This is a genomic window from Albibacillus kandeliae, from assembly GCF_003116585.1.
Lineage (GTDB): Bacteria > Pseudomonadota > Alphaproteobacteria > Rhodobacterales > Rhodobacteraceae > Albibacillus > Albibacillus kandeliae.
Window position 1 is genome coordinate 1 of sequence record NZ_QEHM01000013.1, and the last position, 108,640, is coordinate 108,640.

A 108,640-nucleotide genomic window follows, 5' to 3' on the forward strand; every position below is an offset into this window, starting at 1 on the left:
GCACTTCGACGGCCAGAACGCTAGCCTGGAGAGCTCCCACCGCGAACCGACTGCTGGCGGCGGTGAGAGTGTTGGCGCGTTCCGATTGATTTCGTCTCATCACCTAGTTAGTAGGTGTTAGTCGGTATTTGGCATTGGAGAATTGTGTGCCCAATTTGAGGGAGCTTGATAGCTTTGGCGAAGTCGCAGCTGAAGACGACGACGTGTTGGATTATTTCCTGAAAACAGGCGCTGTCGACCAGGTGCTTAGCGGCAAAATATTACTGGTTCTCGGAAGAAAGGGAAGTGGCAAGACGGCACTGGTGCGACACTTTACTGAGGGCGACAATAAGGACCATGGAAAACCTCTAAGTCTCCGTAGCTACCCTTGGACTTCACATCAGCAACTCGTCGATCAAGGAGCGTCCCCCTCAGAGGCATATGTGGCCTCATGGCGGCTTTTGATTGCTATCAGGCTTGCAAGTATGGTTTGTCAGCTAGGAAGTAACACCTACTTGGATTCTTTAAAGGCTCTCCAAACCTTCCTGAAGAAGAATTTCAACAGTATAGACCCCGAGTCTCGAGCAATTCTTTCGAGAGGAAGGCTTGATGTTAATGGATTGACAGTTGCGCCGCAGGTGGCAGGATTTGCACTGGGGTCGATTATTTTCGGGGACGAAAGCCGTAAAAAGGTTCTAGGGCTCGAACTGGATTCACTAACCAACTCAATTCTGAATGATGTCACGACGGCAATAGCAGAGTTGGGAATAAGCCGTCTATACCTTCACTTTGACGAACTCGATCAGGGCTTGGATCAAGTTGATGAAACTAAGCAGAAAATGCTCGTTGGACTGATTTTGGCTGCGAGAGAGATCAGCCGTTCAAAGTCTCTACGGGCCAACATTTGCCCCATCGTATACTTGAGAACTGATATCTGGGAGCAAATTGAGTTCTCGGATAAGAACAAGATAACCCAGTCGGCTTCTGTAAACCTCCAATGGGATGAACAATCACTTCTTCAACTTGTTAATACTCGCTTGCAGGCGCGTCTTGGAGACGAGGCGTCTTGGAGTAATGTAGAGGACGGAAAAAAGATGCGAGGCTCTCAGTCCAAGTGGTCTCACATCACATCACGGACCCTTCTACGACCTAGAGACGTCATTCAATTTCTAAATGAGGCGCTCCAAGTGGCGAAGATACGGCCCGACCAGAATTTGTCTTTCTGCAATGACGACATCAATGAATCTCGTGAGGGCTATTCCACCTATCTGAAGCACGAACTGGACGATGAAATTGGGCCACACTGGAAGGAATGGACTGAGGCTCTCCAAGCTTGTTCTCGAACCGAGACAATCACCTTCCAGAAAGCCGACTTTATGAAAAACTATCGACGAACCAAAGGGCCGGACAATCCGGTGAACGCTGAGAAGGCTTTGGAGATGCTGTACCGATTTTCGGTGATCGGTTGCGAGCAGAGGTCTAGCAAAGGTGGATCCAAGTGGTCTTTCCGCTACAATGACCCGAATAGTGGCTGGGATGCATTTTCCCCAAGATACAAAGTCCACCAAGGGCTCAAAGAGTTTGCAAAGCTGAAAGAGGAAAGAGCGGCCGAAGCGAAGTAAAGCCTCCATTTGCGAACAAACCGAGCCTCCTCCTGCATCTAAATAAAGAAGCAAGCAGAGGAGCTTACCTCATGAAATACCTATCTGCCCTCGGCGTCCTCGCCGGGGGTTTTCTTTTGACTCCACCGCCCAAGGCCGTCCTGACGACAGTACTCTGGGTCGTCTCTCGCTCTCACCCTGCTGTCGCTGCCCTCGTGCTGCTGGCCGTGGTCGCAGCCTGGAGGAGCGACGATGACTGAGGACGATGTGAAGGAAGACGATATCGTCGTCATCCGGGCGTTCGATGAGTACCCCGAACACCTGTTCCGCGTCAGCGAGGTCTTTGAAGACTTGGTGACCGGCTACTCGATTACCGGACCTCTGAACGGGGTCTACGGTGAACCGGCCTTTGACCTGATCCTGAAGGTCTACCCGGTCTGATCCCCCACAATCCAACAACAAAGGAGGAGACGCTATGTCTGCTCAGATCAAGTATGCGTACCTGAAGGGTCACACGTGGCTCTATCGGCGTAACTACCCCAAGGACGTTGCTCTGGCGCTCGGTCAACAAGCGCTGAAGCAGTCCCTCAAGACCCGGGATGCCAGTACCGCCCGCGTCCGGGCAGCGGAGCTAAACGCCCGCTACGAGACGCTGGTCGTCCAGGTTAGAACTAGGGCCGAAGACGCTCTCTCTGGCCCAGAGAACAGCAAGCCGCTCCCTGGATGGGCCACCCAGCCGGAGACGCAACTGGAGCGCCTGCGGACCACTCTGGAGCACTCTGGTACCGTCCTGGAGCGGCCTGCCTTCAATCGCCTTACCTCCCCGGTCAAGGTGTTGGTCAGGGACGCCAGCAGGGTTTACACAAACAGGCGGAGTAACGAGCTTCGGCCCGGTGGGTTCAAGTCGGTGCGCTACTCGGTTGGCTTGTTCGCCAGCCGCTACGGTGACCGGTCTCTCTGCAGCCTGACCCGGACAGAGGGGCGAGAGTTCCTCGGGCTGCTGGCTCAACTGTCTCCCAACCTCGGCAAGTCAGAGCGGAACCGGGGGGCGACCCTCGACCAACTGGTGGCGCTGTCCAGCCGGGGCTCGGTCAAGATCACGGTGCGTACTCAGAAACGGACGTGGGCTCAGGTCAACCACTTCCTCGACTGGGCGGTCTACGAGGGGCATCTAGAGCAGAACCCGTTCCGGAACGTCCTGTTCGACCAGAAGGTGCGCCCTCAGCCCTATGCTGTGTTGACCGATGAAGAGGTAGTCAGGTTGCTTCGAGTCCAAGACGACTTGTTGCATTCGGTCACGGTCACCTGCCTACTAACAGGAATGCGGGCTGGGGAAGCTGCGGGGTTGCTCAGGGAGGACCTCGTATCCAAGGGCAACCTCGGGACCTTCATTCATGTTCGCCCCAATGAGCAGCGCCTGTTGAAGACAGACGCGGCGCAACGACTGGTTCCGGCGCATCCCTTGCTGGACGAAGTGTTCAGGACCTTGCCCGCGAGAGGGCCGCTGTTCCCGGACTTGACCGTGGACGCGATCACCAAGCAGTTCACCCGGCTCAGGGCACGACTGGGTCTCGATCGTCCAGGGCTGGTGTTCCACTCCACCCGCAAGTGGTTCATCACCCAATGCGAGAGAACCGGCGTTCCGGAGCACTTCACGGCGTCTCTGGTGGGCCATAAGTCGGCCAGATCGGAGAACGGTATAACCTACGGTATCTATTCCGCAGGCATCTCAGACGAGCAGAAGCGGTCCATCGTTGACCAGATAAGACTGCCGGTGCCGGGATGAACATTCCCGACATCGCTGACTTCGAGGAGAGGGCCGCTATCGCTGAATACGATGGTGGCCTTTCTCGTAAGGAGGCTGAAGACGTTGCGGCCCGGGCGCAGGGGTTCAAGAACTCCGACGCCTACTGGCGGTGGCTGGCAGACTACGTGGTCACCAGAAAGCTGCCCTAAACTGACCCTCGGCGCGCCTGTAGCGGGTGTGCCGGGGGTGTCGGGCTTTGTTTTTTTACGCAGCGCGACGAAATTCAGAAACTCTGTTTGGCCCACATTGGTGACCTAGGCGGAACTGTATTCCTAAAATGAACGATCTAGCATCGACTTTCTTATTAGGCAATGCAGAGCTTCCCGAACAAACTCAGGGCACTCATTAATATGGCATGCTGAGAGCGTACGCTTAGAACTACGAAGGTTTGGCTCAGCGACGACCGCAAGCGTACGAATCTTGAATACTTCCGCCGCCAAAATATCGTGGATCAGATTTTGACGCATCAGATAGGGCGTGCTCTAGCAACCTTGGGCGCTTCCGCTATTTCTTCTGTTTCAGCGGCATACTTTAATTCCACCGTTGTCGATATTTACGTGCAAGCGAGCCGTAATGCCTCTGAGATCAAAGGAATCCGCTGGCCTCAACTCCCAGTCCCCGCCAATGAGTGTGTCCACACCTTTCCATTTTCTCTCGAAGCCCGCCAATCCAATTCCCGGCGCGGCATTTGAGTTTCCGTCGCCTTTCTCAGACGCCAAGTCCTCATTCGCGTTTAGCTTGATCCGCCAAGTCATGAAGTGCAAGGTTTGCGTTCCGGGACTTTGCTTGAATACCAAGTCATATGTTGTCGTTTGCGTGCCATGGTGTGCCAGCGTATAACCTCTAGATTTTCCGGGGTCGACACCCAAATAATCAGAAATTGTAAGTTCTAAATAATCTGGTGTCCCCCCGTCAAGTACCCAAAACCACTCCTCGGGCCTCGTACCTTGCGCGCAGTCACTGCCATCCTTCGGAGTTCGATAAGAGTAACTTTCCGGTACAGTCGTATAAAGATGCACGTCTTGTTCAAAAAATAGATCGTTTATGTACTTCAGCGCGTAGTCAACTGGAGGAACAGGTTGAGGTTTGTCATCACTACCACAGGAGGCCAAGGCCACCACCATCGCCAAGCTCAGGGGCTTGAACAAATTTCGACATATTTCCATTACGAAATCCACCTGCGCCCTATTCCGGAAGTATTACTAAAGGCAAATTTGGAATTCCACCAGACTTTTCAATTGGAACAAGGTAAGCGTATTGAGAGGAGCTGGAAAAACATAGGATGGGGTAATCCACAGTTACCACGGAATTCCCTGTCCCCTCGAAGTTTATGTCTGTGGCTTTAACAATCGGCCTATCGTGACCAGAAAAAACAAACTTAACTGCATCAGCAGAAACCAGAGCGCTACCTGACATCTGTGAAGGTAGCTCCCCCTCGACGATCAGCTCGTTTCCTGCGACGCTGCCCGAAAAGGGTTCGGATTGTCCGGACCCACTACTCCAAGAAAAGTCTGCTCTAGCTGTACCCTTTTTAGACATGCCGAAGGTTGAGCCGCAATCGCTTACCGGACACTTCGAGCAACACTGAAACGGAAAGTTCTGTGTCAGCGCATGAAGTCCACTTGCTATCCAAAAGTCTGCGAAGCTTATTTTATACGACGCACCCGCAGAGTGGCTCAACACCATACGCCGAATTGCGGGAAGCACTTCAGATTGGTACATAACCACAGGAATCTTGGCGATATAGTTTGGCTCATTAAGATCGATTTTGCATCGATCCTCCTGAGCAACTCCCTGAGTGGCCCAGAAGGAGACCGCTGTTGCAAATACTTTAATCAAACATGTAAGTCGCATACCTGCGAATCCTCAACAGACAGCATCTAACATCCCAGTTTGATGCGCAATCATGAGTATGGCAAGAAAAATCCACTTTCCTAGCCTTTCGGCTTTCCGCTCGATGCCGTGCGGTGAGATGTGCCCATCGAAAATCGCGCGATTAATACCTTCGCGCTGGCCGATCGTCAGAGAATGGGCCGTATGGTTAAAGGCTCCATTTCTACATCACGATTATTGGTTAATTTTTGACTGTGCGCGACTTCAACTAAGCGCCACGATCCAGCCAATGATGCATGCAACACTTAGGCTCTGAGAGGTCCACTTTCAGATCACACCTTGGAGTTTTGTTTAGACCAAGGATTGCGCGCTCTTCTAAAGCACTTTCCATTAGGCTTGCTGAACGCACAATACTGCGGATAAAATTTCCGTCCGTGATATTAAAATCATCTTTTTCAGTTGCTTAGCATAACGCATCGCCTTGATGAGAGATACGTGTTTCGTTGCGATCGTGTACCTCGCTAAATGTTCTCCGAAGCGGCCGCCGTATCCTCGCCAGCCCCCTCCAGCGTGACTCAGCGGCGTTCCCCAAGACCCGTCCCCGGCTACCCCGTCCGCCCGGCCACCACCAACCCGTCCCTCTCGCCGCCGCCAGCAGTCGGTTCGCGGTGGGAGCTCTCCAGGCTAGCGTTCTGGCCGTCGAAGTGCTCCAGACTGCCCCAGCCTCACTAGCGTTTCGCCCCACTAACTGCCCCAGTTCTGCTGACCGATGGGAAAAGCCGATACCGTTCATCGGGCGGCAAGGCTTCCTACCACCCCAGCCAGTACTCCCTAGACCAGCGATGTGATGTTCCTGTGAACCTGACGGTTCGAACCGGCTCACTCCATACTCTCCCCCACCACTGACAGTTCCGGACGTTCTCACCGGCGGACCTTGCCCTTGGGTAACCGCTGAGGCGCCTCATACACATCGCCACGCGCCCCGGCGGAAAATTCTTTCAACACCGATACCTGACCGGTACAAACGGCCGATGAACGTTCCGTTTCTCCTGTCTGTTCTGTTCGGCGGCCTGCTGGCCGCGGCCCTGCTTGTGCCCGGCTGGTTCTGGCTGGTGCTGGTGGCCGGCCCCTGCCTGCTGGCAAGCCTCCTCCTGCTGCTCCTCACGCTCTGGAAGCCGACGAGACGCGGCAAGAGGCCGTACATCCTCGTTGACGGCTCCAATGTCATGCACTGGCGCGACGGCACGCCGCAGATCGCGACGGTGCGGGAGGCCGTGGAGCGGCTGATGGCCTACGGATACACGCCCGGCGTCGTCTTCGATGCCAACGCGGGTTACCTGCTCTCCGGGCGATACCTGCACAACGGGGCGCTGGCCAAGGCTCTGGGTCTCCCCCGGGATCAGGTGATGGTCGTTCCCAAGGGCACGCCCGCCGACCCGACGATCCTTGCCGCGGCCCGCAACTTCGGCGCGCGGGTCGTGACCAACGACCGCTTCCGCGACTGGGCCGCGCTGCACCCCGAGGTGGAAGAGCCCGGTTTCCTGATCCGTGGCGGCTATACGTCCGGCAAGCTCTGGTTCAATATCTCCGACCAGCCCGCCCGGACGTGACATCGCCCTGAACGCCCGCGCCTTTCGGGGAATGGACAGGATTCGGGCATCCCCTCTCCTTCGGTAAGATTGACGGTCCAATCCGCGCATCCGGCCTTCTCTCTGCCCAGCCGGGGTGGCATAGGCATGTCTGCGGGCGTCAGCCCGGCGAGATCGAAAGGAAGACGACATGTCCACAGTTCTGAGTTGGGATGAATGGTTCGCGCAGGACGGCCTCGGGCTGGCCGAACTGGTACGCAAATCCGAGGTGACGCCGGCAGAGCTGGCCCAACAGGCCGCCGCCGCGGTGGCCAAGGTCAACCCCGAGATCGACGGGGTCCTCGAGATCTTCGACGACGCCGTGGCCGATCCGCTGACCGGCGGCACCAATCCCGACGGGCTCTTCGCGGGTCTCCCCTTCCTCGTCAAGGACACCGGCTGCACCACCATGCAGGGCCGCCTGCAGGAAATGGGCTCCATGCTGCTGCAGGGCAACCGCGCTGCCGCCGACGGCTTCCTGACGACGCAATACCGCAAGGCCGGTCTCAACCTGATCGGGCGCACCACCGCACCCGAATTCGCGACCTGCAGCTCCTGCGAGAACCCGGCGCTGCACACCACGCGCAACCCGTGGAACACCGAGTTCACCAGCTGCGGCTCCTCCGCCGGGTCCGCGGTGATGGTCGGTGCCGGGGCGGTGCCAATGGCCAGCGGTTCTGACGGTGGCGGCTCGCTCCGCATCCCGGCCGGGGTGAACGGCGCGATCTCGATCAAGACCTCGCGCGGGGTGTTCTCGCAGGCGCCGATGCTGTCCGATTTCGCCTCCAACGTCTCGACCCAGGGCGCGATCACCCGCACCGTGCGCGACAGCGCGGCCTTCGTCGACCAGTGCCGTGGCGGCGCCCCGGGCGAGTACATGCCCTACTGGTTCCCCGAGGAACCCTACCTCGACCTGATCCAGCGCGACCCCAAACCGCTCAAGATCGCCGTCTCGCACGAATGGGGCCCGCACACCGCCGCGCCCGAGATCGTCGCGGAACTGGAGCGCGTCGCGGAACAACTCAAGGCGCTGGGTCACCAGGTCGAATGGGTGGTGCCGGATGTCGACTTCCAGCTGTCCTACGATGCGCAGACCTCGTGCTACATCACCAACTTCGCCCAGACGGTGAACAACCTGCTGCTGGCGCGCGGCATGGAGCGGCCGCCCGAGGGGCTGATCGAGCCCATCAACATCAAGATCTGGGAGGCCGGGATCGGCGGCAGCTACACCGACCGGGCCAATATGCAGCTCGCCTTCAACACGGTGTCGCGCCAGCTTGGCAACTTCTTCGAGTCCTGGGACCTGATCCTGACCCCGGTGATCGCCAAGCCGACCCCGCGCATGGATACGCAGGAGTACCTGACCTCCTCCGACAATCCCTCCGTGATGGACTGGTTCCGCAATCTCTGGGCCTTCTTCGCCTACACGCCGATCTGCAACCTCGCCGGCACGCCGGGCATCTCGCTCCCGCTCGGGCGTCTGCCGAACGGCCTGCCGCTGGGGATGCACCTCACGACGAAACAGGCCAACGACGGCCTGCTGCTGCAACTGGCGGCGCAGATCGAACGCTCAGTCAACGGCGACTGGTTCGGCGGCGCGCGGCCGCAGGTCCACATCACCAACTGAACCTGACCCGGCGGGGCGCTACGGGCGCCCTGTCACCTCGGTCCGCAGAAAGTTCGGAATGCAGGCCTCCAGCCCGGCGGGCAGCACCAGCCAGGCCCCGGCGGCATAGACGCGCGCGGGCAGATCGGGCGCATCGCTTTTCAACGTGACCGAAACATGCGAGGCGCCGGTCACCGACACATCCGGCAGCGCCGCGACCAGCCCCTCCGGCGGGAAGGGAACCAGCACCGCCGGGGCCTCGCCGCCAAGGCGCAGCACCAGCGCAAGGATCGCGATCCAGGCCACCAGCAGAACCGGCAGCGCCAGCAGCAACTGGCGGATCAGCGGTCGGCGGCGCATCGCAGTTCAGTAATCATGGATATGTTCCAGCCTCAGCCCCCGGTCCGAGAGGCTGCGCAGCCAGTCCGCCAGTTCGGTCACCGGCACAAGGAACAGGTGGCGCGTGTCGCCGTACCCCTGCCGCGGCAGGTCGGCAATCGCCCCCGCCTCCACCGGCCTGTCCGAGATCGCGGTGAACATGATCTGATCGTTGCCGGCGATGTCGACGAACTGCGCGCCCTCCCCGGCCCATTGTGCCAGCAGCGCGGTCAGCTTGCGATAGCGCGGCGTCTCCACCTCGATCCCGGCATCGGTCCGGCGCAGCACCCGCACCCCCTCGGAGGCTTCCAGCACGTCCTCGGGCAGAAAGGTCACGATCATCTGCAGCGTCAGGTCATCCGGCCCGGTGGCGGCCACCGCCTTGCCGATCACCCCCGCATAGGCCGCCTTGCCCCGGTACTCGACGCCCAGCGCAAAGCTGCGTTCGCGGTCCCGGAAGCTTCCCTCCGACGCGGCCCGCAGCGCCGCGAGATCACTGAGGAAGTCATAGCGATACCACGGCACCTGCTGAAGGAAGGTCGCATAGCTTGCCGCCTGCTCCGCCGAGACGGTGTCCAGCGCCGAATGCTCCGGCCCCCGGATCCATGTCGCGACGCGGCCCAGCGTTTCCTCGTAGGCGGCCTTGGCCAGCATCTCGACGGTGAAGGACACGCCGATCACATGAACCAGCTGACGGGTCGGCCCGTCGATCTCGCCCAGCGCCGCGCTCTGCTCGGTCAGGGTGCAGAGCGAGCCCCAGTAGCCCCCGATGGCCCGCAGGAACGAGAAGTCATGCGGATCGCCGGTGCGGATCACCTCGGCATAATCGTCGTAGGCATGGACGATATGCCATTCGGGATAGGTCAGCAGCGTGCGGATCTCCGGCCTCGTCTCTTCCGACAAGGGCACCGAGGGCGCGGGCGTCGCATCGCCCCGGCACATGGTCTCGACATAGACCACCGGGCTCGCCAGCCCCAGCACCACCACCAGCGCGACCAGCAGCAGACGCCGGACCTGTCGCCAGAGCCACCTCATCCGCGCCGGACCGAGAGGATCCCGGCACCAAGGGCGATCGCGCCCAGCCCGATATGCGGCAGGTTCGCGGCGATGCGGAAGGGCGACAGGGAAAAGCCCAGCGACTCGTTGGTGAAAATGCCGAAATCGAGGTAGCCCCAGCCGGTGAAGATCCCGAAGACCCCGTCGCCAAGGTAGGCCGCCCCGAACAGCAGCAGGAAGATCCGCGCGGACCGCCGCGAGATCAGCCCCGCCAGCAGCGCCCAGGTGGCCGAGGCCAGGTGCAGCGCGTCATCGAAGGGGTCGAGCGCGAAGATCCCGAAGGCCAGCCCGTCGGCGTCGGTCAGGCCGGGAATGTAGTTGATCGCCGCCGCACCCAGCAGGATGACGGCATAGACGAGACAGAGTTTCCGATCGAAGGTCACAGCGGCTCCAGGTAGCTATCCCAAAGGTTGTTGCGCAGGGTCAGCGCCGGGTCCAGCGCCCGCTTGGCCTCGGCAAAGGCCTGCGCGCGCGGATAGGCGCGGGTGAACTGGTCAGCCCGCGCATGGGGGCGGTACGGCAGGTAATAGCTCCCGCCCAGCGCAAGGATACGGTCGATCAGCGCCCGGGTCATGCGCGCGTGATCCGCCTCGGCCCGCGCCGTCATCTCCTGCGTAAAGGACATCACCGCCGCGATCCGGGGCGTCGGCGAATGGGCCAGCACGCTCTCCGCGTCGGCCTCGACATAGCGCAGGGTCACGTTCAGGAACTCGACGAAGGCATCGGGGATCACCTCGCGGCAGGCTTCGAGGAAACCGCCAAAGGCCTCCGGCGGTACGAAGTACTCGTGCAGGATATCCACCCGCCCCGGATCGCGGTCGTCCAGCGTGACCACCGGCTCGTTCATCAGCGAGTTGCGGGTGCTCTCGCCCGCGATGCGCGGCCCCAGCCCGCTCTCGACCCACCAGCGCCAGCGCTTGACCTGCTCGCGCCCGACCTGCCCCCGGTAGATGTAAGAGGCCAGGTGCGACACCAGCCCCGATCCGGCGGCCGGGGGGATGTCAGTCTGATCGGGCGTCGGGCTGTAGCTGACCAGCAGCGCTTCCTCGAACAGGGTGGCCCGCTCGACGTTGAGCCGCCCGTAGACCATCGGCTTGGCCGGATCGCGCACGGCGGCGAGGAAGGCGTCGGGAAAGGCCTCGGCGGGCATCAGCTCGAAGGCCGGGGCCAGCCGCTGGTTCGGCACCATCTCGACCTCAAGATCCACGATCAGGCCGATCAGCCCGTAGCCGCCCATCGCCATGCGGAACAACTCGGCGTTCTCGGTGCGCGACGCCGTGACCAGGTCGCCGTCGGGCAACACCATGCGCAGCGAACGTACGGTGGACCCCATCGGGCCGAACGGTACCGGCCAGCCATGCGCATTGACCGAAAAAGTCGCGGCGACGCCGAAATCGTGGTTCGACTGCATCACCGCCGGGCTGAACCCGATCGGGTCCAGCGCGGTGATCACGTCGGACCAGCGCGCGCCCCCGTTCACGCGGTAGGTGCCTGCCGCGGTGTCGGGCTCGATCCAGGCGTTGTCGACGGTGATCGCATGGCCCTCGCGCGGGATCGCCTGCCCGCCCATCGAGTGCCGCGCGGCCCCGATGTTCACGCACCGCCCCTCGCTGCGCGCGGCCTTCAGCTCGGCTCGCAGCGCCTCGACCAGCGCATCGCCCGAGGCCGCCACCCGCTGATGGGAATGGACCGGCGTGGCCGAAAGCAGGCTCGCATCGTTGAGAATGAGTGTCCCATCGGTCGCACCCGCCGCACTGCCGCCGACCGTGGCGACACCGCGCGCCCGCGATAGTTCGGGCGCCCAGCCACGGCCCAGGGCATAACCCCCGACGGCGCCCGCCCCGACAAGAAGCCCCCGCCTGGTGATGGTTCGGATCTGTCCCAAGCTCTCTCCCCTGCGTCGCGATACCCTGCGTCGGAGTGACCCTAGCGGCAGACGCGACCGGTCGAAAGGTCTGGTATTGCTTACCTTCTCGCGCCGGGACCAATGCGCGACAGGCAGGTGTCCGGCGCCCGCCCGCAGACGGGCGCCGGCTGTCCTCAGGCCGTCAGCAGGTCCTCGATCCGGATCGGGAACCGCCGGATGCGGTGGCCGGTGGCATGCCAGATCGCGTTGGCGATGGCGCCGACGCTGCCGACGATACCGATCTCGCCCACGCCCTTGATGCCCAGCGCGTTCACGTAGGGGTCATCCTCGTGCACGGTCAGCACCTCCAGCCCGGTCACATCGGCATTCACCGGCACGTGGTACCCGGCAAAGTCGGCGTTCACGATCCGGCCGGTACGCGGGTCGTGCTTGGCCTCTTCGTGGAGCGCAAAGGAGATGCCCCAGATCATCCCGCCCAGCAACTGGCTCTCGGCCAGCTTCGGATTGATGATCCGCCCCGCCGCAAAGGCCCCCACCATCCGCGTGACCCGCACCTGGCAGAGGTCCGGGTCCACCTTCACCTCGGCAAAGACCGCACCGTGCGAATGCATCGAGAACTTCTCGGCGTCCTCCGGCGCGCGCGAGGCGCTGCCGTTCCCGACCAGCTCGGCACTCCCCGCGCGGGCGAGGATATCGGCGAAGCTGTCGCTGCGGCTGTCGTCACCATCGACATAGAGCCGCCCGTCGCGCGCCGAGAAGGCGGCATTGCCCGCACCATGCAGCGGCGACTCGGGGTCCGCCGCCGCGATCTCGCCCAACTGGCGGATCACGTCACCGCCCGCCGCGTGCAGCGCACCGCCCGCAGTCGCGGTATGGCCCGAACCGCCCGCCACGCCGCCATCGGGCAGCGAAGAATGCCCGGCCCGGAACTCGACCATGTCGAGCGGCAGGCCAAGGCTGTCGGCGGCGATCTGCGCCAGAGCGGTCCACGCGCCCTGCCCCATGTCGATGGCCGAGGTCTCGACCAGCGCGGAGCCATCGGACCGCAAGGTGGCGCGGGCGTCGGCGGCGAACATCGGGCACGGGAACAGGGCTGTGCCCATGCCCCAGCCGGTCAGCAGGCCGTTCTCGTCCTTCATCTGCCGGGGCAGCAGCGGACGCCCCGACCAGCCGAAGCGCTCTGCGCCCTGCATGTAGCATTCGCGCAGCGCCTTCGAGGAATAGGGCTTGCCCGTTCCCGGCTCGGTCTCGGCATAGTTCCGCAGGCGGAACTCCAGCGGGTCGATCCCCGCCGCTTCGGCCATCTCGTCCATCGCGCATTCCAGCGCGGCAGAGCCCGAGGCCTCGCCCGGCGCCCGCATCGGTCCCGGCGTGCCGACGTCAAGCCGCACGGCCCGGTGCGCCGAGCGCAGCGCCCCCGCCGCGTAGAGCCCCTGCGAGGCATTCGCCGCCGGTTCGACGAAATCGTCGAAGCTGGAGGTCGCCGCGAGCCCTTCGTGGTCGATCACCGTCAGCGCCGCCCCGTCGTCGATGCCCAGCCGCAACCGCTGGCGGGTCGCGCCCCGGTGTCCGACCGGCCCGAACATCTGCTGACGCGTCAGCATCAGCTTGACCGGCCGCCCCGTCTCCTTCGCGGCAAGGATCGCCAGCACCTGCGGCCCCGTCGGGATCGCCTTGGAGCCGAACCCGCCACCGAGATAGGGCGCGCGGATGGTCACGTTCTCCGCCGGGATCCCGAAGAAATAGGCATAGCCCGCGCAGGACATCAGCAGCGCCTGGCTCGGCACGTCGAGCGAGAGCTTGTCGCCCTCCCACTGCGCGACGACCGCGTGGGTCTCCATCGCATTGTGGTACTGCGCCGAGGTCTCGTAGGTCACGTCGATCGCCTTGGTCGCCGCCGCGTGGCCCGCGGCCACGTCGCCGTGCTCGACCCCGGCGGGCCGTCCAAAGCCGCCCGGCTCCACCGGCGCGGCCTCGTCGTCGTCGATCCGCGTGCGCGCCGGTTCGGCGGCGTAGCGCGGGTTCAGCAGCCGCGCCCCCTCGGTCGCGGCCTCCAGCGTCTCGCCCAGAACAAGGGCGATGGGCTGCCCGGCATAGCGCACGCTGTCGTCCTGCAGCACCTCGATGCGGAAGGAGAACATGGTGGGCTTGGCCGAGGGATCGCCCTGCAGGGCGGGCCGGTTGCCGGGCGTCATCACCATCGTGACACCGGGATGCGCCTCGGCGGCGGCCACGTCCAGATGCGTGACCCGGCCCCGCGCGATGGTGGCGGGAACATAGACCGCGTGGAGCAGGTTCTCAGGGCTGTTGTCGGCGGTGAAGGTGGCCGTGCCGGTCACCTTGGCGATCCCGTCACGCCGGGTGACGGGTTGTCCGGCGTTGGAGCCGAACCGGACAGGATGGGCGAGCGTATCAGGCATGGATAAGATCTCCGGCTTGAGGGGCGAAGGGAGAGGCAGGCAGCGCGGGCATCCGCGCAGGTGTGCCTGCCGCAGCCATGGCAAGGGCACGGGCGGCGGTGCGGCGGGCAAGTTCGATCTTCCAGCCATTGCCGCCCACGGCGACCGCACCGGACAGCGCGACCTCGGCGGCCTCGGCGAACAGATCCGCGTCAATTGCACGCCCGGCCAGCAGCGCCTCGGCCTCGGCCACGCGCCACGGACGCGGCGCAACGGCGCCAAGGGCCAGCCGCGCCTCGGCGATCCGTCCGCCCTCGATCCGCAGCGAGGCCGCGGCCGAAGCGGTCGCAAAGGCAAAGGAGGTCCGGTCCCGCACCTTGAGATAGCGGGAATGGGCCGCAAACCCGGCCGCGGCGGCGGGCAGACGCAGGGCGAGGATCAGTTCACCGGGCCGCAGCGCAGTGCTGTTGCCGGGCGCATCCCCGGGCGGCAGATGCAGGTCGGCCAGCGCGATCTCGCGCGCGCCACCCGGCCCACGGACCTCCACCACCGCATCCAGCGCGACCAGCGGCACCGCGAAATCCGAGGGGTTCACGGCGGCGAAACGCCCGCCGGTGCCCAGCACCGCAAGGCTCGCGCCACCGCTCAGCGGATCCGATGGCGGATCGAGCTCGCGGTAGAAGGCATCGCGCGGCGACTGCATGATATTGCCCGCCACCGTGGCGACGTTGCGCAGCTGTCCCGACGCCCCCGAGAGCAGCGCCTCGGCCACCATCGGAAAGCTGCGGGCAAACCCCGGGTCGTCGGCAAGGTCCGCATTGCTCACCAGCGCCCCGATGCGGGTGGCCCCGTCCGCGCGCGTCTCGATCGTGTCGAGCCCCGGCAGGCGGGTAATGTCGATCAGCTTCGCGGGCTGAACCGCCCCGGTCTTCATCAGGTCGACAAGGTTGGTACCCCCGCCAAGCCAGGCCGCACCCGGTTCCCAGGCCGCCAGCGCTTCGTCGACGGTCCTCGGCTGGACGAAATCGAACGGCTTCATGCGGCGTCCCCCTTCTCGGCCTCGGCCATGCGGCGCGTGGCCTCCTGCACGGCAAGGGTGATCCCGTGATAGGCGGCGCAGCGGCAGATGTTGCCGCTCATCCCCTCGCGGATGCGCTCGGGGTCGTCCCCGGCCCGTCCCTCGGCGATCAGACCCACGGCGCTCATGATCTGGCCGGGCGTGCAGTAGCCGCACTGGAACCCGTCCTGTTCGATGAAGGCCTCCTGCACCGGATGCAGCCGGTCGCCGGTGGCGAGCCCTTCGATGGTGGTCACCTGCGCCCCGTCCAGCGTGGCCGCGAGGGTAAGGCAGGAATTGACCCGCTTGCCGTTCACGATGACGGTGCAGGCCCCGCACTGGCCGCGGTCGCAGCCCTTCTTGGTGCCGGGCAGCGCGAGTCGCTCGCGCAGCAGGTCGAGGAGCGTCACGCGCGCGTCTTCAAGCGCGATGTCGCGTGGTGCCCCGTTTATGGTCAGGCGAATGGAGAGTGACATGCGTCCCCCCTTCATATGGCTATGTGCTGAGTGTCGGGCTCTCGCGCCCGGGCGAATAAGTCCGTAAGGTTGGATCGGGGGTGCCCTCGGGCCGTCCCCTGTGATAGTTATACGGAGGTAGCCTCCGTTTTACAAGAGGAAGGATGCAGGACGGTGGAAAACCGCAAGCGCAAACCGCGTGCCGACGCCCTGAAGAACCGAGATCTGCTGATCGAGGCGGCCCGGGACGTGCTGGGACAGGGTGGCCCCCAGGCCAGCCTGGAAGCGGTCGCGCGCAAGGCAGGCGTGGGGATCGGTACGCTTTACCGGCATTTTCCAAGCCGCGAGGCACTGTTCCATGCCGTCTTCCACCACGACCTCGAACAGCTGGCCTGCCTTGCCGAGGGGCTCGAGGGCACCAACGATCCGGTAGCGGCCATACGCGGCTGGCTGCACGAGAATGTCGCCCTGATCGAGACCAAGCGCGGCATGCTCGGCGCTCTCTCCATCGTCATGTCGGAAGAATCGAAGCAGTCCTATGCAGACCTCTCGGTCCGCATCGCCGCCGCGCTGAACAGCCTTCTCACGCAATCCGCCGAGGCCGGGCAGATCCGAACCGGTGTCACCGCCGATGACCTGCTGCAGACGATGTACGCCCTCTGCTACGCGCGCCAGCCGGGCCCCGAGTGGCGCACCCAGGTGCTCCGGCTGCTCGACATCTTCGTCGACGGCCTCAGGGCCTGACGTTCACACCAGCGGAAGCTGGTTGCGCGTCGCACCCGCCTGCCGCACCGCCCGCACAAAGGCCTCCTTCAGCATCCTGAGCGGCGGCAGCGAGTCGTTCTCGGCGAGCGTCAGGAAGCTGGTCAGAACCGGCAACAGCCTCAACCGCGGCACGTTCACAGGCACCAGCAGGCCCGAACTGCCGAACCCGCGCAGGGCCATGCGCGGCACACAGGTCAGGACCTCGCCCCGCAGCGCCAGCGCCATCAGGGCATTCGGGTCCGCCGACATCTCGACCGTGGGCCTCGGCGGTGTCAGCCCGCAGTTGCGGAACCCCGCCTCCAGCGACATCCGGTTGTTGGTATCCGGCGCGGGCAGCACCCACGGCCAGTCGAGCAGATCCGCCGGGTCGATGGCCTCACGCCCGGCCAGCGGATGATCGGCGGAACAGGCCAGCGTCAGCTCGGTCTCGATCAGCGGCGTCGCGGTGATCAGCTCGGCCATGCTCTGGGGCAGATGGTCCCAGGTGGCGCGGCCCACATAGCAGTCGAACCGCCCGTCGAGCAGCCCGCGCATCATGTCGTCCACCATGCCCGCCACCACCGTGAACCGCAGGCCCGACTGCGCCAGCCCGAGCTCGCGCAGCGCCTCGGGCAGCAATTGATAGGTCACCGCCGGATTCGTGCCGATCCGGATCAGCGTTGGCGGCTCGGCCAACAGTTCGTCGGCGAGGTGATCGAAGGTGGCAAGCCCCGTGCGCGCCCGCTGCAAGGCATGGCGCCCCGCGTCGGTCAGCAGCGCACCCTTGACCGAACGATCGACCAGCGCGATTCCAAAAGCGAATTCAAGGTCCTTCACCATCTGCGACACGGCAGGCTGGGTCAGGTTCAGCGTCTCCGCCACCGCGCGCAGCGACTGGTGACGGTCGATGAGTTCCAGCAGCCGCAGGTGGCGCAGCCTGAGTCGATCGATGTGGATTTGCGATGCCAACATAAGCAATAGGTATCACATGCAAGAAAGTTTCGAATTTTTCTTTTAACTGGCCCGCGATAGGCCATGCAACAGGAGGGTGCCGCCTCGGAGCGGCACAAGGGAGGACATATGAGACAGGCCGACATCTGGTCCGGTGCCGGGCTCGCCCTGGTGGCGCTGCTGGTACTTTTCGTGGTGATACCGACGCAGATCGAGAGCGCGCCCGACGGCTACGTGTCGCCTAGGCTGGTGCCGCAGATGATGATGGTCCTCGTGGCCTGCCTCGGGGCACTGCAGGCGTACAACGCCTGGCGGCGGACACCGGACGGCGACGGCAGCCTGCCCGTAACCCGCGAGGAGCTGCTGGCGCTGGCCAAGATCTCGGGGGTCTTCGCCCTCGCGCTGGCCCTCTACCTCTGGCTCTCGCCGCTCGCCGCCGGCATCGCCCTGATCGCGGGCGCGCTGATCGTCCTCGGCGAACGCCGCATCTGGATGATCGTCGCCATGCCCGCCGGCCTGCTGCTGGCGGTCTGGTACCTCTTCTACCACGTGCTCGGCACGGCTCTGGTGTGAGGCGGACATGGAGTACCTGATTTCCGGCTTCGGCCACGTCCTCAACCCCGTCACCCTGTTCTGGATCGCCGTGGGGGTAACCCTCGGCTACGTGCTCGGCGCCCTGCCCGGCCTCGGCAAGGCCACCGGCGTCGCGGTCGCCATCCCGCTGACCTTCTACCTCGACCCGGTCTCGGCCATCGCCATGCTGATCGGCATCGCCAAGGGCAGCGCTGCGGGCAGCGCGGTCTCGGCCATCCTGCTGAACACCCCCGGCGAGCCATCCTCGGCGCCTACCGCCCTCGACGGCTACCCGCTGGCCCGGCAGGGCAAGGCGCAGAAGGCGCTCAAGATGGGCCTCTTCGCCTCGGTCATCGGCGATTTCGTCTCCACCCTCATCCTCATCGGCCTCGCGGCGCCGCTGGCCTCCTACGCCCTGCTGATCGGGCCGGTGGAACTCTGCGCCATCCTGCTCTTCTCGCTCACCTTCATCGGCGGCCTCTCCGGCAACTCGCTGACCAAGGGGCTGATCGCGGGCGCCTTCGGAGTTCTCTTCGCCACCGTCGGCATCGAGACCGAGACTTTCATCCCCCGCCTCACCTTTGGACTGCTGGAACTCGACGAGGGCATCTCCCTGGTGCCGATGGCGATCGGGATGCTGGCCGTCGCCGAGATGATCGTCCAGGCCGGGAACATGCGCGCGCTCGACCAACAATCGACCGAGATGCGCGACGGCAAGTCGCGCGAAGACAGGGTCGTGACCGGGGCCGAATGGCGCCGCTGCCTGCCGGTGATCGCGCGCGGGTCGCTGATCGGGTCGGCCGTGGGCATCCTGCCCGGCCTCGGCGCCAGCGTCGGCTCGTTCCTCAGCTACGGCGCGACCCAACGCGCCTCCAGAACGCCCGAGAAATACGGCACCGGCATGATCGAGGGCGTCGCCGCCGCCGAGAGCGCCGACAACGCGGTGGTTCCCGCCAGCCTGATCCCGCTCTTCGCCCTCGGCATCCCGGGCAGCGTCATCGCGGCGATCCTGATCTCCGCCCTGGTCCTCCACGGCCTCACCCCCGGCCCGCTGATGTTCCAGCAACAGCCGCAGAAGGTGGGCGATCTATACGCCGCCCTGCTCTGCGCCAGCGTCATCCTGCTGGCCATCGGCTACGCCGGTCAGCGCCTCTTCGCGCTGGTGATCCGGGTGCCCCTGCGCCTGATCATCCCCGGCGTGCTGTTCCTGTGCTGCATCGGCGCCTACATGGAAACCAGCTCGGTCTTCTCGATCTACCTGATGCTGGTCTTCACGCTGATCGGCTACTTCATGCGCAAGTTCGAGTATTCCTTCGTGACCTTCCTGATCGGCTTCGTCATCGGACCCAATCTCGAACTGACCTTCCGCCAGTCGATCCAGTTGCTCGACGGCAAGGCCGCGAACCTCGTCCACCACCCCATTTCCATCGTCTTCATCCTGCTGACCGTCGTCACCGTCGGCCTGATCGCCCGTGGCAACAGCCGCGCGACCCAGCGTGCCGAGGCGCGCGCAGGGATGGAAAAACCCAAGGAAGAACAACTTCATATCTGAGAAAGGGAGGATTTCCAGATGACTCTAGCCACCAGACGCGGCCTGATCGCCGCCGCCATGGCCCTCGCTCTTGGCGTCAGCGGGTTCGCCCCGCGCGCCGCCCACGCCGAGGACTACCCCGCCGGCCCCCTCACCATGTACGTCGGCTACAAGGCCGGCGGCCAGACCGACCTCGTGGGCCGCGCCGTGGCCAAGGTCCTGTCCGACCAGCTGGGCGTGCCGGTGAACGTCGTGAACAAGCCCGGCGGCGGCGGCGTGCTCGCCGCCCACGAACTGCAGAAGGCCGCGCCGGACGGCAACACCTTCCTGTTCCACGCCAACAGCGTGATCAACACCGAGCCCTTCATGATGAAGCGGATCGACTTCAAGCCCGACGATTTCGAATACGCGGGCATGATCACCGCCTACCAGACCTCGCTCGCCACTCAGAAGGACGCGCCTTACGACGACCTCGCGGGCTTTGTCGCATGGGCCAAGGAAAACCCGGGCTTCAGCTTCGGCTCGCTCAGCCCGACCAGCCGCATGTACATGGAGATCATCGCCGAGAAGGAAGGGCTCGACGTCAACATCGTGCCGCTCAAGGGCGGCGGCGACATGCTGAACGCCCTGCTCGGCAATCAGGTCGCGCTCGTGCTCTCCGGCGGCATCCACTACAAGTACCCGGACCAGCTCAAGACCATCTCGGCGCTGACCACCTTCCGCCAGCCCTCCGCCCCCGATGTGAAGACCATCGAGGAAGACGGCTATCCGCTCGGGATGGACTCTCGCACCACGCTGATCCTGCCCAAGGGAACGCCCCGCGAGGTGCTGGAGAAACTCAGCACCGCGCTCAAGGCCTGCGAAACCGACGCCGACTTCAAGACCATCGTCGATGCCGCCGATATCCCGATCTTCTACTTCGATCTGGATCAGGCCAAGGCCGAGATGGAAAAGAGCTACGCCAAGAACAAGGAGATCATCGAGGGCGCCGGTATCGAGCCCAAGTGATCCCGTCTCCGCGCGCCGTTCGGCGGCGCGCGGTCCCCCTTCCCCAATTCCATCCCTCGTGAGGCAGCCATGTTTCAACCGCTCAAGGGCGTGCGCGTCGTCGATCTCAGCCAGGTTCTGGCCGGTCCCTATGCCACCTATCAACTGGCCCTGATGGGGGCCGAGGTGATCAAGATCGAAAAGCCCGGCGAAGGCGACTGGACCCGCAAGGGCGGGCCGATTCCCGAACTGGCCGAACAGGGCCTCGCCCCGGCCTTCCTGACCCAGAACGCAGGCAAGAAATCGGTCGGGCTGAACCTCAAGACCGCCGAGGGGCTGGCGGTCGCCCGGGAACTGATCGCCGGGGCGGATGTCTTCGTCGAGAACTACAAACCCGGCGTGGCCGAACGCCTCGGCCTGGGCTTCGAAGCCCTTCGCGAGATCAACCCGCGCCTCGTCTACTGCTCGATCTCGGCCTATGGCCAGACCGGCCCGCTCAGCCCGCGCCCGGCCTACGACCACGTGATTCAGGGCATGTGCGGCATCATGCTGACCACGGGCAAGCCCGGCGACGGCGCCACCAAGGTCGGCGCCCCCTATGTCGACTATGCCACCGGCATGAACGCGGCCTTTGCCGTGCTGGCCGGTCTGCGCGAGGCCGAGCGTACGGGCACGGCCCAGCAGGTCGACGTGGCGATGCTCGACACCGCGCTCATGCTGATGGCCTCGCTGATGACCATGCACCTGACCGCCGGGTGGACCCCGGCGCAGAACGGCAACGAGGCGTGGAGCGCCAGCCCCTCCTCCGGGGCCTTCCAGACCTCCGACGGTATCCTGATGCTGGCCGCCAACCACATCGGCCAGTTCCGCAGCCTCTGTCAGGCCATCGACCGGGGCGACATCCTGCAAGACCCGCGCTGGCAGACCCCGGCGGACCTTGCTGCCAACGCGGCAGACCTGCGCGCCACGCTGGAGGAAACCTTCCTGACCCGCACCGCCGACGCGTGGGAGACCATCCTCGAAGCTGCGGCGGTGCCCGCTGCCCGTGTGCGCGGGCTCGACGAGGTCCTGAAAGAGGACCAGGTGCGCGCGCGCGGTATTCTCAGCGAGATGCGGGTCGAAGGCTTCGACCGCCCCGTCCACGTGCCGAACCTCAGCTTCCTTGCCAATGGCGCGCCCTGCGCACCGCTGTCGGCCCCGGTCGGGCTTGGCCATGACACCGAGGAAGTCCTGCGCGGGATCGGGATCGACGATGCGCGGCTGGCACGGCTTCAGGGGGCTGGTGCGATCTGAGAAGCTGACCGGCGCGACCCGGCGTGACCGCCGGGCCTGCCCCCGGAAGTAAAACTGGCGCCGGGTGGGGCCCCGGACGCCAGTACCACTCACGGAACAATGGGATGGACTTCAAATTGATTTCAGTTGCAAAATTTCAGTAGGCTTACCGGACTACCCGCAACCGAACCACAGAATGACCTCACTTTGATAGAAAGTTGCGCGGAGTTGAATGCGTGTGATTGCCTAGGCAATTTTGCCTATTCCCCGCGCCAAGGCAGGCGCATTATAAACATGTGATCCATCCGGCAGGGGGCTGCAGACGGATGGGGTTCAAGACCAGAAGGGGCTGCCATTCATGCCTTGCCCGCGCCACGCGATGAAATCGGCACTGTGAAGACCTCTCTTGGCACCATACTCGCGATCGGCCTCGCCGGCCTGCAGCTCGTCGCGGTGCTGCTCGTGGTGTTCACATCCTACGTCACCTCCGAACGCGCCCTGATCGGCCACGCCCGCGATCTGCTGAGCGACGTCGGCACCAATACCATCGAACACTCCAAGGGATTCCTGCAGCCGGCCCACGGTGCGGCGGAACTGGCGGCGAACCTCGCCCAGAACGACGTGGTGGCCAGCGACAACCCGCCCCTGCTGGAACAGCTCTTCTTCCAGCAGCTCCAGCTCTCTCCCCAGTTCTCCGGCATCTTCTACGGCGGGCGCGATGGTGAGTTCGTCTATGTCATGCGCAGCGAAGAGCCCGGGCCCTACCGGACCAAGTTCGTCGCGCCCGATGGCGACCCGCAGCCCACCCGGCTGATCTGGCGCGACGAGGGCTTCAGCGTGGTGGCGGAAAAGACCGACCCCGACGATCCCTTCGATCCCCGCACGCGCCCGTGGTACATGCGCGCCTCCGCCGAAAAGGGGACGATCTGGACCGATCCCTATATCTTCTACTCGTCCAAGCAGCCCGGCATCACCCTCGCCTCGCCCGTCTTCGGCTCTGACGGCGAAATCCAGGGCGTGATGGGCGTCGATATCGAGATCAGCGACATCTCGGAATTCCTCTCGCGCCTGCGCGTCGGCTCCACCGGCAAGGCGCTGATCATCCATCGCAACGGCGACGTGATCGCCCACCCAGACCAGCGTTTCATCCGCACGCCCGAGGCGGATGGCACCATGCGCTTTGCCAAGATCTGGGAACTGGACGACCCCATCGCGCGCACCGCCTTCAGCCCGCTCTACCGGCAGGGCGCCCTCGACACCCCGCGCGAGCTGTCGTCGCAGTTCACCTATGACGGGGGCACCTACGTCTCGGTCGTGAAACCGATCATCAGCGAGCAGCTGCCGTGGACAATCGCCGTCTACGCCCCCGAGGACGACTTCACCGCCGCGATCAAGAAGAACCGCTACAACAACATCTGGATCGCCATCACCGTGGCCGCGATCACCGGCGTGATCGGCCTGCTGATGGCGAACTACATCTACCGTCCGGTGCGCGCCTTCGCCGTGCGCTCCGCCCTGATCTCGCAGGGCGAACTCGACCCCTCCGAACCCGCGCCGAAGACCTTCAAGGAACTCGAACGCGCCAACGCCACGCTGATGCAGCAGATCGCGGCACGCAAGCAGACCGAATTCGAATACGGCCAGTCCTTCGACCGCGCCACACGGCCCATCGCCCACCTCGCCCCCGAAACCGGCGCCTTCCTGCGCGCCAACCCCAAGTTCTGCGACCTGACCGGCTACAGCGCCGAGGAGCTTTCGCAGATGCGGCTCGCCGACCTTACCGGCGACGGGGCTGCCGATCCCTTCGCCCATCTCGAAACCGGTTCGGACGAAGACTATGCGATCAGCCGCGAGGCGCGCTGGCGCCGCAAGGGCAGTCGCCGGATCTGGGTCAAGGTCAACGCCTTCATCGTGCGCGACGAGAGCGGACAGGCGCTCTATGTCGTGGCGATGGTGGATGACGTCACCGAGTCCATCGCCAAGGAACGCCAGATCCAGCAGCTGAGCCGCGACCTCTCGCACCTCGCGCGCGGGCACATGATGGGCCAGATGGCCTCGGGACTCGCGCACGAGCTGAACCAGCCGCTCGCCGCAATCGCCCAGAACGCCGATGCCGCGCGCCTCGCCGCCGACCGTGCAGGCGCCACCGACGAGGAGTTGCGCACCATCCTCTCCGAGATCGAGGAACAGTCGCTGCGCGCCGGCGACATCATCCGGGCGCTGCGCAGCTTCGTGAAGAAGGACACCGCCGAGCGCACCGTGATCAACCTCCCCGAACTGGTCGAACAGGCGCGGCGGCTGGTGCTGCCCGAGGCGACCGAGGCCGGGGTCGAGATTGTCATCGACGTGGCAGGCCAGACCGACGTCTGGGGCAACCGCACGCAGATCGCGCAGGTCATCGTCAACCTGCTGCGCAATGCGGTCGAGGCGCTGACCCAGTCCGGCGCGACGGACCGGCAGGTCGTCGTCGCCGTCGGCCGGGACGGTGACAGCGTCAAGGTCAGCGTCACCGACAACGGCCCCGGCATCACCCCCGGACTAACCCTCTTCTCCGAGTTCGAAACCACCAAGCCGGACGGCATGGGACTGGGCCTCTCGATCTGCCGCTCCATCGTCGAGGCGAACGGCGGGCGGCTCTGGTTCGACGAGACCCACCGCCCTGGCGCGCGGTTCTGCTTCAATCTCCCGGCCCGCGGCGCCGGTACCACCACGAAAGGCACCGAGGCGGCATGAGTGAAACAGAAACGGTGGTCTTCGTCGTTGACGATGACCAGGACATACGGGTTTCCCTCTCGCGCGCGCTGCGGATGCGCGGTTACACGGTCGAGGCCTACGACTCCGCGCAGGCCTTCCTCGAGGCCTACGACGAGAGCCGCATCGGCTGCCTCGTCCTCGACTATGGGCTGCCCGGCATGTCCGGACTGGAGCTTCAGGCCCACATCAACCGCGCGGGTTTCCCCCTGCCGATCATCTTCATCACCGGCCACGGCGGCGTCCCGGAATCGGTGCAGGCGATGAAGGGCGGCGCGGTCGACTTCCTCGAAAAACCCTTCCGCCAGTCGGTGCTGGCCGAACGGATCGAGACCGCCTGCCGCATGGCCGTGGAAATGACCGCCGCCGCGGGGCGCAGGCGCGACATCGACAGCCGCTTCGACCGCCTCACAGCGCGCGAGCGCGAAATCGTCGACTTCATGGTCGGTCACCCCGGCGAGGTGACCAGCAAGGAGATCGGCCGCACCCTCGACATCAGCCCGCGCACCGTCGACCATCACCGCGCCCGCATCCTCGAAAAGCTCGAACTGCGCTCCGTGGTCGAACTGATCGACCTCGCCAAGGGCCTGCCGCGCGGCGCCTGACCGGCCCCCGCCCTCCCGGTCCTTGAACCCCACCGGCAAATCTGAAAGCGTCGCGCACAGCAACGCAGGCCGACGTCAGGCCCAGGAACGAGATCGCAGAGAATGACCAAGGGGCCCCTCGCAAAGCTCTTCACCGATGCACGCAAGGCACAGGACGATTTCGGCCGCAACGCCGTCTTCGACGTCGGCGCCAACCGCGGCCAGTCCTACCTCCGCCTGCGCGCCCTGCTGGCCGAGGCGCCGATCCACTGCTTCGAACCCGCGCCCGAGACCTTCGCCAGGCTCACCCGGCAGATCGGGGACGACCCGCACGCCTTCCCCCGCCAGACCGCCCTCGCCTCGCGCAGCGGCCGCGCGCGCTTCACCTCAGGGCAGGACACCGGCAACCAGCGCATCGCCGAGGGGGCCGAGGGCGCCGCCAACGAAATCGAGGTCGATATCCTGACCGGCGACGACTATTGCCGCGCGCAGGGCGTCGAGAGGATCGACTTCCTCAAGATCGACGCCGAGGGCTACGACCTCGACGTGCTGCTCGGCTTCGCCGGAATGCTCCGCGAGGGGCGGATCGCCTACCTGCAGGTCGAATGCGCCACCAACCTCGACAACCGCTTCCACGTCCACCTCGAGCGCTTCATCCACTTCCTGCACCCCTTCAACTACCGGCTCTACGACCTCGTCGAACCGGTCCGCCGGGTGAACCGGACCAGGCAGGACCTGAAGGGCATCTGGTTCTGCAACGCCATCTTCGCCCGCGAGATCGACACCCCCACCCTGCGCCGCGACGGCATCAACTGACCCCCAAGACTCAAGCGGACCGCACCGGGGAGTCCGGTACGGTCCGAAGGTCTTGCCGGAGGGAGTGGGGGTCAGCCCCCCGCCCCGCCTGTCAGCCGCACTTGGAGTGGCCGCAACTCGCACACGTCATGCAGCCCTCGACCATCCGCATCTCGTATTGCCCGCACGAGGGGCAGGCCTTGCCGCGGCGGCCGTTCATGTTGACCACCTCGGCCTGCGGGTCCGATTTCAGCCCCATGCCCTCGCCCTCGAGGAAACCGATGGCGATCAGGTGCTTCTCGATCACCCCGCCGATGGCGGCAAGGATCGAGGGGATGTACTTGCCCTGCATCCATGCACCGCCGCGCGGGTCGAAGACGGCCTTGAGTTCTTCCACCACGAAGGACACGTCGCCGCCGCGCCGGAACACCGCGCTGATCATCCGGGTCAGCGCCACGGTCCAGGCGAAATGCTCCATGTTCTTGGAGTTGATGAAGATCTCGAAGGGACGGCGACGGCCATTGATGACGATATCGTTGATCGTCAGGTAGATGGCGTGTTCGCTGTCAGGCCACTTCAGCTTGTAGGTATTGCCTTCCAGCGCCTGCGGGCGGTCCAGCGGATCGGCCATGTAGATGACGTCGCCGTGGGGCATCTGCGGGTCTTCGCCGTTCAGCGCCACGACCTCGGGGGTCGCCGTCTTCTCCGGCTCCGACACGCTCAGGACCGAGCCGGTCACGTCGTTCGGGCGGTAGGTGGTGCAGCCCTTGCAGCCCGAATCCCAGGCCGCCATGTAGACGTCCTTGAAGTCCTCGAAGGAGATGTCCTCGGGGCAGTTGATGGTCTTCGAGATCGAGCTGTCGATCCACTTCTGCGCCGCCGCCTGCATCTTGACGTGCTCCAACGGGGCCAGCGTCTGCGCGTTCACGAAGTAGTCGGGCAACTCGGCCTCGCCGAACTTGTCGCGATACAGCTTGACCGCGTAGTCGACCACCTCTTCCTCGGTGCGCGAGCCGTCCTTCTGCAACACCTTGCGGGTATAGGCATAGGCGAACACCGGCTCGATCCCCGACGAGACGTTCCCGGCATAGAGCGAGATGGTCCCGGTCGGTGCGATCGAGGTCAGCAGCGCATTGCGGATGCCATGTTCGCGGATCGCGTCGCGCACGTCCTCGTCCATCGCCCGCATGGTGCCGGAGGCCAGGTAGCCCTCCACGTCGAACAGCGGAAAGGCGCCCTTCTCCTTGGCCAGCTCCACCGACGCGAGGTAGGACGCCCGCGCGATGGCGTGCAGCCAGTCCTCGGTCTGCGCCGCCGCCTCGTCCGAGCCATAGCGCAGGCCCAGCATCAGCAGCGCGTCGGCCAGACCGGTGACGCCCAGCCCGATGCGGCGCTTGGCCTGCGCCTCGGCCAGCTGCTGCGGCAGCGGGAATTTCGAGGCATCGACGACGTTGTCCATCATCCGCACGGCGGTCGCGACCAGCTTCGAAAGCTCCGCCTCGTCCAGCGCCGCCGCCTCGCCGAACGGATCGGTAACCAGACGGGCAAGGTTGATCGAGCCCAGCAGGCAGGCGCCATAGGGCGGCAGGGGTTGCTCGCCGCAGGGATTGGTCGCCGCGATGGTCTCGCAATAGCTCAGGTTGTTGGCCTGGTTGATGCGGTCGATGAAGATCACGCCCGGCTCGGCATAATCATAGGTCGAGCGCATGATCTTGTTCCAGAGGTCGCGCGCCTGAACGGTGTGATAGACCTTGCCGTCGAACTTCAGATCCCACGGACCGTCCGCCTTCACCGCCTCCATGAAGGCATCGGTCACCAGCACCGAGAGGTTGAACATGCGCAGCCGCGCCGCCTCGGACTTGGCGGTGATGAACTGCTCCACGTCCGGGTGGTCGCAGCGCATCGTCGCCATCATCGCGCCCCGGCGCGAGCCCGCGCTCATGATCGTGCGGCACATGGCGTCCCAGACGTCCATGAACGACAGCGGGCCCGAGGCATCCGCCGCCACGCCCGAGACCGAGGCCCCGCGCGGACGGATGGTCGAGAAATCGTAGCCGATCCCCCCGCCCTGCTGCATGGTCAGCGCGGCCTCTTTCAGCATGTCGAAGATACCGCCCATGCTGTCCGGGATGGTGCCCATCACAAAGCAGTTGAACAGCGTCACCTGCCGCGCGGTCCCGGCACCGGCGACGATCCGCCCGGCGGGCAGGTATTTGAAATCCGACAGCGCCTCGTAGAAGGTCTCTTCCCACTTCGCCGGCTCCGCCTCGACCTTGGCGAGATCACGCGCGATCCGGCGCCAGGTGTCTTCCACGCTCAGGTCGACCGGGGCACCATCCGCCTGCTTGAAGCGGTATTTCATATCCCAGATTTGCTCGGCGATCGGAGCGGCAAAGCGTGTCATGACGGACCTGTAAGGTTAATTCAGTGGGGAGGACCCACATTAGCCGAGAACCCAAACGCCGTCCACTACAGCTTGCAGACTGTAACAATTGGACTACCATATAGGCGGTAGCTGGGGACGACTCTGTGGATAAATTCGTGAACCTGATCAAGCTGTCGGTCGGCACCGACAGCGTCGACGATCTCGCCGCCTGGCAGGAGATGCGGCGGCGCACCGTCTACAAGGACGGGCTGAACCGCCACGTCACCCGGATGTGGCCCAAGCGCGAGGACGAAATCCTCGCGGGCGGCTCGATCTACTGGGTGATCAAGGGGCTGATCCAGTGCCGCCAGCGGATCGTCCGCTTCGACGAGATGACCGGCGAAGACGGCATCCGCCGCTGCGCCATCGTGATCGACCCCGAGATCCACCTGACCGCCACTGCCCAGAAGCGCCCCTTCCAGGGCTGGCGCTACCTCGCCCCCACGGACGCCCCGCCCGATCTGCCCAAGGGGCGCCGCAACGAGGACGCGCTGCCGCCGGAACTCAGCCAGGCCCTTGCCGACATCGGCGTGATCTAGGCGCCCAAGCGTTTTCGAAAACGCTTGGCAAAATTCTTGCAAGAATTTTGCTTCCCCCCAAACGAAAATGGCGGAGCCGTCGGCCCCGCCATCTGTCTTTTGCCTGACGCGAAGATCAGTCGATCATCGGCAGCAGCTTGTCCAGCGAGGCCTTGGCGTCGCCGTAGAACATCCGGGTGTTCTCCTTGAAGAACAGCGGGTTCTCGATGCCCGAGTAGCCGGTGCCCTGCCCCCGCTTCGAGACGAAGACCTGCTTGGCTTTCCAGACTTCCAGAACCGGCATCCCTGCGATGGGCGAGTTCGGATCGTCCTGCGCCGCCGGGTTCACGATGTCGTTCGAGCCGATCACGATCACCACGTCGGTGCTCGGGAAGTCGTCGTTGATCTCGTCCATCTCCAGCACGATGTCATAGGGCACCTTGGCCTCGGCCAGCAGCACGTTCATGTGGCCCGGCAGACGCCCGGCGACCGGGTGAATGGCGAACCGCACGTCCTTGCCCCGCGCGCGCAGCTTCTTGGTCAGTTCGCTGACCGCCTGCTGCGCCTGCGCCACGGCCATACCGTAGCCCGGAACGATGATGACGCTGTCGGCATCGTTCAGCGCACCCGCCACGCCGTCGGCCTCGATGGCGATCATCTCGCCCTCGATGTCCGCCGCAGGCCCGGTGGTGCCGCCAAAGCCGCCCAGGATCACGTTGATGAACTTGCGGTTCATCGCCTTGCACATGATGTAGGACAGGATCGCACCCGAAGAACCCACCAGCGCACCGGTCACGATCAGCAGGTCGTTGCCAAGGGTAAAGCCGATGGCCGCGGCCGCCCAGCCCGAGTAGCTGTTCAGCATCGACACCACCACCGGCATGTCGGCGCCGCCGATGCCCATGATCAGGTGCCAGCCGATGAAGCCGGCGATCAGCGTCACCAGAACCATGGTCCAGATGCCCGAGCCCGACATGTACATCAGGCCCAGCACGACACAGGCCGCCAGCGCCGCGGCGTTCAGGATATGCCCGCCCGGCAGCTGCTTGGGCTTGCCGTCGACCTTGCCCGCCAGCTTGCCAAAGGCAATGACGGAGCCGGTGAAGGTCACCGCACCGATGAAGATACCAAGGAACACCTCGACCTTCAGGATCGCGATTTCCACGGCATCCTTGTGCCACAGCTTCTCACCGAAGCCGGTGAGATGGGCCGCATGTTCCTCGACGCCCGAGGCTTTCATGTCCATCACGGTCGACAGCATCATGTCGGCGTTCAGGCCGATGAAGACCGCTGCCAGACCCACGAAGGAGTGCAGCGCTGCCACCAGCTGGGGCATTTCCGTCATCTGCACCTTGCCGGCGAGGTAGTAGCCCGCAAAGGCCCCCGCCGCCACGGCGATGAGGATCAGGAACACGTTGTAGACGCCCGGCCCGAAGACCGTCGCGATGACTGCAATCGCCATGCCGACGATGCCGTACCAGACAGCGCGCTTGGCGCTCTCCTGGTTCGACAGGCCGCCCAGCGACAGGATGAAGAGAACGGATGCGGCGATGTAGGCCGCGGAGGTCACTCCGATAGAGAACATCTGTTGGGCCCCCTCAGGATTTCTGGAACATGGCCAGCATCCGGCGCGTAACCAGGAAGCCGCCAACGATGTTGATGGATGCGATCAGGACCGAGATGAAGCTCAGGATGACAACCAGCCAGTTGCCCGACCCGACCTGCAGCAGCGCCCCGAGGATCACGATCCCCGAGATGGCGTTGGTCACCGCCATCAGCGGCGTATGCAGCGAGTGGCTGACGCTCCAGATCACCTGGAAGCCAACGAAGCAGGCAAGCGCGAAGACGATGAAGTGGCTCATGAAGCTGGCCGGGGCATAGATGCCGATCAGCAGCATGACGATGGTGCCGACCGCCAGCAGGGTCACCTGGCTCTTGGTCTGCGCCTTGAACGCCGCGATCTCTGCTGCCTTGCGCTCCTCGGGAGTCAGCTCCTTGGCCTTCTCCTTCGGTTTCTGCGCCGCGATGGCCTGAATCTTCGGCGGCGGCGGCGGGAAGGTCACGGCCTTCTCGTGCGTGATGGTCGCGCCGCGGATCACGTCATCTTCCATGTTGTGGTTGATGACGCCGTCTTTCTCGGGCGTAAGGTCCGTCATCATGTGACGGATGTTGGTGGCGTAGAGCGTCGAGCTCTGGGTCGCCATCCGCGACGGGAAATCGGTGTAACCGACGATGGTAACCCCATTGTCCGAAACGATTTTCTCGTCGGGCTTGGTCAGCTCGCAGTTGCCGCCACGCTCGGCGGCAAGGTCGATGATGACCGAACCGGGTTTCATCAGCTCGACCATGTCCTTGGTCCACAGCACCGGCGCGGGCCGGTTCGGGATCAGGGCGGTGGTGATGACGATGTCGATGTCCGGCGCCAGTTCGCGGAACTTCTTCAGCTGCGCTTCACGGAACTCGGGGCTCGAGGGGGCTGCATAGCCGCCCGTCGCCGCGCCGTCGGTCTGGGCTTCGGTGAAGTCCAGGTAGACGAACTCGGCGCCCATGGATTCGATCTGCTCGGCCACTTCGGGCCGCACGTCGAAGGCATAGGTGATCGCACCCAGCGAGGTCGAGGTCCCGATGGCGGCCAGACCGGCCACGCCGGCGCCGACGATCAGCACCTTGGCCGGGGGCACCTTGCCCGCTGCCGTCACCTGCCCGGTGAAGAAGCGGCCAAAGTTGTTGCCCGCCTCGATCACCGCGCGGTAACCGGCGATGTTGGCCATGGACGACAGCGCGTCCATTTTCTGCGCGCGCGAAATCCTCGGCACCATGTCCATCGCGATGACGGTGGCACCGGTATCTGCCGCTTTTTTCATCAGCTCTTCGTTCGAGCCGGGGTAGAAGAACGAGATCAACGTCTGGTCGGGGCGCAGCATGGCGACCTCGGCATCGCTCGGCGGACGCACCTTGGCGATGACGTCGGCAGCCGCGAACAGCGCCTTTGCATCGGCCACGACCTCGACCCCGGCAGCGGCATAGGCTTCGTCCAGGAAGCCTGCCCGCAGGCCGGCGCCTGCCTCGATAACGCATTCATGACCAAGTTTTTTCAACGCCGTGGCGCTGTCAGGCGTCATGGCCACACGGTTCTCACCGTCGAAAATTTCCTTGGGTGTTCCTATTTTCACAGAATTGATCCCCTCATGTCTTGACCCCACGGAACAGTTGGGCCGGCATTCGACAACTCAAGTACCGTGCAGGTGCGAAATCCGCAAGCGTGGCTTCGCAATGCGCGGGTAATTTTTGAAAACGTTTCAGAGCCAACGGCGCACTTTTCGTTCGTAGCGCGCAAAGTCGGCGCGGAAGGTCCGACGCAGCCGATCCTCCTCGGGCAGGATGAACCGGCGCTCGATCAGCCAGACGAAGACCGGGACCAGCGGCAGCGACAGCACCGCGTCCCAGGCCAGCACGAGACCGGTCAGGACCATCGCGTCGCCAAGGTAGATCGGGTTGCGCGACCGGCTGAAGATCCCCGACTGGATCAGCGCCACCGGCCTGCCGTGCGGGTGCACCGTGGTACGCCAGCGGCGGAACTCCGACAGGGCCAGCACCATCAGCAGCACCCCGCCCCCGACCAGCAGTCCGCCCACGAGGTCCGCCCAGCCCCCGCCAAAGGTCAGCCCGGCGGAGAGATAGCGCGACTGCAGCCACGCCAGCACCAGCGCCGCCGCCAGCCAGACCGGGGGAATGTCGATCCATCTCATCCAGACATCCAATGCACCGCTCTCCCAGCGAACGGCTCCGCGCAGTAGTTTACCAAGTCTGCAGCCAAAGACATTCGGCGTTTTGCCGATGAAACGCGGCACCCCGCCGCAGGGTCACTTTCGCGCCCGGTTGCGCCGCCAGCAAAAGCGGATAGCCTCCACGCGACACATCGAGGAGGAGCAGAAAATGCTGGACGGAAAACACGCCTTCATCACCGGCGGGGGCACCGGGATCGGCCTTGCCATCGCGCAGGCCTTTGCCGAGGCGGGCGCGCAGGTCACCATCACCGGGCGCCGGCAGGAGGTGCTGGACGAGGTCGCGGGGCCCGGCATGACCGGCATGGCGATGGACGTGCGCAACGAACAGGAGATCATCGACACCGTGGCCGCCGCCGTTGCCGCCCGAGGGCCGATCCAGATCTGCGTCGCCAACGCGGGCATCGCCGAGGGCAAGGCGGTGCACAAGACCTCGCTGGACTTCTGGCGCAACATGATGGCGACCAATCTCGACGGCGCCTTCCTGACGATCCGCGAATGCCTCCAGTCCATGCGCGGGACCGACTGGGGCCGCGTGATCACCATGTCGTCGATCGCAGGGGTCAAGGGCCTGCAGGGCGCGGCGGCCTACTCGGCCTCCAAGCACGGCCTGATCGGCCTGACCCGCTCCCTCGCCGAGGACTACCTCGGCAAGCCCATCACCTTCAACGCCATCTGCCCGGGCTACGTGGACACCCCGATCGTCACCCGCAACGTCGACAGCATCTCGCAACGCGCCGGGATCAGCGAGGCGGCGGCGATGGACGTCATGGTCAACGCCAACCGCCACAAGCGGCTGATCGAACCCTTCGAGATCGCCGCCGCCGCGATGTACCTCGTGGGTCCGGGATCGCAGAGCGTGAACGGCCAGACGCTGGAAGTGGCCGGCGGGCAGATGTGAGCGCAGACAAAGCTGGACAGGTCGCGGTTTAGCGGATAGCAGATGCTTTAAGTTTAAAGCATCTGCGAGGCCGCAATGACCGATTTCGCCGCGACCAAGGCCATGTTCCAACTGCCCGAGGGGGTGATCTACCTCGACGGCAACTCGCTGGGGCCGCTGCCCAAGGCGGCACCGGCACGCATCGCCCAGATGATGACCGCCGAATGGGGCGAGATGCTGATCACCGGCTGGAACAAGGCCGGATGGATGGCCCAGCCCATGCGCATCGGCGACCGCATCGCGCGGCTGATCGGGGCCGAGCCCGGCCATGTCGCCACCGGCGACACCCTGTCGATCAAGGTCTACCAGGCCCTCGCCTCGGCTCTCGCCATGAACCCGGAGCGCCGGGTGATCCTCTCGGACAACGGCAACTTCCCCTCCGACCTCTACATCGCACAGGGCCTCACCCAGATGCTGGGCCAGGGCTACGAGCTGCGCGTCGTCGCCCCCGAGGAGGTCGAGGCCAGCATCACCGAGGAGATCGCGGTGACCATGATCACCGAGGTCGATTACCGCACCGGTCGCAAGCACGACATGGCCGCCCTCACCGCCAAGGCCCATGCGGTCGGCGCCGTCACGGTCTGGGACCTTGCCCACTCCGCAGGCGCGGTCCCGGTGGACCTTGCCGGGGCCAAGGCCGATTTTGCCGTCGGCTGCACCTACAAGTACCTGAACGGCGGCCCCGGCGCCCCGGCCTTCATCTATGTTGCGCCGCGCCACGCGGGCCGCGCGCTCCCTGCCCTCTCGGGCTGGCTCGGCCATGCCGCGCCCTTCGACTTCGACCTCGACTACCGCGCCGGTGCCGGGGTCGAGCGGATGCGCGTGGGCACCCCGCCGGTCATCCAGATGACCTCGCTCGAATGCGCGCTCGACATCTGGGACATGGTCGACATGGCCGACGTGCGCGCCAAGGCCATCGCCCTGTCCGAGCAGTTCATCGCCGGGGTCGAAGCCGCCTGCCCGATGCTGGAGCTCGCCAGCCCGCGCGACGCCTCTGTCCGCGGCAGCCAGATTTCCTTCCGGTTCGAGCACGGCTACGCCGCCATGCAGGCGCTGATCGCGCGCGGTGTCGTCGGTGACTTCCGCGCGCCTGACATCATGCGCTTTGGCTTCACCCCGCTCTACATCGACGAGGCCGACGTGGACGCCGCCGTCGCGATCTATGCCGAGGTCATGAACGACCGGCTCTGGGACCGCGACGAATACAAGACCCGCAACGCGGTGACCTGACCGCTCCCGCCCAGCGAAAGACCAGAGATGACCGACCCCTACGACCCCTCCTCCGAAGGCGCCCAGATGTCGTTCGACGGGCGGATGTCCTACGGCGACTACCTGCAGCTGACCAAGATCCTCGACGCGCAAGCGCCGATCTCGCAGGCGCATGACGAACTGCTGTTCATCATCCAGCACCAGACCTCGGAACTGTGGATGCGCCTTGCCATCCACGAACTGAGCGCCGCGCGCGAGACGCTGCAAAGCGCGGACATGCGCCCGGCCTTCAAGATGCTGACCCGGGTGAGCCGGATCTTCGACCAGTTGAACGGGGCCTGGGACGTTCTGCGCACCATGACGCCGTCGGACTACACGACTTTCCGCGCGACGCTTGGCCAGAGCTCTGGGTTCCAGTCGCACCAATACCGGATGATCGAGTTCATCCTCGGCAACCGAAACCTCTCGATGCTCAAGCCGCACGAGCACCGGCCCGACCTGATGAAGCTGTTGCAGGCGGAACTCGAGCGGCCCTCGCTCTACGATGTCGCGCTGCGCGCCCTGCATGCCGAGATTCCCCTGCCCGACAGCGCCCTGCGCCGCGAGCCGGGACGCCCGCACGAGGAAAACGACGCGGTCGCAGAGGCGTGGATCGAAGTCTACCGCGCGCCGCAGAAGCACTGGGCGCTCTACGAACTGGCCGAGAAGCTGGTGGACCTCGAGGATTACTTCCGCCGCTGGCGCTTCAACCACGTGACCACGGTGGAACGCGTCATCGGGTTCAAGCGCGGCACCGGCGGGACCGGCGGGGTGACCTACCTCAAGCGGATGCTGGAGGTGGAACTGTTCCCCGAGCTCTGGCACCTCAGGACCAAGCTCTGAGCAAGGCGCCAAGACTTTCTGAAAAGTCTTGGCAAAATTCTGCGAAGAATTCTGCGATCCGCGGATCGGGCCCTTCGGCTTATCAAGGACTTGCCGGAATTTTGTTTCGCGCGCGAAACATTCAAGATTCGCGACGTTTTACAGAGTGTTAGCAGAGCGAACGCTCAGTAGTGCGGCGGCCGCTCGTCGCCGATGACCACGCCGCCGCTGCCCTCCGCCTCGCGTTCGGCCTCGCGCTGCCACAGCATCTCGACCCGGTGAGTCAGCCGGTCGATCTCCTTCTGCTGGCGCACCACGACCTCGTTCAGGTCATCGACCATGCGGGTCAGGTGGGCCAGCTGTTCTTCGAGCCGTTCCATGTCGGGCCTCCTTGCCAAGCTGGCCCCCACATAGCGCCGTGACGTCACCGCGCCAAGGCGCTTGCGCGCTGCGCGGCCCCGGCCCCAGTGTGAGGACGGGAGGAGACATCATGAGCATCATCATCGACCGCGACGGCCCCGTCGTCACAGTCGCCATCGACCGGCCCGGCGCGCGCAACGCCGTGAACCCCGAGACCGCGCGGGCGCTATACAAGGCCTTCCTCGCCTTCGAGGCGGACGAGAGCGCCTCGATCGCTGTCCTGACCGGGCGCGGCGGATATTTCTGCGCCGGGTTCGACCTTAAGGCCGCGGGCAGCGGCAGCGCGGATGCGTGGATTGCCGGGCTCGACATTCCCGAGGGCTGGAGCGACCCGATGGGTGACCCGCGCCCGGGGCCGATGGGCCCCTCGCGGCTGATGCTCTCCAAGCCGGTTATCGCCGCCATCGAGGGACCAGCGGTGGCGGGCGGCATGGAGCTGGCGGCCTGGTGCGACTTGCGGGTGATGGCCGACGGGGCGGTGACCGGCGTGTTCTGCCGCCGCTGGGGCGTGCCGCTGATCGACGGCGGCACCGTGCGCCTGCCCCGCCTGCTGGGGCAGGGGCGCGCCAACGACCTGATCCTGACCGGGCGCGCGGTCGGTGCGGCGGAGGCGCACACGCTCGGATTTGCCGACCGCACCTGCCCCGCGGGAGAGGCGCTGGCCACCGCGCAGGCGCTGGCGGCGGACCTCGCGCGGTTCCCGCAGGCCTGCATGCGGGCCGATCACCTCTCGGCCCGGATGGCACCGGCGGACCTCGCGGCGGCGCTGCGCCGGGAATGGCGCTCGGCCGGGACCTTTGCCGCCGAGGGGCGCGCGGGCGCGGCGCGCTTTGCCGGGGGCAAGGGCCGCGGCGGGGATTTTACCTCGATCTGAGCCCGCGCCCGTGGCAGAGGACGGGATTCGAGTATTTGGGAAGAGAAGATGCGGGATGCAGCCTGCCCTGCCCCCCGCTGCTTGCTTGCCCCCCGGCATGGGTTGGGCTAGGACCCGCCGCGTATGCACACTCCAGGGACATCCCATGGCCAAGGACAAGAAATCCCCCCGCCCCAAGGCAGAGACGCCCAAAGGGTTCCGCGACTATTTTGGCGCCGAGGTCACTCAGCGCGCCGAGATGCTGCGCCAGATTGCCGGGGTGTATCATCGTTACGGCTTTGACGCGCTGGAGAGTTCGGCGGTGGAGACGGTCGAGGCCCTGGGCAAGTTCCTGCCCGACGTGGACCGTCCGAACGAGGGCGTGTTCGCCTGGCAGGAAGCCGAAGACGACGGCAAGGGCGACTGGCTGGCGCTGCGCTATGACATGACGGCGCCGCTGGCGCGGGTCTATGCCCAGCACCGCAACGACCTGCCGAACCCCTACCGGCGTTACGCGATGGGCCCGGTCTGGCGCAACGAGAAGCCGGGACCGGGGCGGTTCCGCCAGTTCTACCAGTGCGACGCCGACACCGTGGGCACCGCCAGCATGGCGGCGGATGCAGAGATCTGCGCGATGCTGGCCGATACCTTCGAGGCGGTCGGGATCGAGCGCGGCGACTACCTGATCCGGGTGAACAACCGCAAGGTGCTGAACGGAATCCTTACCTCCGTTACGAGAGGAACTGAAAGATACGACATTGACGCGATGTCTTCGGACGATCTCCAAGAATACCGAAACCACGAACTGAAGGGTTTGATAGAACATCGTGAAGTAACCGATGCGATATTTCGCCAGCTCGATAAGTTCGACAAAGTTGGAGCCGAAGGCGTAATGCACTTGCTGACGGGTGGCCGGCACGATGCTTCTGGCGCCTTTATCGACGGTGTTAACCTTTCCGACTACATGGCCAAAGGCTTCGTCAACTTCCTGCAAGCTCGGGGTGAGAATAACAAAGAAACTCTCCTGCGTCTCCGCGACATTCTTGATATGTCAGCGGTCGGGCGAGAGGGTGTCGAAGAACTTGAACAAATCGTAGCGCTTCTTGAATCTCAGGGCTATGGCCCGGACCGGATCGTCATCGACCCCTCGGTGGTGCGGGGCCTTGGCTATTACACCGGGCCGGTCTTCGAGGCCGAGCTGACCTTCGAGATCCTCGACGAGAAGGGCCGCAAGCGGCAGTTCGGCTCGGTCGCGGGCGGCGGACGCTATGATGACCTGGTGAAGCGTTTCACCGGCCAGTCGGTCCCGGCGACGGGCATCTCGATCGGGGTGGACCGCCTGCTGGCGGCGCTGCGCGAGAAGGGGCGGATCACTGCCGTGGATCATGGCCCGGTCGTCGTGACCGTGATGGATCGCGACCGCATGGCCGATTACCAGGCGATGGTGGCAGAGCTGCGCAATGCGGGCATCCGGGCCGAGGTCTACCTTGGCAATCCGAAGAACTTTGGCAACCAGTTGAAGTATGCCGACAAGCGCAACAGCCCGATTGCCGTCATCGAGGGCGGCGAGGAGAAGGCGCGCGGCGTGGTGCAGATCAAGGACCTGATCCTCGGTGCCAAGATCGCCGAGAACGCGACGCTGGAAGAGTGGAAGGAACGCCCCTCGCAGTTCGAGGTGGCGCGGGACGAGCTGGTGGCGAAAGTGCACGAGATCCTTGCCACGCAGGCGGATCCGGACTGATGCCGACACGCGCAGACATCCTCGCGCGGGCGGCTGCCCTGCGCGACCGCTTCGAGCGGGCGGGCGCCGTGCCCGTCGAGACGCCGGTGCTGCAACCGGCCGAGACGCTGCTGGACCTCTACGGCGAGGACATCCGGGCGCGGGCCTACCTGACCTCGGACGCGCTGCGGGGCGAGCAGGTGCTGCGCCCCGACTTCACCGTGCCGGTGGTGCAGATGCACATGGCGCAGGGCGCGGAGCCCGCGCGCTATACCTACTCGGGCGAGGTGTTCCGGCGGCAGGAGCATGATCCGGACCGCGCCAACGAGTACATCCAGGTCGGTTACGAGGTCTTCGACCGCACCGATCCGGCGGGCGCCGATGCCGAGGTCTTTGCCCTTTTCGCCGAGGTGCTGGCGCCGCTCAACCTGCGCGCGGCCACCGGCGATATCGGCATCCTGATGGCCGCCGTGCGCGGCCTCTCGACCACCGAGGCACGGCGCGCGGCGCTGATGCGCCACATCTGGCGGCCGCGCCGGTTCCGTGCCCTGCTGGACCGCTTTTCGGGCAAGACCCCGCCGCCGCCCAGCCGCACGGCGCTGCTGGCCGCTGCCGAGCCCTTTGCCGGCACCTCCCCCGAGATCGGAATGCGCAGCCGCGACGAGGTCGAACAGCGCATCGCCGCCCTGCGCGCCGATGCCGAGGCCCCTGCCCTCGACGGCCAGGAACTCTCGGCCCTCGCGGCACTGCTGAAGGTGCGCGAGACCGCGCCCTATGCGCTGGAGCAGTTGCGCGACATCGCCGTCGATCTGCCCTCGATCACCCCGGCGCTGGACCGGCTGCAGGCGCGCATCGACGCCTTGGCCGCCCACGGCATCGACGTCGAGCAGCTGGACTTCGAGGCCAACTACGGGCGGACCTCGATGGAGTATTACGACGGCTTCGTCTTCGGCTTCTACGCCGAGCGGATGCCGAACCAGCCGCCGGTGGCCACCGGCGGGCGCTATGACGCCCTGACCCGGCACCTTGGCCGCAACGCCGAGATCCCGGCGGTGGGCGGCGTGCTGCGCCCCGGGCTGATGCTGGAACTGGAGGCGATGGCATGACGCTGAAACTCGGTGTCCCCTCCAAGGGCCGGCTGATGGAAAAGACCTTCTCGTGGTTCGAGAAGCGCGGCGTGACCCTTACGCGGACCGGGTCGGACCGCGAATACGCGGGCGCGGTCGACGGGGTGCAGGGCGTTGCCCTCGTGCTGCTCTCGGCGGGCGAGGTCCCGCGCGAGCTGGCGGCCGGGCGCATTCACCTCGGCGTCACCGGCACCGACCTCGTGCACGAGAAGCTGCCGCTGTGGAACAGCCAGGTGCAGGAAATCGCGCCGCTGGGCTTTGGCCATGCCGACCTGATCCTCGCGGTGCCCCAGTTCTGGGTGGACGTCGACACGCTCGACGATCTCGACGCCGCCGCCTCGGCCTTTCGCGCGCACCACGGGTTCCGCCTGCGCATCGCGACCAAATACCACCGACTGGTGCGCGAGTTCCTGCGCGAGGCCGGCGTTGCCGACTACGCGCTGGTCGACAGCCAGGGTGCGACCGAGGGCACGGTGAAGAACGAGACCGCCGAGATGATCGCCGATATCACCTCGACCGGCGAGACGCTGCGTGCCAACCATCTCAAGCTGCTGGCCGACGGGCTGATCCTGAAGAGCCAGGCGACGCTCTGGCGCAGCCGGGTCGCGCCCTACCCGGAAGAAGACCAGAAAGCGCTGTCGATCTTGCTGGAAAAAATCGGGGCTTCCTGAATAAATCTGACAAGCTGTTGAAAAAACTAGATTCTTTTTTCCGACTGTTTTCGACGGAATGCGGACGGAGCCTGCGTTTAAGTAGGTGAGGCAGGCAGCGAGCATGTCCCCCTTTCGGGGCTTCGGCCCCGTCCACTTGACGCTGTCGTCCGGGAATTTCACCGGCGCGCCTCGAAGGAAGTGTTGCCACTCACGAGGAATGCCGCGGCTCTGCCGCGGCATTCTTTCGTTCCGGCCCCCGGCACGGCGGCTGGCCATTTGCCGCGCCTTCCATTACCCCATCGGCAAAGGTTGCGGGCACGCTGCCCGCGGCAACAGCGAAACGGGGAGAACACCACCATGAAACTCGTGCGTTACGGCGACAGCGGCAGCGAAAAGCCGGGCCTGATCGATGCGCAGGGCCAACTGCGCGACCTGTCCGGCGAGGTCGCCGACATCTCGGGCGCGATGCTTTCGGACGAGAGCCTTGCCCGGCTCCGCGCCATCGACCCGGCCAGCCTGCCCGCGGTTGCCGGCGCGCCGCGCATGGGCCCCTGCGTCGGCGGCATCGGCAAGTTCATGTGCATCGGCCTGAACTACTCGGACCACGCGGCCGAGACCGGCATGGCCGAACCGGCGCATCCGATCCTCTTCATGAAGGCCAACTCGGCCATCGTCGGCCCCGACGACACCGTGGTGATGCCGCGCGGCTCGGAAACCACGGACTACGAGATTGAACTGGGCGTGGTGATCGGCAAGGCGGCCAAATACGTCTCGGAGGCAGAGGCGCTGGACCATGTCGCGGGCTATTGCGTGGTGAACGACGTCTCGGAGCGGCACTTCCAGAGCGGGCTGACCGGGCAGTGGACCAAGGGCAAGTCCTGCGACACCTTCGGACCCATCGGCCCCTGGCTGGTGACGCGCGACGAGGTTGCCGATCCGCAGGATCTTGAACTGACGCTGGACGTGAACGGCGCGCGCCGGCAGACCGGGCACACCGGCAAGATGATCTTTTCGGTGGCCGAAATCATCTCGCACCTGTCGCAGCTGTTCACCCTGCACCCGGGCGACGTGATCGCCACCGGCACGCCCCCGGGCGTGGCCATGGGCATGAAACCCACGCCGGTCTACCTCAAGGACGGCGACGTGATGACCCTGACCATCGTCGGGCTCGGCACCCAGACCCAGAAAGTGAAAGCGGATGACTGACGCGAAACCCGACCTCCTGCTCATCGGCTCGGCCACCCCCTACATGCGCGACCGCATGGCCGAGGACTTTACCGTCCACGGCCTGCCGTCCGAGGCGGAGCGCGAGAGCTTCTTCGCCGAGGTGGGGCCGAAGATCGTGGCGGTGACCGTCTACGGTGGCGCCGGTCTGCCGGGCGATGTTATGGACCGGCTGCCGAACCTCAGGGTGATCTCGAACTACGGGGTCGGCTACGACGCGGTGGATACGCCCCGCGCGGTGGCGCGCGGCATCCTGATCTCGCATACGCCGGACGTGCTGAACGACGAGGTGGCGAATACCGCGATCCTGCTGTGGCTCGCCACCTCGCGCAAGCTTGCCGCCTATGACGCCTACGTGCGCGCGGGCCGCTGGGCCAGCGAGGGCAACCCTGCCCTTACGCGCGGCACGCAGGGGCGCACGGTGGGCATCATCGGCATGGGCCGCATCGGTCAGGCGATCGCCGCGCGCCTGCCGGTCTTCGGCGCGCGCATCCTCTACCACGCGCGCAGCGCCCGCGACCTGCCCTACGAGTACTTTGCCGACCTGACCGAGATGGCCCGCGAGAGTGAGGTGCTGATCTGCATCACCCCCGGCGGCCCGGCAACGCGGCACCTCGTCAACGCCGAGGTGATCGAGGCGCTGGGGCCCGAGGGGATCCTCGTCAACGTCTCGCGCGGGACCGTGGTGGACGAGGAGGCACTGGTCGCTGCGCTGCAGGACGGCCGTCTGGGCGGCGCCGGTCTCGACGTTTTCGAGAACGAACCGCAGGTGCCCGAGGCGCTGTTCGCGATGGAGAACGTGACGCTGCAGCCCCATATCGGCAGCGCCTCGGAAGAGACGCGCCGCGCCATGGGCGACCTCGCCTGCGACAACCTCGTGCAGTTCCTCAAGGACGGCACCGTGCTGACGCCGGTTCCCGAATGCCGGGAGATGAACGCCAGGGCGGCGGGCTGAGCGCGGGCGGAACGCTCTGGATTTGAGTATTTGGAGAGAAAAGATGAGCGGCTGGTCCGCTCATCTTGTTTTCTGAGGTACGCACAAACCTGACGCGCGACCTAGAGTTCCTCGACCGTCATCACGCCGTCGAGGCTCTTGAGCGCGCCCTTTACCTCGGGGTTGATGGCGAAATCCTGACCGAGGTCGAGTTCGACCTCGCCCGGCAGGCCGGGGTCGAGCAGGCAGAGCTGCACCGGGCCACGGGCCGCGGCTCGCGCCGCCGACTTGGCCTCTTCCAGCACCGCCGCGACGGTGTCGACCGCCCCGGTTTCCTCGATGAAGATGCGCAGGCCCCGGCTGCCGGCGGCGGCGACCGCCATGTCGACCGGGCCGACGCCACGACCCAGCAGCTTGAGCTGGTCGCTTTCCATCGTGGCCTCGACCGTCACCACCACCTTGGCGCCGGTTTCAAGGAATTCGCGCGATTTCTCCAGCGTTTCCGAGAAGAGCGTGACCTCGTAGGCGCCGGTGGTGTCACTCATCTGGCAGAAGGCGAAGCGGTTGCCGCGCGCCGACTTGCGTTCCTGCCGCCCTGCAACGACACCGGCGAGCTTGGCGACCAGCGGCCCCTGCTGGGCCTTTTCGGTCAGTTCGTCCAGCGTCAGCACGCCCTTGCGCCGCAGCGCGGTCATGTAGTCGTCGAGCGGGTGGCCGGAGAGATAGAAGCCGATGGCCTTGAACTCTTCCGACAGCCGCTCGGCGGGCAGCCAGTCGGGCCCGGCGGCAAGGCGCGGTTCGGGCAGATCCTCGCCCGCCTCGCCGAAGAGCGAGACCTGGGCCGAGGCCTTTTGTTCGTGGATGGCGGCGGAATAGGCGACCAGTGCATCGAGACTGTCGAAGACCCGGCGGCGGTTGCCGTCCAGCGCGTCGAAGGCCCCGGCCCGGGCCAGCATCTCCATCGGGCGCTTGCCGACCTTCTTGAGGTCGGCGCGGCGGGCGAGGTCGAAGAGCGTGACGAAGGGTCGGTCCTGCCCTCCCTGGGTTTGCCCCGGTGTCTCGGTGGCGCGGGGTCCCGGCGCGTTGGCCGGGACGGAGGCTGACGTGTGGCTCTGGGGTCCCGGCGCGTTGGCCGGGGCGGAGGCTGAGGTCTGGGGCGTGATGCCCTTGCGGGCGTCGGTGATGATGCGCATGGCTTCGAGGCCGACGTTCTTGAGCGCGCCGAGGGCGTAGACCAGTTTGCCGTCCTGCACGTCGAAGGTCGCCTCGGAGCGGTTCACGCAGGGCGGCGTCCACGGCAGGTCGAGCCCCTTGCGGACCTCCTCGAAGTAGATCGCAAGCTTGTCGGTGAGATGGATATCGCAGTTCATCACCCCGGCCATGAACTCGACCGGGTGGTTCGCCTTGAGCCAGGCGGTCTGGTAACTGACCACCGCGTAGGCCGCGGCGTGGGATTTGTTGAAGCCGTAGTTGGCGAATTTCTCGAGCAGGTCAAAGACCTCGGAGGCCTTCTTCTTGTCGACACCGTTCTTGGCAGCGCCCTCCTCGAACTTGGGACGTTCGGCGTCCATCGCCTCCTTGATCTTTTTCCCCATCGCGCGACGCAGCAGGTCGGCGCCGCCCAAGCTGTAGCCCGCCATGACCTGCGCGATCTGCATCACCTGTTCCTGGTAGACGATGATGCCCTGCGTCTCGGCGAGGATATGGTCGATCGAGGGGTGGACCGATTCCAGTTCCTTCTGCCCGTTCTTCACCTCGCAGTAGGTCGGGATATTCTCCATCGGGCCGGGACGGTAGAGCGCCACGAGGGCCACGATGTCCTCGATGCAGGTGGGCTTCATGCGCTTGAGCGCATCCATCATGCCCGAGCTTTCCACCTGGAACACCGCCACCGTCTTGGCCGAGGCGTAGAGCTTGTAGGTGCGCTCGTCATCCAGCGGGATGAGGTTCATCTGGTTCTCGGCGCCGGGGGCTGGTTCGTAGAGTTCGGTCCCGTCGGCGGCGATATGAAGCTGGCGGCCCGACTTGAGGATCAGGTCGAGGGCGTTCTGAATGACGGTCAGGGTCTTGAGGCCGAGGAAGTCGAACTTGACCAGGCCCGCCTGTTCCACCCATTTCATGTTGAACTGGGTGGCGGGCATGTCGGAGCGCGGGTCCTGGTAGAGCGGCACCAGCGCGTCGAGCGGGCGGTCGCCGATCACCACGCCCGCGGCGTGGGTGGAGGCGTTCCGCAGCAGCCCCTCGACCTGCATACCGTAATCGAGAAGGCGCGCGACGACCTCCTCGTTGCGGGCCTCTTCCTTGAGGCGAGGTTCGTCCTTGAGCGCCTTTTCGATGGAGACGGGCTTGACCCCCTCGACCGGAATCATCTTGGACAGGCGGTCGACCTGGCCGTAGGGCATCTGCAGCACCCGGCCGATGTCGCGCACGGCGGCCTTTGAGAGCAGCGCACCGAAGGTGATGATCTGGCCCACCTTGTCGCGGCCGTACTTCTCCTGCACGTAGCGGATCGTTTCCTCGCGCCGGTCCATGCAGAAGTCGATGTCGAAGTCGGGCATCGAGACCCGTTCGGGGTTGAGGAAGCGTTCGAACAGCAGCGAGTAGCGCAGCGGGTCGAGGTCGGTGATGGTAAGCGCATAGGCCACCAGCGAGCCCGCGCCCGAGCCCCGGCCCGGGCCGACGGGGATGTTGTTGTCCTTGGACCACTGGATGAAGTCGGCCACGATCAGGAAGTAGCCGGGGAAGCCCATGCCCTCGATGATGCCGAGTTCGAAATCGAGACGTTCCTGGTACGCCTCGACCGAAACGGCATGGGGGATCACGGCAAGGCGGGCCTGCAGCCCCTCGTTGGCCATGCGGCGCAGTTCGGCGACCTCGTCGTCGGCGAACTTGGGCAGGATCGGCGCGCGCTTGTAGGCCATGAAGGCACAGCGTTTCGCGATCTCGATGGTGTTCTCCAGCGCCTCGGGCAGGTCGGCGAAGAGCACCGCCATTTCCTGTGGCGACTTGAAATAGTGCTGCGCGGTCAGGCGGCGGCGGGCGTCCTGCTGGTCGACATAGGCGCCCTCGGCGATGCAGATCAGCGCGTCGTGCGCCTCGTACATGTCGGACTTGGGGAAGTAGACATCGTTGGTCGCGACCAGCGGAATGTCCATCGCATAGGCCATTTCCACGTGGCCGCGCTCGGTCAGCCGCTCGGCCTCGGTCGGCGCGCCGTCTTCGCCGGGGTGGCGTTGCAGTTCGATGTAGAGGCGGTCGCCGAAGCAGGCGTGCAGGCGTTTCAGCAGTGCCTCGGCCTCGGCGCGGTGGCCGGTCTGCAGCAGCATCCCTACCGGGCCGAGGGGGCCGCCGGTCAGGCAGATCAGCCCCTCGCTGAGGGCCTCCAGCTCGTCCAGCGTGACCTGCGGCGCCTGCCCGCCCTTGTCGACGTAGAGGCAGCTGTTGAGCTTCATCAGGTTCTCGTAGCCGCGTTCGGACTGGGCCAGCAGCACGACGGGCGCCGGGTCGCGCGGGCGTTCGCCCGGCTGCGACTGGACGTAGGCCACGTCGATCTGACAGCCGAGGATCGGCTGGATGCCTGCCCCGCTCAGCGTCACCGACATCTCGAGCGCCGCGAACATGTTGTTGGTGTCGGTCACGGCGACCGCAGGCATGCCGGCGGCTTCGCAGAGTCCCGGCAGCTTCTTGAGGCGGACGGCGCCCTCCAGCAGCGAGTATTCGGTGTGGAGGCGGAGGTGAATGAATCGGGGGGAACTGCTCATGCGCCGAGGTTATCGGGCGGGGCGCGGGGCGGCAATTGGCGGCGCGCCGAGAGCGGGAGGATTTTGGGGTCTGCGCCCTGCACCCCGAGGCGCTGGCGCCGGTCGAGGATTGGATGACGCGCCAGTGACGCATCTGGGAGGCCAGGACAGACCGGCTCGCCGCGCTGGCCGAGCGGCTGTGATCCGGCGGGCGGGGCCTTGTCCCGTGTTTGTTACAGGCCGGCGACCTGCGCCCCCTGCCCCCGGCGCGTTGTAACATTCCGCACTGCGCTTTCCGCCCGCCGCCCCCGCGCGGCGGGCTTTCTGTAACAATTCGCGGGATCATGGGGAGAAACGGCCCGCTGCGCAGCGTTGCAGGGTCACGCCGACTGACGGCGGCGTGAGTCACGGGGTCGTGACGTTGACGGCAACGGGCGCTAGACTAGCATTGGGAACACCTACCCGAATGGAGGATCAGACACCCATGACGACCACCGCAAAGACCTTCGCCATCGCTGGCGCCGTGGCCGCCGCCCTTACCGCCACTGCCAATACGGCAGAGGCCCAATCCAAGGAAAAATGCTACGGTGTCGCACTGGCCGGTCAGAACGACTGTGCCGCCGGCCCCGGCACCACCTGCGCCGGCACCTCGAAAGTCGACTACCAGGGCAACTCCTGGAAGCTGGTCGACGTTGGCACCTGCGCCGAAATGAGCCTTCCCGCCAGCGCGGACGGCGGCGCCCGCAAGGGTTCGCTGACGCCGCTGGAACGCGACCTTCCGGCCTGACGGCCGGCGGGATCGGGCGGGCGTGAAGACGGCCCGCCCTACCTTGCCCCCGGACGTTGCGCGAGGACCTGCCATGCTCGACAAGACACCTCTCGGCAACCTGCCGCCCGCCCCGGGCGTCGGATACAAGCCGCAGCATTTCAGCGACGTGATGCAGGACCCGGCGCCGGTGCGCTGGCTCGAGATCCACGCCGAGAACTACATGGGTGACGGGGGCCGCCCGCTGGCGCAGCTGCGCGCGCTGAGCGAGCGCTTTCCGATTTCGGTGCATGGGGTCGGCCTCTCGATCGGCGGCGACGGGCCGCTCGACCAAGACCACCTCGCGCGGCTCGCGCACCTTGTCGACTGGCTGAACCCGGCGAGCTTTTCCGAGCACCTGGCGTGGTCGACGCATGACGGCGCCTTCCTGAACGACCTTCTGCCGCTGCCCTATACCGATGCAACGCTTGCCCGCGTCGCGGCCCATATCGACGAGGTGCAGGACAGGCTGGGGCGGCGGATGCTGCTGGAAAACCCGTCGAGCTACCTCGCCTTTGCCGAAAGCACATGGTCCGAGACGGAGTTCCTTGCCGAACTGGTGCGCCGCACCGGCTGCGGCCTGTTGCTGGATGTGAACAATGTCTTTGTCTCGGCCACCAACCTCGGCTTTGCGCCACGGGACTACGTGGATGCCTTTCCGCTGGACAGCGTGGGCGAGATCCACGTGGGCGGCCATGACGAGGATGCCGACGATCATGGCGCGCCGCTGCTGATCGACAGCCACGGGCGCGCGGTGGCAGATCCGGTCTGGACCCTGCTGGAGCACACGCTGGCGCGCAGCGGGCCTCGCCCGGTGCTGGTGGAATGGGACAACGACGTCCCCGCATGGCCTGTCCTGTGCGACGAGGCGCAGCGCGCCGCGCGGGCGCTGGCGGTTCTGCCCCGATGACGGCAGAGCAGGACCGGTTTGCAGCCGCGCTGCTGAACCCGGGCGCCGCCCGCCCCGAGGGGCTGGAGGACGGGGGGCACCGCGCGGCGGGCCGCCGGTTCGACGTCTACCGCAACAATGTCACCGTGTCGCTGATCGAGGCGCTGCAGTCGGGCTTTCCCGTGCTGACCCGCCTGCTGGGCGAGGCGAACATGGCCGAGCTGGCCCGGCTGTTCCTGCGCGCGCACCCGCCGAGTTCGCCCCGGCTGATGCTCTACGGTGAGGGTCTGCCGGAGTTCATCGCCCGGCAGGAGGCACTGGCCCACCTGCCCTACCTGCCCGATGTCGCGCGGCTGGAGCTGGCGATCCGGCAGTCCTACCACGCGGCGGATGCAGCCCCCATCGACCCCGGCCTGCTGGCCACGATCCCGCCCGAGGAGCTGCTGGCCGCCCGCCTGCGCCTTGCGCCCGCCCTGCGCCTGCTGCGGTCGGACCACCCGGTCTGCGCCATCTGGCGGTACAACATGGAAGACGGCGCGCCGCGCCCCGAGGCCGGGGCGCAGGACGTGCTGATCACGCGACCGGAGTTCGACCCGGTGCCGCTGCCGCTCCCTCCCGGCGGTGGTGACTGGATCGCCGCCCTGGCCGAGGGGATGACGATCGGCGAGGCGCTGGACGCCGTGGCCGACCAGCCGTTCGACCCCGGCCCCAGCCTGACCCTGCTGATCCAGGGCAACGCCATCACCGCTATCGAGAGGGAGCCCTGAGTCATGGTCGCGCTTGTCAATTTCTACCTCCGACTGGCCCATGCGGTCGAATACCGCCTCGGGCCCATCGTGATGCCGACGCTGGCGCGGCTGGTCTTTGCGGCGCTCTTTGCGCTCTATTTCTGGAACTCGGGGCTGACCAAGGTGGGCGAGGATTTCTCGGGCCTGTGGGAGCCCAGTTTCCGGACCTACGCGCAGATTTTCCCGAAGTCGGCCGAGGCCGGGGGATACGACATCGCCGCGGCGAGCCCCTTCGAGCGCGCCGCCCTGCTGGCGGGGACCTGGGCGGAAATGCTGTTGCCCGCGCTGATCGTGCTGGGGCTGTTCACCCGGATCGCGGCGCTGGGGATGGTGGTCTTCGTGATCGTCCAGACGCTGACCGACCTCTACGGCCACGGGCTGATTGCCGACGCGACCGCGCTTGGCGCGTGGTTCGACGGCGACCCGACCGCCCTGATCCTCGACCAGCGGGCGCTCTGGGTCATGTTGCTGCTGATCCCCGTGTTCCGGGGCGGCGGGCCGGTTTCGCTCGACGCGCTGATCAAGCGGCGGCTGAGGGTCTACTGACCCTCAGAAGTGCGCCTTTTCCTCGTCCGGCTTGCCGGCGGCCACGGCAAGGATGCCCCCGAGCATGGCGAAGCCGATGGGGAACATGGTGAAGACGGTGAAACCGAAGGCGTAGTAGAACCCAGCAGCCGAGAGCAGCATCAGCGCGCCGCCCCAGAGGGCCCGTGCCCGCGCCATCGCGCCGCCCGCGATGCAGAGCATGGGAGCAAAGAACGAGGCCGCGCGGATCAGCTCGACATTGTCGACCTGCCGTGCCCAGCCCTCGATTTCGCCCCACTGTTCGATTGCGACCGTGTAGCCGTATCCGAAGAAGCCGACGATCATGCCGAAAACCCCGGCGATCAGCCCCAGAACAAGTGCCGCGTTGCGCATTCGAACCCTCCTTTGCGTGACCTCCAGATAGGCGCGGGATCAGTCCGCGCCAAGGGCCTTGCGCACATCCGGCCCCCAGCCGAGGTACATGGTGTCACCCGACACGATCAGCGGGCGTTTCATCAGCGTGGGGTGATCGCGCAGTAGGTCGAGGGGCGCGCGAGATTGTTCGCTGGCGTCCAATCCACGCCAGGTTGTGGAGCGGGTATTCATCAATGCTGCCCCGAATTGCTCAAATGCTGTGCTGAGAATCAGGGGCGGTACGCCATCTGACCTCACGTCAACAAATTCGGCGTCCGGAAGGGATTTCAAGGCCTTGCGGCACGTATCGCAAGTCTTTAACCCGTAAAGTACCATTGCATCTTCGCTCCATTGATGTAAAAACCCTGACGGAAATGGGCTCTCACGCCCCTTTTTCTTGATTTTTGTTTCCGCCGTGCAATCTTGTCTGCGGTGCCTTCGGCAACCGCAAGGTTACCTGTGCGCCGACAGAAGCCCTGCACAATTGCGGTGCGGGGTGCAAGCAAAAGGGAGACACGGGACATGCCAACCGGCACCGTGAAGTGGTTCAATACGACCAAAGGCTATGGCTTCATCGCGCCCGACGAAGGCGGCAAGGATGTGTTCGTTCATATCTCGGCTGTCGAACGCTCGGGCCTGACGGGCCTCGCGGACAACCAGAAAGTGGAATACTCATTGCAGGACGGACGGGACGGCCGACAAATGGCCGGAGATTTGAAACTCAAGTGATTTCCCCCTCATAACCGCCACGCGCCCCGCCTCCGGGGCGCGGGCACGGGGCCCCGCCCCGCACGACGCCCCAAGGGGCGTACCGACAGGATTTTTCGGACAACGGGTTCGTGAACATGTTCACGATACAACCACGACCCCGACCCGATTACAATGCGCCAGCGCGCAGCGGCATGGGTTAGCGCCCTGCCCGAGCGTGATGCGTTTGCCTGAAGGGGCTTCCTCCATCCTGCGACATCCGGTCGGCAGGATGGGGTTTTCGCCCTTTGTGAACGTGTTGGCGGGGGGCTCCCGCCCCTATTCCAGCACGTTCTGGAACTCGCGCCATTCGCGCTTGCTCATGCCGCAGTTCTCTTCGGTGACCTCTTCGCCCGCGAGCATCCGCTTCACGCAGTCGACCATCTGGGCCGACATGGTGACCGCGCCGAGGCGGTAGTCTTCGAAGGCCTTGTAGGCGAAGGGCACCCAGTCCTTGACCATCTCGCAGATGGCGTCGGCATAGACGCGGATCTCGTATTGCGCATGGGCATCGGCGCGCAGGCGGAGGAAGTGGAACAGGTTGTGGAGGTCCACCTTCCAGTACCACTGGGTATAGATGTTGGCGGGCAGGTTCATCCGAGCCAGTTCGCGCGCGAGGCCGAGGCCGTGGGAGTCGATCATCTCTTCGTAATGATCGTAGGCGCGGGTCGAGTCTGCCTTGAGCAGTTCCAGCACGCGGGCCGCCGCCTCACCGTCCAGCACCTCGCCCCGGCCCTGGTTGTTCACCACGGACTGCGCGGCGACGTTCTCGGGCGCGGGAATGTAGAACTCGCGGTCGAGGATCGAGTAGCGCGCCGAGTATTCGTTCACGTTGGCGGTCCGGTGGCGGATCCACTGCCGCGCCACGAAGACCGGCAGCTTGACGTGCAGTTTGACCTCGCACATTTCGAAGGGGGTCGAGTGCCAGTGGCGCATCAGGTAGCGGATCAGCCCCTCGTCGTTCTGAACCGACTTGGTGCCCTTGCCGTAGGAGACCCGGGCCGCCTGGCAGATCGCGGCATCGTCGCCCATGTAGTCGACGACCCGGACAAAGCCGTGGTCCAGCACCGGACGGGCGGAATAGAGATGCGCTTCCATCCCCGGCGCAACGGTGCGCAGCGTGGCTTGCGGCGCGGCACGCAGGGCGTCAATGTCGGCCTGCTGTTCGGGGGTAAGCGACATGGGGCACATCCTTTCAACCGGAATCTCAACCAGAATACGACCATATATTGATGATCAGCTGGTGTGAACCCCCATATAAGGGTCACACTTTAGCCACTACACAGGATTTCGCATCCTAAGCTCGTTGACTTTCCTCACCTCCCGGATGACCTTTGCGAAAAAGATTTGAACCGAAGGTTGAGGCAGATGAAGCGGTTTAATCAATGTTTCGCGGCTTTGTCCGCGACGTTCTTCGTGCTTGCCGGATGCAGCGGCGGCAACCCCTTCGAAGAGACGACGGACCCCGACGAAGAGGCGGTGATCCCTGAGTCGATCTCGTTCGATCTGGACAGCGTCACCTACAACTCCAGCGCCGACACGCTGACCGTGCGCGGCATCGGGGTCGACAACACGCCCTACGAGGCGGTCTATACCCGGGCCGCGGACCTCGATCGCGGCGGCTACCAGGCCTATACATCGCAGTCGAGCCCGATCACCCGGCACAGCACCGCCTACTACAAGACCGAAGGCAGTACCCGCGCCTCGGTGGTGGTGACCGGCGGCCAGTTCGAGCACTACTTCGGCGGCGCAAGATACGCCCGCTCCGGCTCGTTCGACGCGCCGAACGTGAGCGATCAGAACCGGATCATCAGCTATGGCGGCAACTACGTCGGCCTGCTGAACGTCGGAGGCGACGGCGGCGACCTCAAGACGCCGGCGGCAGGGACCGATCCTTCGGTCCTGCCGGTTCAGGCCGCGGAGGTCACCGGCAAGGTGCTCGTCAACGCCGACTTTACCCAGAACATCGTCGAAGGCACGGTCTACAACCGCGAGATCACCGACATGCCGTCGGTCGAGATGCGCGACCTCGCCCTGGCGCCCGGTGCGCTGGACCCCGACAACGGGTTTTTCTCTGGCAATGTGACCATCGACACCCAGAACAAGGGCGAATACGGCGGCGTCTTTGGCGGGGTGAACTCCTCGTCGGTGGCCGGTGGCCTTCATGTCTCGGACCACATCGACGAGTTCGACGACGAGGAAGAGTTCGGGATCTTCGTTCTGCCCAAGTGCGGCACCGACGGCGACGATGCGGTCTGTGATCAGCCGGGGACGTAACCGGCTCCGATCAGCTGCGCTGGCTCTCGGGCTGGCGCTCGCCGCTCTTGGCGGTGCCTCTGCCCGGGGGGACGAGGTTTCCCTCTCCCTGCCCCAGGCGCGCGATCTTGCCGGGCTGGCGCTGGACAACAACGACCCGGGCCTTGCCCTCAAGGTTGCGCGGGAGCTGATCAAGGCGGACCCGACCGACGCCTTTGCCCACTATGTGATGGCGGTGGCCTATGCCCGCCTGAACCAGCCCCGGGACGGGCGCAAGGCGGCGGCGCGCGCCTATCGCTATTCGACCAGCGATGCCGACCGGATGCAGGTCTCGACCCTGGCTGCGCGCCTTGCCGTGGCCGAAGACCGGCCGACCATCGCCCAGCTCTGGCTGCGCCGGGCGTCGCTCTATACCCAGAGCGATGTCGAGGACGAGCGGCTGGCGCGGGACTATCGCATCCTGCGGCAACGCAACCCGTGGTCGTTTTCGATCCGTACCGAGGTGCGCCCTTCGGACAACGTGAACAACGGGCCCGACCGGCAGTACATGGAACTGAACGGCTCGCAGCTGCCGATCTCGGGCGCGACGCGGGCGCTCTCGGGTACGGTGGGAACGCTGGACACGTCGCTTGGCTATCGCCTCTCGGGCAGCGCGACCCACCAGACGACCCTCTCGGGGCGGCTTTACGTGCGGCGCGTGGCGCTGTCGGGCAGCGCCAAGGCGCAGGCCCCGATGGCCACCGGGTCGGATTATGGCGCAACCTATGGCGAGCTGTCGCTGCGCCATGCCTTCGTGGTCGGCCCCGAGGGCAAGGGCGATACCGCCGCCGTGTCGCTGGCGCTCGGCGACAGCTGGTACGGGGGCGATCACAGTTTCGGGCAGGCCCAGGTGACGTTCGAGCGCGAGTGGCAGTTGGGTGGCAACCGCAGCTTCGACATCACGCTGCTGGCCGCGCAGCGCTACGACGCGCCGAACCCGTCGAATGACGGGCGGACCCTTGGGTTCGGCACCAGCCTGAACCAGAAGCTCGGCAACGGCGACCGCCTGTCGCTCTCGCTCTACCTGCGTGACGTGGAGGCGGAGTTCGACAACGGGACCTACCAGTCGGCCCTCGTGCGCGCGAGCTACGGGTTTGCCCGCCAGCTTGGCCCCGCCAAGGTGACGGCGGGGCTGTCGATCGGACGGTCGGACTATCCGTTGCTCTACCTGAACAGCGGCATCTACGGCACCTACATCGGGCCGCGCGACGACCGGTCGATCTATGGCGACCTGACCTTCTTCTTCTCCGACTACGACTATGCGGGCTTTGCCCCCACCGTGCGTCTGCGCGCGGGGCACAGCGACTCGAACATCGATATCTACTCCTCGCGCGAGGTCTCGATCTCGCTCGGGCTGCAATCGAAATTCTGAACGCCCGCCCTGCCGCCGCCGTCAGCGCCCTTTTCTTCGGGGGGGAATGCGCTAGGGTCTCGGCAAATCAAAGGAGATGACCCATGCCCCTCAAGTATCTGCACACCATGGTCCGCGTGAAGGACCTCGAGAAATCCATGGCCTTCTACGAACTGCTCGGCCTGAAGGAAATCCGCCGGTATGACAGCGACGCCGGGCGCTTCTCGCTGGTGTTCATGGCGCCTCCGGGTCAGGAGGACTGCCCGGTCGAGCTGACCTACAACTGGGACGGGGACGAGGCGCTGCCGAGCGACAGCCGCCATTTCGGCCACCTCGCCTATGAGGTCGACAACATCTACGACACCTGCCAGTTCCTGATGGACAATGGCGTGACCATCAACCGCCCGCCGCGCGATGGCCGCATGGCCTTTGTCCGGTCGCCCGACAACGTCTCGGTCGAGCTGCTGCAGGCCGGCGAGTCGCTGCCCGCGGCCGAGCCGTGGTCCTCGATGGAAAACACCGGGCACTGGTAATGCGCGGGCTGGCCGGCGCAGCCCTTGTTCTCGCCTGTGCCGCCCCCGCCGCGGCGCAGGACTGCCGGCTGGCGCTTGCGCTGGCGATGGACGTGTCCTCTTCGGTCGATGCCGGGGAGGATACGCTGCAACGGCAGGGGCTGGCCGCCGCCCTGATCGCCCCCGATGTCCAGAGCGCCTTCTTCGCGGTGGATCTGCCGGTCGCCCTCGCCGTCTACGAATGGAGCGGGCGGTACAACCAGACGGTGCTGCAGGACTGGGTCCTGATCGCCAGCCCTGCCGACCTGACGCTGGTGGCCCAGCGCATTCACCTCTCCGAACGCAGCCACAACGAGTTCCCGACCGCGATGGGCCATGCCCTTGGCTATGGTGCGGGTTTGCTGGGGCGTGCGCCCGACTGCCTGTTCCGGACGCTCGATGTCGCCGGGGACGGCGAGAACAACGAGGGCTTCGGCCCGGAACAGGCCTATCGCGAGTTTCCCTTTGCCGACGTGGTGGTGAACGGGCTGGTGATCAACTCGGCCGATTTCGAGGGCGAGATCGAGCTGATCGAGTACTATCGCACCGAGGTCTTGCACGGGGCCGGCGCCTTTCTCGAGATCGCGCAGGGGTTCGAGGACTACGAACGCGCCATGCGCCGCAAGCTGGAGCGTGAGCTGAGGCCGCGCGCGGTGGGGGCGCTGCCGGTGGACGCGCCGGGGCCGGGATAGGTTGATGCGCCGACTGTTCTATGTCGCTGCGGCGCTGCTCGCGCTGATGGGTCCCGCCCATGCCGGATGCCGGCAGGCGCTGGCGCTCGGGCTGGATGTCTCGGGGTCGGTGGACGACCGGGAGTATGCGCTGCAACTGCAGGGGCTGGCGCGGGCGCTGACCGATCCCGACGTGGTCACCGCGCTGCTGTCCACGCCTGAGACGTCGGTCGAGATTGCCGTTTTCGAGTGGAGCGGCCCGGATTACCAGCGGCTGCTGGCCGACTGGCGCGCAATCGACAGCCGCGCAGCACTGGACGATCTGGCCAACCGTCTGGCCAGCGTGGCGCGGCGCCCTGCCCCGCCCGAAACGGCGATCGGCTCGGCCATGCTGCACGGGGCCGCCCTGCTGGATCAGCGCGCGCATTGCTGGAAGCGCACGCTGGACCTTTCGGGAGATGGCAAGAACAACTCCGGGCCGCGACCGAACGATGCCCGCGACGCGCTGGTCGGGGTCTCTCCTACCGTGAACGGGCTGGTGATCGGGTCGGAACCGCGCCATGCGGGCGACACCCGCGAGGAAGCGCTGGGAGAGCTCTCGGCCTATTTCCGGGCCTACGTGATCCGGGGGGACGACGCCTTTGTCGAAACCGCACTGGGGTTCGAGGATTACGAGGCGGCGATGGTCCGCAAGCTGAAGCGCGAACTGGAGGTCATGGCCGTCTCCTCCCTGCGCTGAAACGCTAGTAGATGTAGCGGATCTGGTCGGTCCAGTAGCGTTCGACCCGTTTCAGGGCGCTGGTGATATCCTCGATCCCCTCCGGGCCGATGACCCCACGGCTTTGCAGACCCTCGGCGTGGCGGATAAAGAGCGCGGAGACCACATCGCGGATCTCGCGCCCCTTCTGTGTCAGGCGCACCCGGACCGAGCGCCGGTCGATCTCGCAGCGCTGGTGGTGCATGTAGCCCATTTCGACCAGCTTCTTGAGATTGTAGCTGACGTTGCTGCCCTGGTAGTAGCCGCGGGTCTTGAGTTCGCCCGCCGTCACCTCGTTGTCGCCGATGTTGAACAGCAGGAGCGCCTGAACCGCGTTGATCTCCAGCGTGCCGACGCGCTCGAACTCGTCCTTGATCACGTCCAGCAACAGCCGGTGCAGACGTTCGACCAGCGCCAGCGCCTCGAGGTAGCCGGCCATGAAGCCCCTGTGCGCCGACGGGCGCAACTGCATTTCGATACTCATCCGTCTCTCCGACTCGAACTGCCCGGGCCGGAGAGTGACGCCAAAATCCGAATAATCGGTTAAGCGATTTTAGGCTTATTTCTGAAAGATTTGCGAGACGTCCCTGATCAGGGTCTCGTACTGGCCGGGCGGCGGAACCTGCCCGGTCACCCACTGGTAGAGATCCTGATCGTTCTCGTGCAGCATCGCGTCGTAGAGGTCCATCCGGGCCTCTTCCATGCCTTCGAGGTTGGCGTCGGCATAGGCGGTCAGGATCAGGTCCATCTCCTTGATGCCGCGCCGCATGGAGCGCATCTTCAGCCTCTTGATGCGGTGTTCGCGCAGTTCGGTCATACGGGTTCCTGTTCCTTCAGCGCACGGCGCATGCGTTTCTCCAGCCGCGCCGCCCGCTCCGCGTTGGCGCGCATCGCCTCGCGGATCTCGTGCAGCTCGGACAGGTAGGCCACCAGATCGGGGCGGACCTCTTCCTCGCCGTCCGGCGCTGTGGCCCCTTCACCCTCTCCCGTCAAGAGCCATGTGATCGAAACGTTCAGGACACCGGCCATCATCTGGAGCTTGTTGGCGCGCGGTTCGGAGATGTCGTCCTCCCAGCCGAGCAGCGTGGTCTTCTTGACGCCGAGCGCGCGGGCGAGTTGGGACTGGCTGAGTCCTGCGGCCTCCCGGGCGCCGGCCACGCGGTCGCCGAAGGTTGCCGTTTCGGGTCCATACCAGTCTGTCGTCTGATCGCTCATGCTCTCGCGCTCCTCGCCTCTGTTCATCCTTGATCACATATGGGGCACAACCTATGACAATCGAGCAAAACATTCAAACCGAGGCCCGAATGTCCTTCCTCTCCGACACCCTCTCCCGCGTGAAACCCTCGCCGACGATCGCCGTCACCACCATGGCGGCCGAGCTCAAGGCCGCTGGCCGTGACGTCATCGGCCTTGGCGCGGGCGAGCCCGATTTCGACACGCCCCAGAACATCAAGGACGCGGCCATTGCCGCGATCAACGCGGGCAAGACGAAGTACACCGCGCCGGACGGGATGCCCGAGCTGAAGCAGGCGATCTGTGCCAAGTTCAAGCGCGAGAACGGTCTGACCTACGAACCCAAGCAGGTGAGCGTGGGGACCGGCGGCAAGCAGATCCTCTACAACGCCCTGATGGCAACCATGAACCCCGGCGACGAGGTGATCATTCCGGCCCCCTACTGGGTGTCCTACCCGGACATGGTGCTGCTGGCTGGCGGCGAGCCGGTGACGATCGAGGCCTCGCTGGAGACCAGCTACAAGATCACCGCCGAGCAGCTGGAGGCGGCGATCACGCCCAAGACCAAGTGGTTCATCTTCAACTCGCCGTCGAACCCGACCGGCGCGGGCTATACCTGGGACGAGCTGAAGGCGCTGACCGACGTGCTGATGAAACACCCGCATGTCTGGGTCATGACCGACGACATGTACGAGCACCTCGCCTATGACGACTTCAAGTTCTGCACGCCCGTCGAGGTGGAGCCCGGCCTCTACGACCGCACGCTGACCTGCAACGGCGTGTCCAAGGCCTATGCGATGACCGGCTGGCGGATCGGCTATGCGGCCGGCCCCGTCGAGGTGATCAACGCGATGCGCAAGATCCAGTCGCAGTCGACCTCGAACCCCTGCTCGATCAGCCAGTGGGCCGCTGTCGAGGCGCTGAACGGGACGCAGGATTTCCTCGCCCCCAACAACGAGATCTTCGTGCGCCGCCGCGACCTCGTGGTGTCGATGCTGAACGAGATCGAGGGCATGACTTGCCCGGTGCCGGAAGGCGCGTTCTACGTCTACCCGTCGATTGCCGGGCTGATCGGCAAGACCACTCCGAAGGGCGTGAAGATCGAGGATGACGAAGCCTTTGCCAAGGCGCTGCTGGAAGACACCGGGGTTGCCGTGGTCTTTGGCGCGGCCTTTGGCCTCTCGCCGAACTTCCGGGTGAGCTATGCCACCTCGGACGAGAACCTCAAGGAAGCCTGCACGCGGATCCAGACGTTCTGCGCAAGCCTCGTCTGAAAAGACACAACCGGGCCGGCGGCATCACGCCCCGGCCCGGTTGCCGCGGCTCCCACTGGCGCCACCAATCGCGGCTTGGTATCACGCTTCAGGAAACCCTTGGGGCATGCAATGACCACGAACCTTCCCGACTATTACTTCCGCGTCCGTGAAAACGGCGCCTTCGTCTTCCGCGTCGACACCGAGAACCGGCAGCGCCGCATCGAGATGGACCAGATTGCCGTGGTCAACGTCCGCAACGGCGAGATCAAGCCCCACGGGACCCGCTCGCTCTCGGCGCAGGACATGGAAGAGATCGAGGCCTGGATGGCCGAGCGGACCGCCCTGCTGGCCCGCCGCGATCTGGACGACATTCACCGCACCATCGACCAGCTGAACCTCACCGCCCAGTGGGCGCAGGCCAAGGCCACCGACCGGCAGCTGGACGAGGTGACCGACGCGCTGCTGATGGCGATGCACGACCTGCGCACCGTTCTGGTGCGCAAGAAGGCAGAGCGGGTCTCCTCGGAGAGCTGACACACCCTGCGGGCGGTGCACCGGCCCCATCGACCGGTGCACCCCGTCCTACAGCAGCCGCACCGACATCCCACCGTCCACCAGCACCGGGCTGCCGGTCATGAACCCGGCGCGGTCCGAGAGCAGGAACAGCGCGGCCTGCGCGATCTCCTCGGGCTGCGCGAGGCGTTTCATCGGGTGCAGCGCGGCGATGCTGGCCTGCACGGCCGGATCGTCCCCGGCCAGCGCGGTCAGGGTGCCGCCCGGCATCAGGGAGTGCACCCGCACGCCCTGCGCGGCATGATCGGCCGCCAGCGACTGCACCAACCCGTTGATCCCCGCCTTGGACGCCGCATAGGCGCCCATGCCCGGCAGACCGGCGTTCGAGAACCCCACGAAGGACGAGGTGAAGACGATGGCGCCCCCGCCCCGCGCGGCGATGGCCGGGACCTGCGCCTGTGCCGCGAGGAAGGCCGCCGTGAGGTTGGTGGCGATCACCGCGTCCCATGTGGCGCGGTCCATGGTCGAGACCGGCCCCATCTCTCCGACCGTTCCGGCGTTGTTGAAGGCCCCGTCGAGCCCGCCGAAGCGGTCGCGGGCAAGGGCCACGAGCGAGGGGGCGAAACCGTCCTCGGTCACGTCGCCCGCAAGGGTCACGGCCTCGCCGCCCGCCTCGGCGATCTGCCGGGCCACGGCGCGCAACTCCGCCTCGCGGCGGGCGCCGAGCACGAGCCGGGCGCCCTCGCGGGCGAAGAGGCGGGCCGCGGCGGCGCCGATGCCGCTGCTGGCCCCGGTGATGATGAGTGTCTTGTCTTCGAGTTCCATGCTGATGTCTCCCGTCTGGATGAATGGAAGACAGATCGCCGCTCGGGCCGCAGGGCGCGACCCGGTTCCTGCGAAAGGGACCGTCAGCGCCGGGGAAAGCGCAGGAAACGGAGCGGGATCAGGCGGGCGCGCGCCCGACGGTGCGGATCGAGTGACGCCAGAAGCGCAGCATCAGGATGATCCCTGCCCCGGCGAGGCCGAAGACGAGACCGAACCAGAGGCCGACCGCGCCGAAGCCGAAGGTGAAGCCGAGGACATAGGCCGCCGGAAGCCCGACCGCCCAATAGGCGAAGATGGCGATGATCATGGGCACCGTGGTGTCCTGCACCCCGCGCAGCAGCCCCAGTGCGATCACCTGCGCCCCGTCGACCAGCTGGAACAGCGCCGCCACGGCCAGCAGCGTCACGCCGAGCGCGATCACCTCGGCACGGGCCGGGGCGTCGGCCTCGAGGAACAGGCCGACGATCGGCTCGGGGATGCCGAGGAAGGCCGCCACGGTGAGCGCCACCATGACCAGCGAGAGTGCGCAGACGGCGATGGCCCCGCGCCGCATGTGGGCACGGTCGCCCCGCCCGAAGGCATTGCCCGCACGGATGGTCGCCGCGTTGGACAGGCCAAGGTGCACCATGAAGGTCGCCCCGGAGACGGTGATGACGATGCCATGCGCGGCCAGCGGCACCGTTCCGATCCATCCCATCATGAAGGCGGTGGCGGCGAACAGGCTGACCTCGCTGACCGTGGTCAGGCCGATGGGCAGGCCGAGGCGGAACACGCTGCCCAGCACCTCCCAGTCGGGGCGCCAGATGCGGCGGAACAGGTCGTGATGCGGCAGAGCCCGCCGCGCATAGGCGATGATGGCCAGCAGCGAGATGAACTGGGTGGTGACCGAGGCGATGGCCGCCCCCTGAAGCCCGAGTTCGGGCGCGCCCCAGTTGCCGAAGATCAGTGCGTAGTTGACGATGCCGTTGGCCACCGCCGCCATTAGCGTGATCCAGAGCACGACCTGGGTCCGCTCGAGCGCGGCGAGGTAGGACTTGATCACCATGACCAGCAGCGCCGGCACGAGGCCCCAACCCGCGATCCGCAGGTATTGCGCCACGTCGGCGGCCAGCTCCGGCTCCTGCCCCAGCGCCGAGAGGATCGTCTGGGACCACCACATCACCGGCATGATCACGAGCGCGAAGGCAAGGCTGAGCCAGAGACCCATCCGGGTGCTGCGCCGGATGGCGACCTCGTCGCCCCGCGCGGAGGCGGCGGAGACCAGCGGCATCACGGCAAGGGCGAACCCGGAGCCGAGCATGAAGAAGACAAAGAAATAGCTGTGGCCCAGCGTCACCGCCGCCAGCGGCGCGACACCGTACCAGCCGAGCATCACCGTGTCGGTGATGCCGATCGCCATCTGCGCGACGTGCCCGCCGATCAGCGGCAGGCCAAGGGAAAGGATCGCGCGGACGTGGCCCGCGTAGCTCATCTCGTTGCTCATAATTTGTGCAGTATTGAGATTGCCTGACCGGCGCAAGGGATGTCGTGCACCTGTTCACGAAGTGGTGGGCGGCGTCCCGCGCGGCGCAACTGACGTGACGGAACAGCGCCCCGCGCCCGCCAGCCATCCGGGGCGGGCCTCAGCGGGCTTTCTCTTGCCCCGGGAGCGGCCTAACCTCGCCCGCGAACAGGGAGGACACCACATGCAAACAGAAACCGTCGAGCTGAACGGACACCCGTTCTACCTCCGCCGCTGGGGCGACCCCGAGCTGCCGCCGCTGCTGCTGCTGCACGGCTTTCCCGAGTACGGCGGCGCATGGTCCGACCTTGCCCCGCTGCTGGCCGACAGGTTTCACTGCATCGCCCCCGATCAGCGCGGCTATGGCCGCAGCTGGTCTCCCGAGGATGTCGCCAACTACTCGGGTCAGGCCCTGACCTCGGACATGGCGGCGCTGATCGACCACATTGGGCGTGGGCCGGTCACCGTCTTCGGGCACGACTGGGGCGCGGCCGTCGCCTATGGGCTGGCCATGTACCGCGGCGATCATGTCTCGCGGCTGATCATCGCCAACGGGGTGCACCCTGTGCCTTTCCAGACCGCGCTCGCCACCGGCGGCGCGCAGTGCGAGGCCTCGCAGTACATCACCTTCCTGCGACGCGGGGACAGCCACGACCTGCTGTCGGCGAACGACTTCGAGAAGATGTTGCAGCTGTTCTCGGCCAAGATGGACCTGTCTTGGATGACCCCGGAGCGGCTGGCCGAGTTCAAGGCCGAATGGGGCCGCGACGGTGGGCGGCTCAAGACCATGATCCACTGGTACCGCGCCTCTCCCCTGTTGGTCGGGCCGCCGGGACACGAGCAGCGCGGCCTGCCCGGATTCTCGGTGGAGCGGCTGATGGTGCGCTGCCCGCACCTGCTGATCTGGGGCGACAAGGACACCGCGTTGCTGCCCGAGGCCACCGAGGGGCTGGAGAGATTCGCGCCCGACCTGACCCGTGTCGACATCCCCGGTGCCGATCACTGGCTGATCCACACCCACGCGGAACAGGTGGCAAAGGCCGTCAGGGACTGGATTCCGGCACGTTAGAAGAGCAGAGAGCACGGCGCGACCACCATATCCTGTGGTTGCGCCCTCGCATCCTCTTTTCCCTTGGGCCCGGCTCTGCCATACTGCCCTCCAACCAACAAAATGAGCAGCGGTATGAACGATCTTCTGACCCCGGCAGCACCGGCCGAATACGACGCATCCTCGATCGAAGTGCTCGAAGGGCTGGAACCCGTCCGCAAGCGGCCCGGCATGTATATCGGGGGCACCGACGAACGGGCCCTGCATCACCTCGTGGCCGAGGTTCTCGACAACTCGATGGACGAGGCCGTCGCCGGCCATGCCAACCGGATCGAGGTCGAGCTGCACGAGGACTATTCGATCACCGTCCGCGACAACGGGCGCGGCATCCCGATCGACCCGCACCCCAAGTTCCCGGGCAAGTCGGCGCTGGAGGTCATCCTCTGCACCCTGCACGCGGGCGGCAAGTTCGGCGGCAAGGCTTACGAGACCTCGGGCGGTCTGCACGGCGTGGGCGCCTCGGTGGTGAACGCGCTCTCGGATTCGATGGTGGTGCAGGTCGCGCGCGACCGGCAGCTTTACGAGCAGCGCTTTTCGCGCGGCATCCCGCTTGGCCCGGTCGAGCAGATCGGCGCGGCCCCCAACCGGCGCGGGACGACGACGACCTTTCACGCCGACGAGCAGATCTTCGGCCATCACCGCTTCAAGCCCGCGCGGCTGTTCAAGTCGATCCGCTCCAAGGCCTACCTCTTCTCCGGGGTCGAGATCCGCTGGAAGTCGGCCATCGACGACGGCGAGACGCCGACCGAGGCGACCTTCCACTTTCCCGGCGGCCTTGCCGATTACCTGACCGAGACGCTGGGCGGCGCCTCGACCTATGCCGACCGTCCCTTCTCGGGCGTCGTGGACTTCAAGGAGAAGTTCAACACGCCGGGCAAGGTCGACTGGGCGATCAACTGGACCCCGTCGCGCGACGGCTTCATCCAGTCCTACTGTAACACCGTGCCGACGCCCGAGGGCGGCACCCACGTGGCCGGGTTCTGGAACGCGATCCTCAAGGGGATCAAGGCCTATGGCGAGCTGATCAGCAACCGCAAGGCGGCGCAGATCACCCGCGAAGACCTGATGGCGGGCGGCTGCGCGCTGGTATCCTGCTTTATCCGCGAGCCGGAATTCGTGGGCCAGACCAAGGACCGTCTGGCCACCACCGAGGCCCAGCGGCTGGTCGAGAACGCGGTGCGCGACCACTTCGACAACTGGCTGGCGGCGGATACCAAGTCTGCCGGGGCGATCCTCGACTTCCTCGTGCTGCGTGCCGAGGAGCGGATGCGCCGGCGGCAGGAGAAGGAGACACAGCGCAAGTCGGCGACCAAGAAGCTGCGTCTGCCGGGCAAGCTGGTCGACTGTTCGAACAGTTCGCGCGAAGGCACCGAGCTGTTCATCGTCGAAGGGGACTCGGCCGGTGGCTCGGCCAAGATGGCGCGCGACCGCAAGACCCAGGCGCTGCTGCCGCTGCGGGGCAAGATCCTGAACGTGCTGGGCGCGGCCTCGTCCAAGCTGGGCCAGAACACCGAGATCAACGACCTCGCACAGGCGCTTGGCGTGGGGCTGGGCACCAAGTTCAACATCGACGATCTGCGGTATGACAAGATCATCATCATGACCGACGCCGACGTCGACGGGGCGCATATCGCCTCGCTGCTGATGACCTTCTTCTTCACCCAGATGCGCCCGATGATCGACACCGGGCACCTCTACCTCGCCTGCCCGCCCCTGTTCCGCCTGACGCAGGGCGCCAAGCGGGTCTATTGCGTGGACGAGGCCGAGCGCGACAAGTGGCTGGCCAAGGGTCTTGGCGGCAAGGGCAAGATCGACGTCTCGCGCTTCAAGGGTCTGGGCGAGATGGACGCGAAGGACCTGAAAGAGACGACGATGGATCCGGCCTCGCGCAAGCTGATCCGGGTGACGATCGACGAGGACGAGCCCGGCGAGACCGGCGACCTGGTGGAACGGCTGATGGGCAAGAAGCCCGAACTGCGGTTCCAGTACATCCAGGAGAACGCCCGTTTCGTGGAGGAGCTGGATGTTTGAGGGGGGTCCCTAGCCCCCTCGGGCCCCCGCCCTGACAAACGTCTGAACAGCCAGATAAGCCCCCGCTCTGAAACCTGACGCGTTGCGGCCCTTGTGGCTTTGCAATCCCGTCAGCCTTTTGCGCGTTCCCTATGCTTTGGCCCGAGATCGTCCGGGCCCATTTCAACCCGCACAGCGAACATATGTTGTGAAAAACCTCGCTGCGTGCTCCTCTCGGCGCGCAATGCATAACGAGGTCAAACCATGTTTGCCGGAACTGATATCACACTGCGCATTTACGCCCCCACGCTCGACACCCAGATCACGCGGCCCGCTACGGCGACGGTCTCGGAGGTGGACTACGAGTTCTACGACGCCTCCTTCTACGACATCTCGGGCGACCCCTATAACGTCGTCGCCGCCGCCTTTGACGTGCATGGCAGCATCGTCACCTACCGGGTGCTGGAGTCCGGCCACTATTCCAACGTGGACGACGACACCGGGTTCAACGGCTACGAGATCACCTTTGACCTGCTGAAGACCGATCCGCATCTGTCGCTGATGAACGCGCGGATCATGGAGGATTACAACACGCTCGAACTGCCGGACGAGTTCGTCACCTTCACCGCCAACAAGCTGCGGGTGAATGTCGACAACTACTACTTCTCGACCAACGAGATGATCAGCGTCGTCCTGGACATCAAGTATGCCGGTGACAGCGGGCGTGACGTGTTCAGCAGTGGCGAGGGCAATGACCTGATCCTTGGCGGCGGTGGCGCCGACATCCTGTTTGGCGGTGCCGGCAATGACCGGATCAAGGGCGGCGCGGGCAACGACCTGATCGAAGGCGGCGCCGGGGCGGACAGGCTCTGGGGCAACAAGGGCAACGATACCTTCGTCCTCTCGCTGAATGGCCAGCGCGACAAGATCATGGACTACCGGGCTGGCGACAGCTTCCTGATCCAGACCACGGCGGACAGCTTCGACGATCTGCGCATCGTTCAGAAGGGCGACGACGTGTTGATCGCGAGCGACAGGGCAAGCTTCCTTGTGCTCGACACCGACCTGTCGGACATCACCGCGAACGACTTCATCTTCTGAGGAAGCCGGAAGCGCTTCGGCGCCCGGCCCCCAACGAAAAAGGTCGGGCACCCTGCCCGGCCTTTCTCATCTCTCCCCGAGGCTTACGCGCTCGGTTCGGGCTCCATGCCGCCCGAGGGGGGCTTGGGCTTGGTTTTCGGGATCGCGGTGACGCTCGGGGCGCTGCCGGTGTCGGACTTGTCGTCCTCGTCCTCGTCCGCATTGGGCGGCTCGCCCCGGATCACGCGGTGGATCTCTTCGCCGGTCAGGGTCTCGTACTCGAGCAGGCCCTGCGCAAGGCGTTCGAACTCTTCCTTGTGCTCTTCGATGATGCGGTAGGCGGTGGCATAGCCCTCGTCGATCAGGCGCTTCACCTCGGACTCGATCAGCTCCTTGGTGGCTGCCGACACCGAGAACCCGCCTGCCCCGCCGTTGGGCGTGTAGCCGGCCGCGGCTTCCTGGTAGTCGATGTTGCCGACCTTGTCGGACATGCCGTAGCGCATCACCATGGCGCGGGCCAGCTGGCTGGCCTGCATGATGTCACCCACCGGACCCGACGACACCTCATCGGCGCCGTACTTGAAGATCTCGGCTGCCTTGCCCGCCATGGTCATGGCGATGCGCTGCTCGGCCTCGTCCTTGAACAGCTGCAGCTTGTCCATCTCGGGCAGACTCATCACCATGCCAAGGGCGCCGCCGCGCGGGATGATCGTGGCCTTGTAGACCGGGTCGCACTTGGGCAGCTTGAGACCGACGATGGCGTGACCGGCCTCGTGGTAGGCGGTCTTTTCCTTCTGGTCCTGGGTCAGGACCATCGAGCGCCGTTCGGCCCCCATCATGATCTTGTCCTTCGCGAACTCGAAGTCGACCATCGAGACGAACCGGCGGCCCAGGCGCGCGGCGGTCAGCGCCGCCTCGTTCACGAGGTTGGCGAGGTCCGCACCGGAGAAGCCGGGGGTGCCGCGGGCGATCACGCGCAGGTCCACATCGGGGCCGAGCGGGGTCTTGCGGGCGTGCACGCCGAGGATCTTCTCGCGGCCCTTGATGTCGGGGTTGCCGACGGTCACCTGCCGGTCGAAACGGCCGGGGCGCAGCAGCGCCGGGTCCAGCACGTCCTTGCGGTTGGTGGCGGCGATGATGATCACGCCCTCGTTTGCCTCGAAACCGTCCATCTCGACCAGCAGCTGGTTGAGGGTCTGTTCGCGTTCGTCGTTACCGCCGCCATAACCGGCACCACGGTGGCGACCGACGGCGTCGATCTCGTCGATGAAGACGATGCAGGGCGCGTTTTTCTTGGCCTGTTCGAACATGTCACGGACACGGGAGGCACCGACACCCACGAACATCTCGACAAAGTCGGAGCCCGAGATGGTGAAGAAGGGCACGCCCGCCTCGCCCGCGATGGCACGGGCCAGCAGGGTCTTACCGGTGCCCGGAGGGCCCACCAGCAGCGCGCCTTTCGGGATCTTGCCACCGAGGCGGGAGAATTTCTGCGGGTTGCGCAGGAATTCCACGATCTCTTCCAGCTCTTCCTTGGCCTCGTCGATGCCTGCGACGTCGTCGAAGGTGACGCGCCCGTGCTTCTCGGTCAGCATCTTGGCCTTGGATTTGCCAAAGCCCATCGCCCCGCCTTTGCCGCCGCCCTGCATCCGGTTCATGAAGTAGACCCAGACGCCGATCAGCAGAAGGAACGGCAAGAGCGTGATCAGGAAGGACTGGAACACCGACTGCTGCTGCTTCTCGGCCCGGATCGGAACGTTGTTCTCGATCAGCAGGTTGGTGATCTGCGCATCCTCGGGTTTGATTGTGACGTAATCCTGGTTGTCCGCACCGCGGAACCGAACCTGTTCGCCATCGAGCGTCGCCTGGCTGACCTCGCCGGACCGCACGGCGGTCACGAAGTCGGAATAGCTAATCTCGCGGCTCTGCAGGGTGCTGCCCGATCCGTTGAACAGGTTGAACAGCGCAAGGATCAGCAGAAACAGGACGACCCAGAACGCGATGTTTCGAGCATTGCCCAAAGGAAATCTCCTCACTCCACGGCATTTGACCGATCAGATGCCGGCTTGCTCTCTAAGATAGAGATCGGACGGGCAGATTCAATGCGATAATAGTTCGCCGAACACGCCTTCTTGATCGCTTTCGCAGCGCGCCTGCCATCCCTCGCCGATCCCCGCGAGAGGGGCCGCGACCAGCCGGTCGCCCTGCCAGAGGGCGGGCGAGGCCAGCAGCGTGTCGCGGGGGCGGCCGGTGTCGCGCCAGCCGGAGCATTGGGCCAGTCCCTCGGGTCCGAGGGCGCGGATTTCTCCGCCTTCGACAGCGGGTCCCTCAAGGTGCCAGCGGCGGTCCCAGGGCTGGCCAGGGTCGCCGGTCAGCTCCTGCACGGCGGCAAATTCACGCATCAGGCGGCACTGCCCCTCGCCGGGGACCAGAACGCATCCGGCGAGCGTAGCCTTGCGCCCGTCCGACAGGGCGTCGAGCAGACCGGAAAGCTCGGCCCGGCGCGGCGGATAGTGGGCGCCTCCGATCCACATCAGCGCCGCGACCAGCAGGCGGCGGCGGGTCTCTCGCGGCAGGGCCAGCAGGCCCCCGGTGTCGAAGACAATGTCCCCGGCATCCACCTGCGCCAGATCGCGGGCGGCACGGTGGGTCGCCTCCACCAGCACCTCGCGGGCCTCGGCCATGTGGTCGGCGACGGCGTTGAGCGCGGAGGTCGTGATGCCGAGGTTCTCAAGCTCCGTCAGGGCCTTGCGAGCCCTAATTCGCGCATATCCCTCGTCCTCGTTGCTCGGGTCCTCGCTCCACGTCAGGCCGTTGCGGCGCAGGTAGGCGCGCAGGTCCTCGCGGGTCAGCGAGAGCATGGGGCGCAGGAAGCGGATGCCATCCACCCACCGTTCGCGGTGCATCGCCGCGAGGCCATCGACCCCGGCGGCGCGGCCAAGGCGCATCAGCACGGTCTCGGCCCGGTCGTCGGAGGTATGACCGAGCGCGACGGTCGGAATGCCCTGCCCGCGCGCCCAGTCCGAGAGCAGCGCGTAGCGCGCGCGGCGGGCCTGATCCTGCAGGTTTCCGGAGCCGTCCCAGCCCTGCCAGCGGAGTGTATCATGGGAAATGCCGAGGTCTGCCGCCTGCCCTGCGGCGGCCCGTGCCTCGGCGGCGGCCTCGGGTCTCAGGCCGTGATCGACGGTGGCTGCGTGGAGGGTGACGCCGGTCCCGGCAAAGCCCCGGGCGAGGGACAGCAGAAGGGCGGTGGAATCTCCACCGCCCGAAACCGCGATCCCGATGCGCCTTGGCGGGGTTTCGCCGAAGGCCGCGCGAACGGCCCGCGAAATCGCGAGGTCTTCGGGGTTCAAGAGCAGCCCAGCTTGGCCATTTCCTGTTGCGCCGAGGCGACCGAGGCATTGCCCGGGAACCGGACGCCCACCTCGTTCAGCGTGACACAGGCCTGATCGCGTTGGCCGAGCTTGCCGAGGGCCGTGCCGAGACGGGTCAGCGCATCGGGTGCGACCGGGCCGGTGGTGTCGGCGCTGAAGCTCGCCAGATAGGCGCGCGCGGCCTCGCGGGTATCGCCCACGTTGTCGAGCGCCTGACCGCGACCAAGGCTCGCCTGTGCGGCCAGCGGGCTGCCGGGGTACGCCTGGTTGAAGCCCGCGAAGAGGTTCGCCGCCGTCTGGTAGTCACCGCTCTCCAGCGCCTTGCTGGCGGCCTGGAAGTCGGACTGTTCGCCCACGGCGAGTTCCGGGCTGCCGCTGCCGGTCGAGGGCTGGGGCACGCCCGGGGTGATCATCGACGTGCCGGATTGCGCCGGCTGGCCGGAGCCCGTCGCCGGAAGCTCGGCGCTGGCCGTGCCACCGCCGAGGATCGTCTGGGTGCTGGCCTTGCCCGGATCGCAGTTGGTTTCCAGCTCGCACAGGCGGAAGGCCAGATCGTCGATCTGGTTCGAGCCGTCGGTGACGACACGGTTCACCCGGTTCTGCAGTTCTTCCGCCATGTTGGTGAGCCGCGTCAGCTCGGCCTCCATGGCGGTGACGCGATCCAGCACCGAGCTGCCGCCGAGGTTGGCCGACGGCGTTCCGGTGGTGGACAGCTCGCGGTTGAGCTTCTGCATCTCCACGTGCAGGACGGCCAGTTCCTGCTTGATATCGGCCAGGGTCTGCTGCCGGTCCTGCGCCACGGCCCCGAGGGGGGCCGTGAGCATCAGTGCCGAAACTGCGAGGGCTGCGAACCGCATCACGTCACCTATGTCTGGATCAGCTCGTCAGGCCAGCTGCCAGCACCGTCACCGCGCGGCGGTTCTTGGCGTAGCAGGCCTCGTTGCTACAAATCTCGATCGGGCGTTCCTTGCCGTAACTCACCGTCTTGAGGCGGTTCGGCGCGACGCCGCGCGAAATCAGGTACTCGCGTGCCGCGTTGGCCCGGCGGGCGCCGAGGGCGAGGTTGTACTCGCGGGTGCCCTGCTCGTCCGCGTGGCCTTCGATCACGGCCACGTAGTCGCCGTTGCGCGACAGCCAGTCAGCCTGGCCGTTCAGGATCTGCTGTGCCTCGGGGGTCAGCGACGACTGGTCGATCAGGAAGTGAACGCGGTCGCCGATGGTCTGGTTGAAATAAGCGGTGGAGGACGGATCGTTTGCCGAACCCGGCACGATGGCGCCGCTCGCGCCGGAACCGGAGCCATAGCCGTCGCCCTTGCCGAACCGGCCGGCGTTGGTACAGGCCGAGACGGCGATAAGGGCGCCGATCATCAGGAATTTCGTCAGGGTGCTCATGTTTTGCCTCAGTAGCATATGTTATTGCGTTGGTTCTATCACAGCGCCCACGTCATGTGAACGTGGGCGTTCTGTTGCCGAAATCAATTTTGCAGGGGTGACCAATCCGGATCCGATGCGCCATCGGGCGTCGGCACCGGCTTGAGGTTCCGACCGGTGATATCGACCGAGTAGAGCGAGGAGCGGCCCTGCGCGCCCTGCGTCTCGCGGGCGAACATGATGACCCGCCCGTTCGGCGCCCAGGTCGGGCCCTCGTCGAGGAAGGAGGCGGTCAGCAGGCGTTCCTCGCTGCCGTCCGTGCGCATCACGCCGATGTAGAAGCGGCCCTGGTTCTGCTTGGTGAAGGCGATCATGTCGCCGCGCGGGGACCAGACCGGCGTGCCGTAGCGGCCCTGGCCAAAGCTGATGCGCCGTGCCTCGCCACCACCGGCGGGCATGATGTAGATCTGCTGGCCGCCGGAGCGGTCGGATTCAAACACGATCTGGCTGCCGTCGGGCGAGAAGCTGGGCGCCGTCTCGATCGAGGGCGCATTGGTCAGCTGGCTGGTCTGGCCGCTGGCGATGTCCATCGCGTAGATGTCGGTATTGCCGCCCTTCTCGATCGAGAAGACCACCGTCTTGCCGTTGGGCGCGAACCGGGGCGCAAAGCTCATGGTGCCTTCCTGCTGCTGCAGGACACGGCGCTGCACCTGCCCGATGTCGAGGACATAGATGCGCGGACTGCCGGACTCGTAGCTGGTGTAGAGGACCCGGTCGCCCGAGGGCGAGAACCGCGGCGCCAGCACGATCGAGGCGCTGTCGGTCAGGTACTGCACGTTGGCGCCGTCGTAATCCATGATCGCAAGGCGCTTGAGGCGGTTGTCCTTGGGCCCGGACTCGGACACGAAGACCACGCGGCTGTCGAAGTAGCCGCCCTCGCCGGTGATGCGCGCATAGACCGCGTCGGCCACCTTGTGCGCCATGCGGCGCCAGCCCGAGGCACTGCCCGAGAACTGGAGGCCGTTGCCGAGTTCGGCATCGGAGAACACGTCGTAGACCCGGAACTGCACGGTCACCTGCCCGCCCGACACGCTGACCGAGCCGGTGATCAGCGCCTGCGCGTTGATCGCCTTCCAGTCGGCGTATTGCACCGGCGCGGCGAAATCGCGGACCTGGCTGATGTAGGCGCTGGAGGGCAGTTCGCGGAACAGCCCCGTCCCGGTCAGGTCCGAGGCGATGACGCGCGCGATATCGCGCCCGACCTGCGCCGCTTCGCCCGAAGCCGGAACGAAATCCGGCACCGCGAAGGGCAAGGGCTCGATCACGCCGTCGGTGATCTCGATCCTGAGAGGTCCGTTCTGTGCCGCCACCTGGCTGGAGACATTGGTGAAAAACAGGCTAGCCCCGATGAGAAGGCTCAGCATGTACCGCTTCATCTGATCCGCATCCTTTCCGGATTGAAGGTCATCTCGATCTCGCGCCATTGCGCGTACTTGTCTGCCGGCAGGTCGAACCCGGAGGCGCCGCAGCGGATGATCGCCCGCCTGGCGGCTTCGAACGCCTGTTGCGCCGACCCGCCGGTCCCACCGGAACTCGATACCATGCGAATGGTTCCCGTATCTGGCCGTCCGTCCTGCGACATCGTGACATTTACGACAACAGTCGTCTTCAAAGCCTCAGATGACAAGGACCCAACGTTCCAGCAGCGCTGAACCGCGATCCGGAGTGCATCTTTTTCGCCCGAAGTCAGCGGCGGGCCCGAGGGCGCCGGGCTTGCCGACTTCTCGCCGCCAAGCGCTTCGGCCAGTGCGTCGTTGACCGCGCTCGAGGTATCGACGGGCTTGGCCTCCGGTTTCGGTTCGGGCTTGGGCTCGGTCTTGGCCTCCTGCACCGGCTTCGGCTTTTCGGCCGGTTTCTCTACCGGTTTCTCCACCGGTTTCGGCTCGGGCGTCTCGCGGGCCTCAGGCGCGGCAGCGGTCTCGACCGGCGCGGGTCGTGTCGGGCGCACCGACGGGCGCACCGACTGCTGCGGTGCGAGGGCGAGGTTCGGCTTCTGCTCGGGCTCGATCCGGTCGGTTGCCTCCTTCGGCGCAGTCTCCTCCTTGGGCTCCTGCGGGGTGGCGGCGCCCTCGTCCGGCACCACTTCGGCCTGCTTCACCTCGTCCGGCTTGGCATCGGGCGGCGGGGTCTCGACGATTTCGGGCGCGATCCGCTCGGCCTTGGGCGCGGCGGTTTCCTCGGGCTGTTCGACCGGGGCCTCGACCACGTCGGGCTTGTCGGGCTGCGGGCGCACCTGCGGCTCCACCGGCGCCGGGGCGACCTCGGGGGCCGGGGTCGGCTCGGGTTCGGGCTCCGGCTCGGCCTCGGCGACCTCCGGTTCGGGTTCAGGCTCGGCAGGCGGTTCCTCGGGCGCAGCGGCAGGCTGTTCCGCCTCGGCGGGGGCCTCGGGCGTTTCCGAGACTTCGGGCTGCTTCTCGCCCGAGACAAGAGCGGCGTATTCCTCGGCCGACACCACGGTCGCCGAGGCCATCTCGAACGGAAGCGGGTCGGACTCGAAACTCCCCGCGAAGAGCACGACGAGGATCAGTCCGACGTGGACTGCACCAGAGATTTTTGCGCCGGTTTGCACCTTGCCGACCTCATCCGCCCGCCTGGTCGAGCGTGGGCCCGCCGGTATCGGTCACCAGACCGACGTTGGAGAAGCCGCCCGCGTTGAGCGCTCCCATGACCTGCATCACGTCCTGATAGGGGATCGCGCCATCCGCCCGCAGGAAGATGCGGTCGGACTTGCGCTCGGAGGCGATGGCACGCAGCTTGGGAACCAGCTGGTCGCGCGGCGTCTCGGTGGTCTGGATCTCGATGCGGCCTTCCTTGGTCAGAGTGACCGTCAGCGGTTCTTCCTCGTCCCCCGGCAGCGCGTTGGCCGCCGTCTTGGGCAGGTCGACCGGCACACCGACCGTCATCAGCGGGGCCGCCACCATGAAGATGATCAGCAGCACCAGCATCACGTCCACGAAGGGCGTGATGTTGATCTCGGACATGCGGTGGGTGCTGCGGCGGCCGCGACCGCGACGACGCCCTCCCCCCGACGATTGCTGAAGCGACGCCCCCATCGTTCAGGCGTCCAACTGGCGCGACAGGATGGTCGCGAATTCGTCGGCGAAGGATTCATAGCCCGCGATGATGCGGTCGCTGTCCGACGAGAGCTTGTTGTAGAAGATTACCGCCGGGATGGCGGCCAGCAGGCCGAGGCCGGTGGCCAGAAGCGCCTCGGCGATCCCCGGGGCCACGACTGCGAGGTTGGTGTTCTGCTCGGCCGCGATCTGGATGAAGGCATGCATGATGCCCCAGACGGTCCCGAAGAGACCGACGAAGGGGGCGGTCGACCCGATGGTGGCAAGGATCGGCAGACCGCGTTGCAGGTCCTCGGCCTCCTTGTTGATCGCCACGTCCATCGACCGGTCGATGCGGGCCTGCGCCCCGGCAATCAGGCGCCCGTCGTCGCGGTGCGAGCGGCGCCATTCGATCATGCCGGCGGCAAAGATCTTCTCCGAGTTCCCTGTCGGATCGGGGCCGATGTCCTCGAACAGCCCGTCGAGCGGCTCGCCCGACCAGAAGGAACGGTCGAAGACGCCGGCCTCGCGGCGCGCCCAGCGGTAGAGAATGTGTTTCTGGATGATGATTGCCCAGGACCAGAAGGAGGCCAGCAACAATAGCAGCATCACCAGCTTGACCGTGAAGGTCGCGCGCGCAAACAGCGCCCACATAGAGAAGTCCATCTCCTGTGCCAGCGCCAGGGTCTGTGTGTCCATTAGCCTGCTCTTTTCCCACGGGCCGTTGTTTCGCCCTTATTCATAGGGCTTTTACAGCAGTTCCCGGGGGATTGCCAATATGTCGGCGCTCACAAGCCCGTTTATTGCAACAATGCGCGAATCTCTGCCGGAAGCCTGACCGGGCGGCCCTTCGCATTCATGCAGACGGCGGTCACCGTGGCGGTGAACAGCACCTTGTCGCCGCGCCATACCTTCTGCGCCATGGTCAGGCGCACGCCCGAGATCTCGGTCATGTCGGTCTCGACGACCAGCTCGTCCTCGAATTTGGCGGTGGCTAGGTAGTCGGCCTCGATGCGTCGGACGACCCAGACGATGCCCTCGTCGCGCATGGCGTTCTGATCGTTGCCGAGCTTGCGCACCCAGTCGCTGCGGGCCCGCTCGATGTAGCGCAGGTAGTTGGCGTGGTAGACCACCCCGCCCATGTCGGTGTCTTCGTAATAGACGCGGACGTTGTAGGTATGGCTCATGACATGGTCTCCAGGCGGGCAAACAGGCGCAGGGCATGGGAGGCATCGCGCGCCACCGCTGGCAGGACCGGGTCGTAGGCGGCGCGGATCAGCCCGGCGATCTCGGGGCGCAGGATCAGCTGCCCTCCGGCCAGACCGAGAGGAGAGCGGTCGCGGAAGGCGGTGTCGGACCAGAGCAGCATGACCTGCACCACCTGCACCAGCGCCAACGCCTCGGCGCTCTCTTCCTGCATCCGCGCATCCATGCGGAGGAAGACGAAGGCGGCCATGATCGCCCCCTCCTCGTCGAAACGGAACATGCGGTACTGGTTGGCTTCCGCAGTCACCAGCCGCGCCACCAGCGCGGGCAGGTCCGGGATCAGGTGCCCGAGGTCGGGCACCGCCAGCAGCTCGTTCCAGTCGCGCAGGAAAAAGACCATGGCATTGGCGCCCAGTTCGGGGTCGGTTCCGGCCATCTTGTGACCGGCCAGGGCGACGACCGCCTCGAAGGCGCCCTTCACCACCGCCAGCGTCTCGTCCTCGACGCCAAAGACCACAGGGGCGATGGGACGGCCCCAGCGGGCAAAGGAAAAACGCCCGTCGGGGCGGGTGAACAGGGCTTCGATCTCTTCGGGTGCCACGCCGCGCGCCTCCGTCCGGTGCAATCCTACGCGGTCAGCCATAATCGCCACGCGAGGTGCCTTCAACCGCGGCCCTGCATCTCTTTTCCGCAAATACTCGAGATCCCGCCGATATCGCCCGCGGGCGCTCAGTCGAAGAGCGTTGCCTGCCCCGGTGCCTTCGGCGCGTCGAGACCGAGGTGCATCCATGCCTTCTGCGCCAGCATCCGGCCGCGGGGGGTGCGCTGGATCAGCCCCTGTTGCAGCAGGTAGGGCTCGATCACCTCTTCCAGCGCGTCCCGGCTCTCGGAGAGCGCCGCCGAGATGGTTTCGATCCCAACAGGACCGCCGCCGTAATTCTCGGCGATCAGCCGGAGGTAGCGCCGGTCGGCCCCATCCAGACCCATGTGATCGACGCCGAGCCGGGTGAGCGCATTGTCGGCCAGTTCGCGCGAGATGGTGCCGTCGCCCTCGACCACGGCGAAATCGACCACTCGGCGCAGCAGGCGGCCGGCGATGCGCGGTGTCCCGCGGGCGCGCCGCGCGATCTCGCGGGCACCAGCCTCGTCGGCGGGTGCGCCCAGCAGGCGCGCGTTGCGGGTGACGATCTCGTGCAACTCGTCCACCGTATAGAATTGCAGCCGCGTCGGGATGCCGAAGCGGTCGCGCAGGGGCGTGGTCAGAAGGCCCATGCGGGTGGTGGCCCCGACGAGGGTGAAGGGCTGCAGCTCGATCCGCACGGTACGCGCCGCCGGGCCTTCGCCGATCACGAGGTCCAGTTCGAAGTCTTCCAGTGCCGGATAGAGCACCTCTTCCACCACCGGGTTCAGGCGGTGGATCTCGTCGATGAAGAGAACGTCACGCGCCTCGAGGTTGGTCAGGATCGCGGCAAGGTCGCCCGCCTTGGCCAGCACCGGGCCCGAGGTCATGCGGAAGTTGACGCCCAGCTCGCGCGCCATGATCTGCGCCAGCGTGGTCTTGCCCAGCCCCGGCGGGCCGTGGAACAGCGTGTGATCCATCGCCTCGCCGCGCTGGCGGGCGGACTGGATGAAGATCTTGAGGTTCGCCCGCGCCTCGGCCTGACCGATGAAATCGTCAAGCACCTGCGGACGCAGGGCGCGGTCATTGTCCTCGGGCATGGGCTCGGCGCGCAGGGCCGGGTCGGCGTCGATCATCTGGCCGCTCCCCTGCTGATGGTGGGCGCCGCGCTCATGACTTCGGCGCCAGCAGTTTCAGCGCGGCGCGGATCAGCTCGGCCTCGCCCGCCTCGGGGTTCGCGCCCGCAGCCTCGGCCACCGCGCCCGCCGCCTCGCCCGGACCGTAGCCGAGATTGGCCAGCGCCGAGAGCGCATCGGCCTGCGCCGCCGCGTTGGTCTTTTTCGCCGGGGCCCGGGGCGCCCTTGCGGGCGCGGGCGCCTCGATGTCTTCCAGCACCTCGACGAGGTCATCGCCGCCGCGGGTGGTCGCGCCCATCGCCATGACGGTGGGGGCCTTGTCCTTCAGGTCCAAAACGATGCGCTGTGCGAGCTTGGGGCCGACGCCCTTGGCGGCCTTGACCGTGTTCCAGTCGCCGAGCGCGATGGCGCGGCTGACGCCATCGGGACCAAGCGCCGAGAGGATCGCGAGCGCGCCCTTGGCGCCGACCCCCTGCACCCCGGTCAGGAGGCGATACCATTCCTTCTCGACCAGCGAGGCGAAGCCGAAGAGCTGCATCAGGTCTTCGCGCACCAGCAGGTCGGTATAGAGCGACACCGCCTCTCCCGGACCCGGCAGCGCGGCCATGGTGCGTTCGGAACAGTGAACGATGTAGCCCACCCCGCCCACGTCGATCAGCACGTGATCGAGCGCCCGGTAGTCGAGCCTGCCCCGCAAACGTCCGATCATGTGCCGACCTCTCTCAGGCGGGTTTCTCCGCGTCCGCCGTAGTAGGCGTGGCAGATCGCGATGGCCAGAGCATCCGCCGCGTCGGGCCCGGCAAAGTTGCAGCCCGGCAATTGCAGTTTCACCATGTGCTGGATCTGGTTCTTGTCGGCATGGCCCACGCCGACCACCGTCTTCTTGACCCGGTTCGGCGCGTATTCCCCGACGCTCAGCCCCGCCTGCGCGGGCACCAGCATGGCGATGCCACGGGCCTGGCCCAGTTTCAGTGTACCGGCGCCGTCCTTGTTGACGAAGGTCTGTTCCACGGCGGCAGTGTCGGGGGCGTATTTCGCCACCACATCGCAGAGCTGACGGTAGAGCGCCAGCAGCCTCTGACCCAGATCGTCGTCGCCGCTGGAGGTGCAGAGACCGTTCGCGACATGGGTCAGACGCGACCCATGCGAGTCGATTACGCCCCATCCCGTGGTTCTCAACCCCGGATCGATGCCCAGAATACGCATATACCGCCCGGTCTCATGCCGTTTTGTTGCTTTTCTGACGCAGTAGCACGAAACGCGAACATAGGCCAAGCGTTTTGCGGCCAGAGCCAAAAACGACTCCTCGATGTCAGGACGCGACCCGCTGCAATGGATCGCCATGAGATTCGACAGAAAACGACCCGCAAAGTGTCGATTTTACGCATTTTTCTCAAACTGACCACACATCGCACAAGCCATGCGAGTTTTGCATGTTTCTTATGCGGTTTTTGTATCTTGCCGCAGTGCAGAAGCCCCCCTATCTGCCGCTCATCGAAACAACATCGTGCAACCCTACAAGAGGATAAGGATATGGCTGCATATTACATCAACCGCTCCCACGATGGCCTGCAGAGCTTTGCCGGCCGTATCGGCGCACGTCTCGCAAACGTCTATGCCGCGATCGTCGACTGGAATGACGCCCGCGTGACCCGGAACGCCCTGCTGAGCCTGACCGACCGTGAACTGGAAGACATCGGTCTCGTTCGTGGCGACATCGACCTCGTCGCAGAAAGCAAGCGTGTCTTCTGAAAGCCCGGCGATTAATTCGCCGGCTTTCAAAAAAAAGCGCCTCGTGAGCTGATCACGCGGCGCTTTTTCTTTTCTGGCTGTTGCTGTTCCCGGATCAGCGGCCGAACGGTCCGATCGCAGCTGAAACCATGCGCGACACCGGATCGGGGAACATTATGACGGCCCCTGCCTTCTCGGCGACATTACCGCCCCAGAGTTCATGAACCCTTGCATCGTAGGACGGCCCGCCAAGGCTGGCGATCAGGATTCCCTTAAACATCAGGAAGGCCATCAGGACCACGAGCAGCGACCGTCCGCGCACCGGCGACGGGGGGCGACAGGGCTCTGCGACGATCAGCCCGTCAGGACGAAGGCGCGCGGTATAACCGCGCGACATGGCGGTGTGTTTCGCCACAAGGCGCTTCATCCGGTTTTCAAAGTCCTCACGGCCCGACACGACGGCTTTCCCCAGGTTCCGGCCCCACCCGTGAGGCCCGTTTTCTAGGTCAAGAATGCGGCGAAACTCGGGCAGCGCAACCGGCACGCCGGATTCGGGCGGGTTTTCAGGCCGATTTCTTCATCGTCAGGGTCACCCAGTCGCCAATCTGCTCGCTGTGCTCGGGATTGATCCCGTTCCGGGAATAAACCTCGCGCACGGCCTCGGCCTGATCCGACAGGATCCCCGAGAGAATCGCGTAGCCGCCCGGCCGCAGGTGTTCTGCGACGTCGGGTGCGAGGGCGACCAGCGGACCCTTGAGGATGTTGGCGAAGATCAGATCGTAGGGCGCCGAGCCGCGCAGGGCGTCATGCGCAAAGCCCGCCGCCTGCAGGCAGGTGACCTGACCCGCCATGTCGTTTGCTTCGAGGTTCGCGCGGGCCACGTCCACCGCGACCTCGTCGATATCGCTCGCCAGCATGGTGCGGTCGGGCCAGAGACAGGCCGCCGCCATCGCAAGAACAGCGGTGCCGCAGCCGATATCGGCGACGCGCTCGGCTTCGAAGCCGCCCTCGGCCAGACGGTCGAGCGCGCGCAGGCACCCCAGCGTGGTGCCGTGGTGGCCGGTCCCGAAGGCCATCGCGGCCTCGATCAGCAGCGGCACGGAATCCGCCGGGACCTTGTCGGAGTCATGGCTGCCGTAGACGAAGAAACGCCCGGCCACGACCGGTGCCAGTTCGCGCCGCACATGGGCGACCCAATCGGTTTCCGGCAGTTCCGAGATCACGAAGGGCTTGGCCCCGAAGGCTGCCGCCAGCAGCGCCAGCGCCGCCTCGTCGGGGGCCTCGGTGAAATAGCCGCCGACCTCCCAGAGGCCGGAATCGTCTTCGATCTCGAAGATGCCGACCCCGGACGGCTCCGGTTCGAGACGTTCCATCGCCTCGCCCAGCGCCTGGGCCTGGGGTTTGCCGGTCAAGGTGGTAAGGGCGGTAAAAGTGGGCATCAGCGTCTCCGGAACCTGTCGGGGTTGGCATAGGGACGTGGCGGCGGGAGATCAAGCGGTGGAAGCTGCTTGCGATGCAGGCTCCGCACGAAATGCCAGCCCCACCACCCCGCCAGCGAGCCCACGACGAGGCTGGCGACCGCCTGGGCATAGATCACCCCCTGTGCGCCGAACCACGCGGCCAGCAGCAGTGCCAGCGGCAGGGTCACCACCCCGTCGCGCATCCAGTTGACGAAGGTCGACCGCAGCGCCCGGCCGAGCGCGTTGAAGGCGGCGTTGCTGACGAAGAGCGCGGCGCCGAATACGAATCCCCCTGCCCCGACATAGGCAAAGGCCTGCACCACCTCCGCCGCCTCGGGCGTCAGGCCGAACCCGCGGATCACCAGCGGGCTGGCAAGAATGATGATCAGCCATGCCACCAGCGTGTAGACGAAGCCGAAGAGGATGGCATCGCGGTAGGTGCTGGTCAGCCGGTCGAACCGCCGGGCCCCGTAGTTCTGGCCGAAGATGCCGCCGATCGCGCCCGAGAGCGACATGATCCCTCCGAAGGCCACCACCGTCAGCCGCCCCACCACGGCCCAGCCCGCCACTGCGTCGTCGCCGAACCCCGCCATGATGCGGGTCATCAGGTAGTTGCCCGCCGGGGTGGCCATTTGCGTCAGGATCGCCGGGCCCGCGATCAGTGCGAAGGGCCAGGCGATGCGCCTGAGATCGGCGATGGCGGGTCGCGCCAGCAGGTCATGGATACGGACGGCAAAGTAGAACCCCGCCGACATCATGAGGATGCGCGACAGCGCCACGCCGATGGCGGCCCCGTCGAGGCCCCAGCCCAGCCCGTAGATCATCACCGGGTCGACGATCATCGTCACCAGACCGGGGAAAAGCGTCACGAACATCGACTGGCGCGCCTCGCCATGCGCGCGCAGCGCACCGTTTGCCGCCATGCCGAGCGCCATGAAGACGATGGACGGCACCGAGATCGCGAGATAGCGCGAGGCCAGAGCCGCCGTTTCCCCCGTGGCGCCGGTCAGGGCGACCAGCTGATCGCGCAGGCAGAAGACCGCCAGGGCCACCAGCGCCTGCGCGCCCCCGGCCAGCAGCATCGAGGCCGTCGCATTGTGGCGCGCGGCCTCGTGCCCGCCCTCGCCCACCGCGCGCGAGATCAGCGCCACTGCGGCGATCATCAGGCCGATCCCGATGGAGACCGAGAAGAACTGGATGGCAAAGGCGAACCCCGCCGCAGCCACCAGCCGGGGGTCGCCCAGCTGCGAGATCCAGAAGAGGTTGGCCGCATCCACGACGAAGACGAAGGTGATGCCGGTGGCCCCGGCCATCGTCATGCGGACCACGTGGCTCATGGTGGAGCCGGTCAGGAACCGCCCGCGCAGCTCCGGGTGGGGCGTGTTCGCGCTCAACGGCGGTCTCCGGCAGGGATCGGTGCGGGGCTGGGGCGGGCGTGACGGGTCATGCCCCGCAGGCTAGCGGGGCGATGGTCGTCATGGCGAGCCGAAATCGCCCCGGACGGCCCCTTAGTTGGTCGCTTTCGGACCAAGCGGCGGCGGCGCGGCGCTCAGTAGAAGGTCTGCGGGTCGATATCGACGGCCAGCCGCAGCTCGCCCTTCAGCCGGACCGGCGCGATCCAGCGGGTCAGCGCGTCCTGCAGCGGCGCGCCCTTGGCCGCCTTGACCAGCAGCCGGACCCGGTGACGCCCCCGCACCCGGGCAATCGGCGCGGGCGCCGGCCCAAAGACCTGCGCCCCGATCCGGCGCAGGGCCGCATCGTTGCGGGCCAGCCAGTTGCCGAGGTCGAAGACCTGCGCCACGTCGGGACCGGAGAGGATGATGCCCGCCATGCGGCCGTAGGGCGGCACCCCGGCGGCCTCCCTCGCGCGGGCCTCGGCCCCCCAGAACCCGGCCTCGTCGCCCGAGAGGATGGCGTGAATCACCGGATGCTCGGGCTGATAGGTCTGCAGCAGCGCCTCGCCGCGCCGTTCCGAGCGCCCCGCCCGCCCCGCGACCTGCCGCATCAGCTGGAAGGTGCGCTCGGCGGCGCGCAGGTCCGAGCCCTGCAGCCCAAGGTCGGCGTCGATCACCCCAACCAGCGTCAGCAGCGGAAAGTTGTGCCCCTTGGCGACCAGCTGGGTGCCGAGGATGATGTCGGCCTCTCCGGTGGCAATCTTCTCGATCTCGGCCTTCAGCGCGCGCGCCGAGCCGAACATGTCCGAACTCAGCGCCGCGATCCGCGCCTCCGGGAACAGCGCCGCCGCCTCTTCGGCCAGTCGCTCGATGCCGGGGCCGACCGGGGCCAGCTTGCCCTCCACGCCGCAGGCGGGGCACTCGGTCGGGATCGGCTTGGTCTCGCCGCACTGGTGGCACATCAGCCTCTTGAGAAACCGGTGTTCTACCATGCGCGCGTCGCAGTGATCGCAGCCGATCTGCTGGCCGCAGGCGCGGCAGAGGGTGACCGGCGCATAGCCGCGCCGGTTGATGAACAGCAGCGACTGCTCGCCGCGCTCCAGCCGTTCGGCCATGCCCTTGCGCAGGGTCGGCGAGATCCAGTGGCCCGGCAGCAAGTCTTCGGCGCGCATGTCCACCGCGCGCATGTCGGGCAGCACCGCCGCGCCGAACCGCGCGGTCAGGTCGATGCGGGCATACTTGCCCGCCTCTGCATTGGCCCAGCTCTCGAGCGAGGGAGTGGCCGAGGCCAGCACCACCTGCGCGCCGAGGATCGAGGCCCGCAGAACTGCCATGTCCCGCGCATTGTAGAGAACCCCGTCCTCCTGCTTGTAGGAGGTGTCGTGCTCCTCGTCGACGATAATCAGCCCGAGGTCCCGGAACGGCAGGAACAGCGCCGAACGCGCCCCGACCACCAGCTGCGCGCCGCCCTCGCCGACCATCTTCCAGATGCGCCGCCGCTCGGTCATCGTCGCGCCGGAATGCCACTCGGCCGGGCGCGCGCCAAAGCGGGCCTCGACCCGGGTCAGGAATTCGGCGGTCAGCGCGATCTCGGGGAGCAGCACCAGCGCCTGCCGTCCCTGCTTCAGCGTCTCGGCGACCGCCTCGAGATAGACCTCGGTCTTGCCCGAACCGGTGACCCCCTTGAGCAGCGTGGTGCCGTAGCGCCCGGTGCGGATGGCCCCGCGCAGCTGCTCTGCCGCCGCCTCCTGGTCCCCGGTCAGCGCCTTGCCCGGAAGCGCCGGGTCGAGCACCGGGAACGGCAGGTCGCGCGGGCTGTCCTCTTCGCGGACCGCGCCCTGCTTGACCAGCCCCTTGACCACCGAGGTGGTGACCCCCGCCATCTCGGCCAGTTCGCCCAGCGTGAAGGACAGGCCGCCGTAGTCGCGCAGCACCTCCAGCACCCGGGTACGGGCATCGGTCATGCGGTCGGGCTCGGCGCTGCCAAGCCGGTAGACCTTGCGCATCGACGGCGGATCCCCGAGCCCCGGCGCACGTGTGGCGAGGCGCAGCATGGCCGGCATCGGCGTCAGCGTGTAATCGGCGGCGCGGCGAAGAAAGTCGCGCATCTCCTCGCGCATCGGCGGCGTATCGAGGACACGCGACACCGCGCGGATCTTCGACAGGTCGAAATCGCCCCGCCCCGGCCCCCAGACCACGCCCAGCACCCGGCGCGGGCCCAGCGGCACCTCGACGAAGGCCCCGGCGAAACAGCCCCCTTCCGGCGCGCGGTAATCCAGCGCCCGGTCCAGCGGCTGCGTGGTCAGGACCCCGACCAGCGCGCCCTCTTCGAAGAAGCCGGGCTCGCTCACGCCGGACCCCCGGAGGGAAGGAAGACGGGAAGCTGGATCATGCGACGGTCGAACCACGCTTTCGCGCCCATTGCAAGCGGCGCGCCGGAGCGCCGCGCCGTCCGGTTCCGCTTTCACCCGGGCGGGTCATGCGCTAACAGGGACGCGACCGCAAGCGCCACACCCGATAGGAGGCCCTGATGAAATTCTTCGTAGACACCGCCGACGTCGACGCCATTCGCGAGCTGCACGAGCTCGGCATGGTCGACGGCGTCACCACCAACCCCTCGCTGATCATGAAATCCGGTCGTGACATCAAGGAAGTGACCAAGGAAATCTGCGACATGGTCGACGGCCCGGTCTCGGCCGAGACCGTCGCGCTCGACGCCGAAGGCATGATCGCCGAGGGCCGCGAACTGGCCAAGATCGCCGACAACATCGCGATCAAGGTGCCGCTGACCTGGGCCGGGCTGAAGGCCTGCAAGACGCTCTCGGACGAGGGCCGCATGGTCAACGTGACCCTGTGCTTCTCCGCCAACCAGGCACTGCTGGCCGCCAAGGCCGGGGCGACCTTCATCTCTCCCTTCATCGGGCGTCTCGACGACATCAACCTCGACGGTCTGGAACTGATCGCGGACATCCGCCAGATCTACGACAACTACGGCTTCGAGACCAACATCCTCGCCGCCTCGATCCGCTCGGCCAACCACATGAGCGAATGCGCCAAGATCGGCGCCGACGTGGCCACCGCGCCGCCGAACGTGATCAAGGCGATGGTGAACCATGTCCTGACCGACAAGGGCCTCGACGCCTTCATGGCGGATTGGGCGAAGACCGGTCAGAAGATCCTCTGAGCGGCTGAAGGGGGCGCTGCCCCCGTCGCCTGACGGCGACTCCCCCGGGATACTTGGAACCCAAAGAAGCAGGGCGCGCGCCTGGGCTTCTTTGGGTTCTTAAATATCCGGACACAGGTTGCCGGGCCCGTACAGCGCCGGAGTTACTCGACCGGCGTGCCGCAGATCACGATGACGAGGCCGAAGAGGGCAAGCAGCGCAAAGCGGAGGGCGCGCCCCCGCTGGCCCGCACGATGCGCAGCGGAGGCCGCCACCCCGGACTGCAGGGCGTAGTAGAGCGCGAAGGCGCGCGAGGCGTAGCTAATGATCTCGAAGACATCGAGGGTCCAGGTCATCAGCAGTCCTGCAGCGACCAGCAGGCCGTAGGCGCGTGCCGGTTTCAGTTTCTGCGCTGTCAGTTCCGCGATCAGCCCGCCGGCCCCGCTGGTGTCCGCCACGGCGGCGCTGAACTGGGCCGCGAGGGCCGCAGCGACAAGAATGATGGGCAGGATGGGGGCGACCACGCGGGTCATCTCGATGATGCCGGCCTCGTCGACCTGGGTGCTCTGGTGGTCGAACACGTAGCTGATCAGGCCGATGTAGACCATGTAGATCGCGGCCGAGAGCATCTGGGCCCAGCGCATCGAGGTGATACGGGTGCGCGCGTCATAGTTGGCACCGAGGTAGCGCGAAGTCTCGAAGCCCTGGACCGTCACGATCAGGCCGAACCCCAGTGCGATGCCCTGCCAGAGGCCCACACCGACCGGGTTGATGACCAGCTCGTGGTTCGCGGCCTTGCCAGCAAAGAACCAGGCCAGCCCCACCAGCAGTCCCGCGATGATCGAGAGCTTGATGCCGACGGAGATCATTTCCATGCCCTCGAGCGCCGAGAAGCCCCGGGTCCAGCCGACGGAAAGGATCAGAACGAAGACCGCAGAGGTGACGAGCCGCGCATGGAAGGTGTCGTTCCAGGGTGTAAGATCGACCGCGAAGGCACCGAAAAGATTGAGATAGTAGGCGACCGCGATGGCATAGGCGAAGGCGAGCGCCCAGGAGGAGGCGCCGTCAAGGCGGACCTCGAGCGAGCCCTCGGGGCGATCGTCGGCCCGGTCGGCAATGTTGTAGCGTACGGCGGCTCCGAAGGCCCACGCGACGAGGCAGAGCAGGCCCATGATCAGCGGCGCCCAGGCGCCGTAGAGCGCGTTGAGCACCGGGCCGAGGATCAGGAAGCCGCTGCCGATAATCGAGGCAAGCGGCGTCATCATCGCACGCCATGAGGGAGATTGCGCCAGGCGGGGCATCATGAGCAGCCCGCCGGTGGCCATTACGGCAAGAAAGATTATCACGTTCAACACGCGCGCGACCCTAGTGGAAAAGTGGGGGGACGCCAGATGTAACCTGTCTCCCGCCGTTTCCGGGGGCATGCGCGGCGCCAATGTGTGACGGCAGGGCCATTCCCCGCCCACGGAGGCCCCCCGCGGCAGGTAGGCGTTGACCCGAAGGGGCCTTGCTGGGTACACCCTTCGCAACAAGGGGCCCGCAGAGGCCCTGCCCCGCAGACACCGTCTGAAGGAACGATACGAGGCCCATGAGCAGCAGCCCGGAACTGGAAGAGGCGATCCGCGACGCCATCCTGTCGAAGCCCGACGCGATCCTTGACGACAAGGACGTGATGCATGCGTTGATCGCAGCCAACGAGCGCTCGATGGGCGGCAATATCGTGGACCTGCGCGGCATCGCGATGGACCGGCTCGAATCGCGTCTCGACCGGTTGGAGGACACCCACCGCTCGGTCATCGCCGCCGCCTACGAGAACCTCGCTGGCACCAACCAGGTGCACCGGGCGATCCTGCGGATGCTGGACCCGGAGGAATTCGAGACCTTCCTGCGCGACCTTGGCGGCGAGGTTGCGGACATCCTGCAGGTCGACAAGATCGTTCTGGTGCTGGAATCGGCCGAGGACGAGGAAGACCCCGTGGTGCGGCGCCTGCACACGGTGCTGGCGGTTGCCGAGCCCGGGTTCATCGACGAATACCTGCTGAACGGGCGCATGGGGCTGCCGCGGCAGGTGACCCTGCGCCAGTTGCAGCAGGCGTCGAGCACGGTCTACGGGCCGGCGGCGGACTGGATCCGCTCAGAGGCCTGTCTCAAGCTCGACTTCGGCAAGGGCCGCCTGCCCGGCATGCTGGTGATGGGCTCGGAAGATCCGCATCACTTCGCGCCCAACCAGGGCACCGACCTCCTCTCGTTCTTTGCCGGCGTATTCGAACGCACGATGCGCCACTGGCTCTCGTGAGCCTGGTCTCGCCCGCCTGCCGCGACGCGCTGGCCCACTGGCTGGACACGCGACGCGCGCTGGAGGGCGCGGCCGAGAACACCATCACCGCCTATCGCGGTGACGTGACCGATTTCCTCGCCTTCATGACGCTGCACCAGGGATCTCCGCAGGGGCTGGGCGCGCTGGAACGGATCGGCGTCGCCGACATGCGGTCCTGGATGGCGCGGCTGCGCGGGGACGGGGTTGGCCCGCGTTCACTGGCGCGCAAGCTTTCGGCGGTGAAGAGCTTTTACCGCTGGCTGGCCGAGCGCGAGGGCTTCGAGCCGACCGCCGTGCTGTCGACCCGGGCCCCGAAGTTCCAGAAGAAGCTGCCCCGCCCGCTGGCCGAAGATGCCGCGAAGACGCTGCTTGAAACCGTCGAACTGCAGCACGAGACGCCCTGGGTGGCGGCGCGCGACGTGGCGGTAGTGACGGTTCTATATGGCTGTGGCCTGCGTATTTCGGAAGCGCTGGGGCTGACCGGGGCCGAAGCCCCCCTGCCCGCCACCCTGCGCATCACCGGCAAGGGCGGCAAGGAACGGGTGGTGCCGGTGATCCCGGCGGCGCGGGCGGCGGTGGAGCGCTACCGCGACCTCTGCCCCTATGACCTTGCCGCGGGGGAGCCGCTGTTTCGCGGCGTGCGCGGCGGCGCCCTGTCGCCGCGACTGATCCAGGGCGTCATGGCGAAGACGCGGATGCAGCTGGGCCTGCCCGCCACGGCGACGCCCCATGCGCTGCGTCATTCCTTTGCCACCCACCTGCTTGCGGCGGGCGGTGACCTGCGGGCGATCCAGGAATTGCTGGGGCATGCCTCGCTCTCGACCACGCAGGCCTATACCAGCGTCGACACCGCACGGCTGATGGAAGTCTACGACCGCGCCCACCCGCGCGCCTGACCGGGTTTTTCTTGATCTGAATCCCCGTTGGCCGCAGACTCGCGGCCATTGCGGCACCGCAGTATTTTTCGCGGTCGCGCCGATGCGTTTTAACGAGGACATTTCCGATGGCACAGACCAATGACCCGCTTGCCCCGATCACCGAGAAGCTCGAGCCGCTGCAGACGCGGCTGACCGATTACCTGAAGGTTCTGCTGAAGAAGCTGAATTCGCTGCTCGCGCCGCTGAAGACTGTCGTCAAGGAACTGGTCGGCGCGGCCAAGCAGATCGCCGTGACCGTAGGCAAGGCGGCGGTGGATGCGGTGATCCAGAGCGGCGAATACGTGGTGGAGGCGCTGGATTTCCTCAGGACGGACCTCAAGCAGGCGCTGAAGTTCCTGCGCAAGATGCTCGACATGATCCGCAAGGCCACCGATCCCAGCCGGATCGCGGGCGCGCTGAAATCGCTGATGCTCAAGTTCCTGAACCTGCTGCGCAAGATCTTCTCGACCATCGTCGCCTTCGTGGCGCACCTCGATGTGATCGGCAAGATGGTCGCGGTGTTCAACACCTTCAAGGCGGTGCTGCAGGTCGCCTTTCGCTGGATCGCCAAGCTGACCGGGATAAACGCGGTGGTGAAGAAGGTGCAGACGCTGCTGAAGAAGGTGGTCAAGGAGATGAAGAAGGACGTGAAGGAGGTCACGCGCATGGTCAAGGACGTGGCGAGGCTGAAGGCCGCATGATCCCGGCGCGGCGCGCCCTCCCGGCCGGTCGCGGCGCGGCCACGCTGCCCAGGCAATCCGGCGGCGCACCGGAAATCTCTTTGCATCGCGGGCGCTCTTCCGGCATGTCTGGCGCATGAGCCCACAGTTCAAAGCCATTTGCGTTCACCTGTTCACCGCCACCGGCGCCGTCTTTGCCATGCTGGCGATGCTCGCCGCCGCCGATGCCAAGTGGGATCTGATGTTCCTTTGGCTGGTGGTCGCCTTCTTCGTGGACGGGCTCGACGGCCCGCTGGCGCGGCACTACCACGTCAAGACCAATGCGCCGCAGTTCGACGGTGTGCTGCTCGACCTGATCATCGACTACCTGACCTACGTCTTCATTCCCGCCTTTGCCCTGTTCAAATCGGGGCTGATGGACGGATGGACCGGCTGGGTCGCGATCATCGTGATCACCTTTGCCAGCGCGGTCTACTTCTGCGACACGCGGATGAAGACGCTCGACAACTCGTTCTCGGGCTTTCCCGGCTGCTGGAACATGGTGGTGCTGGTCGTCTTCGCGCTGAAGCCGAACTTCTGGATCATCCTTGTGCTGGTCACCGTGCTGGCCGTGGCCATGTTCCTGCCGTGGAAGTTCATCCACCCGGTGCGGACCGAGCGCTGGCGCGTGGTGAGCCTGCCGATGGCGATTGCCTGGACCTTTTTCGCGGGCTGGGCGGCCTGGGTGGATTTCCACCCCGAGAGCTGGGCGCACTGGGGCCTCGTGGTCACCTCGATCTACCTGATCTTCGCCGGGATCGCGCAGATGCTGATCCCGATGCGGGACCCCGGCTGAGGCCCCCTCAGAACACCTCTTCGATGGTCAGGGCGCGGCCCGCGCGGTTGATCTTGTCGCCCTTCGCCAGCCCTTCGAGCGCGAGGTAGATCGGGCTCTGGGTCGAGATGCCCATGTACTCGGTCCCTTCGCAGGTAAAGCGCGTCGTCGGCACCGCGACGACGAAGTGACGGCCATCCAGAACAACCACCGCCCCGGGGCGCACGGTGTCGGCGGGCGAGAAATCGAGCCCCTCGATGGCGTCGACGCGGGCCTGATGGGTCTGGACCGGGCCGTCGAAGGCAGCGGCGAGATCGGCGTTCTCGCGCGATTCCGCGATGTCCGAATTGTCGTGCCCCTCGCGTCCGCCGAGCGCGGCATCATCGAGGAAGGCGCGGTAGTGTTCCTGCGCGGTGGCGAGTTCGGCCTCTTCGAGCGCGAGAAGGCTGGCCCGGATCGCCTGCTTGGTGGCGGCGCGGTCTTTGCTGTTGGACATGTCGCTGGTTCCTCCCTCTGACGTGGTATCGCTAGGCCCTCCCGCCCGGACACACCTTGATCTGTGTCATGCCCGGCGGGTCAGATCAGCAGGCCCGCCGCCCCTTCGTGCCGCAGCAGGGCGACCTTGGTTTCGACCCCGCCGCGCGCCGAGAAGCCGCCGAGCCCGGTGGCCGAAAGCACCCGATGGCAGGGGATGATCACCGGGATCGGGTTGCCGCCGCAGGCCTGCCCGACCGCCTGTGGCTGAGCGTCGAGGCGGGCGGCGATATCGCCATAGGTCAGCGTCTCGCCGAAGGGGATTGCCAGCATGGCGTCGCAGACCGCGCGCTGGAAGTCCGAGCCGCGCACGCGCAAGGACAGGTCGAAGCGCGTGAGATCCCCGGCGAAATAGGCCGCCAGCTGTTCCTCGGCCCGGCGCAGCAGCGGGGTGTCGTCCTGCGCCGTCACGTCGTCCCATGTCACGCGCACGATCGCGTCGTCCTCGGCGGTGAGGACGAGGGCGCCGACCGGCGTTTCGACTTTGCGTCTTGCCACGGCCATCGCGGGCTTCCGGGTTTGGGTCAGAATTATGAACAGAATGCAGCCTTGGGACGAAGAATGCCAGCAGTCCCGCGCGGCAGTTCAAGACAAAGTCCAGCGATACGCACAATTTTGCCCAGTTTGGCGCGCAATTTCAGGGTCGTGAACCGGTCCTCCTCTGCGCTGCCAACGCATCTCCGGTCACTGTCTGCGACTTCACTTGGGGGCCCACATGGTGGGGCCACGTATCAGGAGAACAACGAATGCTGAAGACACTCGCTGCGGCACTGGTCGTCACTGCCATGACTGCCGTTCCCGCCTCTGCCGACCTGTCCAAGAAATTCGGCCGCGCCAGTTCGGGCAAGCTGAAGATGGGCAGTTCCGACCTGTTGCCGCCGCCGGGCTACAAGGGCCAGTGGTGGACCGCGCCGAACCGCTGTGAATATTCCCGCGCCGGGCGTCCGGGCGAAACCGTCTGGTACCTGATCATCAACACCGCGCACCGCAAGTGCGACGCCTATCTCGTCGAGAAGGGCTTTTCGGACGCCTACTGAGGCCATCCTTTCGCACCGATCGACGCGCCCCGGACCCGGTCCGGGGCGTTCGCGTTCGAGCGGAGCGGTCAGGCGGTGATGGCGGGCGTCAGCCGGATGATCGTGGGCCGCCCCGCGGTCAGCGCCTCTGCCAGCACCGGTCCGATCTCGTCCAGCGAGGCGGGCTGCGCGTAACCCGCGCCATAGGCTTCGGCCAGCTTGGCGAAGTCGGGGTTCTTCTGGGTCACCGCGTTGGGCGCGATCTGGGCCCGCACCATGCTGTCCTCGATCTGCTTCAGCTTGTCGTTGTCCCAGAGGATGATCGGCAGGGTCAGCCCTAGCTCGACCGCGACCGCCAGTTCCTGAATGGTGTACTGGAAACCGTAGTCCCCGGCGATCACCACGGTCGGCTGACCGGGCCGCGCCACCGCGCCGCCGATCCCGGCAGGCAGGGCATAGCCGAGGGTGCCAAAGCCGTAGGGATGGTGCCAGTGGCCGGGGCGGTCCATGTCCCAGACCTCGGTTGCGGTATAGGCGATCTGGGTCATGTCGGAATAGACCATCGCACCCTCGGGCAGCGCGGCCTTCAGGGCCTCGCAGACCGGGACGATGCCCGGATACTCGGCGGACACCTCGCCCTTCCACGCCCGTCGCAGGTCGGCAACCTCGGCCCCTGTCCAGCTGGATGCGGTCGCGCCCTCCAGCCGGTCCGCCAGCGCCGCGAGGAAATCGCCCGCGTCCATGCGCAGCCGGGTGTCGCCGGTGCGGCCATCGGCCAGCACCTCCGGGTCGGTATTGACGATGATCGCGGGTGCGCCGTGCCCCGGATCGGTGCGCCAGAGGTCGACCTCGGCCAGGTCGGTGCCCACGAACAGCAGGCAGTCGGCCGAGGCGAAGACCTCGGCGCTGCCCGGGCGCGCGAGATAGGAGCCGAGGTAGAGCGGATCCTCCGGCGCGACGATGCCGCGCCCGGCATAGGTGGCGAAGGATGCCGCGCCGAGCGAGGCCAGCACCGCGCGGGCGGCCTCTGCCGCGTGGACCGCACCGCCGCCGAAAACCAACAGCGGGCGCTGCGCCTGCGACAGCTGCCGCGCGACCGCGTCGATGGCGGCAAGCCCGGCGGAGGGGGCCGCGCTGGTGGCGGGGACATCGCCCTGCCCCGGTGCAAATGCCTCTGCCTCGCCCTCCAGCGCCGAGATGGTCACCGAGAGATGCTTGGGCCGCCGCCGCTCGGTCGCGAACTCCACCAGCGCCCGGTCGATCATCCGGTAGGCGGCATCGGCGGTCCTGACCTCTTCGGACCAGTCGCAGACTGTCGCCCCGGCCAGCCGCTGATCGCGCATCTGGTGCAGCTGGCCGCGCCGGGCCGAAGTCTCGTCCAGACAGGAGGAGATCACCAGCAGCGGCACGGAATCGGAGTAGGCCTGCCCCATCGGGGTCATGATGTTGCAGAGCCCCGGGCCGGTGATCACGTAGGCCACGCCGGGCCGCCCGGTGGCACGCGCATAGCCGTCGGCCATGAAGCCCGCCCCCTGCTCGTGTCGCGCGAGGACATGGGTGATGCCGGCCTCTTCGATCCCGCGGTACATTTCCTGATTGTGCACGCCGGGAATGCCAAAGATCACGTCGACCCCACGGTCCTTGAGCATATGGGAAATCTGAACGCCCAAGGGGCGTTTCTGCTTGGTCGCCGGCATTGTCAGGCTCTCCAGAACGATAGTGTAAAGATGACGTAGACGGCCAGCACCTCCAGCCGTCCGACCAGCATCGCCGCCGACAGGATCCACTTGGCGCTGTCGTTCAGCGTGCTGAAGTTGCCCGCGGGCCCGATGATGTCGCCCAGGCCCGGGCCGATGTTGGCAATCGCCGTTGCCGCGCCCGAGACCGCGGTGGTCATGTCGAGCCCGGTCAGCGCCAGCGCCCATGAAAAGGCGCCGAGGCTGACGACGAAGAAGACGAAGAACGAGATCACCGAGCTCATGGTCTCGGCATCCACGGGGCGGCCGGCGTAGCGCGGTATGAACACGCCATGCGGGCGGCGGATGCGCTGCATCTGAACCTTGATGGAGGCGAAGAGCAGCTGGTAGCGGAAGATCTTGACCGAGCAGGCGGTGGAGCCTGCGCAGCCCCCGATCAGGCCGATGAAGAAGAACAGCGAGATCAGGAACGGGCCCCAGCCCATGTAGTCGACGCTGGCATAGCCGGTGCCCGAGATGATCGAAGTGATGTTGAACAGCGCCTCGCGCAGGGATTTTTCCCAGTGGTGGGGAAAGATGGTGGTCAGCACGGCCGTCATCACCGCCACCAGCACCGCGATGGTGATGAGAAAGCCGCGCACCTGCACGTCTTCCAGCAGGCTCTTGGGGCGTCCGTTGATCAGCTGCACGTAGCGCACGAAGGGCAGCGCGGCGAGGATCATGAAGACCGAGGCCACGTATTCCATCGGCCCCGAGAACATCGCGAAGGAGGAATCGTAATTGGCGAATCCGCCGGTCGAGACCGTGGTGAGCGCATGGACCGTGGCGTCGAAGATGTTCATGCCGAGTGCTGCGTAGATCAGCAGGCAGGTCATGGTGAGGGTCAGGTAGATGCCCGAGATCTGGCTGGCGATCGAGGCCGCGCGGGGCAGGATCTTTCCCATGGTATCAAAGGCTTCGCTGCGGAAGATCTGCATCCCCCCGACCCGGAGCTCGGGCAGGAAGACCATCGCGACCACGATGATGCCGATGCCGCCCAGCCATTGCAGGATACCGCGCCAGAGCAGGATGCCCTTGGGCAGGTAATCGAGCCCGGTGATCACGGTGGAGCCGGTGGTGGTCAGGCCCGACATCGCCTCGAAATAGGCGTCGGTGAAATCGAGCTGGGTCACCCCCAGCATGAGGGGCAGAGCGCCGAAAACCGGCAGCGCGGCCCAGACACCGGTGGTGAGAAGGAAGGTCTGCTGGATGGTCAGCCCGGACTGAACGCTGTTGGAACAGCTCACCGCCACCCCGCCGCCGATCAGGATCGTCAGCACTCCGCTGTGCAGGAACACCCGCCAGTGCCCATTGCCGTGAGCAATGTCGACCAGCATCGGCAGGAACATGGTCGCGCCGAGAATAGCGGCCAGCAGGCCGATGACATATCCGACAGGGCGCAGGTCCATCATGGGCAAGGCTTGGCGGGGCTCCGGCGTCCTGTCAAGCAGGAGAATGGCCTGCCGTGGCGCCGCCTAGCGCAGCTCGCGTTTCTCGATGAAGTGGCCGTAGAGCGTGGTCAGAACGGAGAGGCCGATCAACAGGTTGAAATAGCCGACGAGCACCTGCACGCTTGCCTTTGCCACCGGCGGCGCGACCAGTCCTTCTGCAACGAAACTGAGTACGAACTGCAGTACGAGGAACGGCACCAGCGCCAGCGTGCTGCCCCGCGTCCGAAGCCATGCATCGCGCAGGGTGAGCGGCTTGTTCATTGCGGCAGCCGGGAGGATGACTGCCACGCGGTAGAGCACGAAGCTCGCCGGGATGACGATGACGTACTGGTAGAGCGCCACTGACTGGGGCGTTCCCCCCGAAGAGGCGACGCCAGCGGCCAGCACCATGATCGGGAGAATGATCACGATCAGGCTCACCAGGATCAGCCGCAGCGCTGCCTTGACATAGAGCCAGACGAGGGCCCCGTCCCAGACTGGCAGAAGCGCGCCCGGGCGTTCGTTCAACAGGCCATAGCGATGCCAGGACACAGCGACCCAAGAGCCGACAAGAGTGGCGATGATGACGGCGAGGACCACGAACAGGATCACTGAACCGGCGCTTTCCCGGGCCATGGGATTGAGGAACAGGAGAAACCCCATCGCGGCGAGACACAACAGCAACAGCAGGTAGGGAATTATGGTGATGCGAATTGTGGTCCAGATATCGTGGAAAAGCATGGCAAACGCATGCCGAAGAATCTTAATTCCCAAGTCGAAATTCCCTTTGCTGCACAAAGCAACAAAACAGATCGAAAATAGGCACGCAACATGAATTCATTCGCGACCCTTGGGCCGCAAATGAAAGTTCCAATCTTAAGAGGTCAGTTACCCCGCGTGCACCAGCGTCGAGAACAGCCGCGGGTCGAGGCTGTTGGAGGCGAAGGTGTCGCCCTCGACCAGCACCGACACCGCGTCGTGGCTGTGCAGGCTTTCCTGGTGGCTGGCCACGATCCGGAAGTCTCCGATCCGCGCATCCGCCTGAAGTTGCTCGCAGAACAGACGCGCCGCATCCTCCACGAAGATCGGGTTGGCGGCGTTCAGCTCGGCAAAGGCCTGTTCGTCCTCGCGCTTGACCATGACCTGCGTCTCGGTCGGCACCGCGCGGCGGCAGAGTTCGATCAGATCCTCGAACCAGAGGCACTGCGCTTCGCAATCCACCTCGACCGAAATACGCGCGACCGAGCGTTGCGAATGCGGCGTGGCCAATTGGCCGCGATAGGCGCGCGCATGTTCCGACAATTCCAGCGAACAGGGACAGGTCGAGGAATAGACGTAATCCAGGTGCATGATCTTCTGACGCACACCGGCGGTTTCGGCCAATTCCAGCGTGATATCGTAATACTGGTATCCGGACAGGCCCGAGCGCAGGCTTTCCACCCGCATCGGGAAGGAAAACCGCATCTGGATGCGCGCGTCGAAGCTCTCGAGGTCGCTCTTGTAGTCCTCCAGCGCCGACTCGATCACCTCGAAGCTGAAGGTCCGGTCTGCATGCGCGTAGAAGCTGCGCATGATCCGGCTCATGTTGATGCCCTTCTTGTCCGCCTCAAGGCTGACCGTGCCGGTGACCGAGGTCTCGAGCGTCAGGTCACCGTCGTCGCGGGTGTGGAAGCGGATCGGCAGGCGGAAGTTCGAGATGCCCACGTGCTGGATCTGCTGCTTGGCGCCGCGGATCAGGCTCGACGGGCCGTTCTGCAGATCGGGCAGGCTCGCCTTGTAGGCGTCGTCCACCTTGAAATCCTCGGGATAGTCGCGCGACAGCGGCGGGTAGTTGCTCGGGCTCCGGCCCGGAAGCAGCCGCGCCAGTGCCGGGTCGAGCTGGTTCAGCTCGAGGTCGCTCGCCGTCGCCGCCCAGGCGCGCAGCACGCGCAGGGCCTCGGCCGCATCGTCGCGGTCCGGCTGTCCGTTCAAAGCGGGCGTATGAATGTTCATGGCATGTTCCTCGCGCGTCTCGGGCTTAATGTAGGGCCTGCGCCCCCGGTTTCCAATGACATTATCACTACGCGGAAAGGGCGGGACCGGATCACTCCGCCCGCCCTATCTTCTTTCGCCGAATACTCAATTCCGAATCCTGCCGCAGGTATGCCCCTGCGGCAGGGCGTGGCCATCAGAGCGCGGCCGCCGCGTCGAGCGCCTGACGCAGGTCCGCCAGCAGGTCGTCGGTGTCCTCGATGCCGATGGAAATCCGCACGAGGCCGGGGGTGATCCCCAGTGTCACCTTCTGCTCGGGCGACAGGCGCTGGTGCGTCGTCGTCGCCGGGTGAGTGGTGATCGACTTGGCATCGCCGAGGTTGTTCGAGATCAGCACAACGTCGAGCGCGTTCAGGAAGGCGAAGGCCGCCGCCTGCCCGCCCTTGATGTCGAGCGAGATCATGGTGCCGCCACGGCCCATCTGGCGCAGGCAGAGCGCCTTTTGCGGGTGGCTGTCCAGCGTCGGGTAGAGCACCTTGTTCAGCCCTGGGTGCCCTTCGAGCGCCTGAGAGATCAGTTCCGCCGAGTTGGTCTGGGCGTTGACCCGCAGGCTCAGCGTCTCGAGGCCCTTCAGCATCAGCCATGCGTTGAACGGGCTCATCGAGGCGCCGGTGTGCTTGAGGTAGGGCTCCAGCGTCTTGCGGATGAATTCGCGAGTGCCCAGCACCACGCCGCCCAGCGCCCGGCCCTGCCCGTCGATGTGCTTGGTGGCCGAGTAGACGACCACGTCGGCGCCCTGTTCGATGGCGTTGGAATAGACCGGGGTGGCAAAGACGTTGTCCACGATCACGGTGGCCCCGACCGCATGGGCCAAATCAGAGACGCCCGCGATGTCGACCACTTCCAGCGTCGGGTTCGAGACCGACTCGAAGAACACCGCCTTGGTGTCCGGGCGGATCGCCGCCTTCCACTGGTCGAGGTCGGTGCCGTCGACGAAGGTCACTTGGACCCCGAAGCGGCCGAGCACGTCCTCGAGGATGTAGAGGCAGGACCCGAACAGCGCGCGGGCCGAGACCACGTGATCGCCGGATTTCAGAAGCGAGGTCAGCGCGCCGTTGACGGCCGCCATGCCCGACGCGGTGGCAAAGGCGTCTTCCGCCCCTTCCAGCATCGCGATGCGCTCTTCGAACATGCGGACGGTCGGGTTGCCGTAGCGGGCATAGATGAATTCGTCGTCGCCCACCTGCTGAAAGCGCGCCTCGGCGGCTTCGGCGGTGTCGTAGACAAAGCCCTGCGTCATGAAGATCGCTTCGCTCATCTCGCCGTACTGGCTGCGGCGGGTCCCGCCGTGAACGGCCTTGGTGCGTTTTTTCCAGTTATCGCTCATGTCATTTCTCCTGGCCCGTGCCCCCGGGCGCGAACAAAAAAACCCCAGACGCGGTCAAGCGAAAGGGGCCTTTCATCCTGACCTTTTAGCGGAATGTTTTTCGTGGCCCGCAATCCGGTAACAAATCGCCCACGCTTGAGGCGTAAAACCTCAACTTTCAAACACTTAAGGCCGTAAAACCTTGTACGACTGGTTACTTTCACACTTCGGTTTGCCGTTATTTTCTTGCTTTCCCGATCTTTCGCCACCCATGTTATGCCCCGAAGGCATACCTTCATACTCGAGGCATACCAAAGATCATGGGACTGAATGGGCACTATCGCAGAACGCAAGCTCGCCAACGGCCGCACGGCCTATAAGGCCCAAATCATTATCAAACGCAAGGGCGAAGCTACCTACCGAGAATCACGGCAGTTCCCAAGGCGTTCCACCGCCAAGGCGTGGATGGACAGGAGGGAGAAGGAGCTACGCGCTCCCGGCGGCATCGAGGCGGCACGCGGAACTCGGAAGACGCTGGCCGATGCGATTGACCAATACATTGACGACCACAAGAAGGCCTATGGCCGCTCCAAGGCCCAAGTATTGCAGCGCCTTAAAGAAATGCCTATTGCCAGCATGCCCTGCGAAGAGATCACTAGTCAGCTCCTGGTCGAACTGGCGAAGGAGATTGGGGAAGAGCGCGCCGCATCGACGGTTGGCAACTATCTCTCACATCTCGCGCCAGTCTTTCGCATGGCGCGCCCAGCCTGGCAGATTGATCTGGACCCGGCCGCCATCAACGACGCTTTGATTGTCTGCAAACGCCTTGGGCTTATCTCAAAGTCGAATCGGCGCGACCGGCGGCCGACTATGGACGAACTCGACAAGCTCCTGACCCACTACCAAGACAGCGCCGCGCGTGGCCACATGCCCATGAACAAGATCATTCCGTTCGCGATATTCTCGACCAGGCGGCAAGACGAGATCGTGCGGATCCGCTGGCAGGACCTGGACACAGCCCACAGCCGCGTCTTGGTCAAGGATATGAAGAACCCGGGCGAGAAGATCGGCAATGACGTCTGGTGCGAGCTCCCCGCCGAGGCCCTGCAGATCATCGAAACCATGCCTAGGGCCGGAGATGAGCAACCCATCTTCCCTTACCGAGCCAACAACATTTCCGCCTCTTTCATACGCGCCTGCGCATTGCTCGGCATCGAGGATCTGCGCTTCCACGACCTGCGACATGAGGGAGTGAGTCGCCTATTCGAGATGGGCCGGACCATCCCCCAGGTCGCAAGCGTCTCGGGCCATCGAAGCTGGCAAAGCCTGCAACGCTATAGCCACATCCGCGCGACCGGTGATCGGTTTAAAGGGTGGAAGTGGCTTCAAGAGATCGCGGCCTGAAATGCTCGTTCTCTCTATCACCTGCTACTGCGGGCACACCGCCGAAGTCGAATGGTCTGACAACCGATCGACACTAAGGGACTACGTGCTGCCCCGCGCGAGGTGCGCGCGTTGCGGCAAGCTGGGCGCTGAAGACATGCGAGTGATCTGGATTGCCGCGCCATCCTTGAGGACCTCAAAGCGCTCGAAGCGGCCGGCGGCCGCAATGAGCTTGGCAGACCACTAATCGCAAGCAACGGAAATGGCTCTCGGAGAACTTGGCGCCGCCTCACCCGTCACTTACGACCTAGAGCCGACATTCGCATGGGAAACCGCTCATATCCGTTCTCGCTAAATTTCGCGCGTTCGGACCATCGCCTTGAAAACCTAGAATGGTGGATCGGCCATCAGCGCTAGGACATGCATTCTCTGAACTTCGAAAAACCTATGCAGCATAGCGTGAGAGGATTATGGGTATGGCCGACCAACTTATGACCGATAGAGATAGACCCTAATATCATTCGACCAATACGGCTTTCCTACCGACGAAATTATGTCGCGTTCATCCAACCACCTGACAAGTTCACTGTTTTCATCAGTCCTCTTGAGAGTGGGGCGTGCATGCCCCGTTTGGATTTTCGAGTATGGGTAGGGAAGCTGCCCCAAGACCTCACGAACTTCTTTTTTGTCTAGCCTTTTGTGAAGGAGATTGAGTAGCCGGACTTGCGTGCTCACAGGCTCTGCGCTCACGATGATCGCCTTGGCAATATCTGCCGTGAGTGAAGGTAACTCACCATTTGTCCGCAAGAGGATTGGACCAATAATGCCAGCGCGCTTAGGAAGACTGGGAAGAGCGCTCAAATCCATCAAAGCGATTAGAGCCCGCTTCTCGTCGTCCGAGATATCAGCGGCAAGCAACCTCTCACGGAAGTCATCGTCAATCGGATACGAACTGGGGTCGCGAAGATAGCAAGCGATGTTCTGAACAACGAACACCGTCTGAAGACCAATCTCGCCGTCAAGTGCGGCTAAATTCTCAACATTGAACGTAACGCGACCCTCCTCAATAATTATTCGACGCTTGCTGCCGCTAATAGCATCGGGGAACCTCTTAAATTCTTTTGGAAGTATCTGGACATATTCACGATAGACGGAGTCCGCTAGACCCTCCGCATCGATGAGGAACCTACGAAGAGGGAATGCTTCTTTAGCTTCTGGCACCGGAGCTTCCAGAAGAGTGTGACGGACTTTGTCATCGGCAAAGAAGGCGATCAGTGTGTCGCCCTCGAAGTTCTCAGATCGAATGAAGGCGAGACAGTTGGACCACGTAGGAGCAATCTGCTTCCCGCGGATCATCATAGCATGATAGCGAGTAGGCACTTCTTCCAGTGTCGGCAAAAGCTTGGTTTGTCGTAAAACGAACGTTTCGACATCGCTGGCTTCGAGTTCATCGTGAGACATTACTGCCAGTATCGCCTCGATATCCTCCTCATCGTCCTCAACCATTCCTAACAGAACATTCATGAAGTACGTTGAAAAATGACTTTCTACCCGGTCGACGAGAGGTTCGGCTCTGGAGCCGCGAACCCTCGAGTAGTGCCGCTTACGTAAGTTTGGGCCAGATTCTTCTCCAAGGATAGAACCAAAAATGTAGTCGAAATTTGCTTCGTTGAGGCGGTACTGGCCAAGTTCATACAGTTTTCGCGCAATGTGCGGATATCTGTCGATCGCAGCCAAGTCCTTTGTCTCAATCCGCAACTCTTCTAGTTTGACCGGATCCAGGCCCTCCAAGAGGTCGAGAATGTCCCGAAGATTGTCAGCCGCGAATGTCCCTAGTTTGGGGTGGTCCTGGCGCTCGCGAGCCAACATGGCCGGTGGAAGATTTTCGATCAGGCCGGCGATATGCATGGTAGCGGACGAGCTCTTAATGGCCGCCGGTACGAAACCACGCCACGCGCCGACGAGCTGCCTCATGAACTCACCAACGTGCGATCCCGTCGCGTAATACGATTCGAAAAACTCCTGCTGGTTCGGGAACTCGTTCGCAAGGTGCGCGTAGACCTTCCCGAGCCGTTCCTTATACTCCTCCTTCTCCAACAGCGTGTCGACGAGCCGGACGTTCAGTGCGTAATCGAGTCCGAAATCGTCCTCCCTCATTTCCGCAATCACTTCGCTTGGGTGGTCGATCGGGAAAAGAGGCTCAGGTGTTTGAAAAGCCCTGATCTGTATCAAGAACTTGTTATCATTTGGGGAAAGTCGGCCGGAGTGGAACAAGGAGGTGTACTGGTAGTAACTATCATCGAGATACCCTTCCAGAAGCAAGAAGCGGGCAAGCTGGCCGCCGTCGCCAAGATTCTCGAGGAGTCCGTCGACTTCTTGCTTACTGGACCGAAGCAAAACGTTGAATTTGCTAGTCCTGATTGCTTTGATCTCGCTTCTCAGTTCGGCGATTCTCCGATGCGATGCCTTCGTATGTGTGCCCGCGTTATACTCGACACTTCGCGCCCGTTCGGAATAACTTGCTCCATCTCCGATACTTTTTAGGAAGGCTGAATTATCGTGATTACGCCGACCTCCATTGAAAATTTGGCAAGAAAGGGTTGGGGCCATTAGGATCTGCTCGATATCTTCGCGCTCAGATAGTCTGTTGATCGAAATGTGCTCTTGTGCAGTTCTCCCCACTCCAGTAACATTTTGCGGCAGAGTCTCAAGAAGGGACATCGCGTACATTCTTCTGAGTTCGCGCAGATCTTTAGAAACCTCCCTTTCTGCCATTTCGATCTCCCTCTCAATCTCAGAGATCTCAGAACGACAGTTTCGTTCAAGCTCCGCAATAAGTTCATCTTTACGTCCCAGAACTTCGGCGAGACACCCTTCTCCGCGATGTAACCGCTCGAAATCCCTAGGATATACATTCTTATACATTAGAACGGCGAGAAGCTTCGTAGCATCAAGCATACTCTCACCTTCGGCTTCCAGATTGGCGACGTAAATCACGTACTCGTTGAAAATATTATGGATCAACCGGAGATCACTCAGGTAGCGGGACACTTCGCGCAAGAACTGCGGATCGAGCCTGCCGTCCAGATCCAGTCGCTTGCCCTGTGCAAGCACCATGTCAATAGAGTTCGAGCTGTTAATAATGGGAATGACAGGGATGATGAATTCAAAGAACTTGGTTCGATCGGTGTTACTGAACATGTCGTCGCGTAGCGCGTAGAGGAATCTGACGCGGCGTTTGACGCCAACATTGCCGTTCACGAGACTATTTATTTCACGAAGGGTGACGAAGATATCGGAATCCTCAAAGCGATCTAGATCCTCCACAATAACGAGGTCGTAGCGCGTCGATTGAAAGAAGTACACAATCTCGTCTAAGTGTCGATTAAGGATCGATTCCTGATCATCCGAAGACGGTCGTATCTCGATGTCCTTCAATGAAATGCTTTTGAGCGACACGCCGAAGCTGGCGACGTAGAAGTGATGAACCGCAGACCAGAGAAAGATCAGCGCGAACACAGCCACGGAAATACCTAGCGCGTTCGTGCCTTCAAGGGATTCAAAATATGATCCCTCAAATATCGCGGCGCGATTATGGAACACATGCCAAACAGCAAGCATCCCGATAAGTATGTAGAGCGATCGGAAGATCGACAAAAATCCAGGCGATTGAATACGCTTAAAACGCGAAAGCGGCAGCTTGTCTGCATCTGCACCATAAAGCAGTTGCTGAAGGATACTCCGCTCAATCTCCTGTTTTTTGACCTTGCGCTGGTCATTCCCTACTTGTTGGTCACCCCCGGCATCCGGTAGGAAGGCGGCGAGAGAGATGTTCAGGGCTGGGCGGGGATAGGACTTCAGGAACGAGCGAATGATACTGCTCTTGCCAGAGCCATAGGGTCCCGTAAGCGCGATATTGGTTACGTCCAAACTATCGGTTGCGAACTTCAATGCAGCTGAGTACACGCCTGCCTGATCAGCCTCATCGGTTGGAGCGAGATTGACGAACTTTTCAGGCCCAATGGGTGAATCGGATATTATGTTTAATGCTTTTGCTATTACCAAGAGCTTACCGAGTACGTAATGGCCGATTCTAGAAGGACTGGAATTCATAACGGACTGTCTACCATGACTCAATTTTCACCCCAATCGCGTGCGGTACCTGGGCGGCCACACGCGGTAAGGGTCGAATGTTCGCAGTGGTGCCGAATGCTTGATTTTCGCAGACGACGCTCTCTTGAACTTCGAAATAGCCGTTTGCCTCGACTGAAGCAAACGCCGAGTTTTGCTACCAGGGGTTCAGGAGGTTGTGCGAGCTCTGAGTCGTTTGCGACTATTGTCTACAGCGACGCTGGAAATAGTCCGTCCCACGCATACGTAATCGGCACATCGCGCAGGGGTCCAGGCGTTCCGCAGTCCCGCCTCGGGTGACACGTGCAAGCTGTTGCAGAACCCGTACCTGAAGCAAGCATGCTAAAGCGCATCTCGTCTATGCAACCATTAGACAAAGTCTTTGCCACTCGGTAAGCATGCGAAATCCCTACTGAAAGGAGATGGTCATGTTTGAAGAGCTGAGAGAAACCATCGCGCAGCGGATCGCTGAACTCGAAGCTGGATGTCTGTTCAATATTAGGGACTTGCTGGGCGACGAATGGCCAGATGGACAAGGCCCGGCCAGACAACTTGGTAAGGATTTCAGAGCGAACCTGCGCGCGTTTCCCGGCGTCATAGACGAAGGACGAGACGGCGAAAATCTACGTTGGTATCGAAAGGCCTGAGCATTTTCTGCGGGCGGCGCGCAGCAGACCTTTGCGTCTGGTGCAGCAGATGACTCGTGTCAGTCTATCACTCAAAGTCGACGTGCTCGCTAAACAGGTCCCGGCTTCGATCAAGGCTTCAGGTCGAAAGATGCACGACGGTCCCCGCCTGAGTGCCGAACATAGCTACCTGAAAAGATCTTGCGGATGCGCTACAGTTACTCAGAACCTGGCAGCTAGTAGTGGTATGTCCTCTTGCCTAAGGTGTTGCAACCTACTGTCGATGAGGCAATATTTCGGCAGAAGGCTAGCAAACGTGCTGCCTGCAAGCCCTCAATTTTCAGAAGATCTGAGAGCTTTTGTATTTTGTTAGTCGCCCGAAGAAGTACGTTCCTTTTGCTGAAACACTAGAACAGGAAACTACCCACCAATGCATCGCATCGTTCAGTCACATCTGAAGAATTTTAGTGAAAGCTTTGGGTGCGAGGCGATGACCCCCTCAGAACAGTTCGAACGATTCTGCACCTATAGCATCCTCTCTTCCCGATACTCAGCTGAGTTTGATCTTGATGACGTCTCCACCGGTGAAGACGATGACGGAATCGATGGGATTGCAATCACCATTGATGAAATTCCTTGCCTTTCCTTTGAAGACGCGAAGGCAATCTTTCAAGACGGAAGGCGAAATCGGGACGTCGATGCGGTTTTCATCCAAGCAAAAAGCGGCGAGCGCTTCGATCTGGGTGACTTTTTGAAGTTCAAAGAAGGTGTCTTGCGATTTATTTCGGGCGAAGATTATCGTGTCTCCGAGGAAACACTGGTTGAAGCAAAGGGAACTTTCGACGAGATCATCCTGAACGTGCCGAAGGTTAGAAATGGAAAACCGTCAATATACGCTTACTATATCACCACTGGCCTCTACCAAGCCCCACAAGAAATTGAGCAAGCCAGACTAGAGTTTGAACGCCAGCTTCTTCAGTCTGGATACTTTCACGATGTTACAGTAAGCATTCTTGGAAGAGATGAACTGACGAAGCTCTGGGTGGGAACCTATTCCGGAACACAAGCGAGTCTATCCGCATTTAGCAACGCAGCATTGCCTGCAATTTCTGGAATTGATGAGGCATACCTTGCAGTTGTTAAGGGAGTTGACTTGGTCGACAAGCTTCTAATTACTGAGGACGGAAACCTGCGCGGACAAGTCTTCGAGGAGAATGTGCGCGCTTATCTGGGCGACGAGAATCCCGTCAACAAATCGATATCCGAAACAATTCACTCATTGTCCTCGTCGCGCTTTCCCGTGTTGAACAATGGCGTAACGATTGTCAGCCCTGACGTACAACTTCAGGGAAACGTCTTTCACCTTCGAAATTTTCAAATCGTAAATGGATGTCAGACTTCCAACGTTCTATTTGAGAACCGCGCCGCTCTCGGTGATTTGATGGTAAACGTTAAGATTGTTGAGACGCAAGATGAGGATGTTTTTGCTGAGTTGGTTCGCGCGACAAACAGTCAATCCAAAGTCGACGACGCACAATTCCTTTCTTTAAAACCCGTAGTGCGAAGAGTTGAACAATACTTCGATTCCATCGATTCCACTGATATTGAGAAAAAGCTCTACCTCGAGCGACGTGACAGGCAGTACGTAGGTCAGGATATTCCGGCACTTCGAATTTACTCTCTCCACAACGCCGCAAAATGCGTAGCATCAATGTTTTGCATGCGACCCGAGTTAGCCTTCAGGTACCCCAAGCAAATGTATTCAGATTTAGGAGATATAATGTTTGCGGACGAAGTTAAGGAACAAGTGTATTACGCCGCCTGCCTAACGATGCACCGCTTTAATCTTCTTGCCTCAAACGGAGTTATTCCGCAGAACATGAAGCGGTTCAAATGGCACATTCTCGCGGTTGCGCGAGCAATAATTTGCGGACGAGACCTTTGCAAGCTCGGCTCAAGGGAAGCAATCAAGCAGTCCGATGCGATAGTCAGGAAAATGGACACACATGGCCCTGAAGCGACTAGAGTATTCGAAAAAGCTGCCGATATCTGCAAGGGCCTTGGGGAGGTAACAAACGACCGAATGAAGCGGCAAGCTATTTTGACAGATATGCTAGATGCCATTTAAACGCTTCCAGCATGGAAGCTTATCTTGCTTCAACGCCGCAAGTGTCTTGACGAATGTTGCTGACTGAAAGTGAACTCCATTCGCCTGCAAAACGGAAGACAGGGGGACTTCCCGTTAAGCGCTTTCAAGCCGCTCCGAGAGTAGCAAACGACAATCGGCTTCGCGCGTCTGACGCCCAATTGAATCCGCCCCTGCGCAGCGAACCTTGAAAATACAACCATTTCGGCTAACCAACTATCAGGGCACCAGATACTTCCAGTTCGGGCAGGCCAGCGCGAAAGCCGCGTAGCCTGCCTGAATTTCATCACGGGTCTGCTGCGTGTCCGACCGCGACCTGGTCGGCAGCGATTGACCCCACTGGCGGCAGAGCTCGGCTTCGGTTCTGGTTTCAGTCTCGGTAGCCTGCCCCGTCAAACTCGCGCAGGCGGTCAGGCAGCTCGCGCTCAACGCGATTACGAATTTGGTCGGCCCTGTCATCGTCGCGGTCCTCTGCCTGCTGGCGCTCCTGAGAACGCCCTTTCGCCCGCTGCCCGAGCGCATAGGCCACCAGACCGCCAAGAGCCGCGAGCGCCGCCATCAGCCAGGGGACAATGCGCCTGAGAAGCGCCGAGATCATGTTGCGCCGCCCTTGGCCTTCGCGATCCGTCCGCCGGCGAAGGTGGCGAGATAACCACCGAGACCGACAAGAACCGTCTCCAGATCCTTGAGGTGAAACGTCAGCGTTCCAGCCTCCGGATCGAAGACAGCGAGGCCCTGCCCCGCGATCATGGCGAAGACGAGATAAAGGACCATCCGAAGGGACAGCCCGCTAAAAAGCGAAGTCATGTTTTTCTCCTGATTGAAGTGGTTATGCAGCGGCGTGAAGGGTTTCGACTGCCCTGCCGCGCTTCCATGGCGTGTCCGGAATCGCGCGCCATTTCGCAAATGCCCGAGCGAGCCGGACATCATAGCCGTGTTTTGCGTAGGATGGCCCGTTGTAGACGCGCGCGAAGCCTGCCCAATCGTGGCGGCGGAGCTCGTCATCGAGACCGGCCGAGACGATGAAGCGCACCATGGCGGACAGTTGCGCAGCTTCGCTCTCCATCATGTCCTGCACCATTGTGCGCGCGGTCTCGTAGCCGCAAAGCCCGTGGTTGAAGCCCATGATCTGGCCGAGGCCCCAGCTCGCCGACCGGAGAGCCGCAGGCTCATCGATCCCGAGCGCAATCGACAAGCGAGGGTAACTGTCCTTTGGATAGCGACGCTCGCCCCAGCGCGGATAAGCCACGCCCTTGCGCGCCGCCTCGTCCCGCTTCGCACCGGCTCCGAGTTGGCGCCAGAAGATGTGCGGCTCGAAGAGCATCACCGGGCGGCCGAGCGGGTCAAAGCCCCGTCCCCGGCTCTCCACCTCAAGGATTGCGTGGATCTCGTCCTCGCCCACGCCGATCTCCGCCCCGATGCGCGGCAAGTCCACGTCTTCGAGGCGCGCTGCCTTGCCCGAGAAGTTCATGACGTCGCACCCTCCGCCCGCTTGCGGCGCAGCAGGTCGGTCACGTAGCAGGACCAGATCGCCCCATTGAGGGCAACGATCATGGGCAGCCAGGCTTGTGTGCGGGGCGGCCGGTAGTTGGTCAGGAGCTCGGCTTGACCAGCGGCGTGAACAATCAGACCACCCGCCAGAAACGCCAGCCAAACCCGCATGAGCCCGTGAATACCGATGCCGACCCGATGGCGCAGCACCAGCGCTGCGAGCATGAGAGCCGAGACCGGCTCGACCACCAGGAGCAAGACGCTGATAATCATCCTTTCCGCCCTCCGCTTGCGTTCATCCTGAGTACCTCCTTTGCCAGCTCCACCAGCCAGTCGGTGCTGCTGATCATCCGGGCCGTGAACTCCAGCACGAACCAGACCGAGAAGCCGGCGACGGCCGAGCGCGCCAGCGTGTGATCAAAGTCCTCTCCCGCGAGCCCGCCGAAGAACCAGATATCGTCAACCACGGGCGAGAAGATCGCGCCCATGACAATGCCGATCCAAAGACGATAAAAGGCGTTCTTGGTGCCAGCCGGGGCCACCATGATCATTGATGCGATGACGCCGAGCGCGGCACCGAGCGCGCGCGCAATCCAGCGCGCTTCATCGCCGAAGTATTCATTCATGCTGCTTTTCCTTGGATCAGGTCAGGCTGCAGCTTGCACCGCAAACGCCGCCTCGAAGGCCGCGACCACGTCGAAGCCGCTCAGATCGGATAGTGCTGCGACCTGGTCGCAGACCGCGCGCTCGGCATTGAAGCAGGCCTGCACGTGCCGGGCGACGGCCGCCGCGCAGGCCTCGACCTGCGCCTGCGCCAGGTCCTGCCAGCCATTGGCGAACTTCCAGGCGACCGGCGCGCTTACCATGCCGTCCTGCAGGCTGGTGACGGCCGCCGTGAGCTTGGCCACCGTGCGCTCGTCGGTCGGCAGCTCGGTGCCGTCGCCGAGGATGATCCCGCCGGTCTCGCGCGCCCAGCGGATCGCGGCGAGCTCGGCGAGGAGCGCCGCGCGGCCCGTCGCCGCCTTAGCCTCGGCCGTGATAACCTGCGTAAAGTCGATGTTGCTCATGCGTCAGACTCCGGCTCGGGGATGGTATTGCTATTGGGCGGCAGGGCCACCGGCCCGTCTTCGGTGACGATTAGCGGCGCGGGGAAGCGCGTCTCCTCCGGGGCGTCTGCCCCATGCGGCAGGATCAGCGAGAGGTGCAGCACGCCGGCGACGCGCTCGACGTCAGAGGCGAGCCAGGCGCAGGCCACGGCCGAGTTCGGCAGGGTCGCGCCTTCGGCCAGGCCGGAGAAGTCGAAGACCTCGCCGTTGATCGTGAGCGCATCGCCGGCGACGGAGAGAGCGAGCTCCGCATCGTGGCGCGTCGGGGTGAACGAGATGTGCATGGCAGATCCTCCTTAGAACCAGCGACCGATGGCCGTGAGATTCGCATCAACGGTCATGTCGATATTGCTTGCCGATGCCCGGAACGCCTGGACCGCCGTCACTGAGGTGGTGCCAGGAGCTCCGCAGCGCACGTAATTGGCGCGGCCGGTATGATCGGCAGAGTTGGTGGTCTCGGCGATGCCGCTGACCATCGGATTGGCAATGAAGACCGCCGGGAACGTCCAGCCGATTGGCGCGCTTCGATAGGGGTCGGCGAAGGTGCCGGCACCTGCCGACAGGATGGAGCCAAGATTCATCCGGTACCAGCAGAGCTGCGTTCCATCAGCAAAGCGGACGTAGTCGCCATTCGCATTGGTGCCGCGCTCGATGATCGCGCCCGCGCCCCCGTTGACCGCCGTTCCCGCCCAGGTCGAGGCCAGCACCGTGGTGAACTTCCCGGCCGCCGGCGTGGTGAGCCCGATGGTGGTGTCGTTCAGCGTCCCGCCGACCACCGTGCTGTTGGCTTCGAGGAAGGCGGCGAAGGCGAGGAACTCGTCGCGGTA

Annotated in this window: 106 protein-coding genes, 1 pseudogene and 1 riboswitch; of the genes and pseudogenes, 50 read left to right on the top strand and 57 right to left on the bottom strand. The window is 64.8% G+C overall.

Features of this window, described 5'->3' with window-relative positions:
• Positions 1–146 precede the first annotated feature (146 nt).
• From DDT93_RS26605 to DDT93_RS26820, 5 genes are all read left to right on the top strand, one after another.
• On the top strand, positions 147–1,601 hold the full coding sequence (locus tag DDT93_RS26605; protein ID WP_157960276.1) for a P-loop ATPase, Sll1717 family: 1,455 nt from the start codon (positions 147–149) through the stop codon (positions 1,599–1,601).
• 71 nt (positions 1,602–1,672) lie between these two features.
• Entirely contained in the window at positions 1,673–1,840 is a 168-nt protein-coding gene (locus tag DDT93_RS26610; RefSeq protein WP_157960277.1) for a hypothetical protein, read from the top strand.
• A complete protein-coding gene (locus DDT93_RS23885; RefSeq protein ID WP_109468435.1) occupies positions 1,833–2,021 on the top strand; it encodes a hypothetical protein in 189 nt (62 codons plus the stop codon). Before DDT93_RS26610 ends, DDT93_RS23885 begins: the two co-directional genes overlap by 8 nt.
• 34 nt (positions 2,022–2,055) lie before the next feature.
• A complete protein-coding gene (locus DDT93_RS23890; RefSeq protein WP_109468436.1) occupies positions 2,056–3,366 on the top strand; it encodes a DUF6538 domain-containing protein in 1,311 nt (436 codons plus the stop codon).
• Entirely contained in the window at positions 3,363–3,536 is a 174-nt protein-coding gene (locus tag DDT93_RS26820) for a hypothetical protein (RefSeq protein ID WP_198654961.1), read from the top strand. Before DDT93_RS23890 ends, DDT93_RS26820 begins: the two co-directional genes overlap by 4 nt.
• A 369-nt stretch (positions 3,537–3,905) precedes the next feature.
• Here the strand turns inward: DDT93_RS26820 and DDT93_RS26615 are convergent, their stop codons facing one another.
• On the bottom strand, positions 3,906–4,565 hold the full coding sequence (locus DDT93_RS26615; RefSeq protein WP_157960278.1) for a hypothetical protein: 660 nt from the start codon (positions 4,563–4,565) through the stop codon (positions 3,906–3,908).
• Positions 4,566–6,251: 1,686 nt separating this feature from the next.
• Here DDT93_RS26615 and DDT93_RS23895 point away from each other — a divergent pair.
• Together DDT93_RS23895 and DDT93_RS23900 are read left to right on the top strand one after the other, a co-directional pair.
• Positions 6,252–6,830, top strand: a complete 579-nt coding sequence (locus DDT93_RS23895) for an NYN domain-containing protein (protein WP_109468437.1) — start codon at positions 6,252–6,254, stop codon at positions 6,828–6,830.
• 169 nt (positions 6,831–6,999) lie between these two features.
• Positions 7,000–8,475 (top strand): amidase, encoded by a 1,476-nt coding sequence (locus DDT93_RS23900; RefSeq protein ID WP_109468438.1) that lies wholly within the window; start codon positions 7,000–7,002, stop codon positions 8,473–8,475.
• An 18-nt stretch (positions 8,476–8,493) separates the two neighbouring features.
• On the opposite strand, the gene DDT93_RS23905 is transcribed toward DDT93_RS23900, so the two are convergent.
• The 7 genes from DDT93_RS23905 to DDT93_RS23935 all read right to left on the bottom strand — a co-directional run bounded on the left by DDT93_RS23905 (position 8,494) and on the right by DDT93_RS23935 (position 15,687).
• Positions 8,494–8,814, bottom strand: coding sequence for a hypothetical protein (locus DDT93_RS23905; protein WP_109468439.1), 321 nt, complete (start codon positions 8,812–8,814; stop codon positions 8,494–8,496).
• Positions 8,815–8,820: 6 nt separating this feature from the next.
• Positions 8,821–9,867, bottom strand: coding sequence for a hypothetical protein (locus DDT93_RS23910; RefSeq protein ID WP_109468440.1), 1,047 nt, complete (start codon positions 9,865–9,867; stop codon positions 8,821–8,823).
• Positions 9,864–10,271, bottom strand: coding sequence for a DUF4383 domain-containing protein (locus DDT93_RS23915; protein WP_109468441.1), 408 nt, complete (start codon positions 10,269–10,271; stop codon positions 9,864–9,866). The genes DDT93_RS23910 and DDT93_RS23915 overlap by 4 nt, the downstream gene beginning before the upstream one ends.
• Complete coding sequence (locus DDT93_RS23920) at positions 10,268–11,773, bottom strand: FAD-binding oxidoreductase (RefSeq protein WP_332872711.1); 1,506 nt, start codon at positions 11,771–11,773, stop codon at positions 10,268–10,270. The genes DDT93_RS23915 and DDT93_RS23920 overlap by 4 nt, the downstream gene beginning before the upstream one ends.
• A 155-nt stretch (positions 11,774–11,928) precedes the next feature.
• A complete protein-coding gene (locus DDT93_RS23925) occupies positions 11,929–14,175 on the bottom strand; it encodes a xanthine dehydrogenase family protein molybdopterin-binding subunit (RefSeq protein ID WP_109468442.1) in 2,247 nt (748 codons plus the stop codon).
• Complete coding sequence (locus tag DDT93_RS23930) at positions 14,168–15,193, bottom strand: FAD binding domain-containing protein (protein WP_109468443.1); 1,026 nt, start codon at positions 15,191–15,193, stop codon at positions 14,168–14,170. Before DDT93_RS23930 ends, DDT93_RS23925 begins: the two co-directional genes overlap by 8 nt.
• Complete coding sequence (locus DDT93_RS23935) at positions 15,190–15,687, bottom strand: (2Fe-2S)-binding protein (RefSeq protein WP_109468444.1); 498 nt, start codon at positions 15,685–15,687, stop codon at positions 15,190–15,192. The genes DDT93_RS23930 and DDT93_RS23935 overlap by 4 nt, the downstream gene beginning before the upstream one ends.
• A gap of 153 nt (positions 15,688–15,840) precedes the next feature.
• Between DDT93_RS23935 and DDT93_RS23940 the strand changes: the two genes are divergently transcribed.
• Positions 15,841–16,410, top strand: coding sequence for a TetR/AcrR family transcriptional regulator (locus tag DDT93_RS23940; protein ID WP_109468445.1), 570 nt, complete (start codon positions 15,841–15,843; stop codon positions 16,408–16,410).
• A 3-nt stretch (positions 16,411–16,413) separates the two neighbouring features.
• Here the strand turns inward: DDT93_RS23940 and DDT93_RS23945 are convergent, their stop codons facing one another.
• Positions 16,414–17,382: a LysR family transcriptional regulator gene (locus DDT93_RS23945; RefSeq protein ID WP_157960279.1), complete on the bottom strand. Its 969-nt coding sequence runs from the start codon at positions 17,380–17,382 to the stop codon at positions 16,414–16,416.
• A gap of 108 nt (positions 17,383–17,490) precedes the next feature.
• On the opposite strand from DDT93_RS23945, the gene DDT93_RS23950 reads away from it, so the two are divergent.
• From DDT93_RS23950 to DDT93_RS23980, 7 genes are all read left to right on the top strand, one after another.
• Positions 17,491–17,934, top strand: coding sequence for a tripartite tricarboxylate transporter TctB family protein (locus DDT93_RS23950; RefSeq protein WP_157960280.1), 444 nt, complete (start codon positions 17,491–17,493; stop codon positions 17,932–17,934).
• 7 nt (positions 17,935–17,941) lie between these two features.
• On the top strand, positions 17,942–19,486 hold the full coding sequence (locus tag DDT93_RS23955; RefSeq protein ID WP_109468448.1) for a tripartite tricarboxylate transporter permease: 1,545 nt from the start codon (positions 17,942–17,944) through the stop codon (positions 19,484–19,486).
• Between the two features lie 18 nt (positions 19,487–19,504).
• Positions 19,505–20,473: a Bug family tripartite tricarboxylate transporter substrate binding protein gene (locus tag DDT93_RS23960; protein ID WP_109468449.1), complete on the top strand. Its 969-nt coding sequence runs from the start codon at positions 19,505–19,507 to the stop codon at positions 20,471–20,473.
• A gap of 69 nt (positions 20,474–20,542) precedes the next feature.
• On the top strand, positions 20,543–21,745 hold the full coding sequence (locus DDT93_RS23965; RefSeq protein ID WP_109468450.1) for a CaiB/BaiF CoA transferase family protein: 1,203 nt from the start codon (positions 20,543–20,545) through the stop codon (positions 21,743–21,745).
• A 372-nt stretch (positions 21,746–22,117) separates the two neighbouring features.
• Complete coding sequence (locus tag DDT93_RS23970; RefSeq protein WP_109468532.1) at positions 22,118–24,457, top strand: cache domain-containing protein; 2,340 nt, start codon at positions 22,118–22,120, stop codon at positions 24,455–24,457.
• Positions 24,454–25,080: a response regulator transcription factor gene (locus DDT93_RS23975; RefSeq protein ID WP_109468451.1), complete on the top strand. Its 627-nt coding sequence runs from the start codon at positions 24,454–24,456 to the stop codon at positions 25,078–25,080. Before DDT93_RS23970 ends, DDT93_RS23975 begins: the two co-directional genes overlap by 4 nt.
• A gap of 102 nt (positions 25,081–25,182) precedes the next feature.
• Positions 25,183–25,875, top strand: a complete 693-nt coding sequence (locus DDT93_RS23980) for an FkbM family methyltransferase (protein ID WP_109468452.1) — start codon at positions 25,183–25,185, stop codon at positions 25,873–25,875.
• Between the two features lie 91 nt (positions 25,876–25,966).
• Here DDT93_RS23980 and DDT93_RS23985 read toward each other — a convergent pair whose 3' ends face one another.
• Complete coding sequence (locus tag DDT93_RS23985; protein WP_109468453.1) at positions 25,967–28,258, bottom strand: adenosylcobalamin-dependent ribonucleoside-diphosphate reductase; 2,292 nt, start codon at positions 28,256–28,258, stop codon at positions 25,967–25,969.
• A gap of 125 nt (positions 28,259–28,383) precedes the next feature.
• On the opposite strand from DDT93_RS23985, the gene DDT93_RS23990 reads away from it, so the two are divergent.
• Positions 28,384–28,818, top strand: coding sequence for a DUF1489 family protein (locus DDT93_RS23990; protein WP_109468454.1), 435 nt, complete (start codon positions 28,384–28,386; stop codon positions 28,816–28,818).
• Between the two features lie 115 nt (positions 28,819–28,933).
• On the opposite strand, the gene DDT93_RS23995 is transcribed toward DDT93_RS23990, so the two are convergent.
• From DDT93_RS23995 to DDT93_RS24005, 3 genes are all read right to left on the bottom strand, one after another.
• Entirely contained in the window at positions 28,934–30,382 is a 1,449-nt protein-coding gene (locus DDT93_RS23995) for an NAD(P)(+) transhydrogenase (Re/Si-specific) subunit beta (RefSeq protein ID WP_109468455.1), read from the bottom strand.
• Between the two features lie 13 nt (positions 30,383–30,395).
• Positions 30,396–31,970, bottom strand: a complete 1,575-nt coding sequence (locus DDT93_RS24000) for a Re/Si-specific NAD(P)(+) transhydrogenase subunit alpha (RefSeq protein ID WP_109468456.1) — start codon at positions 31,968–31,970, stop codon at positions 30,396–30,398.
• Between the two features lie 126 nt (positions 31,971–32,096).
• Entirely contained in the window at positions 32,097–32,546 is a 450-nt protein-coding gene (locus DDT93_RS24005) for a methyltransferase family protein (RefSeq protein ID WP_109468533.1), read from the bottom strand.
• A gap of 187 nt (positions 32,547–32,733) precedes the next feature.
• Between DDT93_RS24005 and DDT93_RS24010 the strand changes: the two genes are divergently transcribed.
• The 3 genes from DDT93_RS24010 to kynA all read left to right on the top strand — a co-directional run bounded on the left by DDT93_RS24010 (position 32,734) and on the right by kynA (position 35,613).
• A complete protein-coding gene (locus tag DDT93_RS24010) occupies positions 32,734–33,483 on the top strand; it encodes an SDR family NAD(P)-dependent oxidoreductase (RefSeq protein ID WP_109468457.1) in 750 nt (249 codons plus the stop codon).
• Positions 33,484–33,558: 75 nt separating this feature from the next.
• Entirely contained in the window at positions 33,559–34,752 is a 1,194-nt protein-coding gene (gene kynU / locus DDT93_RS24015; RefSeq protein WP_109468458.1) for a kynureninase, read from the top strand.
• Positions 34,753–34,779: 27 nt separating this feature from the next.
• Positions 34,780–35,613: a tryptophan 2,3-dioxygenase gene (gene kynA / locus DDT93_RS24020; protein WP_109468459.1), complete on the top strand. Its 834-nt coding sequence runs from the start codon at positions 34,780–34,782 to the stop codon at positions 35,611–35,613.
• 164 nt (positions 35,614–35,777) lie between these two features.
• On the opposite strand, the gene DDT93_RS24025 is transcribed toward kynA, so the two are convergent.
• Positions 35,778–35,972: a SlyX family protein gene (locus DDT93_RS24025; RefSeq protein WP_109468460.1), complete on the bottom strand. Its 195-nt coding sequence runs from the start codon at positions 35,970–35,972 to the stop codon at positions 35,778–35,780.
• 110 nt (positions 35,973–36,082) lie between these two features.
• Here DDT93_RS24025 and DDT93_RS24030 point away from each other — a divergent pair, with 110 nt between their 5' ends.
• The 6 genes from DDT93_RS24030 to DDT93_RS24055 all read left to right on the top strand — a co-directional run bounded on the left by DDT93_RS24030 (position 36,083) and on the right by DDT93_RS24055 (position 42,544).
• Positions 36,083–36,886, top strand: coding sequence for a crotonase/enoyl-CoA hydratase family protein (locus DDT93_RS24030; RefSeq protein ID WP_109468461.1), 804 nt, complete (start codon positions 36,083–36,085; stop codon positions 36,884–36,886).
• Between the two features lie 145 nt (positions 36,887–37,031).
• On the top strand, positions 37,032–38,606 hold the full coding sequence (gene hisS / locus DDT93_RS24035) for a histidine--tRNA ligase (RefSeq protein ID WP_109468462.1): 1,575 nt from the start codon (positions 37,032–37,034) through the stop codon (positions 38,604–38,606).
• Complete coding sequence (locus DDT93_RS24040) at positions 38,606–39,691, top strand: ATP phosphoribosyltransferase regulatory subunit (RefSeq protein ID WP_109468463.1); 1,086 nt, start codon at positions 38,606–38,608, stop codon at positions 39,689–39,691. Before hisS ends, DDT93_RS24040 begins: the two co-directional genes overlap by 1 nt.
• Positions 39,688–40,383, top strand: a complete 696-nt coding sequence (hisG, locus tag DDT93_RS24045; RefSeq protein WP_109468464.1) for an ATP phosphoribosyltransferase — start codon at positions 39,688–39,690, stop codon at positions 40,381–40,383. The genes DDT93_RS24040 and hisG overlap by 4 nt, the downstream gene beginning before the upstream one ends.
• Before the next feature lie 339 nt (positions 40,384–40,722).
• Complete coding sequence (locus DDT93_RS24050; protein ID WP_109468465.1) at positions 40,723–41,571, top strand: fumarylacetoacetate hydrolase family protein; 849 nt, start codon at positions 40,723–40,725, stop codon at positions 41,569–41,571.
• Complete coding sequence (locus tag DDT93_RS24055; RefSeq protein WP_109468466.1) at positions 41,564–42,544, top strand: 2-hydroxyacid dehydrogenase; 981 nt, start codon at positions 41,564–41,566, stop codon at positions 42,542–42,544. The genes DDT93_RS24050 and DDT93_RS24055 overlap by 8 nt, the downstream gene beginning before the upstream one ends.
• Positions 42,545–42,645: 101 nt before the next feature.
• On the opposite strand, the gene dnaE is transcribed toward DDT93_RS24055, so the two are convergent.
• Positions 42,646–46,284 (bottom strand): DNA polymerase III subunit alpha, encoded by a 3,639-nt coding sequence (gene dnaE / locus DDT93_RS24060; RefSeq protein WP_109468467.1) that lies wholly within the window; start codon positions 46,282–46,284, stop codon positions 42,646–42,648.
• A gap of 463 nt (positions 46,285–46,747) precedes the next feature.
• On the opposite strand from dnaE, the gene DDT93_RS24065 reads away from it, so the two are divergent.
• From DDT93_RS24065 to DDT93_RS24080, 4 genes are all read left to right on the top strand, one after another.
• Positions 46,748–47,050, top strand: coding sequence for a BufA1 family periplasmic bufferin-type metallophore (locus DDT93_RS24065; protein WP_109468468.1), 303 nt, complete (start codon positions 46,748–46,750; stop codon positions 47,048–47,050).
• Between the two features lie 73 nt (positions 47,051–47,123).
• Positions 47,124–47,978 (top strand): MNIO family bufferin maturase, encoded by an 855-nt coding sequence (bufB, locus tag DDT93_RS24070; RefSeq protein WP_109468469.1) that lies wholly within the window; start codon positions 47,124–47,126, stop codon positions 47,976–47,978.
• Positions 47,975–48,724, top strand: coding sequence for an HvfC/BufC N-terminal domain-containing protein (locus tag DDT93_RS24075; protein ID WP_109468470.1), 750 nt, complete (start codon positions 47,975–47,977; stop codon positions 48,722–48,724). The genes bufB and DDT93_RS24075 overlap by 4 nt, the downstream gene beginning before the upstream one ends.
• 3 nt (positions 48,725–48,727) lie before the next feature.
• Positions 48,728–49,291, top strand: coding sequence for a DoxX family protein (locus DDT93_RS24080; protein WP_109468471.1), 564 nt, complete (start codon positions 48,728–48,730; stop codon positions 49,289–49,291).
• Positions 49,292–49,294: 3 nt separating this feature from the next.
• Here the strand turns inward: DDT93_RS24080 and DDT93_RS24085 are convergent, their stop codons facing one another.
• Both DDT93_RS24085 and DDT93_RS24090 read right to left on the bottom strand, forming a co-directional pair.
• Positions 49,295–49,663: a hypothetical protein gene (locus DDT93_RS24085; protein WP_109468472.1), complete on the bottom strand. Its 369-nt coding sequence runs from the start codon at positions 49,661–49,663 to the stop codon at positions 49,295–49,297.
• 39 nt (positions 49,664–49,702) lie between these two features.
• Positions 49,703–50,020, bottom strand: coding sequence for an ArsC/Spx/MgsR family protein (locus DDT93_RS24090; RefSeq protein ID WP_109468473.1), 318 nt, complete (start codon positions 50,018–50,020; stop codon positions 49,703–49,705).
• A 186-nt stretch (positions 50,021–50,206) separates the two neighbouring features.
• Between DDT93_RS24090 and DDT93_RS24095 the strand changes: the two genes are divergently transcribed.
• A complete protein-coding gene (locus DDT93_RS24095; RefSeq protein ID WP_109468474.1) occupies positions 50,207–50,413 on the top strand; it encodes a cold-shock protein in 207 nt (68 codons plus the stop codon).
• Positions 50,414–50,710: 297 nt separating this feature from the next.
• Here DDT93_RS24095 and thyX read toward each other — a convergent pair whose 3' ends face one another.
• Positions 50,711–51,613: an FAD-dependent thymidylate synthase gene (gene thyX, locus DDT93_RS24100; protein WP_109468475.1), complete on the bottom strand. Its 903-nt coding sequence runs from the start codon at positions 51,611–51,613 to the stop codon at positions 50,711–50,713.
• Positions 51,614–51,829: 216 nt separating this feature from the next.
• On the opposite strand from thyX, the gene DDT93_RS24105 reads away from it, so the two are divergent.
• From DDT93_RS24105 to DDT93_RS24125, 5 genes are all read left to right on the top strand, one after another.
• On the top strand, positions 51,830–52,708 hold the full coding sequence (locus tag DDT93_RS24105; protein WP_232825553.1) for a thymidylate synthase: 879 nt from the start codon (positions 51,830–51,832) through the stop codon (positions 52,706–52,708).
• Positions 52,680–54,098: a tetratricopeptide repeat protein gene (locus DDT93_RS24110; RefSeq protein WP_109468477.1), complete on the top strand. Its 1,419-nt coding sequence runs from the start codon at positions 52,680–52,682 to the stop codon at positions 54,096–54,098. The genes DDT93_RS24105 and DDT93_RS24110 overlap by 29 nt, the downstream gene beginning before the upstream one ends.
• Positions 54,099–54,181: 83 nt before the next feature.
• Positions 54,182–54,610, top strand: coding sequence for a VOC family protein (locus DDT93_RS24115; RefSeq protein WP_109468478.1), 429 nt, complete (start codon positions 54,182–54,184; stop codon positions 54,608–54,610).
• Complete coding sequence (locus DDT93_RS24120; protein ID WP_109468479.1) at positions 54,610–55,320, top strand: DUF1194 domain-containing protein; 711 nt, start codon at positions 54,610–54,612, stop codon at positions 55,318–55,320. The genes DDT93_RS24115 and DDT93_RS24120 overlap by 1 nt, the downstream gene beginning before the upstream one ends.
• 4 nt (positions 55,321–55,324) lie before the next feature.
• Positions 55,325–56,038 carry a DUF1194 domain-containing protein gene (locus DDT93_RS24125; protein WP_109468480.1) on the top strand — a complete coding sequence of 238 codons (714 nt, stop codon included), beginning with the start codon at positions 55,325–55,327 and terminating at the stop codon, positions 56,036–56,038.
• Between the two features lie 4 nt (positions 56,039–56,042).
• On the opposite strand, the gene DDT93_RS24130 is transcribed toward DDT93_RS24125, so the two are convergent.
• The 3 genes from DDT93_RS24130 to DDT93_RS24140 all read right to left on the bottom strand — a co-directional run bounded on the left by DDT93_RS24130 (position 56,043) and on the right by DDT93_RS24140 (position 57,271).
• Complete coding sequence (locus DDT93_RS24130; RefSeq protein ID WP_109468481.1) at positions 56,043–56,540, bottom strand: MarR family winged helix-turn-helix transcriptional regulator; 498 nt, start codon at positions 56,538–56,540, stop codon at positions 56,043–56,045.
• Between the two features lie 75 nt (positions 56,541–56,615).
• A complete protein-coding gene (locus DDT93_RS24135; protein WP_109468482.1) occupies positions 56,616–56,873 on the bottom strand; it encodes a succinate dehydrogenase assembly factor 2 in 258 nt (85 codons plus the stop codon).
• A complete protein-coding gene (locus DDT93_RS24140; protein ID WP_109468483.1) occupies positions 56,870–57,271 on the bottom strand; it encodes a helix-turn-helix domain-containing protein in 402 nt (133 codons plus the stop codon). The genes DDT93_RS24135 and DDT93_RS24140 overlap by 4 nt, the downstream gene beginning before the upstream one ends.
• 89 nt (positions 57,272–57,360) lie before the next feature.
• On the opposite strand from DDT93_RS24140, the gene DDT93_RS24145 reads away from it, so the two are divergent.
• Together DDT93_RS24145 and DDT93_RS24150 are read left to right on the top strand one after the other, a co-directional pair.
• Positions 57,361–58,563 carry a pyridoxal phosphate-dependent aminotransferase gene (locus DDT93_RS24145; RefSeq protein WP_109468484.1) on the top strand — a complete coding sequence of 401 codons (1,203 nt, stop codon included), beginning with the start codon at positions 57,361–57,363 and terminating at the stop codon, positions 58,561–58,563.
• Positions 58,564–58,674: 111 nt separating this feature from the next.
• Complete coding sequence (locus DDT93_RS24150) at positions 58,675–59,079, top strand: hypothetical protein (RefSeq protein ID WP_109468485.1); 405 nt, start codon at positions 58,675–58,677, stop codon at positions 59,077–59,079.
• Between the two features lie 48 nt (positions 59,080–59,127).
• Here the strand turns inward: DDT93_RS24150 and DDT93_RS24155 are convergent, their stop codons facing one another.
• Both DDT93_RS24155 and DDT93_RS24160 read right to left on the bottom strand, forming a co-directional pair.
• A complete protein-coding gene (locus DDT93_RS24155) occupies positions 59,128–59,883 on the bottom strand; it encodes an SDR family oxidoreductase (RefSeq protein ID WP_109468486.1) in 756 nt (251 codons plus the stop codon).
• Between the two features lie 118 nt (positions 59,884–60,001).
• The gene (locus DDT93_RS24160) at positions 60,002–61,354 is read right to left on the bottom strand and encodes an MATE family efflux transporter (protein ID WP_232825554.1); all 1,353 of its coding nucleotides are present in this window, start codon (positions 61,352–61,354) and stop codon (positions 60,002–60,004) included.
• A 214-nt stretch (positions 61,355–61,568) separates the two neighbouring features.
• Here DDT93_RS24160 and DDT93_RS24165 point away from each other — a divergent pair, with 214 nt between their 5' ends.
• The 3 genes from DDT93_RS24165 (at position 61,569) to DDT93_RS26825 (ending at position 65,603) form a co-directional block, all read left to right on the top strand.
• Complete coding sequence (locus DDT93_RS24165) at positions 61,569–62,453, top strand: alpha/beta fold hydrolase (RefSeq protein ID WP_109468488.1); 885 nt, start codon at positions 61,569–61,571, stop codon at positions 62,451–62,453.
• A gap of 114 nt (positions 62,454–62,567) precedes the next feature.
• A complete protein-coding gene (gene parE, locus DDT93_RS24170) occupies positions 62,568–64,523 on the top strand; it encodes a DNA topoisomerase IV subunit B (RefSeq protein WP_109468489.1) in 1,956 nt (651 codons plus the stop codon).
• Positions 64,524–64,766: 243 nt separating this feature from the next.
• On the top strand, positions 64,767–65,603 hold the full coding sequence (locus tag DDT93_RS26825) for a calcium-binding protein (RefSeq protein WP_198654962.1): 837 nt from the start codon (positions 64,767–64,769) through the stop codon (positions 65,601–65,603).
• A gap of 83 nt (positions 65,604–65,686) precedes the next feature.
• Here the strand turns inward: DDT93_RS26825 and ftsH are convergent, their stop codons facing one another.
• The 13 genes from ftsH to ruvC all read right to left on the bottom strand — a co-directional run bounded on the left by ftsH (position 65,687) and on the right by ruvC (position 77,607).
• A complete protein-coding gene (ftsH, locus tag DDT93_RS24180; RefSeq protein WP_109468490.1) occupies positions 65,687–67,603 on the bottom strand; it encodes an ATP-dependent zinc metalloprotease FtsH in 1,917 nt (638 codons plus the stop codon).
• A 78-nt stretch (positions 67,604–67,681) separates the two neighbouring features.
• Positions 67,682–68,935, bottom strand: coding sequence for a tRNA lysidine(34) synthetase TilS (gene tilS, locus DDT93_RS24185; RefSeq protein ID WP_232825555.1), 1,254 nt, complete (start codon positions 68,933–68,935; stop codon positions 67,682–67,684).
• Positions 68,932–69,813 carry a tol-pal system protein YbgF gene (gene ybgF, locus DDT93_RS24190; RefSeq protein ID WP_109468491.1) on the bottom strand — a complete coding sequence of 294 codons (882 nt, stop codon included), beginning with the start codon at positions 69,811–69,813 and terminating at the stop codon, positions 68,932–68,934. The genes tilS and ybgF overlap by 4 nt, the downstream gene beginning before the upstream one ends.
• Before the next feature lie 19 nt (positions 69,814–69,832).
• Positions 69,833–70,348, bottom strand: coding sequence for a peptidoglycan-associated lipoprotein Pal (gene pal, locus DDT93_RS24195; protein WP_109468492.1), 516 nt, complete (start codon positions 70,346–70,348; stop codon positions 69,833–69,835).
• Between the two features lie 83 nt (positions 70,349–70,431).
• Positions 70,432–71,763, bottom strand: coding sequence for a Tol-Pal system beta propeller repeat protein TolB (tolB, locus tag DDT93_RS24200; protein ID WP_109468493.1), 1,332 nt, complete (start codon positions 71,761–71,763; stop codon positions 70,432–70,434).
• On the bottom strand, positions 71,760–72,956 hold the full coding sequence (locus DDT93_RS24205; protein ID WP_109468494.1) for an energy transducer TonB: 1,197 nt from the start codon (positions 72,954–72,956) through the stop codon (positions 71,760–71,762). Before DDT93_RS24205 ends, tolB begins: the two co-directional genes overlap by 4 nt.
• 10 nt (positions 72,957–72,966) lie before the next feature.
• Positions 72,967–73,440, bottom strand: a complete 474-nt coding sequence (gene tolR / locus DDT93_RS24210; RefSeq protein WP_109468495.1) for a protein TolR — start codon at positions 73,438–73,440, stop codon at positions 72,967–72,969.
• A gap of 3 nt (positions 73,441–73,443) precedes the next feature.
• Complete coding sequence (gene tolQ / locus DDT93_RS24215) at positions 73,444–74,139, bottom strand: protein TolQ (RefSeq protein WP_109468496.1); 696 nt, start codon at positions 74,137–74,139, stop codon at positions 73,444–73,446.
• Between the two features lie 101 nt (positions 74,140–74,240).
• Positions 74,241–74,627, bottom strand: a complete 387-nt coding sequence (gene ybgC / locus DDT93_RS24220; protein ID WP_109468497.1) for a tol-pal system-associated acyl-CoA thioesterase — start codon at positions 74,625–74,627, stop codon at positions 74,241–74,243.
• Positions 74,624–75,247, bottom strand: a complete 624-nt coding sequence (locus DDT93_RS24225; RefSeq protein ID WP_232825556.1) for a hypothetical protein — start codon at positions 75,245–75,247, stop codon at positions 74,624–74,626. Before DDT93_RS24225 ends, ybgC begins: the two co-directional genes overlap by 4 nt.
• Before the next feature lie 128 nt (positions 75,248–75,375).
• Positions 75,376–76,401: a Holliday junction branch migration DNA helicase RuvB gene (gene ruvB / locus DDT93_RS24230; protein ID WP_109468499.1), complete on the bottom strand. Its 1,026-nt coding sequence runs from the start codon at positions 76,399–76,401 to the stop codon at positions 75,376–75,378.
• Positions 76,402–76,435: 34 nt separating this feature from the next.
• Positions 76,436–77,110 carry a Holliday junction branch migration protein RuvA gene (gene ruvA, locus DDT93_RS24235; protein ID WP_109468500.1) on the bottom strand — a complete coding sequence of 225 codons (675 nt, stop codon included), beginning with the start codon at positions 77,108–77,110 and terminating at the stop codon, positions 76,436–76,438.
• On the bottom strand, positions 77,107–77,607 hold the full coding sequence (gene ruvC, locus DDT93_RS24240; RefSeq protein ID WP_109468501.1) for a crossover junction endodeoxyribonuclease RuvC: 501 nt from the start codon (positions 77,605–77,607) through the stop codon (positions 77,107–77,109). Before ruvC ends, ruvA begins: the two co-directional genes overlap by 4 nt.
• A 327-nt stretch (positions 77,608–77,934) precedes the next feature.
• Between ruvC and DDT93_RS24245 the strand changes: the two genes are divergently transcribed.
• Positions 77,935–78,153 carry a DUF1127 domain-containing protein gene (locus DDT93_RS24245; protein WP_109468502.1) on the top strand — a complete coding sequence of 73 codons (219 nt, stop codon included), beginning with the start codon at positions 77,935–77,937 and terminating at the stop codon, positions 78,151–78,153.
• Between the two features lie 94 nt (positions 78,154–78,247).
• On the opposite strand, the gene DDT93_RS24250 is transcribed toward DDT93_RS24245, so the two are convergent.
• The 4 genes from DDT93_RS24250 to DDT93_RS24265 all read right to left on the bottom strand — a co-directional run bounded on the left by DDT93_RS24250 (position 78,248) and on the right by DDT93_RS24265 (position 83,337).
• Positions 78,248–78,676: a hypothetical protein gene (locus DDT93_RS24250; RefSeq protein ID WP_232825557.1), complete on the bottom strand. Its 429-nt coding sequence runs from the start codon at positions 78,674–78,676 to the stop codon at positions 78,248–78,250.
• A gap of 19 nt (positions 78,677–78,695) precedes the next feature.
• The gene (locus tag DDT93_RS24255; RefSeq protein ID WP_109468504.1) at positions 78,696–79,571 is read right to left on the bottom strand and encodes a 50S ribosomal protein L11 methyltransferase; all 876 of its coding nucleotides are present in this window, start codon (positions 79,569–79,571) and stop codon (positions 78,696–78,698) included.
• Entirely contained in the window at positions 79,571–80,986 is a 1,416-nt protein-coding gene (locus tag DDT93_RS24260; protein ID WP_232825558.1) for an MATE family efflux transporter, read from the bottom strand. The genes DDT93_RS24255 and DDT93_RS24260 overlap by 1 nt, the downstream gene beginning before the upstream one ends.
• Before the next feature lie 155 nt (positions 80,987–81,141).
• A complete protein-coding gene (locus DDT93_RS24265; protein ID WP_109468505.1) occupies positions 81,142–83,337 on the bottom strand; it encodes a primosomal protein N' in 2,196 nt (731 codons plus the stop codon).
• 179 nt (positions 83,338–83,516) lie between these two features.
• Here DDT93_RS24265 and fsa point away from each other — a divergent pair, with 179 nt between their 5' ends.
• Positions 83,517–84,170, top strand: a complete 654-nt coding sequence (fsa, locus tag DDT93_RS24270; RefSeq protein ID WP_109468506.1) for a fructose-6-phosphate aldolase — start codon at positions 83,517–83,519, stop codon at positions 84,168–84,170.
• 143 nt (positions 84,171–84,313) lie between these two features.
• Here the strand turns inward: fsa and DDT93_RS24275 are convergent, their stop codons facing one another.
• Positions 84,314–85,504: a hypothetical protein gene (locus DDT93_RS24275; protein WP_109468507.1), complete on the bottom strand. Its 1,191-nt coding sequence runs from the start codon at positions 85,502–85,504 to the stop codon at positions 84,314–84,316.
• Between the two features lie 233 nt (positions 85,505–85,737).
• Here DDT93_RS24275 and DDT93_RS24280 point away from each other — a divergent pair, with 233 nt between their 5' ends.
• The 4 genes from DDT93_RS24280 to DDT93_RS24295 all read left to right on the top strand — a co-directional run bounded on the left by DDT93_RS24280 (position 85,738) and on the right by DDT93_RS24295 (position 88,898).
• Entirely contained in the window at positions 85,738–86,445 is a 708-nt protein-coding gene (locus DDT93_RS24280; protein WP_109468508.1) for a DUF484 family protein, read from the top strand.
• Positions 86,442–87,362, top strand: a complete 921-nt coding sequence (locus DDT93_RS24285) for a tyrosine recombinase XerC (protein ID WP_109468509.1) — start codon at positions 86,442–86,444, stop codon at positions 87,360–87,362. The genes DDT93_RS24280 and DDT93_RS24285 overlap by 4 nt, the downstream gene beginning before the upstream one ends.
• Positions 87,363–87,469: 107 nt before the next feature.
• Complete coding sequence (locus tag DDT93_RS24290; RefSeq protein ID WP_109468510.1) at positions 87,470–88,084, top strand: hypothetical protein; 615 nt, start codon at positions 87,470–87,472, stop codon at positions 88,082–88,084.
• Positions 88,085–88,199: 115 nt separating this feature from the next.
• Entirely contained in the window at positions 88,200–88,898 is a 699-nt protein-coding gene (locus DDT93_RS24295) for a CDP-alcohol phosphatidyltransferase family protein (protein ID WP_109468511.1), read from the top strand.
• Between the two features lie 7 nt (positions 88,899–88,905).
• On the opposite strand, the gene DDT93_RS24300 is transcribed toward DDT93_RS24295, so the two are convergent.
• Positions 88,906–89,373 (bottom strand): hypothetical protein, encoded by a 468-nt coding sequence (locus DDT93_RS24300; RefSeq protein WP_109468512.1) that lies wholly within the window; start codon positions 89,371–89,373, stop codon positions 88,906–88,908.
• A gap of 80 nt (positions 89,374–89,453) precedes the next feature.
• On the bottom strand, positions 89,454–89,909 hold the full coding sequence (locus tag DDT93_RS24305) for a methylated-DNA--[protein]-cysteine S-methyltransferase (RefSeq protein WP_232825559.1): 456 nt from the start codon (positions 89,907–89,909) through the stop codon (positions 89,454–89,456).
• 248 nt (positions 89,910–90,157) lie between these two features.
• On the opposite strand from DDT93_RS24305, the gene DDT93_RS24310 reads away from it, so the two are divergent.
• Positions 90,158–90,448: a hypothetical protein gene (locus tag DDT93_RS24310; protein ID WP_109468514.1), complete on the top strand. Its 291-nt coding sequence runs from the start codon at positions 90,158–90,160 to the stop codon at positions 90,446–90,448.
• Between the two features lie 68 nt (positions 90,449–90,516).
• Here the strand turns inward: DDT93_RS24310 and DDT93_RS24315 are convergent, their stop codons facing one another.
• The 5 genes from DDT93_RS24315 to metZ all read right to left on the bottom strand — a co-directional run bounded on the left by DDT93_RS24315 (position 90,517) and on the right by metZ (position 96,951).
• Entirely contained in the window at positions 90,517–92,124 is a 1,608-nt protein-coding gene (locus tag DDT93_RS24315) for a thiamine pyrophosphate-binding protein (protein ID WP_232825560.1), read from the bottom strand.
• A 2-nt stretch (positions 92,125–92,126) separates the two neighbouring features.
• On the bottom strand, positions 92,127–93,575 hold the full coding sequence (locus DDT93_RS24320; protein WP_109468515.1) for a TrkH family potassium uptake protein: 1,449 nt from the start codon (positions 93,573–93,575) through the stop codon (positions 92,127–92,129).
• Between the two features lie 63 nt (positions 93,576–93,638).
• Positions 93,639–94,334, bottom strand: coding sequence for a hypothetical protein (locus tag DDT93_RS24325; protein WP_109468516.1), 696 nt, complete (start codon positions 94,332–94,334; stop codon positions 93,639–93,641).
• 147 nt (positions 94,335–94,481) lie between these two features.
• On the bottom strand, positions 94,482–95,585 hold the full coding sequence (gene folE2, locus DDT93_RS24330; protein ID WP_109468517.1) for a GTP cyclohydrolase FolE2: 1,104 nt from the start codon (positions 95,583–95,585) through the stop codon (positions 94,482–94,484).
• Positions 95,586–95,760: 175 nt separating this feature from the next.
• A complete protein-coding gene (metZ, locus tag DDT93_RS24335; protein ID WP_109468518.1) occupies positions 95,761–96,951 on the bottom strand; it encodes an O-succinylhomoserine sulfhydrylase in 1,191 nt (396 codons plus the stop codon).
• Between the two features lie 65 nt (positions 96,952–97,016).
• Positions 97,017–97,094, bottom strand: a riboswitch (SAM riboswitch).
• Between the two features lie 166 nt (positions 97,095–97,260).
• Between metZ and DDT93_RS24340 the strand changes: the two genes are divergently transcribed.
• Entirely contained in the window at positions 97,261–98,334 is a 1,074-nt protein-coding gene (locus tag DDT93_RS24340; RefSeq protein WP_109468519.1) for a site-specific integrase, read from the top strand.
• A 468-nt stretch (positions 98,335–98,802) separates the two neighbouring features.
• Here the strand turns inward: DDT93_RS24340 and DDT93_RS24350 are convergent, their stop codons facing one another.
• Positions 98,803–102,426, bottom strand: a complete 3,624-nt coding sequence (locus DDT93_RS24350; protein ID WP_157960281.1) for a YobI family P-loop NTPase — start codon at positions 102,424–102,426, stop codon at positions 98,803–98,805.
• A 446-nt stretch (positions 102,427–102,872) separates the two neighbouring features.
• Between DDT93_RS24350 and DDT93_RS24355 the strand changes: the two genes are divergently transcribed.
• Positions 102,873–103,091, top strand: coding sequence for a hypothetical protein (locus DDT93_RS24355; RefSeq protein ID WP_157960282.1), 219 nt, complete (start codon positions 102,873–102,875; stop codon positions 103,089–103,091).
• A 409-nt stretch (positions 103,092–103,500) separates the two neighbouring features.
• Positions 103,501–105,198 (top strand): AIPR family protein, encoded by a 1,698-nt coding sequence (locus tag DDT93_RS24360; RefSeq protein WP_109468523.1) that lies wholly within the window; start codon positions 103,501–103,503, stop codon positions 105,196–105,198.
• A 388-nt stretch (positions 105,199–105,586) separates the two neighbouring features.
• Here DDT93_RS24360 and DDT93_RS24365 read toward each other — a convergent pair whose 3' ends face one another.
• The 8 genes and pseudogenes from DDT93_RS24365 to DDT93_RS26830 form a co-directional block, all read right to left on the bottom strand.
• The gene (locus DDT93_RS24365) at positions 105,587–105,814 is read right to left on the bottom strand and encodes a hypothetical protein (protein WP_109468524.1); all 228 of its coding nucleotides are present in this window, start codon (positions 105,812–105,814) and stop codon (positions 105,587–105,589) included.
• Positions 105,811–106,023, bottom strand: a complete 213-nt coding sequence (locus DDT93_RS24370) for a hypothetical protein (protein WP_157960283.1) — start codon at positions 106,021–106,023, stop codon at positions 105,811–105,813. The genes DDT93_RS24365 and DDT93_RS24370 overlap by 4 nt, the downstream gene beginning before the upstream one ends.
• Before the next feature lie 22 nt (positions 106,024–106,045).
• The gene (locus tag DDT93_RS24375; protein ID WP_109468526.1) at positions 106,046–106,687 is read right to left on the bottom strand and encodes an N-acetylmuramidase family protein; all 642 of its coding nucleotides are present in this window, start codon (positions 106,685–106,687) and stop codon (positions 106,046–106,048) included.
• Positions 106,684–106,980 carry a hypothetical protein gene (locus DDT93_RS24380; protein WP_109468527.1) on the bottom strand — a complete coding sequence of 99 codons (297 nt, stop codon included), beginning with the start codon at positions 106,978–106,980 and terminating at the stop codon, positions 106,684–106,686. The genes DDT93_RS24375 and DDT93_RS24380 overlap by 4 nt, the downstream gene beginning before the upstream one ends.
• Positions 106,977–107,333, bottom strand: a complete 357-nt coding sequence (locus tag DDT93_RS24385; protein ID WP_109468528.1) for a DUF6107 family protein — start codon at positions 107,331–107,333, stop codon at positions 106,977–106,979. Before DDT93_RS24385 ends, DDT93_RS24380 begins: the two co-directional genes overlap by 4 nt.
• A gap of 21 nt (positions 107,334–107,354) precedes the next feature.
• Positions 107,355–107,774, bottom strand: coding sequence for a DUF4376 domain-containing protein (locus DDT93_RS24390; protein ID WP_109468529.1), 420 nt, complete (start codon positions 107,772–107,774; stop codon positions 107,355–107,357).
• Positions 107,771–108,097, bottom strand: coding sequence for a hypothetical protein (locus DDT93_RS24395; protein WP_109468530.1), 327 nt, complete (start codon positions 108,095–108,097; stop codon positions 107,771–107,773). Before DDT93_RS24395 ends, DDT93_RS24390 begins: the two co-directional genes overlap by 4 nt.
• Before the next feature lie 12 nt (positions 108,098–108,109).
• A pseudogene (locus DDT93_RS26830) lies at positions 108,110–108,640 on the bottom strand (hypothetical protein); the annotation flags it as partial.

Coding starts and splice junctions, on each gene's coding strand:
- DDT93_RS24315 (WP_232825560.1), bottom strand. CDS start 92,124: ATGCCGGCGACCAAGCAGAAACGCCCCTTGGGCGTTCAGATTTCCCAT.
- tolQ (WP_109468496.1), bottom strand. CDS start 74,139: ATGGACACACAGACCCTGGCGCTGGCACAGGAGATGGACTTCTCTATG.
- DDT93_RS24125 (WP_109468480.1), top strand. CDS start 55,325: ATGCGCCGACTGTTCTATGTCGCTGCGGCGCTGCTCGCGCTGATGGGT.
- DDT93_RS24095 (WP_109468474.1), top strand. CDS start 50,207: ATGCCAACCGGCACCGTGAAGTGGTTCAATACGACCAAAGGCTATGGC.
- DDT93_RS24040 (WP_109468463.1), top strand. CDS start 38,606: ATGCCGACACGCGCAGACATCCTCGCGCGGGCGGCTGCCCTGCGCGAC.
- DDT93_RS24135 (WP_109468482.1), bottom strand. CDS start 56,873: ATGACCGAACTGCGCGAACACCGCATCAAGAGGCTGAAGATGCGCTCC.
- tolR (WP_109468495.1), bottom strand. CDS start 73,440: ATGGGGGCGTCGCTTCAGCAATCGTCGGGGGGAGGGCGTCGTCGCGGT.
- DDT93_RS23955 (WP_109468448.1), top strand. CDS start 17,942: ATGGAGTACCTGATTTCCGGCTTCGGCCACGTCCTCAACCCCGTCACC.
- DDT93_RS24355 (WP_157960282.1), top strand. CDS start 102,873: ATGTTTGAAGAGCTGAGAGAAACCATCGCGCAGCGGATCGCTGAACTC.
- ybgF (WP_109468491.1), bottom strand. CDS start 69,813: ATGCGGTTCGCAGCCCTCGCAGTTTCGGCACTGATGCTCACGGCCCCC.
- parE (WP_109468489.1), top strand. CDS start 62,568: ATGAACGATCTTCTGACCCCGGCAGCACCGGCCGAATACGACGCATCC.
- DDT93_RS23895 (WP_109468437.1), top strand. CDS start 6,252: ATGAACGTTCCGTTTCTCCTGTCTGTTCTGTTCGGCGGCCTGCTGGCC.
- hisG (WP_109468464.1), top strand. CDS start 39,688: ATGACGCTGAAACTCGGTGTCCCCTCCAAGGGCCGGCTGATGGAAAAG.
- DDT93_RS23985 (WP_109468453.1), bottom strand. CDS start 28,258: ATGACACGCTTTGCCGCTCCGATCGCCGAGCAAATCTGGGATATGAAA.
- DDT93_RS23960 (WP_109468449.1), top strand. CDS start 19,505: ATGACTCTAGCCACCAGACGCGGCCTGATCGCCGCCGCCATGGCCCTC.
- DDT93_RS23935 (WP_109468444.1), bottom strand. CDS start 15,687: ATGTCACTCTCCATTCGCCTGACCATAAACGGGGCACCACGCGACATC.
- dnaE (WP_109468467.1), bottom strand. CDS start 46,284: ATGAGCAGTTCCCCCCGATTCATTCACCTCCGCCTCCACACCGAATAC.
- DDT93_RS24155 (WP_109468486.1), bottom strand. CDS start 59,883: ATGGAACTCGAAGACAAGACACTCATCATCACCGGGGCCAGCAGCGGC.
- DDT93_RS24075 (WP_109468470.1), top strand. CDS start 47,975: ATGACGGCAGAGCAGGACCGGTTTGCAGCCGCGCTGCTGAACCCGGGC.
- ybgC (WP_109468497.1), bottom strand. CDS start 74,627: ATGAGCCATACCTACAACGTCCGCGTCTATTACGAAGACACCGACATG.
- DDT93_RS24030 (WP_109468461.1), top strand. CDS start 36,083: ATGAGCATCATCATCGACCGCGACGGCCCCGTCGTCACAGTCGCCATC.
- DDT93_RS24325 (WP_109468516.1), bottom strand. CDS start 94,334: ATGCTTTTCCACGATATCTGGACCACAATTCGCATCACCATAATTCCC.
- DDT93_RS24160 (WP_232825554.1), bottom strand. CDS start 61,354: ATGAGCTACGCGGGCCACGTCCGCGCGATCCTTTCCCTTGGCCTGCCG.
- DDT93_RS24385 (WP_109468528.1), bottom strand. CDS start 107,333: ATGAATGAATACTTCGGCGATGAAGCGCGCTGGATTGCGCGCGCGCTC.
- DDT93_RS24005 (WP_109468533.1), bottom strand. CDS start 32,546: ATGAGATGGATCGACATTCCCCCGGTCTGGCTGGCGGCGGCGCTGGTG.
- DDT93_RS24370 (WP_157960283.1), bottom strand. CDS start 106,023: ATGACTTCGCTTTTTAGCGGGCTGTCCCTTCGGATGGTCCTTTATCTC.
- DDT93_RS24085 (WP_109468472.1), bottom strand. CDS start 49,663: ATGCGCAACGCGGCACTTGTTCTGGGGCTGATCGCCGGGGTTTTCGGC.
- DDT93_RS23980 (WP_109468452.1), top strand. CDS start 25,183: ATGACCAAGGGGCCCCTCGCAAAGCTCTTCACCGATGCACGCAAGGCA.
- DDT93_RS24090 (WP_109468473.1), bottom strand. CDS start 50,020: ATGGTACTTTACGGGTTAAAGACTTGCGATACGTGCCGCAAGGCCTTG.
- ruvB (WP_109468499.1), bottom strand. CDS start 76,401: ATGATCGACGCCGACCCGGCCCTGCGCGCCGAGCCCATGCCCGAGGAC.
- DDT93_RS24340 (WP_109468519.1), top strand. CDS start 97,261: ATGGGCACTATCGCAGAACGCAAGCTCGCCAACGGCCGCACGGCCTAT.
- DDT93_RS23925 (WP_109468442.1), bottom strand. CDS start 14,175: ATGCCTGATACGCTCGCCCATCCTGTCCGGTTCGGCTCCAACGCCGGA.
- DDT93_RS23885 (WP_109468435.1), top strand. CDS start 1,833: ATGACTGAGGACGATGTGAAGGAAGACGATATCGTCGTCATCCGGGCG.
- DDT93_RS24080 (WP_109468471.1), top strand. CDS start 48,728: ATGGTCGCGCTTGTCAATTTCTACCTCCGACTGGCCCATGCGGTCGAA.
- tolB (WP_109468493.1), bottom strand. CDS start 71,763: ATGAAGCGGTACATGCTGAGCCTTCTCATCGGGGCTAGCCTGTTTTTC.
- DDT93_RS23965 (WP_109468450.1), top strand. CDS start 20,543: ATGTTTCAACCGCTCAAGGGCGTGCGCGTCGTCGATCTCAGCCAGGTT.
- DDT93_RS24320 (WP_109468515.1), bottom strand. CDS start 93,575: ATGATGGACCTGCGCCCTGTCGGATATGTCATCGGCCTGCTGGCCGCT.
- DDT93_RS24310 (WP_109468514.1), top strand. CDS start 90,158: ATGCTGAAGACACTCGCTGCGGCACTGGTCGTCACTGCCATGACTGCC.
- DDT93_RS24350 (WP_157960281.1), bottom strand. CDS start 102,426: ATGAATTCCAGTCCTTCTAGAATCGGCCATTACGTACTCGGTAAGCTC.
- DDT93_RS23995 (WP_109468455.1), bottom strand. CDS start 30,382: ATGTTCTCTATCGGAGTGACCTCCGCGGCCTACATCGCCGCATCCGTT.
- DDT93_RS24300 (WP_109468512.1), bottom strand. CDS start 89,373: ATGTCCAACAGCAAAGACCGCGCCGCCACCAAGCAGGCGATCCGGGCC.
- DDT93_RS24295 (WP_109468511.1), top strand. CDS start 88,200: ATGAGCCCACAGTTCAAAGCCATTTGCGTTCACCTGTTCACCGCCACC.
- pal (WP_109468492.1), bottom strand. CDS start 70,348: ATGAGCACCCTGACGAAATTCCTGATGATCGGCGCCCTTATCGCCGTC.
- DDT93_RS24390 (WP_109468529.1), bottom strand. CDS start 107,774: ATGAGCAACATCGACTTTACGCAGGTTATCACGGCCGAGGCTAAGGCG.
- DDT93_RS24360 (WP_109468523.1), top strand. CDS start 103,501: ATGCATCGCATCGTTCAGTCACATCTGAAGAATTTTAGTGAAAGCTTT.
- metZ (WP_109468518.1), bottom strand. CDS start 96,951: ATGAGCGATAACTGGAAAAAACGCACCAAGGCCGTTCACGGCGGGACC.
- thyX (WP_109468475.1), bottom strand. CDS start 51,613: ATGTCGCTTACCCCCGAACAGCAGGCCGACATTGACGCCCTGCGTGCC.
- DDT93_RS24065 (WP_109468468.1), top strand. CDS start 46,748: ATGACGACCACCGCAAAGACCTTCGCCATCGCTGGCGCCGTGGCCGCC.
- DDT93_RS23975 (WP_109468451.1), top strand. CDS start 24,454: ATGAGTGAAACAGAAACGGTGGTCTTCGTCGTTGACGATGACCAGGAC.
- DDT93_RS24115 (WP_109468478.1), top strand. CDS start 54,182: ATGCCCCTCAAGTATCTGCACACCATGGTCCGCGTGAAGGACCTCGAG.
- DDT93_RS23900 (WP_109468438.1), top strand. CDS start 7,000: ATGTCCACAGTTCTGAGTTGGGATGAATGGTTCGCGCAGGACGGCCTC.
- DDT93_RS26610 (WP_157960277.1), top strand. CDS start 1,673: ATGAAATACCTATCTGCCCTCGGCGTCCTCGCCGGGGGTTTTCTTTTG.
- folE2 (WP_109468517.1), bottom strand. CDS start 95,585: ATGAACATTCATACGCCCGCTTTGAACGGACAGCCGGACCGCGACGAT.
- DDT93_RS24290 (WP_109468510.1), top strand. CDS start 87,470: ATGGCACAGACCAATGACCCGCTTGCCCCGATCACCGAGAAGCTCGAG.
- DDT93_RS23910 (WP_109468440.1), bottom strand. CDS start 9,867: ATGAGGTGGCTCTGGCGACAGGTCCGGCGTCTGCTGCTGGTCGCGCTG.
- DDT93_RS26820 (WP_198654961.1), top strand. CDS start 3,363: ATGAACATTCCCGACATCGCTGACTTCGAGGAGAGGGCCGCTATCGCT.
- hisS (WP_109468462.1), top strand. CDS start 37,032: ATGGCCAAGGACAAGAAATCCCCCCGCCCCAAGGCAGAGACGCCCAAA.
- DDT93_RS24380 (WP_109468527.1), bottom strand. CDS start 106,980: ATGATTATCAGCGTCTTGCTCCTGGTGGTCGAGCCGGTCTCGGCTCTC.
- DDT93_RS24150 (WP_109468485.1), top strand. CDS start 58,675: ATGACCACGAACCTTCCCGACTATTACTTCCGCGTCCGTGAAAACGGC.
- DDT93_RS24130 (WP_109468481.1), bottom strand. CDS start 56,540: ATGAGTATCGAAATGCAGTTGCGCCCGTCGGCGCACAGGGGCTTCATG.
- DDT93_RS24255 (WP_109468504.1), bottom strand. CDS start 79,571: ATGCCCACTTTTACCGCCCTTACCACCTTGACCGGCAAACCCCAGGCC.
- DDT93_RS24280 (WP_109468508.1), top strand. CDS start 85,738: ATGAGCAGCAGCCCGGAACTGGAAGAGGCGATCCGCGACGCCATCCTG.
- DDT93_RS24010 (WP_109468457.1), top strand. CDS start 32,734: ATGCTGGACGGAAAACACGCCTTCATCACCGGCGGGGGCACCGGGATC.
- ruvA (WP_109468500.1), bottom strand. CDS start 77,110: ATGATCGGACGTTTGCGGGGCAGGCTCGACTACCGGGCGCTCGATCAC.
- DDT93_RS24025 (WP_109468460.1), bottom strand. CDS start 35,972: ATGGAACGGCTCGAAGAACAGCTGGCCCACCTGACCCGCATGGTCGAT.
- DDT93_RS26825 (WP_198654962.1), top strand. CDS start 64,767: ATGTTTGCCGGAACTGATATCACACTGCGCATTTACGCCCCCACGCTC.
- DDT93_RS24165 (WP_109468488.1), top strand. CDS start 61,569: ATGCAAACAGAAACCGTCGAGCTGAACGGACACCCGTTCTACCTCCGC.
- DDT93_RS24145 (WP_109468484.1), top strand. CDS start 57,361: ATGTCCTTCCTCTCCGACACCCTCTCCCGCGTGAAACCCTCGCCGACG.
- DDT93_RS23930 (WP_109468443.1), bottom strand. CDS start 15,193: ATGAAGCCGTTCGATTTCGTCCAGCCGAGGACCGTCGACGAAGCGCTG.
- DDT93_RS24245 (WP_109468502.1), top strand. CDS start 77,935: ATGGCTGCATATTACATCAACCGCTCCCACGATGGCCTGCAGAGCTTT.
- DDT93_RS24395 (WP_109468530.1), bottom strand. CDS start 108,097: ATGCACATCTCGTTCACCCCGACGCGCCACGATGCGGAGCTCGCTCTC.
- DDT93_RS24120 (WP_109468479.1), top strand. CDS start 54,610: ATGCGCGGGCTGGCCGGCGCAGCCCTTGTTCTCGCCTGTGCCGCCCCC.
- DDT93_RS24365 (WP_109468524.1), bottom strand. CDS start 105,814: ATGATCTCGGCGCTTCTCAGGCGCATTGTCCCCTGGCTGATGGCGGCG.
- fsa (WP_109468506.1), top strand. CDS start 83,517: ATGAAATTCTTCGTAGACACCGCCGACGTCGACGCCATTCGCGAGCTG.
- bufB (WP_109468469.1), top strand. CDS start 47,124: ATGCTCGACAAGACACCTCTCGGCAACCTGCCGCCCGCCCCGGGCGTC.
- DDT93_RS23950 (WP_157960280.1), top strand. CDS start 17,491: ATGAGACAGGCCGACATCTGGTCCGGTGCCGGGCTCGCCCTGGTGGCG.
- ruvC (WP_109468501.1), bottom strand. CDS start 77,607: ATGCGTATTCTGGGCATCGATCCGGGGTTGAGAACCACGGGATGGGGC.
- DDT93_RS24110 (WP_109468477.1), top strand. CDS start 52,680: ATGCGGTCTGTGATCAGCCGGGGACGTAACCGGCTCCGATCAGCTGCG.
- kynU (WP_109468458.1), top strand. CDS start 33,559: ATGACCGATTTCGCCGCGACCAAGGCCATGTTCCAACTGCCCGAGGGG.
- DDT93_RS23905 (WP_109468439.1), bottom strand. CDS start 8,814: ATGCGCCGCCGACCGCTGATCCGCCAGTTGCTGCTGGCGCTGCCGGTT.
- kynA (WP_109468459.1), top strand. CDS start 34,780: ATGACCGACCCCTACGACCCCTCCTCCGAAGGCGCCCAGATGTCGTTC.
- DDT93_RS24050 (WP_109468465.1), top strand. CDS start 40,723: ATGAAACTCGTGCGTTACGGCGACAGCGGCAGCGAAAAGCCGGGCCTG.
- DDT93_RS23890 (WP_109468436.1), top strand. CDS start 2,056: ATGTCTGCTCAGATCAAGTATGCGTACCTGAAGGGTCACACGTGGCTC.
- DDT93_RS24140 (WP_109468483.1), bottom strand. CDS start 57,271: ATGAGCGATCAGACGACAGACTGGTATGGACCCGAAACGGCAACCTTC.
- DDT93_RS23945 (WP_157960279.1), bottom strand. CDS start 17,382: ATGTTGGCATCGCAAATCCACATCGATCGACTCAGGCTGCGCCACCTG.
- DDT93_RS24055 (WP_109468466.1), top strand. CDS start 41,564: ATGACTGACGCGAAACCCGACCTCCTGCTCATCGGCTCGGCCACCCCC.
- DDT93_RS24375 (WP_109468526.1), bottom strand. CDS start 106,687: ATGAACTTCTCGGGCAAGGCAGCGCGCCTCGAAGACGTGGACTTGCCG.